Origin of the sequence: Streptomyces sp. 15-116A (assembly GCF_025290915.1) — a bacterium.
In the GTDB taxonomy this organism is placed as follows: Bacteria; Actinomycetota; Actinomycetes; order Streptomycetales; family Streptomycetaceae; genus Streptomyces.
Window position 1 is genome coordinate 1 of sequence record NZ_JAOCQE010000002.1, and the last position, 88,162, is coordinate 88,162.

General features: G+C 69.5%; 83 protein-coding genes and 3 pseudogenes. 22 read left to right on the forward strand and 64 right to left on the reverse strand.

Annotated features, from left to right (window positions below):
* Together N4P33_RS00555 and N4P33_RS00560 are read right to left on the reverse strand one after the other, a co-directional pair.
* The coding region (locus N4P33_RS00555; protein WP_260824165.1) for a hypothetical protein at positions 1-489 on the reverse strand (489 nt) is incomplete at its 3' end.
* A 2-nt stretch (positions 490-491) separates the two neighbouring features.
* On the reverse strand, positions 492-1,379 hold the full coding sequence (locus N4P33_RS00560) for a helix-turn-helix domain-containing protein (RefSeq protein ID WP_260824166.1): 888 nt from the start codon (positions 1,377-1,379) through the stop codon (positions 492-494).
* A gap of 851 nt (positions 1,380-2,230) precedes the next feature.
* Here N4P33_RS00560 and N4P33_RS00565 point away from each other — a divergent pair.
* From N4P33_RS00565 to N4P33_RS00580, 4 genes are all read left to right on the forward strand, one after another.
* Positions 2,231-2,701: an XRE family transcriptional regulator gene (locus N4P33_RS00565; protein ID WP_229840011.1), complete on the forward strand. Its 471-nt coding sequence runs from the start codon at positions 2,231-2,233 to the stop codon at positions 2,699-2,701.
* Positions 2,702-2,772: 71 nt separating this feature from the next.
* On the forward strand, positions 2,773-3,249 hold the full coding sequence (locus N4P33_RS00570) for a hypothetical protein (protein WP_242705806.1): 477 nt from the start codon (positions 2,773-2,775) through the stop codon (positions 3,247-3,249).
* Positions 3,246-4,454, forward strand: a complete 1,209-nt coding sequence (locus N4P33_RS00575; RefSeq protein WP_055493679.1) for an MAB_1171c family putative transporter — start codon at positions 3,246-3,248, stop codon at positions 4,452-4,454. The genes N4P33_RS00570 and N4P33_RS00575 overlap by 4 nt, the downstream gene beginning before the upstream one ends.
* Positions 4,451-5,899 carry an amidase family protein gene (locus tag N4P33_RS00580; protein WP_260824167.1) on the forward strand — a complete coding sequence of 483 codons (1,449 nt, stop codon included), beginning with the start codon at positions 4,451-4,453 and terminating at the stop codon, positions 5,897-5,899. Before N4P33_RS00575 ends, N4P33_RS00580 begins: the two co-directional genes overlap by 4 nt.
* Here the strand turns inward: N4P33_RS00580 and N4P33_RS00585 are convergent.
* The 15 genes and pseudogenes from N4P33_RS00585 to N4P33_RS00655 form a co-directional block, all read right to left on the reverse strand.
* Positions 5,877-6,395, reverse strand: coding sequence for an ATP-binding protein (locus N4P33_RS00585; RefSeq protein ID WP_165684251.1), 519 nt, complete (start codon positions 6,393-6,395; stop codon positions 5,877-5,879). The genes N4P33_RS00580 and N4P33_RS00585 overlap by 23 nt on opposite strands.
* A gap of 39 nt (positions 6,396-6,434) precedes the next feature.
* Positions 6,435-7,070 (reverse strand): annotated as a pseudogene (locus tag N4P33_RS00590) (M15 family metallopeptidase).
* Positions 7,071-7,145: 75 nt separating this feature from the next.
* A pseudogene (locus N4P33_RS00595) lies at positions 7,146-7,334 on the reverse strand (NUDIX hydrolase); the annotation flags it as partial.
* Positions 7,335-7,348: 14 nt separating this feature from the next.
* Positions 7,349-8,176 (reverse strand): NUDIX domain-containing protein, encoded by an 828-nt coding sequence (locus tag N4P33_RS00600; protein WP_260824168.1) that lies wholly within the window; start codon positions 8,174-8,176, stop codon positions 7,349-7,351.
* Between the two features lie 132 nt (positions 8,177-8,308).
* Positions 8,309-9,382, reverse strand: a complete 1,074-nt coding sequence (locus N4P33_RS00605) for an NUDIX hydrolase (RefSeq protein ID WP_260824169.1) — start codon at positions 9,380-9,382, stop codon at positions 8,309-8,311.
* Positions 9,383-9,752: 370 nt separating this feature from the next.
* Positions 9,753-10,367 carry a GFA family protein gene (locus N4P33_RS00610; protein WP_260824170.1) on the reverse strand — a complete coding sequence of 205 codons (615 nt, stop codon included), beginning with the start codon at positions 10,365-10,367 and terminating at the stop codon, positions 9,753-9,755.
* A gap of 187 nt (positions 10,368-10,554) precedes the next feature.
* Positions 10,555-12,879, reverse strand: coding sequence for a methyltransferase, FxLD system (gene fxlM / locus N4P33_RS00615; protein ID WP_260824171.1), 2,325 nt, complete (start codon positions 12,877-12,879; stop codon positions 10,555-10,557).
* A gap of 50 nt (positions 12,880-12,929) precedes the next feature.
* Positions 12,930-14,309 (reverse strand): phosphotransferase, encoded by a 1,380-nt coding sequence (locus N4P33_RS00620; RefSeq protein ID WP_260824172.1) that lies wholly within the window; start codon positions 14,307-14,309, stop codon positions 12,930-12,932.
* Positions 14,306-15,142: a class I SAM-dependent methyltransferase gene (locus N4P33_RS00625; RefSeq protein ID WP_260824173.1), complete on the reverse strand. Its 837-nt coding sequence runs from the start codon at positions 15,140-15,142 to the stop codon at positions 14,306-14,308. The genes N4P33_RS00620 and N4P33_RS00625 overlap by 4 nt, the downstream gene beginning before the upstream one ends.
* Positions 15,139-15,672, reverse strand: coding sequence for an HIT family protein (locus N4P33_RS00630; protein WP_260824174.1), 534 nt, complete (start codon positions 15,670-15,672; stop codon positions 15,139-15,141). The genes N4P33_RS00625 and N4P33_RS00630 overlap by 4 nt, the downstream gene beginning before the upstream one ends.
* Positions 15,669-16,901, reverse strand: coding sequence for a methyltransferase (locus tag N4P33_RS00635; RefSeq protein WP_260824175.1), 1,233 nt, complete (start codon positions 16,899-16,901; stop codon positions 15,669-15,671). Before N4P33_RS00635 ends, N4P33_RS00630 begins: the two co-directional genes overlap by 4 nt.
* Before the next feature lie 191 nt (positions 16,902-17,092).
* Complete coding sequence (locus N4P33_RS00640) at positions 17,093-17,542, reverse strand: NUDIX domain-containing protein (RefSeq protein ID WP_260824176.1); 450 nt, start codon at positions 17,540-17,542, stop codon at positions 17,093-17,095.
* Positions 17,539-18,180 (reverse strand): MFS transporter, encoded by a 642-nt coding sequence (locus N4P33_RS00645; protein WP_260824232.1) that lies wholly within the window; start codon positions 18,178-18,180, stop codon positions 17,539-17,541. The genes N4P33_RS00640 and N4P33_RS00645 overlap by 4 nt, the downstream gene beginning before the upstream one ends.
* A 298-nt stretch (positions 18,181-18,478) precedes the next feature.
* The gene (locus N4P33_RS00650) at positions 18,479-20,605 is read right to left on the reverse strand and encodes an MMPL family transporter (protein ID WP_260824177.1); all 2,127 of its coding nucleotides are present in this window, start codon (positions 20,603-20,605) and stop codon (positions 18,479-18,481) included.
* A gap of 163 nt (positions 20,606-20,768) precedes the next feature.
* Complete coding sequence (locus tag N4P33_RS00655; protein ID WP_260824178.1) at positions 20,769-21,539, reverse strand: AraC family transcriptional regulator; 771 nt, start codon at positions 21,537-21,539, stop codon at positions 20,769-20,771.
* A gap of 429 nt (positions 21,540-21,968) precedes the next feature.
* Here N4P33_RS00655 and N4P33_RS00660 point away from each other — a divergent pair, with 429 nt between their 5' ends.
* From N4P33_RS00660 to N4P33_RS00670, 3 genes are all read left to right on the forward strand, one after another.
* Entirely contained in the window at positions 21,969-22,388 is a 420-nt protein-coding gene (locus tag N4P33_RS00660; protein ID WP_260824179.1) for a hypothetical protein, read from the forward strand.
* A 136-nt stretch (positions 22,389-22,524) separates the two neighbouring features.
* Positions 22,525-23,676, forward strand: coding sequence for a PLP-dependent cysteine synthase family protein (locus N4P33_RS00665; protein ID WP_260824180.1), 1,152 nt, complete (start codon positions 22,525-22,527; stop codon positions 23,674-23,676).
* The gene (locus N4P33_RS00670) at positions 23,673-24,941 is read left to right on the forward strand and encodes an MFS transporter (RefSeq protein ID WP_260824181.1); all 1,269 of its coding nucleotides are present in this window, start codon (positions 23,673-23,675) and stop codon (positions 24,939-24,941) included. Before N4P33_RS00665 ends, N4P33_RS00670 begins: the two co-directional genes overlap by 4 nt.
* Positions 24,942-25,167: 226 nt before the next feature.
* Here the strand turns inward: N4P33_RS00670 and ccsB are convergent, their stop codons facing one another.
* The 9 genes and pseudogenes from ccsB to N4P33_RS00715 form a co-directional block, all read right to left on the reverse strand.
* Positions 25,168-26,262: a c-type cytochrome biogenesis protein CcsB gene (gene ccsB / locus N4P33_RS00675; protein ID WP_260824182.1), complete on the reverse strand. Its 1,095-nt coding sequence runs from the start codon at positions 26,260-26,262 to the stop codon at positions 25,168-25,170.
* On the reverse strand, positions 26,259-27,995 hold the full coding sequence (locus N4P33_RS00680) for a cytochrome c biogenesis protein ResB (RefSeq protein WP_394854397.1): 1,737 nt from the start codon (positions 27,993-27,995) through the stop codon (positions 26,259-26,261). Before N4P33_RS00680 ends, ccsB begins: the two co-directional genes overlap by 4 nt.
* 3 nt (positions 27,996-27,998) lie before the next feature.
* A pseudogene (locus tag N4P33_RS00685) lies at positions 27,999-28,328 on the reverse strand (apolipoprotein N-acyltransferase); the annotation flags it as partial.
* 385 nt (positions 28,329-28,713) lie between these two features.
* Positions 28,714-29,403: an SCO family protein gene (locus N4P33_RS00690; RefSeq protein ID WP_260824183.1), complete on the reverse strand. Its 690-nt coding sequence runs from the start codon at positions 29,401-29,403 to the stop codon at positions 28,714-28,716.
* 42 nt (positions 29,404-29,445) lie between these two features.
* Complete coding sequence (locus tag N4P33_RS00695; RefSeq protein WP_260824184.1) at positions 29,446-29,814, reverse strand: metalloregulator ArsR/SmtB family transcription factor; 369 nt, start codon at positions 29,812-29,814, stop codon at positions 29,446-29,448.
* A 76-nt stretch (positions 29,815-29,890) separates the two neighbouring features.
* Positions 29,891-30,643 carry a cytochrome c biogenesis CcdA family protein gene (locus N4P33_RS00700; RefSeq protein WP_260824185.1) on the reverse strand — a complete coding sequence of 251 codons (753 nt, stop codon included), beginning with the start codon at positions 30,641-30,643 and terminating at the stop codon, positions 29,891-29,893.
* A gap of 3 nt (positions 30,644-30,646) precedes the next feature.
* A complete protein-coding gene (locus N4P33_RS00705) occupies positions 30,647-31,249 on the reverse strand; it encodes a TlpA disulfide reductase family protein (RefSeq protein ID WP_260824186.1) in 603 nt (200 codons plus the stop codon).
* A 43-nt stretch (positions 31,250-31,292) separates the two neighbouring features.
* Entirely contained in the window at positions 31,293-31,937 is a 645-nt protein-coding gene (locus tag N4P33_RS00710; RefSeq protein ID WP_260824187.1) for a vitamin K epoxide reductase family protein, read from the reverse strand.
* Positions 31,934-32,611, reverse strand: a complete 678-nt coding sequence (locus tag N4P33_RS00715; protein WP_260824188.1) for a DsbA family protein — start codon at positions 32,609-32,611, stop codon at positions 31,934-31,936. The genes N4P33_RS00710 and N4P33_RS00715 overlap by 4 nt, the downstream gene beginning before the upstream one ends.
* Positions 32,612-32,971: 360 nt before the next feature.
* Between N4P33_RS00715 and N4P33_RS00720 the strand changes: the two genes are divergently transcribed.
* The gene (locus N4P33_RS00720) at positions 32,972-33,571 is read left to right on the forward strand and encodes a DinB family protein (protein WP_260824189.1); all 600 of its coding nucleotides are present in this window, start codon (positions 32,972-32,974) and stop codon (positions 33,569-33,571) included.
* Between the two features lie 262 nt (positions 33,572-33,833).
* On the opposite strand, the gene N4P33_RS00725 is transcribed toward N4P33_RS00720, so the two are convergent.
* The 3 genes from N4P33_RS00725 to N4P33_RS00735 are packed head-to-tail and all read right to left on the reverse strand — an operon-like array spanning position 33,834 to position 36,699.
* Entirely contained in the window at positions 33,834-34,346 is a 513-nt protein-coding gene (locus N4P33_RS00725) for a signal peptidase II (RefSeq protein WP_260824190.1), read from the reverse strand.
* A gap of 5 nt (positions 34,347-34,351) precedes the next feature.
* Entirely contained in the window at positions 34,352-36,322 is a 1,971-nt protein-coding gene (locus N4P33_RS00730) for a cation-translocating P-type ATPase (protein WP_260824191.1), read from the reverse strand.
* Positions 36,322-36,699: a metalloregulator ArsR/SmtB family transcription factor gene (locus N4P33_RS00735; RefSeq protein WP_359659004.1), complete on the reverse strand. Its 378-nt coding sequence runs from the start codon at positions 36,697-36,699 to the stop codon at positions 36,322-36,324. The genes N4P33_RS00730 and N4P33_RS00735 overlap by 1 nt, the downstream gene beginning before the upstream one ends.
* An 88-nt stretch (positions 36,700-36,787) precedes the next feature.
* Between N4P33_RS00735 and N4P33_RS00740 the strand changes: the two genes are divergently transcribed.
* The 7 genes from N4P33_RS00740 to N4P33_RS00770 all read left to right on the forward strand — a co-directional run bounded on the left by N4P33_RS00740 (position 36,788) and on the right by N4P33_RS00770 (position 43,050).
* Positions 36,788-38,311 carry an MFS transporter gene (locus N4P33_RS00740; RefSeq protein WP_260824193.1) on the forward strand — a complete coding sequence of 508 codons (1,524 nt, stop codon included), beginning with the start codon at positions 36,788-36,790 and terminating at the stop codon, positions 38,309-38,311.
* A gap of 80 nt (positions 38,312-38,391) precedes the next feature.
* A complete protein-coding gene (locus tag N4P33_RS00745) occupies positions 38,392-39,003 on the forward strand; it encodes a class I SAM-dependent methyltransferase (RefSeq protein ID WP_260824194.1) in 612 nt (203 codons plus the stop codon).
* A 134-nt stretch (positions 39,004-39,137) separates the two neighbouring features.
* Entirely contained in the window at positions 39,138-39,857 is a 720-nt protein-coding gene (locus tag N4P33_RS00750; protein WP_260824195.1) for a diguanylate cyclase, read from the forward strand.
* A 139-nt stretch (positions 39,858-39,996) separates the two neighbouring features.
* On the forward strand, positions 39,997-40,182 hold the full coding sequence (locus N4P33_RS00755) for a hypothetical protein (protein ID WP_260824196.1): 186 nt from the start codon (positions 39,997-39,999) through the stop codon (positions 40,180-40,182).
* Positions 40,179-40,799 (forward strand): cation transporter, encoded by a 621-nt coding sequence (locus N4P33_RS00760; protein ID WP_260824197.1) that lies wholly within the window; start codon positions 40,179-40,181, stop codon positions 40,797-40,799. Before N4P33_RS00755 ends, N4P33_RS00760 begins: the two co-directional genes overlap by 4 nt.
* A 68-nt stretch (positions 40,800-40,867) precedes the next feature.
* Positions 40,868-41,659 carry an alpha/beta fold hydrolase gene (locus tag N4P33_RS00765; RefSeq protein WP_260824198.1) on the forward strand — a complete coding sequence of 264 codons (792 nt, stop codon included), beginning with the start codon at positions 40,868-40,870 and terminating at the stop codon, positions 41,657-41,659.
* Positions 41,656-43,050 carry a hypothetical protein gene (locus N4P33_RS00770; RefSeq protein ID WP_260824199.1) on the forward strand — a complete coding sequence of 465 codons (1,395 nt, stop codon included), beginning with the start codon at positions 41,656-41,658 and terminating at the stop codon, positions 43,048-43,050. The genes N4P33_RS00765 and N4P33_RS00770 overlap by 4 nt, the downstream gene beginning before the upstream one ends.
* A 627-nt stretch (positions 43,051-43,677) precedes the next feature.
* Here the strand turns inward: N4P33_RS00770 and N4P33_RS00775 are convergent.
* The 9 genes from N4P33_RS00775 to N4P33_RS00815 all read right to left on the reverse strand — a co-directional run bounded on the left by N4P33_RS00775 (position 43,678) and on the right by N4P33_RS00815 (position 56,426).
* Positions 43,678-44,175: a hypothetical protein gene (locus N4P33_RS00775; RefSeq protein ID WP_260824200.1), complete on the reverse strand. Its 498-nt coding sequence runs from the start codon at positions 44,173-44,175 to the stop codon at positions 43,678-43,680.
* Position 44,176: 1 nt separating this feature from the next.
* The gene (locus N4P33_RS00780; protein WP_260824201.1) at positions 44,177-46,357 is read right to left on the reverse strand and encodes a site-specific integrase; all 2,181 of its coding nucleotides are present in this window, start codon (positions 46,355-46,357) and stop codon (positions 44,177-44,179) included.
* Complete coding sequence (locus N4P33_RS00785) at positions 46,354-48,132, reverse strand: hypothetical protein (RefSeq protein ID WP_260824202.1); 1,779 nt, start codon at positions 48,130-48,132, stop codon at positions 46,354-46,356. The genes N4P33_RS00780 and N4P33_RS00785 overlap by 4 nt, the downstream gene beginning before the upstream one ends.
* Positions 48,132-49,517, reverse strand: a complete 1,386-nt coding sequence (locus N4P33_RS00790) for a site-specific integrase (protein ID WP_260824234.1) — start codon at positions 49,515-49,517, stop codon at positions 48,132-48,134. Before N4P33_RS00790 ends, N4P33_RS00785 begins: the two co-directional genes overlap by 1 nt.
* Before the next feature lie 162 nt (positions 49,518-49,679).
* On the reverse strand, positions 49,680-50,465 hold the full coding sequence (locus tag N4P33_RS00795) for an MFS transporter (RefSeq protein WP_260824203.1): 786 nt from the start codon (positions 50,463-50,465) through the stop codon (positions 49,680-49,682).
* 276 nt (positions 50,466-50,741) lie between these two features.
* Positions 50,742-52,610: an ABC transporter ATP-binding protein gene (locus N4P33_RS00800; RefSeq protein WP_260824235.1), complete on the reverse strand. Its 1,869-nt coding sequence runs from the start codon at positions 52,608-52,610 to the stop codon at positions 50,742-50,744.
* Positions 52,611-53,185: 575 nt separating this feature from the next.
* Positions 53,186-54,283, reverse strand: a complete 1,098-nt coding sequence (locus tag N4P33_RS00805) for a DNA-3-methyladenine glycosylase (protein WP_165683500.1) — start codon at positions 54,281-54,283, stop codon at positions 53,186-53,188.
* The gene (locus N4P33_RS00810) at positions 54,280-54,747 is read right to left on the reverse strand and encodes an NUDIX domain-containing protein (RefSeq protein WP_260824204.1); all 468 of its coding nucleotides are present in this window, start codon (positions 54,745-54,747) and stop codon (positions 54,280-54,282) included. The genes N4P33_RS00805 and N4P33_RS00810 overlap by 4 nt, the downstream gene beginning before the upstream one ends.
* 470 nt (positions 54,748-55,217) lie before the next feature.
* A complete protein-coding gene (locus N4P33_RS00815) occupies positions 55,218-56,426 on the reverse strand; it encodes a hypothetical protein (protein ID WP_260824205.1) in 1,209 nt (402 codons plus the stop codon).
* A 142-nt stretch (positions 56,427-56,568) separates the two neighbouring features.
* On the opposite strand from N4P33_RS00815, the gene N4P33_RS00820 reads away from it, so the two are divergent.
* A complete protein-coding gene (locus tag N4P33_RS00820) occupies positions 56,569-57,099 on the forward strand; it encodes an NUDIX domain-containing protein (RefSeq protein WP_260824206.1) in 531 nt (176 codons plus the stop codon).
* Positions 57,100-57,119: 20 nt separating this feature from the next.
* Here the strand turns inward: N4P33_RS00820 and N4P33_RS00825 are convergent, their stop codons facing one another.
* From N4P33_RS00825 to N4P33_RS00920, 20 genes are all read right to left on the reverse strand, one after another.
* The gene (locus N4P33_RS00825) at positions 57,120-57,665 is read right to left on the reverse strand and encodes an NUDIX domain-containing protein (RefSeq protein ID WP_260824207.1); all 546 of its coding nucleotides are present in this window, start codon (positions 57,663-57,665) and stop codon (positions 57,120-57,122) included.
* Complete coding sequence (locus N4P33_RS00830) at positions 57,662-58,507, reverse strand: class I SAM-dependent methyltransferase (protein ID WP_260824208.1); 846 nt, start codon at positions 58,505-58,507, stop codon at positions 57,662-57,664. The genes N4P33_RS00825 and N4P33_RS00830 overlap by 4 nt, the downstream gene beginning before the upstream one ends.
* Before the next feature lie 59 nt (positions 58,508-58,566).
* The gene (locus N4P33_RS00835) at positions 58,567-59,496 is read right to left on the reverse strand and encodes a DUF2797 domain-containing protein (protein WP_260824209.1); all 930 of its coding nucleotides are present in this window, start codon (positions 59,494-59,496) and stop codon (positions 58,567-58,569) included.
* 36 nt (positions 59,497-59,532) lie between these two features.
* Positions 59,533-60,225 carry an AAA family ATPase gene (locus tag N4P33_RS00840; protein WP_006143029.1) on the reverse strand — a complete coding sequence of 231 codons (693 nt, stop codon included), beginning with the start codon at positions 60,223-60,225 and terminating at the stop codon, positions 59,533-59,535.
* Positions 60,222-61,301 carry a hypothetical protein gene (locus N4P33_RS00845; RefSeq protein WP_260824210.1) on the reverse strand — a complete coding sequence of 360 codons (1,080 nt, stop codon included), beginning with the start codon at positions 61,299-61,301 and terminating at the stop codon, positions 60,222-60,224. Before N4P33_RS00845 ends, N4P33_RS00840 begins: the two co-directional genes overlap by 4 nt.
* A complete protein-coding gene (locus N4P33_RS00850; protein WP_260824211.1) occupies positions 61,298-62,125 on the reverse strand; it encodes a hypothetical protein in 828 nt (275 codons plus the stop codon). The genes N4P33_RS00845 and N4P33_RS00850 overlap by 4 nt, the downstream gene beginning before the upstream one ends.
* Positions 62,122-62,751 carry a GTP cyclohydrolase I gene (gene folE / locus N4P33_RS00855; RefSeq protein WP_165684230.1) on the reverse strand — a complete coding sequence of 210 codons (630 nt, stop codon included), beginning with the start codon at positions 62,749-62,751 and terminating at the stop codon, positions 62,122-62,124. Before folE ends, N4P33_RS00850 begins: the two co-directional genes overlap by 4 nt.
* 46 nt (positions 62,752-62,797) lie before the next feature.
* The gene (locus N4P33_RS00860) at positions 62,798-63,541 is read right to left on the reverse strand and encodes a 7-carboxy-7-deazaguanine synthase QueE (protein WP_006143025.1); all 744 of its coding nucleotides are present in this window, start codon (positions 63,539-63,541) and stop codon (positions 62,798-62,800) included.
* The gene (locus tag N4P33_RS00865) at positions 63,538-63,948 is read right to left on the reverse strand and encodes a 6-carboxytetrahydropterin synthase (protein WP_061915999.1); all 411 of its coding nucleotides are present in this window, start codon (positions 63,946-63,948) and stop codon (positions 63,538-63,540) included. Before N4P33_RS00865 ends, N4P33_RS00860 begins: the two co-directional genes overlap by 4 nt.
* Positions 63,949-64,257: 309 nt before the next feature.
* Positions 64,258-64,833, reverse strand: a complete 576-nt coding sequence (locus N4P33_RS00870; RefSeq protein WP_260824212.1) for a DUF6624 domain-containing protein — start codon at positions 64,831-64,833, stop codon at positions 64,258-64,260.
* Positions 64,830-65,402, reverse strand: a complete 573-nt coding sequence (locus N4P33_RS00875) for a hypothetical protein (protein ID WP_399028064.1) — start codon at positions 65,400-65,402, stop codon at positions 64,830-64,832. The genes N4P33_RS00870 and N4P33_RS00875 overlap by 4 nt, the downstream gene beginning before the upstream one ends.
* Before the next feature lie 74 nt (positions 65,403-65,476).
* Entirely contained in the window at positions 65,477-65,956 is a 480-nt protein-coding gene (locus N4P33_RS00880; protein ID WP_260824213.1) for a LuxR C-terminal-related transcriptional regulator, read from the reverse strand.
* 140 nt (positions 65,957-66,096) lie between these two features.
* The gene (locus tag N4P33_RS00885; RefSeq protein WP_260824214.1) at positions 66,097-67,350 is read right to left on the reverse strand and encodes an acyl-CoA dehydrogenase family protein; all 1,254 of its coding nucleotides are present in this window, start codon (positions 67,348-67,350) and stop codon (positions 66,097-66,099) included.
* Positions 67,351-67,437: 87 nt separating this feature from the next.
* A complete protein-coding gene (locus N4P33_RS00890; protein WP_260824215.1) occupies positions 67,438-68,079 on the reverse strand; it encodes a GAF domain-containing protein in 642 nt (213 codons plus the stop codon).
* A complete protein-coding gene (locus N4P33_RS00895) occupies positions 68,079-68,666 on the reverse strand; it encodes an ATP/GTP-binding protein (protein ID WP_260824216.1) in 588 nt (195 codons plus the stop codon). The genes N4P33_RS00890 and N4P33_RS00895 overlap by 1 nt, the downstream gene beginning before the upstream one ends.
* 52 nt (positions 68,667-68,718) lie before the next feature.
* Positions 68,719-69,123 carry a DUF742 domain-containing protein gene (locus N4P33_RS00900; protein ID WP_006143017.1) on the reverse strand — a complete coding sequence of 135 codons (405 nt, stop codon included), beginning with the start codon at positions 69,121-69,123 and terminating at the stop codon, positions 68,719-68,721.
* Positions 69,120-69,635, reverse strand: a complete 516-nt coding sequence (locus N4P33_RS00905) for a roadblock/LC7 domain-containing protein (protein WP_260824217.1) — start codon at positions 69,633-69,635, stop codon at positions 69,120-69,122. Before N4P33_RS00905 ends, N4P33_RS00900 begins: the two co-directional genes overlap by 4 nt.
* A gap of 69 nt (positions 69,636-69,704) precedes the next feature.
* On the reverse strand, positions 69,705-71,219 hold the full coding sequence (locus tag N4P33_RS00910; protein WP_260824218.1) for a sensor histidine kinase KdpD: 1,515 nt from the start codon (positions 71,217-71,219) through the stop codon (positions 69,705-69,707).
* Positions 71,220-71,245: 26 nt separating this feature from the next.
* Positions 71,246-73,141: a glycoside hydrolase family 15 protein gene (locus N4P33_RS00915; protein ID WP_260824219.1), complete on the reverse strand. Its 1,896-nt coding sequence runs from the start codon at positions 73,139-73,141 to the stop codon at positions 71,246-71,248.
* A gap of 232 nt (positions 73,142-73,373) precedes the next feature.
* Positions 73,374-73,766 carry a DUF6415 family natural product biosynthesis protein gene (locus N4P33_RS00920; protein WP_260824220.1) on the reverse strand — a complete coding sequence of 131 codons (393 nt, stop codon included), beginning with the start codon at positions 73,764-73,766 and terminating at the stop codon, positions 73,374-73,376.
* A gap of 378 nt (positions 73,767-74,144) precedes the next feature.
* On the opposite strand from N4P33_RS00920, the gene N4P33_RS00925 reads away from it, so the two are divergent.
* The 3 genes from N4P33_RS00925 (at position 74,145) to N4P33_RS00940 (ending at position 76,861) form a co-directional block, all read left to right on the forward strand.
* Positions 74,145-74,939 carry an aminotransferase class IV family protein gene (locus N4P33_RS00925; protein ID WP_260824221.1) on the forward strand — a complete coding sequence of 265 codons (795 nt, stop codon included), beginning with the start codon at positions 74,145-74,147 and terminating at the stop codon, positions 74,937-74,939.
* Positions 74,940-74,948: 9 nt separating this feature from the next.
* Complete coding sequence (locus N4P33_RS00930; RefSeq protein ID WP_260824222.1) at positions 74,949-75,866, forward strand: formylglycine-generating enzyme family protein; 918 nt, start codon at positions 74,949-74,951, stop codon at positions 75,864-75,866.
* A 494-nt stretch (positions 75,867-76,360) separates the two neighbouring features.
* The gene (locus N4P33_RS00940; protein WP_260824223.1) at positions 76,361-76,861 is read left to right on the forward strand and encodes an SAM-dependent methyltransferase; all 501 of its coding nucleotides are present in this window, start codon (positions 76,361-76,363) and stop codon (positions 76,859-76,861) included.
* Between the two features lie 62 nt (positions 76,862-76,923).
* Here the strand turns inward: N4P33_RS00940 and N4P33_RS00945 are convergent, their stop codons facing one another.
* Positions 76,924-77,433 (reverse strand): ATP-binding protein, encoded by a 510-nt coding sequence (locus N4P33_RS00945; protein ID WP_260824224.1) that lies wholly within the window; start codon positions 77,431-77,433, stop codon positions 76,924-76,926.
* A gap of 131 nt (positions 77,434-77,564) precedes the next feature.
* On the opposite strand from N4P33_RS00945, the gene N4P33_RS00950 reads away from it, so the two are divergent.
* The gene (locus N4P33_RS00950; RefSeq protein ID WP_260824237.1) at positions 77,565-78,806 is read left to right on the forward strand and encodes a helix-turn-helix transcriptional regulator; all 1,242 of its coding nucleotides are present in this window, start codon (positions 77,565-77,567) and stop codon (positions 78,804-78,806) included.
* Between the two features lie 65 nt (positions 78,807-78,871).
* On the opposite strand, the gene cutA is transcribed toward N4P33_RS00950, so the two are convergent.
* Positions 78,872-79,198: a divalent-cation tolerance protein CutA gene (cutA, locus tag N4P33_RS00955; RefSeq protein ID WP_260824225.1), complete on the reverse strand. Its 327-nt coding sequence runs from the start codon at positions 79,196-79,198 to the stop codon at positions 78,872-78,874.
* Positions 79,199-80,358: 1,160 nt separating this feature from the next.
* On the opposite strand from cutA, the gene N4P33_RS00960 reads away from it, so the two are divergent.
* Entirely contained in the window at positions 80,359-80,541 is a 183-nt protein-coding gene (locus N4P33_RS00960; protein ID WP_260824226.1) for a helix-turn-helix domain-containing protein, read from the forward strand.
* A gap of 126 nt (positions 80,542-80,667) precedes the next feature.
* Positions 80,668-81,795 carry a site-specific integrase gene (locus N4P33_RS00965; RefSeq protein WP_260824227.1) on the forward strand — a complete coding sequence of 376 codons (1,128 nt, stop codon included), beginning with the start codon at positions 80,668-80,670 and terminating at the stop codon, positions 81,793-81,795.
* A gap of 227 nt (positions 81,796-82,022) precedes the next feature.
* Here the strand turns inward: N4P33_RS00965 and N4P33_RS00970 are convergent, their stop codons facing one another.
* The 4 genes from N4P33_RS00970 to pglZ all read right to left on the reverse strand — a co-directional run.
* Positions 82,023-82,604, reverse strand: coding sequence for a Uma2 family endonuclease (locus N4P33_RS00970; RefSeq protein ID WP_260824228.1), 582 nt, complete (start codon positions 82,602-82,604; stop codon positions 82,023-82,025).
* Between the two features lie 151 nt (positions 82,605-82,755).
* Positions 82,756-84,930, reverse strand: a complete 2,175-nt coding sequence (locus N4P33_RS00975; protein ID WP_260824229.1) for a DEAD/DEAH box helicase — start codon at positions 84,928-84,930, stop codon at positions 82,756-82,758.
* On the reverse strand, positions 84,927-86,258 hold the full coding sequence (gene brxD / locus N4P33_RS00980) for a BREX system ATP-binding protein BrxD (RefSeq protein ID WP_260824230.1): 1,332 nt from the start codon (positions 86,256-86,258) through the stop codon (positions 84,927-84,929). Before brxD ends, N4P33_RS00975 begins: the two co-directional genes overlap by 4 nt.
* A partial coding sequence (gene pglZ, locus N4P33_RS00985) for a BREX-2 system phosphatase PglZ (RefSeq protein ID WP_260824231.1) occupies positions 86,255-88,162 on the reverse strand: 1,908 nt, incomplete at its 5' end. The genes brxD and pglZ, both read right to left, overlap by 4 nt.

Here is an 88,162-nt window from a genome sequence, read left to right on the forward strand (position 1 = left end):
GCGGGCGGGCCGGTAGGGGGCGAGGGCGGCGCGGGCGGCGGGCGGTATGCAGGAGCCGATCTGCCGCAGCCTCGCCTCCAGCCTCGGGTCGATCCGGTCGCGACCGCTGGTGATGGCTCTGGCCTGGGCGGGCTGCGCGGTGCCGGCGGCGACGGCGCGGCGGGTGCCGACCAGCTCGGCGGTCCAGGCTGCTTGGTCGTCCGGGTCGGCGGACGGCGTGGGATCGGAGTGCCGGGCCAGGCGGTCGCGCCGGTAGCTCTCCCAAGGGCGGGCCACGTCCGCGGGCAGGATCTGGTACGGCGAGACTCGGATGTGCTGTCGGGCGGTGACGCGGGCGTCCCAGCCGTGCGGAGTGGCCATCGGCACGTCGCCGAGCAGCTCGTGCCACTGGGCGAGCTGGTCGCGTGCCTCGCCCTGGTCGGTGCGGATGGTGCGGGGGTCGAGTCGGCCGATGTAGGCCAGCAGGGCGGCGATTTCGCGGCGGTCCACGGCTACTGCTCCGTTCCGGTCGGCTCGTTCAGGGCGGCGAGGAGGGCGGCGGTGTGGGCCTCTGCCCGCGTCATGCCGCCGGGTTGGCCGGGACCCGTGCCGGGCACGGCGTAGAGGTTCGGGCGGCCAGGGGGGTGCTCCCGGGCGACCCAGGAGCGCCAGTCGGCAGCCCAGGCAGCCGCCGGCCTCGGCTTGAAGCCGGCCCGGTGGGCACGCCACTTCGCGTCGGCCGCCTGCAGGCCCTGCTCGCCGAGGCGGTCGAGGTGTCCCTGCTGGCGGGCCCAGGTGTGGGTGGCTGGGTCGACCTGCCACTCGGCAGCCGAGAGGACGGCAGCACCACCACTGCTGTACCTCCGGTTCAAATCCGGTTCACTACGGTTCTGTGTGCCGGTTTCCGGTACATCGCTGTGCCGGTTTCCGGTACGTCGAGGTGCCGGTTTCCGTCGGGACCTGCCGGATTCCGGTACTGCCGGTTTCCGGGCCCTCGCAGGGGATTCCGGCACCTCACGCGGGCGGATGTTGTAGCGCCGCAGGGCCGAGATCCGGAGCGCCGGGGTGGCCTCGGTCCCCTCCGCCGGCGTCTGGTCGGGGTCCTCGTCGTCCACGGTCTCTGCCAGGGCCTTGGCGGCGAGGGGGAGGCGGTAGACGGTGCTGCGCTGCGGGCCGGTGAGGTCGTCAAGCTGCTCCAGCTCACCGGCGTCGACCAGACGGTCGATGGCTTCGCGGACCGTGGAGACGGAGGCGCGGGCGCGCTTGGCCAGGCTCGACAGCGAGGCCCAGGAAACGCACTGCTCGTCGCCTACCCGGTCGGCGATGGACAGCAGGACCAGACGCGCTGTCCCCCGGCTGCAGCTGTGCTCCCACACCCAGTCGCGGGCTTCGCTGCTCATCGGCAGCTCCTGACGAGCGGGCGGGTCCCGCGGCTAGGCGGGGCCATGATGGTGCGGTCCGGCTCGGGGCGCTGAGGCGCCGAGGCGGAGGTGGCTGCCGCGCAGGCCAGGCGAAAGGGCCTTTTGCGCAGGGCAGGAGGCATGCGATACTCCCCTTTGCAGTGTTGCCACGCTGAAGCGCCGCTTGGAAGGACTCAGCGTGGTGATGGTGGGCAATCTCCCGTCCTTGCCGGGGCGGGTGTGCCACTTAGCGTTCGGCGTCCGTGAGTTACCGCTCTCGGGCGCCGTCGCTGTTTGTGGACCTTCGCGGTCCGGTCCGTCGTCGTGGTCTCCTCACGTCCGTCGCGGCAGGCGGGCTGCCCGGGGACGACGAACATACGCACGGACCCGTGTCAAGATCCAGACTTGGTTCTTAAACTCTGTACTGGTTGCAGAGAGTCACCGGGTGATCGTGTGCCGCAAGTGCCCGTACGGCGCGACCTGGGACGCACCCACGCGTCGAAGCGCACCGTTGCCGCGGTTGCCTCGAACGCCGAGAGCGTGCCATTGTGTCCGAATTGGAACGGGTGTCTGTTATTCCCCGCAGTGGAAATGCGGGGTGGACGGGGTGCTTTCACTGCCGCCTCCACGCTTTCCGGTCGAAGATAAAATCCTGCATGCCAGACGTGACCTATGTCGCTGGCTGAATGTGGCTTGCGCCACGCCACCCGGCATACTCCTGCCGGTAGAAACGGACAGGCCGACCTGAAACAGGCGGTACGCGTCACACGGAAACGTGCTGGTGAGGAAGAACTTTCCATACAGTGGATCAGCTCGTCAACTCATGTTTATCGCGGGGTAGGGTGCTTGAAGTGACGACGAAGTCCACCCAGGAAAGGATCATGAAAGACTCGACCGAAGGCCAGGTGAGCCCCAGGGGGCTCATGGACCGCCTAAACCGCCTGTTCGACACAGTGCACCCGCCGGACCGCGGCCCCTTCAGTAACGCCGAGGTGGCCGAACTCATGGAGAAGCGCGGACTGGGCAAACTGTCGGCCCAGTACCTCTGGCTCCTGCGGACTGGGCAGCGAGATAACCCGACGAAGCGTCACCTCGAAGCGCTAGCAGGGTTTTTCGGTGTGGACCCCGCGTACTGGTTCGACGACGGCGTCGCCGAAAAGACCGTGCAGGAACTTGAGTTGCTCGCACTGCTTCGCGACACGAAGATCAAAAACGTTCTCCTTCGCCTGTCTGACGTTTCCGCAGACGGAAAGGATGCCGTCCTGGGAATCGTCGAGAGCGTACGAAAATCCGAGGGGTTGCCACCCTCAACTGGCTCGTAAAACGGCCGCGTTCAGTAAGTGATCAAGGAAAAGCAATGTGGTCCGCACGTAGGCTGCGCCGGCCTGACCTCTTGGCCGAGCTGCAGCTCCCGCACGTCACCAATATCCGCGACCTCAGCGACGAGGTCTCACGCCGCACGGGACGGAAGGTGGTCCTGGAGGCCCGTGAGCAGGCGCCCTCCGTGTGCGGGGCATGCGCCGTCACGGAGAGTGCCTTCCACGTGTACTACGACCCGCGGACCAGCTCCCTGCACCAGGACCACATCATTGCCCACGAGTTCAGCCACCTGCTGCTCGGCCACCACAAGAACCGCCCGGCGTCCGCGCTCTCCTCAACGATCTTCACCAGCGTGGGCTCGGCCACCGTCGAGATGATGTTGGGCCGTACCAAGTACGACGAGGACGAGGAGCGGGACACCGAGCTCCTCGCCTCGTTGATCCAGCGCCGGATCATCGACCGGTGGCTGCGCAGCGACGAGTCCTCCGGAGACGAAGTGCAGGACCGGGTCACGCACACGCTGCTGCGCCGACGGGAGGCCCGGCCGTGAAGGACCTGCTCCACCCGATCAGCCTCGTCGTCGCCACGCTCGGCTTCCTCTGCTTGCTGCGGGACGTGCCGACCCGCCGCCGAGACCCCGCCTTCACCGCGCTGGCCGCCGTTTTCCTGCTGTCAGGGCTGTCGTTCCTGTTCTCCATCACACTGATGTGGCAGTACCTCGATCATGTCCTGGGCGTGGTGAACCTCTCCGTACCCCTGGCGATGGGGTGCGTGGTCGCGCTGCTCGCCTGCCAGCAGATCGTCCTCACCTACTGGGGATCACCCCCCGAAGTTGCCCGCAGGAGGGCACGGGAGTGGCTAGCCGCAGGCTTCGCTGTGATCGCAGGGCTGCTGGTGCTGTTCGCCCTGCTGACGCCGAACGCGCCGCGACCGATCAACTTCACGCTGTACTACGCGCATGATGGCTGGTACGCCGCGTATCTCACCCTGTACGTCACGGCCTACACCATCGGCGAACTGTCCCTCGCCCGTGCCTGCTGGCGCCTGGCCCACCGCAGCACACGCGGGTCCGTCCGTATCGGCCTGCGCATCGTCGCCCTCGGCGCGACCGTCACTCTCGGATACAGCGCCGTGCGCATCGGGAACGTGATCGCCGGCGCCTTCAACGCGTCGCTCGCGGAGTGGGAGGGCTTCGCGTGGACCTGCGGCGATGTCGGAGCCATGCTCACGCTCATCGGCTGGCTAGTGCCCACCATCAACGATCAGGCTCAGAGTCTCCAGTACCGGATCAAGCAATACCGCAGCTACTACGGCCTACGCCCCCTGTGGCTGGCGTTCTACAGCGAGGCGCCCGAGATCGCACTGCCGATCGACCGAGTCGACCCGGCCCAGAGGCGCCGCTTCCGCAGCATCTCGATCCGGCTCTACCGCCGAGCAGTCGAGATCCGAGACGGACGGTTCGTGATCCGTCAGTACCTAGATGCCGCAGTCCGCGAAGCCAGCGAAGCCCGCCACCGGGCGCGAGGACTTCACGGAGAAGAGCTGTCCGCGGCCGTCACCGCCGACCAGATCCTCGCCGGAATCGCCGCCCGGGCCGCCGGTACCCGCCCGGAGACCGACCAGCTCACCGAGTTCGCCGACTCCGAACGCCAGACCAGCAGGCCCATGGACGACATCGACGCTCTCCTCGACGTAGCGCGCCACCTGCCCCGCCAGCCCGCACGAGCCCCCCACCTTGAGCAGGTCTCCGCATGACGACCGACCTCACCCACCAGCCCGCCCACGTCCAGCTCCAGGCCCTGGATCGCCGCGAGATCTCCAGCCGCGAACTGCTCGACCTCCATCTGGCGCAGATCGACGCCAGCCAGATCAACGCCGTCGTCACCCGCGACGACAGCGCCGCCCGAGCCGTCGCACACGCGGCCGACGAACGCCGCGCCCGCAACGAGAGCACCGGCATCCTCGACGGCCTTCCCCTCACGATCAAGGACAGCTTCGAGACGGCGGGCCTGCGCACCACCAGCGGTGCCGAAGACCTCGCCGATCACGTTCCCGCACACGATGCCGACGCCGTCGCCCGGCTCCGCCACCAAGGCGCCGTCATCATGGGCAAGACCAATACCCCGGCGTACTGCCAAGACCTGCACACCGACAACGTCCTGTTCGGCTCCACGCTTAACCCGCATGACCCCAAGCGCACTACCGGCGGCTCCTCCGGCGGCCCCGCCGCCGCCGTCGCCGCACACCTGACCCCCGCCGACCTCGGCAGCGACCTCGCCGGCTCCCTGCGGCTCCCCGCCCACTACTGCGGTGTCTACGGCCTGCGCCCGACGCAGGGACTCATCCCAGCCCGCGGCCACGTCCCTCGCCCGCCGGGGTGGATCACCAGCAGTGACATGGTCACCCCCGGCCCCCTGGCCCGCCACCCCCGAGACCTCGACCTGCTCCTCGCCGCACTGACGACACCGTCACCCGACGAGAACAACCCCTGGAGCGTCACGCTGCCCACGGCGCAACGCCCGATCAGCCAGCTCCGCGTGGCAGTGTGGGCCGACGACGCGAGCTGCCCAGTCGACCGCAACACCGCTGATGCTCTCGCCACCGTCGAACGGACGCTGACCTCCGTCGGCGCGAGTGTCCGCCATACCACGGGGCCGGTCGGCTTCGCTGACTCTCTGCGCCTCTTCGAGCAGCTCCTCTATGCCACCACGACCGCAGCCACCGACGACGACGCCGGCGCCGCCGAACTCGCCGCTGCCCGTGACCTGCACACGGACGATGCGAGCCCTCGAGCCGCCTTCCTCCGCCACCGAACGCAGACACACCGTGTCTGGCTCCGCGCCAACGAGGAGCGCCTCCGGCTCCGGCAGACGTGGCACCGGTTCTTCGCCGACGCCCAGCACGACGTCCTCATTACGCCCGCCGCTCCTACCGCGGCGATCCCAGCCGGGAGTCGCTCTCTCATGGTCGACGGCGTTGAACGGAGCTTCTTCGACCAGACCGGCTGGGCTAACCTGACCAGCCACGTCGGTCTGCCCAGCCTGGTCATGCCTGCTGCGCGTAGCGCCGATGGCCTCCCGATCGGTGTGCAGCTGGTAGGACCGTCCTATTCGGAGCGGTCCTTGCTCGTGATGGCCGAACACCTGGCGCCTCTGCTCGGTGGGACGGCCGGGGGTGTCATCGGATCATGGAGCGGATGACCTCTGCGTCGCCGTTGTAGGTGATGACGGCACCTTCATCCTCGGTAGGCGGTTCGAACCGAGCGAAGAAGTCGTCCAAGGCTTCCGGAGTCACGTTCAAGGCATTGGCGTCCTTGCGCTGGTTGCGCGCGGCGAGGCGCCGCAGGAGCTCCTCCCTGGAGGCCGGCAGGTAGACGAGCAGCGGGAGTCCGCCCGCGGCCCGGACTGTCTTCTTCCATTCCTCGCGATCGGCACGACGCCACAGGCCGTGGTCGAGGACGACGGCACGGCCCGCGCGCAGGTGCTCCGTGAGCTGCGCACGTACGGTCTCGACCGCAGGAGCCTCGCGCTCGAAATACCCGTGCTCGGGATAGTCGACCCCATACCGGCCGTGGAGGCGGTGGACCTCCTCGTCAACGCTGAGGCGGACAAGGCCCATCGCGGCGAGAGCCTGTGCAAGGTGCGTCTTGCCGGAGCCGGTGATCCCGATGAGCAGGACGGCGGTCGGCTTGCTCACGATGTCGCGCTCCCTCGCGGTACTGCTGATAGCTGCTGCTTACGTGCGGTCGCGTGGTCCGTAGACGGCGGCTGCCTGGCCGGTGTGGAGGGCCCAGTATCGGTCTCCGTAGCTGAAATGTCACCATTCCGTTGGATAGTTCACAAAACCGGCGGCTGACATGACGCGGCAGAGCGTGTCGCGATGGGCCCGGGCAGCGCCGCTGATCGAGTTCGCGTGGGTGTAGCAGGCGCCGTCGCTTTCCTCGGGGGAGGCGTTCATCCTCGTCCCCGTGTCCACCTCTTGGCCGTCCGAGGCGGCGAGGGTCAGGTCGACGGCCGCGCCGGCGCTGTGCGGCGCGATCTCCGGTGGGGAGACGTAGCGGCTTGCGGCCTCGTGGACGCGGCTGTCGCTCCAGTCGGGGTTTCCGCGACGCAGCTTGGTCGCGTACTCCTCGAAGTACGCCCGCTGGAGCGCCGGAGGCCGGTACCCCTCGACGACGAGCAGGCGGAACTCAGTGGGAAGCAGTCGCTGGGCGTGTTCCAGGCGCTCGATGAGCCCGTGCCGCAGGTGCGCGAAGTGGCCGTCGGGGTCCTGCTTGCGTTGATCGACGAGGAACAGGCCGGACGCCCGTATGTCGATGAGTTCCTCGCCGCAGTCCTGAACAGGGATGGCGGCGACCCGAGGGTCGGACATCAGCACGATCTTCAACTACGTCTCCTTCGACAGTAAAAGATGAGCGGTGCCGCAGACGTACGAGGGTGCTGGCGGTCAGGCCAGGCCGGCGCCCGGCATGGCCGCTGGTCCGGATGCGAAACGCGTGGAGTGCGCTGGTGAGTGGTCGATGGCCAAGTCGGGCCGCCATGCGGTGAGGAACTGGGCGCTGCACACGAACAGGCTGTCGGGGAGCTGATCGAGCGGGTGCCAAGCCCAGTCGCCGACGCTTTCGTCCGGCTGGGTGGGTGCGCTGGGGATTAGGTGTGCGTGGTGAGGTAGGCGGGGCCTTCGCCACGACGGGCCCGTTCGATGGCGTCGAGGCGAGCGAAGGCGCGCGGCGCCATCAGGCCCTGCCAGGTGGCGAGGTCGTGCACGGCCCACATGTCGTGCTCGGCGGGATCGAGTCGGATCCGAGCGAGCTGCTCTGCGGTGAGCCGGCCTCCGTCGAAGATGAGCCCTACCTTGTTCAGCGGCAGGCGGGGCCCGGCGTGCAGGAAGTGCGTCAGGAGTAGCTTCGGCGTATCTAGGTCCAGTTCGAGGCCAGTCTCTTCGACCGCTTCGCGGCGAGCGGTTTGCAGCGGGTCCTCTCCTTGGGCGTCCAGGTTGCCGCCCGGGAACTGCCAGAGGCGCGAGCCGTAGACCGAGCGCAGTTGAACCGGCCGGTCGTGTTCGTCGCGGATGTACAGGCAGCCGTACACCGTATGGTGGGGGACGGTCTGCGCGTACTGCGCGGGCGTCATCGGCATCGGTCGGCCTGGCCGTGCAGGGCGGTGGTCGAATGCCAAGGCGAGGACGCCGAGGCCCTCCTTGGCTGGCGGGTAGATGCTGCGCAGGTTGGCGAGCAGTTCTCCGGGCGGCCCGTTCGGGTCAATGCGCGCTGGGTCCTCTGAACTGAGCAGATCCTCGAAGGAGGGGTACGGGGTGATCCTCTGCACGATGACGTCGAGCTCCTGGCCTGTGTCGCGGTCGTGGAAGACGACCGTGTCGCCGACGGCAACGGCGCGCTTCTGCGGGGTGGCCACCCTCACTTCGATCGTCTTGCGCCCTGCCTCTACTTGAGAGTAGTACCGCGGGAGCAGGTGCATGTGGTGCTCCCGCGGTCCACCTCCTGTCGCCGGGTTCGGGACGGATGAGATCGCCTGTTGGGTGTCGTCCGGCACACGTGCCTCCGATCGATGGTCTGGCTGGTCCAGGGTTGAGAAGGGCGGTCGTTCGTGTCAGCTCAGCCGCATCCCCTTCGCAGGGACTTCGTCGATTGCGGTGGGGCGAGCGGTGGGCAGGCCCCAACGCTCTCGGGCTGTCTCAGCGGCGAGTCGGGCTTGCCGCGCTCCTGGCGGGCCCCATCCCAGAAGGGCGGTTGCCTGGGCGGGGGTTGCGAGCAGGCGTGCGAAGGGGCGGCCGGTGGCGGGGTCGACGGTCGCCGGCCCGATATCGGTGACCCGGGCGGCTAGGCGGAGCCGGGCGTTGGAGCCCACTCCGCCGTAGACCTCGCCGATCTCATCCAGCACCCAGCCCAGTCGCACCGGGTCGGTCAGGGTGAGCTGGGCTTCCTCGGCGGCTTCGCGGTGGAGGGTGTCCTCGGGTGTCGTGTCGGTCCTTTCCACAGTGCCGCCTGGCAGCATGGGCAGGGCGCCCCGGGGGCTTGGGTCGGCGACGAGGACGACCCGGCCGTCGGGCACGAAGCACCACGCCCAGGCTTGCTGCACGGGGAGCCGTTCAGGGACAGGGTCACGGTTGAGGGGGCTGTCCCACAGGGGCCGGTAGCGGACGTGGACGTCATGGCGGTCCAGGGGTGGGATATCGAGGATGTGCCGGCCGTCGGCGAGGTGGGCGGTGGCGGTGTTCCCGAGGCGGGCGCGGTAGGCGGCGAGCATGATCTGCCCGTCCACGGGGCGCAGCCGCTGCATCGCGTCCCGCGTTTCGAGGAAGGCGTACTCGGATAGTTCCTTGCGCGGCAGGCGGATCGCCTTCGCCTGGTCAGGGGTGAGGGTTCCGCCGTCGAAGACGTAGCGGATCTCTCCGGGGCATGGGATGCCGCGCCGGATGGCGGCGTGGTGTGACGAGAGGGAGTGGACGGCGAGCACGCTCGCCAGGGGCAGGTTCGGCAGACCCAGTTCTTCGGTGATCTCGCGTCGGCAGGCGTCGTGCGGGTGTTCGCCGGGTTCAACGACTCCTCCGGGCAACAGCCACCGGTCGTCCTCATGGTAGGTGGGGTGTACCAGCAGGACGCGGCCGACCTGGTCGGTGACGATCGCGGCGGCGCCGAGCCACACCGCGTGCCGAGAGGACACGGCGTACTGCGCTGGCGAGAAAGCAGCCCGAGGTGCAACGCGATCCGAAGGGGAAGCGGGGGAGGTCACGTGGCTCTGCCTTTCAGGACGGTGGGCGGGCGTGTCATGGCGCGGACGGGGGAGCGTGGATCAGGCGGCGCCGCCGCTCCGTCGCTGCAGCTCTCACTGGGACTGGAACAGCCTCGGTTCCTGGGTGAGTTGGTCGTAGGTGCCTTCCTAGATGATCTGTCCTTCGTCCAGGACGCCGATCCGGTTGCTGACGGCCACGTTGGTGAGTCGCGCTGGCGGCAGGGGGGGGTGTGCTGCGATCGGCGTCCGCGAGCGGACGACCGGCATGCCTGGGCCGACTTCGGCAGCCCGGCGACGGACATCAGCCGCTCGGCGTGCGGGCTGGTGATGAACCGCACGGTAGCGTGGCCGCGGACCGGGGCGGTTCTGGGGCGAGAGTGAACTTCATCCACGGAACGGCGTTCTCTCGGAAGGAATGCCCGACGGGCTCGATACCGCGTTGGTGGGGGAGGTCGAGACTGAAGCCGGTCACCATGATCATGTCTGTGGAGTCAGCGACGGAGATCAGGTGGGTGCCGCAGCGGGGGCAGAACCCGCGGCGAAGGTCTGGCCATGTCGAGTACCAGGTTGGTTCACCGCCGGGGCCTGTCCAGGCCAGCCCGTTCTTGTGGAAGCCGACCCAGAGTACGGCTGGTCCGCCGGAGATCCGGGTTTCGTGAGGACACGAGCACAGATGGGGATCATCCGGGAGGCCGCTTACCTCGTATGCGATGTCACCGCACTGGCATCGGCCGGTTCGGATCTCTGGGGCCAGGAGGGTGACAGCCTGTTCGGTGGCTTCGGATCCGTCGGCTTGCTGGCTCTCGGACACCAGGCGGGGCGGTGTGTGCACCAGCACCGGGTCACCGGAAGGACTGCGTGTGGTGTTGCAGATTTCGCGCTCGGTTTGTTCGGAGGGGCGGGTCGTCTCGGCCATGGATCTCCTCGGGGAAACGGGATGCGGACGGCAGGGTCGTGGAGGCTTCTAGCAGGTGCAGGGATCGATGGGTGGGACTCGACGCCCGTGAGCCGGGGTTCCGTCGGGCTCACGTATGCCGGACATAGCAGGCCGTCCTGGTCCGGCGCGCTTCAGCGCCAGCCCCACGTCTTTCGTCCGGCCGGGTCTACGGCGACGGCACACGGCCCGGCCACTGGAACACGAGGCGGCTGTGAGGCTTGTCCAGGACGTCGCCGGCGGGTAGCTGGCGGTCGGGGGTGCTAGCCGGGTGAACGGTCAGGACAGGGTCGTTTTGCTTGCCGTCGTTCGTGCGTACGTCGCGGTCCCAGGCTCTCACCGTGGCCGCCAGCTGCTCGGCGAGCTGCGGGCCGTGCTGGCCGAAGGCGTGGACGACCCACTCCCACTCCTTTTCGGCAGGGCTGTCACCGTGCCGGGTCTGGACGTGGATGAGGTAGGCCAGTGAGGCGTCGCCGAGGATCGCCGGCGCATCGCCGTCCTTCGCGATCCGGGTGACGCCCGTGCCTTTGTCCCGGTGGGCGGACAGACGGACGAAGCCTGGCAATGTGGTGGCCGCGTAGAGCTGCAGCGAGCCGAAGTAGAAGGCCGCCCCCATGGTGACCCCCGTGGCGACCTGGTGGCGCGGCCCGCGCAGCGCCTCTTCCAATCCCTTCGTCGAGGCGGGGGTGCCGTCCTCGAATCGGAGCTTCAGCTCGCCGCCGAGGAGGTCCACGGCCGGGATAGGGCGGGCGTGTTCGCCCTGGGCGCGGAGGAATCCGCAGTGCGTGAACTTCCGCGCGTGCAGCACCTCGCCGCGCCGCTCGAACGCGATCGCCCTGGTGTATCCGTGGATTTCGAGGGGCAGGACCAGGCGCCCGCCCTCAGCGACCTGCTCCCGCCAAGCTGGGGAGATGTCCCAGGAGTTGTAGGTGATCACGACTCCGTCGAAGCCTCCACGCGGTACGAGGTGCGAGGGGGCGCCGAGTGCCGCATCGCCCTGGAACGCGGTGACACGACCGCTGCCAGCCTCTGTGGTCAACCGCCGGGTGCGGTGCACGACGTAGGGGTCGATGTCGCCGGTGACCACCCTGCCCGTGGGGCCGGCCACATGGGCGATGAGCTCGGCGTTGTAGCCGCCGGATCCCGCCTCGAACACGATCGCTCCCGGCTTCAGGCACAGGCTTTGGAGCATGTCGGCCTGGAGCCAAGCCGCGGACACGGAACTGGTCGCTTTTCCTGCTTCGTCGCGGCGGGTGATGATGGCCCGGTCGCCTCCGTCGTACGCGGTCTTCAGGGCTTTCTCGGGGACGAAGCGGTGCCGGGGCACCGTGTGCAGCGCCTGCTGTACCGGTTCGGAGGGCGCCCAGCCGCCGTCGATGACCGTGTTGGTCATCTGCTGGCGCAGCCGGACAGCTTCTGCCGGTTCGCCGGGCACGGGCGGTTGGTCGATCGCGAGCGGATAGGAGTGGACCGGTGCAAGGCCAGGAATAACCCCGGGCCAGGTCGCGCCCAGGGCCTGCGCGGCTGGAGCGAACACGGGACCGAGGCAGGCCACGGCGTGCAGGTCATGCCACTCCCACCGGTCGAACAACTGCCGTTCTCGGTTGGCGAGGGTGCCGGACCATGCGGTGATACGGACGACCGCGGTGAGCCGCGGCACGCCGTGGCTGTCGTCGGCCAGCATCGTGACCACGTGCGCGTCCGAGGCCGAGGCGGTCAGGCCCGTCTCCTCGGCCAGTTCCCGAACCGCCGCCGCTTCGAAGGACTCCGCACCACTGGTCTTCCCGCCGGGAAGTTCCCACATGCCCCGGCGCGAGCGGCCGAGCAGGACCCGGCCGGCCTCGTCGGTGACGACCGCAAGGGCGCCTGTCACAGCCAGACCGGTGGGCGGTCGCTGCCGCTCCACCGCCCGGGTGCCGGTGTGGCACGGGCCGCGCAGGACCAGGACAGCGAGCTGGTCCGCCTCCAGCCGCTCGACGGTCTCCCAGCCTTCGGCGAGCAGGCGGACCTCGTCCTCGTCGAGGGCGATGTCCCGTCGTTCGGCCGGGGTGTGCTCGACCACGGGGGTGATGGCCACAAGCGTGCCGCCGGGCCGCAGTCGTTCACCGAGCCCGTGCAGGACGCGGCTGCGATCGCGCAGGAAGGGGTACATCAGCCGCATGGTGACCAGGTCGTAGCCGTCCTCGTGCAGATCTGCCGGGTCGTCGCGCTCGATGTCCAGGCAGATCCAGCGCACCCGCTCGACGTCGGCGTGTTCGTCCCGGGCCCGGGCGAGAGCACTGTCGGCGAAGTCGACGGCGTCCACCGTGTAGCCGAGGGAGGAAAGGTAGGCGGCCAGGCTGCCGGTGCCGCAGCCCACATCGAGCGCCCGTCCGCCGCCATCGGGAACGGGAGCGTGCTCGGCGAGCAGGGCCCGCTCGCGCTCACCGAGTTCCCGGAACCCCTTGCCGTCGGCATAGTGCTGCTGCCACTGGTCGCGGACGACGTACGCCATGGGCGTGCTCCTCAACTGCTCTTCAGCTGGTGGGTGGTGTGGTGTGCTGGTCAAAGACGGTTCGTTGCGCGGAGCCGGGCCAGGGTGCGGCGGCCTCGCTCGACGAGTTCCGGATCGCCGTGGGCGGCGCCGTATTGGATGCCGGAGACGGCATCCAATACGGACAGGACGACCAGGTGCTCTTCTTCGGCGAGGGACAGGGGGCGGCCGTAGCCGGTCATCAGGGCCTCGTGCAGGTCCGGCCGTCCGTGCCAGGCGTCGGACAAGCGGACGAAGTCCCTGACGGCCGGACCGCCTTCGCTTCTTTCGAAGTCGATCACGTACAAGGTGCCCGTCGACTGCTCCCAGCGAAGGTTCCGCCGCTGGAAGTCACCGTGCGTGGGAACCCTCTCCAGGGCCGGCAGACCAGCGGCCCCCTTTGCGGTGGCACGGATGAACGCCTCGTCCCCGGGCTCCAAGTAGGCGCGTGCGCCGTCGAGGTGCCGTTCCAGCTTCTCGAGCGGCAGAGAGTCGGGGAGGGGCGGCAGTGCCGGGGCGCTGCGGTGAATGGTTGCCGCGAGCTGCCCGATGCAGTGGAAGATCCGCCGCTCCTGGTCGGGCGGGTGGACGGCGCCGTGCAGGGAGCGGCCTGGCACCGTGGTGATGACGATGGCCCGCAGTGATTCGTCGGCGGCCACCAGACGGGGTGCCAGCGGGCCCAGATGGGGAACCCAGCTGCGGTATGCGGTCAGCTCGCGCTGGTGGAAGCGGTCGTTCTGGTGGATCTTGACAAACCACACCCAATCCTCGGCATCGCGTGCCCGCCACACCTGACTGCCCTTGCGTGCCCAGGAGACATCCGTCCAGCCGGTGATCCTGCCGATCGCCCGCTCGACGAAGTCCCGCACCGCGTACTCAGGGACCGTGCTGCTTGGACCGGCGTCGGGCACGAGGCGCAGCCGGTCGACGGCCGGGGCGTAGGCGATGGGATCGCCGGGCTCCTGGAAATGCAGGGCCATCCGGGCTCCGGCCCGGTAGGCGTCCAGCCCGGCCCGGCAGTAGGCCACCATGGGCTGCGGCAGCGCGTCGAGCGGGAACCAGCCCATGGCGTCGCACCTGTCCGGCTCCATGACGCGGGGGTTGCCGCGCCAGTGCCGGACCTCGAAGAAGAACCCGACGCGTGCGCCCCCGCCGGGGGAGCGGTGGTGCACGGTGACGGCCGCGCGGATATCAGCGGGGTCGACGATGACGCCGGTCTCCTCGCTGGTCTCCCGCACGAGCGCGGTGACGACATCCTCTCCGGGGTCGAGGTGACCAGATGGGAGATGCCACAGTCCTGTCGCGTAGACGTCGCCGGCCCGCCGGGACAGGAGCACTTCGGGGCCGGCCGCGGTATCGCGGACCGCGACCAGGTGCACGTCCAGGGGCTCGGTGTGCCGCCCCCCGCTCACCGGTCACCGCCGGGGCGGCGCGCGAGCAGTATGGTGAACGCGGTGTCCTCGACGAGCCGTTCGCCTCGGGCGTGTTCCTCCAGCAGCAAGTGGGCCTCCTGCTCGAACCGTGCGTGCTGATCGCCGAAGAGCGCCGGGCGGGCGAAGCTCGTGCTGCGTAGATAGCCGACCACGGCTGCGGGTGTCCACGTGCGGCGGACCGGGATCCGGTGCTCGCTGACGTCGCTGAACGCGGACTCGGCGAGGTCGTCCTCGTAGCGGCGCCCCGGCTCGGTGTACGCCCCAGCGGTGCCGGCCCGCCGCTCGGGGCCGAGGTAGGACTGGATGAGCCGCTGCAGATCTGCCGTCCACTGAGCTTGGTAGGTCCAGAGGCTGCCATCCCCCATGATCGCCACGCCGGCCCCGGGAGCGGTGACGCGGTCGGCCATCGTGAGGACCGCGGGGCGGGGCATCCAGTGAAACGCCCGCGCGCAGGTGACCAGGTCCGCTCGGTAGCCGTCGAACGGCGGCGTGAAGTCCTCGGCCCGCACGCAGTGGAAGCCAGCGGGACTGTCACCCAGGAGCGGGGCGAGGGTTTCAGTGGCCTCGCGGAGCATCCCTGGGTCCGGATCCACTAGGTCCAGGCGGGCCCCATGCACAAGAGCGGGGAGCAGCGCAGCTGCAACCTGTCCGGTCCCGGAGCCGAGATCGAGCACGACAGGCCGAGCGACACCTCTCACTGTGCCGACGAGTAGGCGGACCGCTTCGGACGGGATGCCCGGCCGGTATCGGGCGTAATCGGCCGCCGCAGAGGCGAACAGGTCCCCGGACTCTTCATCCGGGCGGCCCCTCATGCCTGCTCCAGCAGCGCGCGCAGCGCGGCGGCGTCCGCCTGGAGCTGTACTTCGTCCGGGCGGTTTGTATCTAGGGCCGTCCACGGGAGCGGACCGCCTGGCGCCGGGTCGGCGTGGTCGGCGTAGCGGGGAACGATGTGGGTGTGGAGGTGGGGCACCACGTTGCCGAGGGTGGAGTAGTTCATCTTCACCGGCTGGTAGAACGCCGTCAGGGCCTTGCCGAGCGTGAGGGTGTCGGCCCAGTACGCGGCGGCGTGGGCGTCTGAGAGGTCGGTGGGCTCGGCGACGTGCGGTGCGCTGCGGTGAATGAGTACGCAGTAGCCCCGGACCTGGCCCGAGCGCCACAGGTAGGCGTTGGCCACTTCGCCCTGGTGGAGCAGGATCCCCCAGCCGATGTCGTCGGCGGCGAAGTCGTCGTCACACATGGGGCAGCCCTGGCCGTCGCGGTGGCGGAGGAATTCCTCGGACCACCCGGCCGGTCGACTGGGGCCGTCGGCGGGCGGGGGAACGGGGTGCCGTTGCTGGGTCATGGACAACTCCCGAGCGATGGAGACGTCTGGTGGGGGACGGCGGCGAGCGGGGGCAGAGTCCAGGTGAGGGCCATCCGGCCGGGACCGGAGGCGACGCGCTGCGGGCCCCCGCCGTCCGGAACATCGACCCGGTACGTGTCCGGTCGGCCCGCCCGCTCCCAAGCGTCGTGGATGTCTTCGAGTTCGGCCCACACATCACGCGGCCCGTGCACGCGGACCATGCCGTCGTCGGGACCGGCCACCGCCCAGGAATCCTCCTCCGGGGCGACGATGGTCATCGCGTCGGCCTGGAAATCCCTGACCAAGCCCGGTGCCAGGTAGGCGGCGGCGATCCAGAAGCCGTAGGCGTCATCGCTGGGCGGCGCGAGCCGGGTCGGGCGCGGTCGGCCGGGGTCGGCCTTGACCTGGGGACGGTGGTTCACGGCGATGAGCCACTCGTAGCCGAGCAGGGGCCGGTGGCCGCGCGGCCTGCCCGTCAACACCGCCTGAAGCCTGCCCTTCATCGTGCGAGTGGCGCGCATCTGACCTGGCCAGCTGGGCGTTCTGGTCACGAGCGTGGTCAGCAGCGTTCCGCCGGGGGCGAGCTGCTCCACCCAGGCCAGCGGGATGCAGGGCACGCCGATGCCGGAATGGATCCGGTCATACGGCGCCCCGGTGGCGTGTCCGTTGAGCCCGTCACCTTCGACGACCGTCGCTCCCAGCCCGAGCTGGTCCAAGTTCCGCTGGGCGAACACGCTCATGTGCGGATCGCGTTCGACCCCGGTGGCACGGCCAGGGCCCGTGATGGCAGCGGCGAGCGCCAGGGAGATCCCCGGACCCGAACCAAGGTCCAGGAACCGCTGCCCACAATCCAGTTGGAGGCATTGCAACACCTCGACGGTGGCAGGGGCGTAGGTGCTCATGGAGGTCATGTGGCCGCCGGTCACCGGTCCTCGGCGAAGGGCGTCCAGCGGCTCGCCGTCACGCTGGAGCAAGACGGAGTCGCCACTGTGGACGAGGTCGAGCCACTCCGCCTGGTCGTCGGGGTGCGAGCCGTCGAGGAGCCGCCAGTCGATCGGATCCGCGCCTGGGCCGCTGACCCGGACGTATGCGTGGGGGAGAAGGACTTCCCGCCGCACACGCAGGAGGGCATCGCGCAGCCGCGGGTCGGTCAGCACGCCGTCGGCGACGAGGCGGTCGACCATCGCGGTTCTGGCGGCGGCCGTTGCGTCGAGCAGGTCAGCGGACATCCTTGGACGGTGTGATGTGCTCGATGTAGAACCCTCTCCTTGTTTCTGACCGGTTGGGCCTACGGCCGTTCTTGCAGTGCTTGCACCGGAAGGTGCGGGTGTATCCGGGATCTCTGCGCGGTGTTTGCAAGAGGAGTCCGGCTGTTGGGCGGCTTCAGGACCAGGCCGGTGCGTGTCCATGTCCGGGGTGCTCACTTCCGCCGCTCCCAACCGATCTCGGTATACAGCCGGCCGGCACGAATTCCCTCGATGGCCGCTCGGGTGTAGGGAACGGTCGGCTCCGGTAGGCGGTCGACAGGCCACCAGGCCCAACGGAGGCACTTGTCCGGCTCCAGCACACGGGGCTCGCCCTCCCATCGCCTGGGCCGGAAGAACAGCTGAACGCGCGGGACGGCGTCCTCGTGGTCCAGGAGGTGCACCGTATGCACGAGAACGAGGTCCTCCTCGGCGACGACCAGCTTCGCCTCCTCCATCGCCTCCCGTGCCACGCAGGTCCGGGCCGGTTCTCGTTCCACATGGCCGGCGAGCAGATGCCACTGGCCGCCCGCGTATGCCGAATCCGGGTGCCGCTGCCCGAGCAGCACCATGCCGTCCCGCTCCAGGTACAGGTGGCCGCCGATCACGTTGAGTTCCGCGCTCACGCCGTACCACCTTCGCCCGCCGCGGGATTGCGCTGTCCGTCGCCGGCGGGGGCGGCGCCGGGTGAAGGTGAGGGGGAGGGGACGGGTGGTTGCACGAGTGGATCTCCTGGAGGGGAGGGGACGGGCTGGGCTCCGGGCATCTGGCGGAGGCCGCGTAGTGGGGAGCGGTAGAGGACCACGAGGGGGACGAGGAGGAGGCAGGTGCCGACGGCCAGGGTGGGCCGTACCCCGATCCGCGTCCCGAGGCCGCCTGCGACCAGGGCGGCCACCGGCCGGGCGCCTGAGGTGAGCCAGGTACTCACGGCCTGCATGCGGGCCTGCATGTCATCGGCGGTGACGACCTGACGAATGGAGCGCTGGGTGGTTCCCGCCGCCGCGGCGCAGGCCAGCTGGAGAAACAGGGCGGCGCCGATGCCGATCTGCCATGCCCGGGCTGGGGAGGCGAGGAGCAGCGGGATCTGGGTGAGCGGGGTGAGTGCGAGCGCGACGAGCATCATCGGCCCGGCGCCGTACCGTCGCGCGAGGGCCGGGGCGGCAAGTGCTCCTGCCGCTGCGCCGAGGGCTCCCAGCCCCAGGACCACGCCGAAGGCGGTCGGGCTCATCGAAAGGGACTTGAGCAGGTTTGTCTCTGCAGAGATCGTGTCCCCCGCAGGTCGTGTCGCTTTACGAGTGGGTTGGCGACATGGTTGGTGTCGAGGAGTAGCGGGGCATCGTGTCGCTATTTCCACTCAAGGTCGTGATGAAGCCCACACTCTACTTGCCCGCCTTCGGACCACGCGGGTTTCAGGGATCTCGGTGGAAGCGACCGGGGACATCCTTCGGCAGGGGTCCGTGACCGCCCTCCGGCTGCGCTGAGCAGCGATAGTGATCGCGTTGATGTCCGGACCCGCCCGGTCCGGACATCAACGAGCGGCCATCGGCGCGACGGGCTGTGGTTCAGTGGCGCAGGCCCAGGCGGTCGTGGATGCGGCGCAGCCAGCCCGGTGCCCACCAGTTGAAGTCTCCGAACAGCCGCATGAGGGCGGGCATGAGCAGGGCGCGGACGATGAACGCGTCCACCAGGACGGCCAGCGTCAGCCCGACGCCGAGCATTTTCAGGTAGGTGATTCCGGAGGTGGCGAGGGCGCCGAGCACCACGGCGATGAGTACGGCGGCTGCGGTGACGAGACGTCCGGTGCGCTCGAGTCCGAGGGCCACGGCTTGGGTGTTGTCGCCGCTGCGGTAGTACTCCTCCTTGATACGGGAGAGGAGGAACACCTGATAGTCCATGGCGAGGCCGTAGGCGACACAGAACATCAGCACCGGCGCTGTCACGTCGACCCATCCGGTCGCTGTGAAGTCGCCGACGAGGCCGCGCAGGTGCCCGTCCTGGAAGACGTACACCATGGCGCCGAACGTCGCCGTCAGGCTGAGCACGGACAGCGCGATCGCCTGCAGGGGAATCAGTACCGAACCGGTGAGGGCGAACAGCAGCAGCGCGGTCGCCGCAATGACGATCAGCGCCGCCCACGGCAGCCGTTGCCCGATGGCGTCGCGGGTGTCGACCAGCGTGGCGGAGTCGCCCCCGATCAGTACTGGGGCGGGTGAGTCGAGGTCGCGGACGCGTTCGACCAGGGCGGTGCCGTCGGCCGAGATCGGCTCCACTTCGGTGACGGTCGACAGCCACGCCGAACCGTCCTTGGCGCGGAACCGCGCTGAGGCGTCCGACTGCGGGGCGACGAGCTTCCCTCTGGCGTAGCTGCCGAGAGCGGTGTCGACACGGGTGACGTGCGGCAGTCGGGACACGGTGGCGGCGTAATCGCTGAGCGCGGCGTCGTTCACCCGGCCGTCGAGGACGATCGGCGTGGCGGTGGTCTCCCGCGAGTCGAACCGGGTCCGCAGTTGCTCCGACGCCTGGTAGCCGGTGGACGCCTGGGGAAGCGTGCGGTGGTCGTTGATGCCGAACTCGACGCCGGCGAACGGCGTCGCCAGGCCCGTGAGCAGCGCCACGGTGGCGAGTGTGAAGAGGATCGGACGGCGCATGACCGCCATCGCGAGCCGATGCCACAGGCCCTCCTGGGCGGCGTCCCGGGCTGCGGTCGTGCGGCGCCTGCGCAGCAGACCGCGCAGGTCCAGCGCGTTGATGCGATGTCCGGCGACGGCCAGCAGCGCCGGCAGAACGACCAGCGCCACGACGGCCGTCAGCAGCGCCACGGCGATACCGGCGTAGGCGAACGACCGCAGGAAGTATCCCGGGAACACCAGCAGTGCGGACAGCGCCAGCGCGACGGTGACGGCGGAGAACAGCACAGTGCGGCCCGCGGTGTGCATCGCGACCGCGATCGCGTCACTCACTATCCGCCCGGCGCGCAGCTCTTCGCGGTAACGGGTGATCAGAAAAAGGCTGTAGTCGATCGCCAGGCCGAGTCCGAGGGCGGTGGTGAGGTTGAGGGAGAACACCGACACGTCGGTCACCGCGGTAATGGCGCGCAGGACGGCGAGGGTCCCGACGATCGAAACGATACCGGCCAGTAGCGGCAGCCCAGCGGCGAGCGCCGAGCCGAAGACCAGCACAAGGATCAGCAGGGTCAGCGGTGCGGTGAGCAGTTCGGCACGGGTGAGGTCCTTCTCGGCCTGCGCGTCGACCTCCCGGTCCAGCTGCGCCGCCCCGCTGACCCGCACGGTCAGACCGTCCCGCTTCCCGCCGACCCGGTCGACCACGCGGGCGGCCACGGCCTCGGCGGCGTCCTCGTCACCGTCCATGCGCAGCAGGAGCAGACCGATCCTGCCGTCCTCAGATCGCAACGACTCGGGACGGCCTGGAGACCAGTACGAATCCACGCCCCGTACGCCCGTGATGCCACGGACCCGCTCGGTCAGCGCGGTGCCCGCAGCGGCTGCTCCCGGCTCATCGACCGACCCGGGAGCCTCCGCCAGCAGGATCAGCTGCGGATCGCCCGCGTCGAACCGGCTCGCCAGGATCCGCTGAGCCTGTGCCGACGGCGCGTCAGGGTCGGTCAGCCCGCCGGAGCCCATCCGGTCACCGGCACCGACACCGAGCACACCCGCCAGGACGGTTGCCACCAATGCCAACAACAGGACGGCTGCCCGGTGGCGGGCTGCGAAGCGGCCCCACCGGGCCAGCACACCGTCGGGTACGGGCGTAGTCGCTCGGGGAGCTGCCGGAGGTAGCTGCGTACGGGCGGTGGAAGGTTGGGGCGGCGGGGCCTTGTGGTTGGACATGCCCTCAGAGTCGGCGTGTGATCCCGGCGTTGGCTTGAACAGATCCGCTGCCCTGGTCGCGCCAGCCGGCTGCCCGCATCGCCTCGGTGGGGGTGAGGCCGAACATCGCGCGACAGGTCCGTGACAAGTGGGCGCTGTCCGCGAACCCGGCCTCATGGGCGGCGTCGGTCAGCGTGTCCCCGGTGCGTACGGCTTCGACTGCTCTGCGGAGGCACATCCATCGCCGCCAGGCCGGGTAGGCCAGTCCGAGCTGGTCGGCGAACAGATGCCCAAGCCTGCTCGGGGAGATTCCGACCGCTGCGGCCAACTCGGTCAATTCCGGCGGCCCACCCGATCGTTGCGCACCCATGCGCAGAGCCCGGGCAAGGCGGGGATGCAAAGGGGCCTGCGGGCTCCTTTGCTCGACGAGGGCGGCGAAGGCCAGCCAGCCGGCCGCGCGATCGAGAGGAAGGTCGGCTGCGGCCAGGCGAACGGCAAGCGTGCGGCCGGCAGATGCGGACGGCTCCACATAGGTGGACACGCCCCTGGCGCCGGGCGATGCCCGGACCTCATGCCGGACCCCTGCGGGGATGACCGCTTCGCCGCGGGTCGTTGCCTCGCCGCCGTACACGTCGGCCAGCACTACTTCGCCTGCCGTGACCATCAGCACCTGCACGCACGCATGGGCGTGCAGGGGCGACGAGCCGATGGCGCCGGTGAAAGTCAGCCGCCCCGGCTCGACAGTCAGCGCGCCAGACCATCGGCCTTCCACACTGTGCATGTCATGGCGGGCCATCAGGTCCTCCGATGTCTGCCCTGGGGACCACAGCGCCGGCGAACCCGCACGCTCACGGTGACGGCATGGCGACACGCCCCCCCATCATCGTTACGAGGCGATGATATCGGCCACAGCCTGTGTGCGCATCGCTCAAGGCATCACGTCGTCGTGCTCGGACATCTGCAAGCGACCGCCGCCACCGCAGCCGTGGCCCGTCCTGGAGCGCTCAAGCACTGGGCGGGACTGCTGGTTAGGGCCACCGCCCTCGCTTGAGTTGACCTGGGCATCAAGGTGTGACCCGAGCGCGCCCTGCCGGTCGCTCGGCACGAAGCGGCGGCACCCGATCGGGCTCCCGCTGCTGGGGCGGCGACCCGGTCCTGCCAGCTGCGGGCGGGGTGCCCGAACCTAACAAGCACTTTATGTAACTGATCCAGTACGTTATGTGACGTGTTCGTGATGCGGGGCTTCCGGTTGTCAGCGGTCACAGCGGTTGTCGCTGTGGTGCTGGCCGCTCTGGTGCACATGCTGGCCTGCGCGCACGGGCCGGAGCTCGGGCGTGCCGCCGGATCGGACTCGCTTCCGGTCGCGGCCGTGGCCGCCACCGCCGTGCCCGCACCAGGTCCGGTGTCCGGGTCGGCCGACGGGGAGCAGGGGCTGCGGTTCTCCGACTGCATGGGCGTGGATGAGCCCAGTGTGCTGACACGGGAGGTAGGTGCACCGGCGCCGGACGCAGTAGCGGCCATGGGCGCGATGACCGAGAGTGAGCCGCTTGCGGTTGCCGGGCGGAGGGCTCCGGCGTTGGGCCCGCCGGGGGATCACGGCGGGCAGCGGCGGGTGCGGGCGGTGCTGGGGGTGTGGCGGACCTGATCGGGACGCACCGCACGGCGTGACGGGGCCAGGTGGCCGGTCCCTTGTGTTGTGCCGGGGCGGTGTTCACGCGTCCTGAACAGTCGTCACGATTACGCGGCCCGCCGGTTGGCGGGGCCGTGGGAGACCCCACGCGATGAACTCCCTGCACACCATCGTTCCCTGTTCGCCTGCCCAACTGCTGGCTCCCGGAGCGCCGACGGCGCACACTCCGGCCGGGCTGGTCGGCGACACCCCGCTTCTGTGGGTGGGCGAACCGTTCTGCCCTGCCGGCCGCGGGTTCTGGGCGAAGCTCGAGGGCCACAATCCGGGCGGTATCAAGGACCGGACCGCGCTGTACATGGTGGCCCGTGCCCGCGAGCGCGGCGAGCTGCTGCCCGGAGCGCCGGTCGTGGAATCCACTTCCGGCACCCTGGGCCTGGGCCTGGCGCTGGCCGGCATCACGTTCGGGCATCCGGTGTCAGTGGTCACCGACCCCGGCATGGAGCCGCTGATGCGCGGCCTGCTGACCGCGTACGGCGCCGAGCTGCACCTGGTCACCGAGCCGCATCCGGTGGGCGGCTGGCAGCAGGCCCGCCGCGAGAAGGTCGACCAGCTGCTGGCGATGCAGCCCGATGCCTGGTGCCCGGATCAGTACCACAACCCCGACAACGTGGCCGCGTATGCGCCCCTGGCACGTGAACTGGTCGCCCAGCTGGGCCGGATCGACACGCTGGTGGTGAGCGTGGGCACCGGCGGACACTCGGCCGGGATCGGCCGGGTGCTGCGCGGCTTCTTCCCCAGGATGCGGATCGTGGGAGTGGACACCTGCGGCTCCACGATCTTCGGCCAGCCCGCCGGTCCGCGGCTGATGCGGGGACTGGGCTCCAGCATCTACCCGCGCAACGTCGACTACGCCCTGTTCGACGAGGTGCACTGGGTCGCCCCGGGCGAAGCGGTCTGGGCCGCCCGCGCCCTGGCACGGGCCCACTACGCCACGGGCGGATGGAGCGTGGGCGCGGTCGCCCTGGTCGCCCGCCACCTCGCCGCCACCTCCCCGGCGGAGACGAAGATCACCGCGGTCTTTCCCGACGGCCCACAACGCTACGTCGGGACGATCTTCGACGACGCCTGGTGCCACGAGCACCAGCTGCTCGGCCAGGAGCCGGCCGACGCCCCAAAGGAGCTGGCGCATCCCGGCGAGCGGGTCGTCTCCCGCTGGAGCCGCTGCACCACGGTCCTCGATCCCCTGGCCGGTACCAGCCGCACGGCCCCGGCCGGGCGCGGGCTGGCGGAGGCGGTCCGGTGAAGACGCTGGCAGCGACGACGCGGAGCTTTACTCCGGCAGTGCGGCTGTTGATGGTGAACCAGTTCGCCATCAACCTCGCCTTCTACATGCTCATGCCCTATCTCGCCGCTCACCTGGCCGGGGAGCTGGGGCTGGCGGCCTGGGCGGTCGGCCTCGTGCTGGGCGTGCGGAACTTCTCCCAGCAGGGCATGTTCCTGATCGGCGGCACCATCGCCGACCGCCTCGGCTACAAGGCCCCCATCATGGCCGGGTGTCTGCTGCGGACCGGCGGATTCGCCTTGCTGGGCTGGGTCGACAACCTACCCGCCCTGGTGGCCGCCTCAGCGGCCACCGGTTTCGCCGGCGCCCTGTTCAACCCCGCCGTACGCGCCTACCTCGCCGCCGAGGCCGGCGAGCGGCGAGTGGATGCCTTCGCCGCGTTCAACGTCTACTACCAGGCAGGGATGCTGCTGGGCCCGCTGGTCGGGCTCGCCCTGCTGGCCGCCGACTTCCGGCTGGTGTGCACAGTGGCCGCCGCCATCTTCGCCGCGCTCACCCTGCTCCAGGGCCGCGCACTGCCGGCGCGTCGCGCCACGGCTGCCGATGCGGACGGCGGGGACGGGGTCTTGGCGCAGTGGCGGCAGGTGGTCGCCAACCGGCCCTTCTTGCTGTTCTCGGGCGCGATGATCGGCTCCTACGTGCTGACCTTCCAGGTCTATCTGGCCCTGCCGATGGCCGCCGACGCCGCGCTGGGGGCCGACGGCACGAAAGTCACCAGCGGCCTGTTCGTGCTCTCCGCCGCAGTGGCGGTGGCCGGGCAGCTCAAGCTGACCGCCTGGGCGAAGGAGCGGTGGAGCCGTCCGCAGGCGATGGTGCGCGGGCTCGTCGCGATGGGCCTGGCCTTCACCCCCCTCGCCCTCACCCCGGCCGCCGGTACGGGGCCGTGGTACCTATCGGTCGAACTCGCGGCCTTGGCCGCGGCCGTGGTCCTGCTGGCCGCAGGAAGCGCGGTGGTCTACCCGCTGGAGATGGACACCGTCGTCGCGCTGGCCGGCAACCGGCTGGTGGCCACCCACTACGGCCTTTACAACACCGTCTCCGGCCTCGGCATCACGCTGGGGAACCTGGCCACCGGCGCGCTGTGGGACTTCGCCGCCGCCCATCACGCCATGTGGCTGACCTGGGCGGCCCTGACGGTGACCGGCCTGGGCGGTGCCGGTGCGGTGTATGCGCTGGCCCGCACCGGCCGTATCGGCGCCCCGGCACCCGTACCGGTCGCCGTGTGAGGAGCGGCCCCGCTCAGCCGGTCCGTCCGCGGCGTCCGTTGCGGGGCCGGGCTCGCGGACGGCCAGCGTGGCTGGCGGCAAGTCACCCCCGAGGACCATGAAGGTATCGGCGAGATTGAAGGTGGGCCACCAGCAGGTGTGCAGGTAGTCGGCGACCACACCGCCGACGGCCTCGCCGCGCCGCCGAGGGTCGCAAAGAGCGCCCCACTGCGGCGCTGGAGCGACGTCAGACGCCGGCGTAGGAGTGCAGGCCGGTGATGAACATATTGACGCCGTAGTAGTTGAAGATGAAGCAGGCGAAGGCGATCAGGACGAGGTAGGCGGCCTTGCGGCCCTTCCAGCCGGCGGTGGCGCGGGCGTGGAGGTAGCAGGCGTAGGCGACCCAGGTGATGAAGGACCAGGTCTCCTTGGGGTCCCAGCCCCAGTAGCGGCCCCAGGCGGCCTCGGCCCAGATCGCGCCCGCGATGATCGTGAACGTCCACAGCGGGAAGATGACCGCGTTGATGCGGTAGGCGAACTTGTCCAGGCTGGCCGCCGCGGGCAGGCGTCCCAGGATGGAGGAGGCAGCCGGACCCGGCTGCTTGCCCTGCGGGGAGGCGAGCTTGGTCTCGTACCGGTCCCGGAAGAGGTAGAGGACCGTGGCGAGAGCGCCGAGGTAGAACATCGCGCCGGAGATGATCGCGCAGGAGACGTGGATCCACAGCCAGTAGGAGTGCAGCGCGGGAACGAGCTGGTCACTGTCGGTGTACAGGACCGTCACGGCGAGACCGAGGTCGAGGAGGACGGAGGTGACCAGCGGCAGCCCGATCCAGCGGATGTTCTTGCCGAGGGCGAGAAAGAGGAGGTAACCGCCGACGGCGACCAGAGAGAAGGTGGTGGAGAACTCGTACATGTTGCCCCACGGGGCGCGCTGCACCGACAGGGTGCGGGCCACCACGCCGCCCAGGTGGACCAGGAACGCCAGCACGGTCAGGGAGATCGCGATCCGTCCGTACAGCTCCCCCTTCTCGTCGCCGGCCGCGGCTCCGGGACCGTCGGGCACGTCGCGGCTGCCGGTGGCGGAGCGGGTGGTGACCTCGGCTCGTTCCAGCACAGTGGTGCCGCCGGCCTTCCGGGTGGCCGTGACGGTGACCGCCGCAGGTGGGGCCGTGACCGTGTGCGGGGTGAGGGCGGCGGCGGTCCGGCCGACCTTGCTGCGGCTGCCGAAGACCCATTCCGTGATGTGTGCGAGGAAGGCGAGGGTGTAGACCGCCATCGCCGAATAGATCAGTACGTTGCTGATGGAGGCCATGTCCTCGTTGGCTGCGGCAGCGATGTTCACGGGCGCGCTCCTTGTGCGGGGTCGGCAGAGGCGGGAGTGGAGTCCTGGGCTGCGGGCAGGGCGGGGGCGTCGGGTCGCAGGGCGAGGGCCACAGCGGCGACTTCCTCAGGGAGCCTGGACCACTCGCTGCGGCCCAGGCCCGCGATCTCGACGACGGTGGTGCCGTCCTCGCCCAAGGTGGCCTTCACCCAGATCCGGCGGCGCTGGATGAACAGCGACGCCGACAGGCCCATCAGCGCCGCGAGGGCGCCGGCCAGGGCCAGGCCGTTGCCGGGACGGTGGGAGACCTGGAAGGTGGCCCATTCCTTGACGCCGTCGAAGCTCAAGGTGCCCGCACCGCCCGGCAGGGTCATCCTCTCGCCCGGCCGCAACATCTTCCTGAACTTCTGCCCCTTGGCGTCCGTGAACTGCTTCATGTTCTTCAGGTCGAGCTGGTAGACGTTCTGCGGCAGCCCTGAATCCAGACCCAAGTCGCCCCGGTAGGCCGTCAACGCCATGACCGGATAGTCCAGGGCGGGGAACTGCGAGAACATCGAGCCCGAGCCCGCGCCACCGAACGTCGGCACGAACACGCCCTGGAAGCCCAGTTGGTCCTTCTTTCCCTTGGCGTCCCGGTAGTTCGGGACCTTGATCACGCCGAGGGAGGTGACGTTGCTGTCCTGCGGAAGGAAGGCGACGGGTCCCTGGTAGGCGATCGTGCCCTGACCGTCCTTGACCGTGACGACGGGGGCGTAGCCGTGTCCGAGCAGGTAGACCTTCGACCCGCCGACTTCGAGCGGGTGGTTGACGGTGATGGTGCGGGAGCGCGGCTTTCCGTCGGCGCCTTCCCAGTAGGACACACGGGCGCGAAAGGTGCGCGGGGTGCCCTTCTGCGGGCCGGTGCGCTCGTAGGTCGCATCGAACCCCTTCAGCGTGAATCCGAACGGAGGCAGCTTCTCGCGGTCGAAGAGCGCCCCGGATTTCAGGTCGTCGTACTGGCTGAGGGTGTTGGAGAAGCCGTCGCCTTCCACGACCAGCTTGCCGCCCTCGGAGTTCCACAACTGGCCGGTGGCGAAAGCGACGAGCATGACGATCAGCGATATGTGGAAGACGAGGTTGCCCGCCTCCCTCAGATAGCCCTTCTCACAGGCCACCGCCTCCCCTTCGGCGCGCGTCCGGTAGCGCCTGGCCCTGAGCAGCCGGCGCGCCGCCTCCAGGACCTGCTCGGGTTCGGCCTCGGTGCGCCATGTGGTGTGCGCGGGCAGGCGGGTCAGGTTTCGCGGCGCAGCCGGCGGCCGTCCTCGCAGCTGCCCGACGAACTGCCAGGAGCGGGGCACGATGCAGCCGATGAGGGAGATGAACAGCAGGATGTAGATCGCCGAGAACCACACCGAGCCGTAGACGTTGAAGAGCTGCAGCTTCTCGGCGATCGGCCCGAGGATGTCGTGGTCAGCCTTGTACTGGTCCACCTTCGCCGGGTCGGTGCCGCGTTGCGGCATCAGCGATCCGGGGATCGAGGCGAGCGAGAGCAGGAACAGCAGGATCAGCGCGACGCGCATCGAGGTGAGCTGTCGCCAGCACCAGCGCGCCCAGCCGACCAGGCCCAGCGCCGGGATGCCGCCGTCCTCCAACGGGGCCGTGGACAGCTGAGCACCGGCGGCCCCGAGGGCCGGCTCCTCGGCCGCTGCAGAATTCGGGGAGTTCTCTGGCGATTCACCGGCCGTGCCGGGCGGGGGCATCGTGGTCTTGGACATTGATCAGTTCCCAGCGTTTGCACCGGCAGTGCGCCGGCGAGTGGTGATGCGGTCGCGTGCCGCACGGATGGTCACGGCGGCCAGGGCGGCGGTGGCAAGGGCAGCCTCGGGGAGCGGACCGAGCCGTGTGGCCGGTGTGAGCGAAGAGCGTCGAGGGACCTGGGCGACCAGCGCGGCCGGGACGAACTGGCCGGTGCGCTGGGGCACGGTGCCGTCGGGGAGGATGACGGCACTGACCCCGCTGGTGACGGGGACGAGAACGGTACGGCTGTGCTCGACGGCCCGCAGCCGGGACATGGCCAGCTGCTGGTAGGTCATCTCAGTGCGGCCGAAGGCCGTTCGGCGGATCCTCCTGAGGCAAGGTGGCGTTCTGACAGACCGAAGGGTGGATCCTGCCGCCGGCCGCCGTGGGCGGCACTCCGCTGGTCGGTTTCGCGGTCGCCCTGTGCGGTCTCGCCCCGCCAACTCCGGACGCTGGAGGCAAGGAGCGCCAACGCCACGGGCGCCAGCCACCACAGGGGCCACCGGGAGGACGCTGGCATAGAGCAGCAACCCGGACCCTGCGGCCTGGGCCGGGCGGAGCAGCCCTCCCAGTCGGCGCGGGCCTCCGGTGGGTGAGGGCCCGGCGGTACCTGAGCGGATCTGCCTGCTGGCAGAGGTGCAAGGGACGGTCATACGGTGCCGCCCGGCCGCTCGCAGGGGGCGGTTGAGGTGGTCGTCATCGTGCCGCGTCCGTCTGCTTGCCCTGGGCGAGCAGCGGCAGGTCGTGCGCGAAGGACTTAAGCGGGGTGTTGGTCAGGTACACCACGTGCGCTTTGTCGTCCGTGGGCAGGAAGGCCACGACCTGGCCGCCGTGGGAGGAGGTGACGCTGCCGTCGTGGTGCTTGGTGGGGTCCTCGACGCTGATGCCGAGCGGACGAGCGGCCGCCTTGATCTTTTCCAGGTCGCCGCTCAGCCCGATGAAGTTGTGGTCGAAGGCGGCCAGCCATTTGCCCAGCGCCTTCGGAGTGTCGCGCTCCGGGTCGGTGGTGACGAACACGACGTCGGTCTTGTCGCGAACATCCTTGGGCTGTTCCTTCAGCGCCAGGGCGATGTCGCCGAGGGTGGTGGGGCACACGTCGGGGCAGTTGGTGTAGCCGAAGAACAACAGCACAGCCCGCCCCGCGGTCTTCTTGCGCAGGTCGAACGGTTTGCCGGTGGTGTCGGTGAGCACCAGGTCCGGCTTGCTGAAGTAGGGCGCCTCAAGCTCGCTGCCCTGGTAGAGGGAATCATCAGCGGACCGGGAAACGGCAGCATCCTGGCTGGAGGCGGCCGGGCCGGTGGAGCCGCACGCGGCCAGCGTCACTGCGGCGGCCATGGCCACGGCGGCCACTGCGGCCCGCTGGCGCCATGCAGTTGGCGGGTTCATCAGAGGTGCTTCCGATCGTTCTTCGACTGCGGTGGCCGGGTTTCAGGCGGGCTCGGCCGCAGTGGTGCCGAGCAGGGTCTGCAGCAGGTGGCGGCCGCGGTCGGTGAGCCCGTACATGACCAGGCGGCCGTCCCGACGCGAGGTGGCAAGCCCGGCCGTGCGCAGCTGCCGCAGGTGGTGAGAGACCAGGTTCTGCGCCTGGCCGACCACCCAGGAAACGTCGCACACACACAGCTCTCCTCCCTCGGCCAGGGCGGCGGCCACGCCCAGGCGGGTCGGATCGGCCAGCGCCTTGGCCGCGGCGGCGGCCTGCTCCAGGCCGGGCAGCTGAGGCATACGGGCGCGGATCTCCTCGGCCACCGGCAGGTCCAGGCACAGCAGGTCACAGGAATCCGGCCGTTCCACACTCACCACAAACTTCCTTCACTCGTTGTCATGTGCTGCCCGCGCTTCACCTGGTGTCGGATCGCGGGGTTGGGCGGGGGTGTCAGATGCCGACGGTGAAGCCGGCGGACCAGGACTGCATCTGGCTGATCAGGTAGCTCCACACGCCGGTGACCATGAGCAGGCCGGTGGCGATCATCATGGAGCCGCCGATGCGCATCACCCACTGGTAGTGGGACTTGACCCAGGCGAAGACGCCCAGCGCCTTGCGGAAGGCCAGACCGGCGGCCAGGAAGGGCAGGCCCAGGCCCGCGCAGTAGGCGACGGTCAGCACCGCCCCGCGGCCGGCGCTGGCTTCGGTGAAGGCCAGGGCCTGGACGGCGGCCAGGGTGGGGCCGATGCACGGGGTCCAGCCCAGTCCGAACAGCACGCCCAGCATCGGGGCGCCGGCCAGGCCGGCCGCCGGTCGGCGGTGCAGCCGCCACTCCCGGCTCATGCCGGGCAGGACACCCATGAAGGACAGGCCCATCACGATGGTCGCGCCGCCCAGGACACGGATGAGCAGGTCCTGGTATTCGAGCAGGGTGTTGCCCGCGTAGCCGAACGCGGCGCCGAAGGAGACGAACACGGCCGTGAATCCGGCGAGGAACAGCAGTGTGCCGGCCAGGATGCGCCCGCGTCGTGCCTCGGCCAGGTCCGCCCCGCTCATCCCGGTGACGTAGGACAGGTAGCCGGGCACCAGCGGCAGCACGCAGGGGGAGAAGAAGGAGACGGCTCCGGCCAGCGCCGCGATCGGCAGCGCCAGCAGCAGCGAGCCGGTCAGCACCGTGGTCTCCAAGCCCGCGGCCATCACCATGGCTCAGCCCTCCTTCAGCAGCGGGTCGATCAGCTTGCGCAGCTCGGTCTCACTCAGCGCCTTCAGCGCGCGGGCGGCGATCCGGCCCTTGGCGTCGATGACGACCGTGCTGGGGATCGCGGAGGGCGAGATGGTCCCCTTGAACTTCAGCAGCTGCCGCCCGGCCGGATCCCACAGGCTGGGATAGGTGATGCCGAAGCCCTTCTCGAAGTTCAGCGCGTTGGTCTTCGTGGCGTCCCGGGTGTTGATGCCCAAGAACGCGACGCCCTGGTCGCGGGTGTCCTCGAAGACCTTCTGCAGGTGCGGTGCCTCGGCCCGGCAGGGCGCGCACCATGAGCCCCACACGTTGATGACCACGATCTTGCCGCGGTAGTCGGCCAGCGCGGTCTGCTCACCGGTGAGGGTCTCGCCCCGCAGATCGGGCGCGGCCTGCCGGTCGGCGGCCGGGATCTGCAGCAGCTGCCGGTCGGCTGCCTTGTCCGCCGAGGACGGGGCGCCATTGCTCTGCGTGGCGCAGCCCGCGGCGGTCAGCACGGCAAGGCCGAGGGCGAGGACGGCGGCGCGGCGCGGTATCCGTGCACCAGCTTCGGCAGGAGTGGATCTCATCGTTACGTCGAGCCTTCGGTGTGACGGGAGCCGGAAGAGGGGGTTAGACGAGCGTGGTCCAGTACAGCCAGAACCGCTCAAGGATCAGCACGGCGATGAGCACGTACCAGGCGGTGAGCACCACTCCGTGGTAGCCGGCCGCAGCCGTCGCCCACTGGCGCACCCGGTCCGGCACGGGCAGATAGCCGCGGGTGAGGATGTGCACGGTGGTGTACCAGAAGACGGGGATCATCACGGTCCACACGACCATGCAGTACGGGCACAGCGCGCCGATCCGGTACAGGCTCTGGAAGATCAACCAGTGGACGAAGACCACTCCGAAGACGACTGCGGCCTCCAGCCCCCACCAGAACCAGCGCGGCAGGACCGCCCCGGTCAGCAGCACCATCCCCAGCGCGGTCACCACCGCGAACCCGGCGATGCCCAGCAGCGGGTTGGGGAAGCCGAACACCTCCGCCTGCGGCGTGGTCATCACCGAACCGCAGCTGAGCACCGGGTTGATGCTGCACGACGGGCTGTAGGACGGGTCCTTCAGCAGGGCGATCTTCTCCACCGCCAACGTGAAGGCGGCCAGGAAACCGACCGCCCCGCCGACGGTGAGCACCACAGCCAGCATGCGCTGCCCCACCGCCCCAGTGCCCTCGACACCCCCAGCCTGCGACCGGGCGGACGCGACGGTGACACTCACCTGGCCAGCTCCGCGTCGATGGCCGCCCTGAAGTCGTCCACCGACTGGATCTGCGGCCTTTGGCCGTTGACGAAGAACGTCGGCGTGCCCTGCACCCCGAGCGCGAGACCGTCCTGGCGGTCCTTCTCGACCCGCTTCGCGGTGGCCGGGTCCTTCCAGTCCGCCTCGAACTTCTTCATGTCCAGCCCGAGCTCCTTGGCGAAGCCGCGGAAGGTCTTCTCGTGCGAGACCTGCTGATCCCCCCAGCTCTCCTGGGTCTCGTACATCTTCTGGTACATCGCTTCCAGCTTGCCCTGCTTGGCGGCGGCCTCCACCGCACGCGCGGCCAGCTCGGCGTTCTTGTGGCTGGGGATCGGGAAGTAGCGCATCACGAACGTGACCCGGCCCGCGTACTCCTTGCGCAGCTGCTCCACGTGCGGGAAGGCGGCCCGGCACGACTCGCACTCCAGGTCCAGGAACTCCACGACCGTCACCTTGCCGTCCTTCGCCGTCGACAGCCGGTGACTGTCGGAGCGGACCAGCACCGAAGCGGGCGCGGCCCTGCCCTGTCCGGCGTCTGCCTGGGCCGAGGCGCCAGTTGAGACATCAGGCGTGCGGTTGGCCGCCAGCAGCGCGGCGACGACAGCCATGGCGATGACAACCAGGGCCAGGGAGATCTTCAGGTTCTTCGTCATGGGGCCTCAACCGGACAGCGGCAGGAGTACGGGCGGACGCGCCGCACCTCGGGTCACCCCGGCGGTCCCCCCGCGACGCATCGACACACTAACGGACGTTGGAATGGGCTCCGCCACCGGGTGGTGGGCAGGAGAACTTCCCGCCGCCGTGTCACCCGGTCGGCGTACCGTCCTGTGCCGTGCGCGGCGTCCTCGACCACCAACACGCGCATGCTCGTAACCCCCGATACTGCGTTGCGCCGGGTAGCCGACAGCTGTGCCGTGCGCGGGCACCCGGCTCGAACGGGGCGCCCTGACACCCACCGCCGCAGCGCGCCTCTAAACGGCGTGGAGCCTGGATGTTCTACTGGGGGAGGGTCTGTGGCCGTCGTCAGAGGGCAGGGATGGGTGCGCTCGGCAACAGGCGGAGAACAGGCGGATCCAATGAGCGAGTCACCAGCCGATCGCCAGGCCATCCACGAAGAGATGGAGCGGGCCCGTAGGACGTTCCACGGGCTGCTCAACACCGCTGACGGGGCCGATTTGGGTCGGCGCACGAACGGTACACGGTGGACCAATCAGCAGCTGCTGTTCCACATGCTCTTCGGTTACATACTGATCCGGCCGCTGTTGCGCCTGCTGCGGATCTTCGGCCACCTACCCCGCGGTGTCAGCCGAACCTTCGCCCGGCTCCTGAATGCCGGGACCAAACCCTTCGACGTCATCAACTATCTCGGCCCGCTCGGTGGTGCGAAGGTCCTTGGCCGCCGACGCATGGGCAAGGCGTTCGACCGGGTGATCGCTGACCTGCACCGGCGCCTCGACGCCGAGCGGGAGACCGACCTCGCGCTCGCCATGCACTACCCCACTCGCTGGGATCCGTTCTTCCGCGACGTCATGACCGTCGCGGACCTCTACCGCTACCCCACCCAGCACTTCGACTTCCATCGCCAACAGCTGACGCTGACCCCTGAGCCCTGACGCTCGCCGGTTCCCCTGTGCTGCCGCCGCGTTTTCGGTGCGATGAGCGTGCTGGAGAACCCCTGGGACGACCTCTGGTTCTACTCGAGCCCCGTGTTCGTCAACTGGTTCTACTCGAACCCCGGGTTCGTCAACGTCCGCTAGATCAGGCCGGCCGGTCCCCCGCCGCCCCCAGCGGCGGGCAACCGACGCGTCTCGGGTGAGCGATCGACTGGGAGGCGGGACTGAGTGGTCCAGGGGTGAGACCGGCCTCCTGAACCACTCAGTCGGCGGCCGCCGGGGCGGCGTCGCGGTCTTGGCCGGGGTGGCGCCAGGACAGGACGACGACGGCGATGCCGCCGCAGACGATGAAGACGTCGGCGAGGTTGAAGGTGGGCCACCAGCCGGTGTGCAGGTAGTCGGTGACCACCTTGTCGCCTGCGCGGTCGATCAGGTTGGCGGTGGCCCCGCCGAGGATCGCGCCGATGGCCAGGGTCAGAGCGCGGCCACTGGTGGCGGCGGTGCGCCAGCCGTAGACGGCCACCGCGAGGGTGATGGCGGCGGTGACCGCGATGACGACCCAGGCCGGGGCCTCGGCGGCGAAGCTGAAGGCGACCCCGGGGTTGTAGGCCAGGCGCAGGTCCAACAGGCCGCCCTCGAGGGGGTTGCCGGCCAGGTTGGACTGGGCCCAGGCTTTCGCGGACAGGTCGAAGCCGGCCAGCGCGGCGGCGGTGACCAGGAAGGTCACGCGCCGCCGCGTGGCGGGGCGTCGCACCGTGGTGGTGGACTGGGCCATGCCCTTTACACTCCCGCGGTCTCGGGAACCGCCTGCTTGGCGGCCGACTTGGCGGCGGCGGGCGCAGGCGGCAGCGGCTTGGCGCGGCCGGCGCGTACGCCGTTGCCGATGACGACGATCTCGGCGAGTTCGTGGACGGCCACGACCGCGGCCAGTCCCAGGACGCCGAAGGCGGCCAGCGGTATCAGTGCGCCGATCAGGGCCAGGGACAGGCCGACGTTCTGCAGCATGATCGCGCGGGAGCGGCGGGCGTGGTCCAGGGCCTGGGGAAGGTGGCGCAGGTCCTCACCCATGAGGGCCACGTCGGCGGTTTCGATGGCCACGTCGGTGCCCATCGCGCCCATCGCGATACCGATGTCGGCGGTGGCCAGCGCGGGGGCGTCGTTGACGCCGTCGCCGACCATGGCGGTGGGGCGCTGCTCGCGCATGCCGCGCACCAGGGTGGACTTGTCCTCCGGGCGCAGGTCGGCGTGGACCTCGGTGATGCCGGCCTGGGCGGCCAGGGCGGCAGCGGTGCGCTCGTTGTCGCCGGTGAGCATCGCCACCTGGTAGCCGGCGGCCTTGAGCCGGGCGACGACCTCGGCGGCCTCGGCGCGCAGTTCGTCGCGGACCGCGACGGCTCCGATCAACGCCCCGTCGTACTCGACCAGGACCGCGGTGGCTCCGGCGGCCTGCATGGCGGCGACGTCATCGGCGAGGGGACCTGCGTCGATCCAGCCGGGCCGGCCCAGGCGTGCGGAGCGGCCGTCGAGGGTGCCGGTCAGGCCGGCGCCGGTGACGGCTTCCACGTCGGCGGCCTGCTCGTGTTCGGGTACGGCGGCCAGGATCGCGCGGGCAAGCGGGTGCTCGCTGCGCGCCTCCAGGGCGGCGGCGATGCGCAGCACCTGCTCGCGGCTCTGGCCGTCGGTGGCGGCGACCTGGACGACCTTGGGCTCGTTGCGGGTCAGGGTGCCGGTCTTGTCCAGCGCCACCGCGCGGATCCGGCCCAGGCTCTCCAGGGCGGCGCCGCCCTTGACCAGGACGCCGAGCTTGCTGGCCGCGCCGATCGCGGCGACCACGCTGACGGGCACGGAGATGGCCAGCGCGCACGGCGAGGCCGCGACCAGCACCACCAGGGCGCGTTCGATCCAGGTGCGGGGCTCACCGAACACGCTGCCGGTGACGGCGATGACCGCGGCGAGGATCATGATGCCGGGCACCAGCGGCTTTGCGATCTTGTCGGCGAGACGCTGGGCGGCGCCCTTACGGGACTGCTCCGCCTCGACTATCTTCACGATCCGGGCGAGGGAGTTGTCCGCGGCGGTGGCGGTGACCTCGACCTCGAGGACGCCGTTGCCGTTGATCGAACCGGCGTACACCTGGTCGCCCTCACCGGCCTCCACCGGCACGGACTCGCCGGTCAGCGCGGAGACGTCCAGCGCCGAGCGGCCGGTGCGGATCGTGCCGTCGGTGGCCAGGCGCTCGCCCGGCTTGACGAGGAGTATGTCGCCGATGGTGAGGGTGGCCGGGTCGATGGTGACCTGGGCGCCGTCGCGCAGCACGGTGGCTTCGTTCGGGACCAGGTTCAGCAGCGCGCGCAGCCCGCGGCGGGTGCGGGCCAGGGAGTACTCCTCCAGGCCCTCGCTGATGGAGTAGAGGAAGGCCAGCATGGCCGCCTCTTCGACCTCGCCGAGGATGACCGCGCCGACGGCGGCGATCGTCATCAGCGTGCCGACGCCGATCTTGCCCTTGGCCAGGCGGCGCAGCGTGCCGGGGACGAACGTCCAGGCACCTGCGGCCAGTGCGAGGGCGTTCAGGCCGAGTTCTACCGACTCCGGCCCGCCGGCCAGCGAGGTGATGAAGCCGGCCAGCAGGAAGACTCCGGCCACGGCGGCCCACTGGAGCTCACTGACCTGCCACAGCCGTTCCGGAGCCGACTCCTCGGCCTCTTCCCCGGTGCGCGGCTCGTCGCCGCTGCATCCGCACGCGTCACCCATTACGCGATCCCTTCGTTCTCAGTACCGGCCGCAGGACGGCCGTAGTTCGGGCACAGCTCAACGGCTTCGCCGGTCGCGGCCAGCAGCCCCTCGGCGGCGGACAGCAGCTCCAGCAGTTCGGGGCGCGCCAGGAAGTACCACGAGGCGCGGCCCTCGGGCCGGGAGTCGATCAGAGCGCAGTCCCGCAGGCACGCCAGGTGCGAGGAGACCGTCGACTGCGCCAGGTGCAGCTCGCTGCACAGGTCCACCACCCGTGCCTCACCGGCGGCCAGCCGCCGCATGATCGCCAGCCGCGTGGGATCCGCCAGACCGCGGAACAGCGCAGCCGCGGCCCCCAACTCGACGCGCGGTTCGGTGGCCGCGCCCCCACTATTCATCGCCATGTGCCGATGATAGCGTAATCGCTAACTGATCGGTCAAGTCCGATGACAGCGGGGAATCCCGCTCCTGTTCGGGGAGGTTGCAATGACGCAGTCACAGGACACACGGCGCTGGTGGGCGCTGGCGGCGCTCGGGGTGGGGGTGCTGACCCTGGGCTTCGACATCACGATCATGAACGTGGCGCTGCCCACGATCGCCACCGAGCTGTCGGTGGGCACCGACGCGCTGCAGTGGATGGTCAACGCCTATGTGCTGGTGCTGGCCGGTCTGATGCTGGCCTGCGGCGCGCTCGGCGACCGCTACGGCCGCAAAAGGCTCATCCAGATCGGCCTGCTGGTGTTCGCCCTCGCGTCGGCCCTCGCGGCCTGGGCCGATTCTGCCGGGGTGGTCATCGCCGCCCGCGCGCTCATGGGCGTCGGCGGGGCCATCCTGCTGCCGATCGCGTTCGCCGTGCTCGCGGTGCTCTTCGCACCCCACGAGCGCGGCCGGGCGGTCTCGGTACTGGTGATGGGCCTGGGCGTGGGCATCCCCCTCGGCCCGATCATCGGCGGATACCTGCTGCAGCACTACTGGTGGGGCTCGATCTTCCTGATCAACGTGCCGGTGGTCGCGATCGCCATGGTCGCGATCGCCCTGCTGCTGCCCGAGTCCCGCGACCCGGCTCCGCCCCGCCCGGACGTACCCGGCGGACTGCTCTCCACGGCCGGACTGGTGGCCCTGGTCTACGGGCTGATCGAGGCCCCCGGCCGCGGCTGGGGCGAGCCCTTGGTACTGGGCACCCTCGCGGTGGGTCTCGTGCTGCTCGCCCTCTTCGTACGGTGGGAACTGCGCACCCCCCAGCCGATGATCGACCTGCGGCTGTTTCGCCGGGCCCAGTTCCTGTGGGGCAGCCTGGCCGGCGTCCTGGTCACCTTCGGCATGCTCGGCCTGCTCTTCGTGGTGCCCCAGTACCTGCAGCTGGTCCAGGGCTACGACGCGCTCGGGACCGGCCTGCGGCTGCTGCCCCTGATCGGCGGCCTGGTGGTGGGCGCCCCGGCGGGAGAAAAACTGGCCGCCCGGACCGGATACCGCCTCCCGGTCACCGTCGGGCTGCTGGTGCTGGCCGGGGGCCTGGCCGTCGGCGCGGCCACCGACGTGGACACCGGATACGGCTTCGTGGCGGGCTGGCTGGCCGTGGTGGGCCTGGGCATCGGCATGGCGCTGTCGCCTGCGATGGAGGCAGTCCTGGGGGCGCTGCCGCCCGAGCGGTCAGGATCCGGTACCGCCATCACCATGACCCTGCGCCAGGCCGGGGGTGCCCTCGGGGTGGCGGTGCTCGGCAGCCTGCTCGCCCAGGGCTACACCGACAAGCTGGCCACGCCATCCCAACTGCCTGTCCCGGCCGCCGACGCCGCCCGTGACTCCGTCGCCGGGGCCCTGGCCGTCGCCGAACGCCTGAACCTGCCCGCGCTGGCCGACTCGGCGAAGGACGCCTACGTCCACGGAATGACCCTCGTCCTGCTCGCCACCGCCGCCATCGCACTGCTCAGCGCCGCACTGACCGCGGCGTTCCTGCGCGGCCGCCCCGCCCCGAGTGCCGACACCCCCGCGGAACACAGCCTGGCGTGACCCGACCGTGAGACCCGGAACGCCGCGGGGCGGGCAGCGGCCCGCAGTGCCCCGGACCGACAAGAGCTGGAGAAATGCACATGCTCATGAACCGAGCCGAGACCCTGCTGGTGAACAGCCCGCCACGCCGGTGGCTACAGCGCCTGTACGAGGCGCCACTGCTGGCCCGGCTCGGCGGGCGGACGCTCGGCGCACACGTCGCGGAGATCGGCTGCGGCTCCGGGTACGGCACACGGCTGATCCTGGATGTCTTCGGCGCAGCCACCGTCGACGCCGTCGACCTGGACCCCGCCATGATCGAACGGGCCCGCCGCCGTCTGGCCCGTTACGACGGCCGGGTCCGGTTGGCGGTCGGCGACGCCACCGACCTGCGCGCCGCCTTCGATGCCGACGACGGCACCTACGACGCCGTGTTCGACTTCGGCATCATCCACCACATCCCCGCCTGGCGGGATGCCGTCGCCGAGGCCGCCCGGGTCCTCAAGCCCGGCGGCCGGTTCTACTTCGAGGAGGTCACCGCGACCGCACTGGCCCGCCCCACCTACCGCGCCCTGTTCGACCACCCCACCAAGGACCGCTTCACCGCGGGCGAGTTCCTGGCCGAACTATCCCGCCACCAGCTGGAATTCGGCGAGCAGTGGCGCACCCGCACCGGTGGCGACTACCTGCTCGGCGTGGCCGAGCGCGGCTGAGACCAGCCCGCTGCCGCAGCGAGGTGACACCAGCCCCGCACAGCGCAGGGCGGTGTATAGGGCCCTTTGCGCCATCCCGGCGATCCCCGCTGTCATCGCGTTTCGCCGATGACAGCGGGGGCACTGGGGGACGCATGACGACGATGAAACTACGCGCCCCCGACCGCGCCACGTTGCTCCGTCTCGCTCGCCGGGGACCCCTCCGGCCCCGCGACCTGCGGCGCTCGCTGGGTGCGGAGACCGCCGCGCGCCGCTGGCTGCTCGGTGCGGTGATGCCGCTGTGGCTGGGTGCCGGGGTCGCTGACTGGTACCAGCACAAGCGCACCCGCATCGAGACCACCGCAGGCCCCCGCGAATCGCTGATGCACTCGCTGATGCTGGCCGAGGCCGGCGTACCGGTCGCCCTCGGACTACTGTGCGAGGTCAACGCCGGCGTCCTGGCCACCAGCGCCGGTGCGCTCGGCGCGCACAGCGCCACGGCGGCCTGGGACGTCCGCTACGCCGACAAGCGGCGCCGTATCGCCCCGGTCGAGCAGCACATCCACAGCCTGCTGGAGGTCGTACCGCTGATGGCCACCAGCCTGCTGGCGGTACTGCACTGGGACCAGGCCCGCGCACTGACCGGCCGTCAGCAGCGCCCCGACTTCCGGCTCCGCCTCAAGAGCCGCGACCCACTGCCGCCGCGCGCACGCGCCGGGCTGCTGGGCGCCTTCGTCATCTTCGGCGCCCTGCCCTACGCCGAGGAGATGTACCGCTGTTGGCGTGCCCGCCCCACCCTGAAGGCACAGCCCACGACCGACGGGAGGGCGGCCGGTCCGCCGCGGACCGGCGACGCCGAGCACCGCGACGGGTGAGCGCAATGGCCGATCTGCCCCCGCCCCCTCGGGGCGGCTGATGAACCGAACGGGTCACGCGCGGCAGGCCACAATCCCATCCCGGCGTTCCTCGCTGTCATCGGGTTTCATCGATGACAGCTGGGGCACCAGGGGACGCATGACGAAGCTGCGCGCACCGGACACCGCCGCCGTGGTCCGCCTCGCCCGGCGGCAGCCCGTCGAACACGAGGACCTGCGGCGCTCGCTGGGCGCGGAGGCCGCGGCGCACCACGGCGCTGACGTGCTGAGCAGCCGAGGCGCGATCGCACGGGACCTGGACACCCCTGCGGAGGACCGGACATGACCGAAGGCCGTGACCATACCCTCGTTCGGCGCGGGCTGGCCCTCGCGTGGTTCATCGTGGTCTGGGACGTGATCGAAGGCGTCGTCGCGGTCACGGCCGGGCTGGTGGCCGACTCGATCGCCCTGGTCGGATTCGGCATCGACTCGGCCATCGAGGTCTTCGCCGCCTCCGTGGTGATCTGGCAGCTCCGCGCCGGACCACGCGCTCGGCAAGGACGGGCGCTGCGGCTGATCGCGCTCACCTTCTACGCCCTGGCCGCCTATGTGGCCTTCGAATCGATCCGCGACCTGGTCACACAGGACAAGGCGGGCGAGTCCCTGATCGGCATTGTGCTCAACGTGGTCGCGCTGATCGTGATGACGCCCATCGCGGTGAGCCAGCGCCGCATCGGACGCGCCCTGGACAACCCTGTCCTCGTGGCGCAGTCGACCGAGACGTGGATGTCCAACGCTCTGTCGATCACCGTACTCGCCGGGCTGGGCCTCAACGCCGCACTGGGCTGGTGGTGGGCCGATCCGGCGGTGGCCCTGGTGGTTGCCGTCCTCGCCGCCTGGTCCGGCCGCGAAGCCTGGGAAGAAGCAAGTGAAAGGGACTCCGAGCCCGTCGCGAGTCCGTGACGAGGGCCTTCCCCTGGTTGACACGGGTGGCTGATCGGCGGGCGTGGGAATCCGGGTAGGGAGGGACCGTGCAACGGATCACGGCGGTGGTGAGCGGCCGGCCGATGGTGGCCTGGCGGGCTTCGGGGGCGAGACCGTCGGTGGTGTGCGTTCACGGTGCCGGAGTCTCCAGCCGGGAGTTCCAGCCGTTCATCAGGGTGCTCGGCCGTCGTCACGACGTGTGGAGTGTCGATCTGCCCGGGTTCGGTGCCAGCAGCGGACCTCCGCGTCCGCTGGGGTTGCGGGCGCTGGCCGACGCGGTCGCTCAGTGGCAGGCCGCCGTCGACCTGGACCGGGTGGTGCTCCTCGGTGGGTCCTTCGGCTGTCAGGTGGCCGTCGACGCCGCCGTCCGGCATCCGGACCGGGTCGCCGGGCTGGTGCTGGTGGGGCGGACCGTCGACTCCGCGGCCCGCGGCTTTGTGCGCCAGCTGATGCGCTGGCTTCGCAACTCGCCCCACGAGCGGGCCTCGATGGCACTGCTGAACCTGGCCGACTACCGCGACGCCGGCGTGCGCCGCGTTGCCGGTGCGTTCGCCGAGTCTCTGCGCGACCGCATCGAGGACAAGCTGCCGCACGTCTGTGTGCCCACGCTGGTGGTCCGCGGAGCCGACGACCGGCTGGTCTCCCAGGAGTGGGCGGAGGAGGTGACCCGGCTGCTGCCCGCGGGCCGGCTGGCCGTGGTACCGGACGCCGGCCACATGGTGCCCTACCGGCAGCCGCATGAGCTGGCCGGTCTCGTCAGCGATTTCCTCGCCGCTGAAGGCGCGGCCCTCGGCGGTGGTGACAAGACGCGGTCGCGGGAGCGGAGGGCAGCGCGGTGAAGGCGTCCCGGGCGGTTGCGGCATTCGACTCCTCCAGCGGGACGCTGCGCGCCCTGTCCCGTTTCCTCGCCGGCCGGGACACCCCGGGCATCGGCCAGGTCCCCGCCGCCTTCGAGCTGCCGCTGTCCGGCCTGCTCGGCGCCCTGAACCGGCTGCCGAGCGCAGCCCAGGAGCGGGCGTACGCGGCCAGCGGCTGGGCCGAGGCCATCCCGCGGCGCAAGGCCGGCGACGTACGCTCCGAGGCGCTGGCCGCCTGGGTCACCGGCCACTACCCCCAGCGCCGCTACCCGGTGATCTTCATCGGATCCGCCAACGGCGCCTTGGTCCACCTGGCCGCGGCCCTCGACGCGCCGTGGCTGCCACAGACGCTGCTGCTGCCCGTGCGCCGCCGTGGTGTCGCACCGGACGACCCGCGCAGCGACCTGGCCGCCGTCAGCGGTGCCGGCCGAGCCCTGCTGGCCGCCAACCCGGACCTCGTCCTGCACCACATGCACGACCCCAACCAGGACCGTCTCATGATCGCCGGAATGACGTACTTCCGCGTCAAATGGCGCCGACTGCCCGAGGCGTACCGTCGATTCATCCACGACCACCTGGCCCCCGGCGGCACCCTCGTCGCCGTCGACTGCACACTGCGCTGGCCCACCACCAGGATCGACGACCGGTACGTGTTCCAGTTCGGCGCCCTCGGCGACGCCACACCCGAGGAATACCACCGGGGCGGCCCCCGCGTCACCGACCTCCTCACCCGCTACGGCGCCCCGGTACGTCACTGGGACCCGCCCGCCCCCGACGGCGAGAGCCCCGAGGCCGAATGGGGCCTGGAACCCGCGCTGCTGAACGACCTCTCCGCCTTCGCCGAGCGGCAGCGGCTCGACCTGGACGTACTGCGCTTCGACACACCGGGACGGCTCAGCCCCGCCATCGCCGACCTCTACCGCTCCTGGTACGCCGACCGCGGCCTGCCCACCGACCGGCTCCTGGTCGAGTCGTTCCTCCTGCTCGACCCCTGGCAGGCGCTGCGCACCGGCTCCGTACCGTACTGGTCCGTCTTCGGCACCGAGGCTTTCCGCACCGGCCTTGAGACATACCTGGACACCACCTACCCGTACGACGAAATCCGGATCCTGCTGTTCAACCACGGCACCGACTCCATCGGCCTGGCCAGCGCGCAGGACTGGCGGCGCACCGCCGCCCGCGCCCGCAAAATCGGTGTCCTGACCGGCGTGAACGCCACCGCATACCCCCGCGACTTCGCCAGCCTTGTCCGCTCGCACCGAGAGCTGACCAAGATCCGCACCCGCTACCCCATGCCACTGCCGCTCGACACCGCCAGCACCGCCGCGACACTCGGCGCCTGGGACGACATCGACTGGCACCCGGCGAAGTGAACGGTGGGTGGTGCCGGGATCGCTCCGATCGAGTTCTCCGGAACTCTCGCCGCAACCGTCAGGCGATCGGGTATGCCACCCACGAGGGGTCTGTGAGCACCGATCCACAGATCTACGGCGCCTGACCCGGGTTCGACGTGATTCCGCAGCTGGAGCGGCGAATTCGGGGTCGAAGTAGCGGATCGTGACATGGCGCTTCGGAGTGCGCCGACGGGCCTCGTTGACTCGTCGGGTCCGCACATGGTCCCCGTACATCGACACGGCTTCCTTGTAACTGAAGGGCACCGCAGGCGCGTGGCTCTCCTTGTCCGCCCACGCCTCATCGCGCACGGCCCGGACAGCAGCAAGCCCCTCGGCCAGGCAGGCGACCTCCTGCGCCACTGGAACCAGGAGAGGCCCGAGCAGCCCGTCGTCACCCCCTACCCCCCTGCCACACCCACGACTATCTCGCACCCGGTCTCCGCGTCACCCGTCCCGAGACCCGCCTGACCATCGGCTGGTGACAACCCGGGACGCGGTAGGCGACAGCGCGCGTCCTCGTCGAGACGAGTAGATCCCCAGATCAACACCAGGGGGCGGCTGCCCGGCTTCTATCGGCCGGGCAGCCGCCCCGGCACACGATTGCGCTCAGCTACACGATCCGTACGGCGCGCTCGCTCCCGAACTGTTCGGCAGCGCACGGACATTCGACGGCGCAGCCAAGACGTCGCGAAGCCGCTCGATCTCCATCCTCTGGGCGGCGATCTGCGACAGAGCCCGCTGCCTGAAGTCAGTGAGACCGCCGATCTGCTCGTCACGCGCGGCGAGGCGTTCCTTCAGCCCGGAGACCTGTTCTTTGAGGCGCTCGATCTGTGCCGCCCGCGGGTCCGGAATCACGCCCGTTTCCCGAAGCTCGGTCAACCGGCGCTCGAACTCCTCCGCCAAGTGTTGGTAGGTGCCAGGCCGCGGCGAGCCGTCGCGGTTCTTCTTGGGATAGAAGCCGGTGCGGGCAACCCCGGCCTGGGTCGCGAGGGTCTTGATGTCGCACTTGCCGCCCGAGGGAACGTCACCGGCAAGGAGCCGGTCCATGACGTGCCGAATGGCCGCCTCGTTGTTCCGCCGGGTCTCGTCGCTGATGCGGGCCACGTCATGCCCCCGTTCCGCAGAGGGCGTCGATCTCGGCCAGCACCCGTTCATCGCGGGCGAGTTCCGTACCCAGCCGGGCCTTCTCCGTCCGCTGAGCGCGCCCGATGGAGGCGATGAAGACCTTCTTGCTCTCGGCGCTGGCCGCCCACACCGGGCGGTGCCCGGCATGATGGGTGGCCTGGGGGCACCGCGCCGAATCGCACATGCCGATCAAGGGCTCTGTCGCCCCGCGGGCGTGGGCCCCTGCGAGCTTGAGGCACAACGCCTTGGACGGATCGAGGAACCAGCAGTAGTTTGCCGGCCCCAGGTGTAGGGACTTGGCCCGCTTGGCGAGCAGGTTCGTCACCTCCTGGTCACTGCGCTTGATGTTCGGCGCCCCGGAGGAATCCAGCTGTTCGTCGACGAACGCGAAGAAGTCCAGGAGGTCGCTGGCGCCAGGCCCCGCAGGCCGGATACCGTTCTGGTAGTCGTGAAATGCGTCCAGGGCGACGCGCATCTTGTGCTCTCGCTCCTCTTGGCCGAACTCGGCCATCAGCACCGACTGGGCCCCACCGGGGCGGTCCGCATAGCCCTCCGTGGTGACCACCGAAATATGCTTGAGATGGATCTTGGCGGCCAGCAAACCACCGGGCCGGTGCGCCATTTCCACCGCGAGGGTTCTCCGTAGCATCCGCAGACTGACCGGCACCTCGGGGATCGGCGCCAGCCCAAGGCGACGGCCCTCTGGGCCATTGACCCAGCTCAGGAACCATTCGTACGGAGTGAAGAAGGAGAGCGACTTGAACAGGTGACCGTCGTTCTTCACCGGGTCAGCGAGCGAGGCGGCTACGCCGGCAGTGTCGTACGCCTGCTTGATGGTCACCCACTGATCGTGTTCACCACCCACCTTCCGCCCCTTGATGACCTTGCCCTTCAGGCGGTAGCGGACGCGGCCCTCGCCGAGCTGTTCGGGAGGCAGGCGGCAGTCGTGGGTCAGCTCAGCCAGTTCGCTCTTCCGCATTCCGGTCAGTGCGGCGAGCGCGATGAGGCAGGCTGTGCGGGCCCGGGAGAGCTGCAGCCGGGCCTCGGTGGTGTTCATCGGCAAGGTCCAGGGGACACTGCCCCGTCCGTCCGCGCGTTCGACCAGGGCGGACGCACGGCCCCAGCGTTTGGACAGGCCGACTTCTCTGACGGCCTTCTCCAGGTGGCCGCGCAGCGTGGGCAGCCACGTGTAGTGGAAGGCGTGCCGTCCAGTCTCGTGGGCGAGGGAGATCAGGTTCACCCGTAGCAGCGGATCGTCCGGAGCCCAGCCGTCCGCCAGCCGCTCGGCTACGACGTGATCAAGGGCGACATCGAACGGATCGCCCTCCTGTATGTGGCGGTCGATGGCCTGCACGACCTCGACCCTCCAGACCGGACGCTCCCGGTTGTTGCGGCCCGGCCGGTTCGGAACCATCTCCTGCAACTGCTGCTGCAGCTCCACGACGTGCGGCGCCAGCACCTCCACCACGTACAGGGCCGCCGCGACGAGCGGTTGGAAGACGTCGTTACTCAAGGGCGGTGTCGTGTTGCCCGTCCTACGGACCATCCCGGCGACGGAGTACGCCGTGCGTCGCCCCCACGGACGGAAGGCCGGCACATAGCCGTCGGCTGCGAACAGTTCCATGTAGTAGCCCAGCTCCTGGATGACCGCCACTACGTCCATGCGGTAGCCGGGGCTGCTGTCGCGGATCACGACGCCGTGCTTGTCCCGTACCTTCTTGCGAAGTTCCAGGTAGGCAGCACAGTGCTGCTGGGTTACCTCCGCGAGATTGTCCACGCCCTGTTCGGTGAGCCAGTTGAGCCAGCCGGCGAGCACGGTCAGCCGCCCGTGCACCGTGGCTATCTGCACGGGTGTTCGGTAGGCGTGGGCAAGTTCCCGCACAGCGCGGTGGTCCGGTGCGAGCCGGGCGAAGATGAACTCCTTCGCGAGTTCCCTCCATTGAGGGTTGAGGATCTCGGTGAAGGACAGGATCCGCGCGTGCCGTGCAAGGTACCGCGGCATCCCGATGACACCGGTGAAGTCCCAGATAGCGTCGTCGAAGTGCGGATGCGGGCCCGCGCCGTGGACCGGCAGACCGGCCGCAGCGCATACGTCTTCGCCTCGAAAGACGGAACGCGAAAAGGCAGCCGGGAGGCCCGTGGGCCGGTGCGGGGTGGTCATATGGTGTGCTCCTCAGGGCGCAGGGGAAGCTCGCCATCGGAATCGGTGACCTCGGCAGTGGCTGCCCGTAGCGCGTGCTCAGGGAAGTACCGGTCAGGGGTCAGGATCTCGTCCAGACGGTGGGCGTACGGGCCGAAGACGGGAATGAACTCGGCGGTGGTCATCTGCTGCCACTGGCGGGAGAAGAACGCCCGTAGCCGCAGCAGGTTCGGCAGATGGCGAGGGGCGAACAAGGCCAGCGGACACAGCAGGCACACCCACGGGCGTGCCGGACAGGGCTTGCCCTTCGGCCCGTGGAGCCCCGACAGCTGATCTCCACATGCCGCGGTGAATACGTCGCGTTCCCCGGACAGGAGCTGCGCCAAGGCGTTGTCATCCAGGCCGAGCCGCTTCATGTGCTCGGGGTAGTTCTCCACCAGGTCGGCCATTTCAGCGGTGGCCAGCACCAAGGGCGGCAGCGCCCGGCGAACGAGGTCCTCCTGCGCCTGGGCGATGATGTCCTCAGCCGCCTCGCGCTGAGCCGGCGTCGTGTTCGTCAGGTAGTGGTCCCCCTCGACGCCGGGGGACCGGTTCGGATCCAGCGTGGACCGGCGGCTGCCGCGCCAGTGTGACCGGTCCTTCAGCGCATCGTGGGTAGTGCGGATGCGGTGCCGGTGAAGGAACAGGGGGCGACCGTCGTCGCCAGTCATCTGCGTGGGGCGCCCGTCCTCGTCGACGGCTTGGCGCCGCTCGACCCAAGCGCATATGGACAGGCGCGTGGCCGGCTTGGCCAGCCATCGCTCTCCTGACCGCGTGCCGCCCGGCGTGAAACGCACCCAGAGCTTGTCGCGCAGTTCCTCGGGCGCGAAGCGGCGGGCCACCGCAGAGTGCTCGATCCACTGTTCCAGCAGGCGAGTGGCCTGACGTGACAGAGCAAGGCTCTCTGCCGCAGTGCGGCCCTTGACGTAGCTGAGGAGGATCTTCTCGTCACCCGCCCACTCGATGTCGTCGAGTCCCAGGTCCGCGATCCCGTCCGGCACGATCCCGGTGTAGGCGCCGAACAGCAGCTGATAGGCGATGATCACGTCCAGGGTCGGGATCAGCGGATCCAGGACCGCGCGAAGACCGCCCCCGTATCTCTGCCGGAAGGGGAACGAGCCGCGGTCTGCCATCTCGGTGACGAGCGGGTCGGGCCCGTCGTGAAGCACCAGCCAGTGATGGGCAGTGCGCTCACGGAGCGAAGCCCCTGGACCGTCAGCTGACGAAGCGTGATCACGGGCCGCGCAGAACGCGCGGAAGGCGCCATCGACCTCGTCCCGGCAGGTACGGATGAGCCGAGCCCATTCGGCCTCGCTGTACGGCTGGTGCGAGCCGTACCGCTCGCCTGTGTTGAACAGCCGGCCATCGACGAACGCGCGCACATCCGGCGCCAGAATCTGATCCTGGTCATCCGCGCAGCGCAACATCGCCCGCAGCGCGCTCTCCTGCGAGGATCGCACCCCTTGCCGCCAGTACCGGGCGAGGAGCGCGCGCGTCAGGTCGGAGGCCCCGCCGGAGAACCCGAACTCGACCAGCCAGTCGGTGAAGCCGCGGACGGCCGTGAGGTAGAGATCGAAGCCTCCCGCACTGTCGACCTGCCCGTGCGGATGGACAAGGTCCGTAGCGCCTTCCAGCAGAGTGCGTGCCAGCCCCGGGAGCTCCACTGGCCGCCGCACGCGTAGGCGACGGCGGTACTCCGACCCATCGCTGAAGATGCAGTGCACACCCAGCGGGTCAAAAGTGACGGTGGCCGGCATCAGACCACCGCCGGTTCGTCGTTGAACTCAGTCTCGAGCTCCAGCTCGACGTCCTCGTTCAGCAGCCCGTACTCCTTGCCGACCCGTCGATACAGGGACGTGAACAGGCGGAGCACGTCCAGACGGTGGAGGTACGATTCCGTGGTCAGTGAGCTGGTATGTCCGAGCAGATCGCGCAGAATCAGCAGCGGTTCCTGGGTCCGCAGGTAGTGCGCCAGGGCGGCATCGTCATCGGTGTCGCGAATCTGTCGAGCAGCCTGCTCGTACCAGCCGCGCATCAGCCGTGCCATGGTCGCCATGGCCATGGTGTGTCGTAGCCGGTGGGGGTTGACGTGCGGGAAGCGTGGCTCGTATCGCTCGCGGATGCGGTCGGAGGTTCTGGCGAAGACCGTGGACCATCCGGTGAACGGGCGTCCCTGGCCCCACACTGACAGCAACATCGAACCCCCCTCCGGAGCGACCAGACGCCGCCGCTCGTCAGGGCCGAGTGAGCTCCATTGCACACGGACCCCGTTGACGCGTCCGCCCCGCTGGTCGGCGTCCGTCACGAACAGCGGCTCGCCCCAGCGGGCCGGCGGACGCCACGACGATCCGAACGTCGCCGCTGCTCGGTCGAGGGCGATGTAGGAGTGCAGCTCAGCCAGCGAGTCGTAATCGATCCACGATTCGCGGTACTTGCTTCCCTTGGTAATCCCGGACGGGACCGGGAAAGAGACCGGCACCGCAGTCCGTCGCGAGGGAAGCAGGGGCACCTCGCAGACCAGCAGATACGTGTACTCCTGACTGCGTAGTCCGCTGGAGACGATCATTCGACCGACCGCCGAGTTCCGGGCCAACTCCCGTCCTCGATAACGAAGATCTCGCTCGCCGTCGGGACTCAAGCCCGCCAACCCCTTCAGGAACATGTCCGTGAAGTCGTCGTCGAGATACTTGATCGTCACATGAGGCTTCGCCTGGCGCCGCCGTGACTGGTTTACCTGTCCGCGACGGACTTGTCCCTTGAAGGCCCAGACCGCCTGCCGGTACGTGAACGGCTCGGAGTCGGCGTACTCCTCATCCTTCGCCCACTTGTAGAACCCCGCCAGAATCGCCATGTTCTGGTTCCACGTGGACGCCTCGAAACGATGCTCGATGGGGCCCTGGGCCCGATAGACGGAGTACGCGCCCAACGCCGCCTTCAGACGACGCCGCGTGTCGAACAGGGCGACCCCGTGCCCGGATATGAACTCCAGCCACTCACGCACCGTACGCACGTAGTAGGGCCACGAATTTGGAGATGGGCATCCATTCGCTGGCAGCTCGCAGGCCCAGCAGTTGATCACGGTGGTGGGACGGACACCGCTGCTGTCTTCGAAGAGAAGGTCGTCGTCGAACAGTAACGGCATCCCCTCCGGGATCGCCGGCCTGAACACAAGTCCCCAGGACTTCCAGCCTGCTGATGAGTACGTCGATTGGTGCATGGCCGATGAGTATCAATGCAACCCGGCTGACTGCAACAAACAAACGAGCAGGTCAAGCGGTACATCAGAAGGTAAGCAACACCGTCGTTAAGCGGGAACAAGCAGGTACAGGGCCCACAGGGTGTTGAGGAGTGCCAGGGCGGCCGAGGTGGTCGCGTTGACCAGGGTCAGCGTGCGCAGCCGGTGGTCACGGCGTACGTACCGCAGGCCCTCACCGATCTCGGCGTGCAGACGGTGGCTTCCTGCCCGCGCCCGGGTGGTCTCACGCGTCTGGATACGGGCGGTGCACCAGGCGCTGACGAGGTAGGAGCCGACGTCACCGAGCAGTGCCCGGGCCGGTCCGAGGAGCGCGGTCAGGGTGGCGCCGAGGTTGCTGCCGGCGGTGGCGGCGACGGCGAACAGGGCGCCGATACGGCTGTTGCTCCGTTGGATCAGGGACCGGTCGACCAAGCTGGGCAGGAGACTGATGGCGGCGGCATCATGCAGCACGCCTGCCGCACCCTGCACCGCAGCGACCACCATGAGCTGAGCCAGGGACAGTCTGTCCAGCGCCGCCGCTGCGGGCACGCTGGCCAGCACGACGGCGCTGACCAGATCGCCGGTGATCATCTGCTTCCGCTTGGAGCGCCGGTCGGCCAGCGCTCCGGCGTGCAACGCCAGAAGAGCGGGCGGGAGTTGGCCCATGAACGTGATCCAGGCAACCTGGGCAGGGCTGGCATCCAGTTCGAGGACAGCCAGCACGGGCAGGGCCATTGCGCTGATCGAGCTGCCGGCCACGCTGGCGGCCTGGCCGGTCAGGTATCGACGGAAGTCCTGGTGCCGCCACAGCGACGTCCCTCCGGCCGACGAGATGGGGTCACACAGGGAGGACATGACGTACCCCCTCGGCTCCCGTCGGGCGCACGCCCGGCACGACCGTGGCTGCGTGATCGTGTTGCTCGGGCATCCCAGGCACCGCGGTGTCCACGCCCGGGTCGCTGCCTCGGATACAGCCGCTGAGCAGAAACCCCTTCCGCCGCAGTAGGGGGGCGTCAGATGGAGGTTGGCCGGTCAGCACATCGGCATCCGGACGGGCAAGCATGGCGGTGTGCTGTGTGCTCACGGCGGCGGACAGGTCTGTGAGCACGCTGCTCTTGCGCGGGCGTGTGTTCATGCGGGTGCCTGCCGCTGTTCGTCATCGTCCCGGGCATCCGAGGAGACCTGGCACGACAGCAGCTGTCGGAACAGACCCGGTTGCTCGGCCAGCTCTTCGTAGGTGCCCTCCTGCACGATCCTGCCCTCGTCGAGCACGACGATCCGGTCGGCTACGGCGACGCTGGTGATGCGGTGGGTCACCAGCAGTACCACCCGGTCCCGGGCAAGACCCCGTAGCCGCTGGAAAATCCGGTACTCGGCAAGCGGATCGAGGTTCGCGGTCGGCTCGTCAAGGACCAATAGCCCCGCCTGGCGGAAGAACGCTCGTCCGAGAGCGATGCGCTGCCACTGGCCCCCGCTCAGTTCCTCCCCGTTGAGCCACTCGCGGGCGAGAAGGGTGTCCAACCCGGCGCCGAGCTTGTCGACGACCTCGTCGGCGCCGGCGGCCTCACACGCCTCGCGTACCGCCGCGTCCCCACGCGCCGTGGGCTGCCCGAGGGTGATGTTCTCCCGCACCGTCAAAGGCCAACGCGCGTAGGTCTGGGGTACCAGGGCCACCTGCTGCCACAGCGCCTGCGGCTCGGCGTCGCCGGTAGGAACGCCGTCCCACAGCACCTGCCCGTCGGTGGGCAGGTAGAGGCCGCTGATCAATTTCGACAGCGTCGACTTACCCGAGCCGTTGAATCCGACCAGGGCGGTGACCTCGCCCTGGCGCAGGGTGAGCGTCACGTCGGACAGAGCGTCTTGGTTCTTGCCCGCGTACCGGTGCGTGACCGACTTGATCTCGATCTTCTTCGGCGGCCCCGGGCGATGCGTGCCCCGGCGCATGCGGAACCCTCCGGCCTTGTCCAGGAAGCCGCTCCAGTCGTCCATGTACAGGCCCGTGCGCACGGCGCGCGCCCCTACCGAGACCAGACCGCGGACCGACTGGCCCACCGTCTGCAAGGCGAAAACAGCCGTCCCGGCGTGTCCGACGCTGATGCGGCCTGTGGCCAGCAGCCACACGACCGCCGCCCATACGACTGCCGAACCCACGCCGCCGCACAGCGCGCCGATCAAGGACATGCGGGCCCCCTTGTCGGCGGCGGCGCGGTCCTCGCGGTTGATCCGTGCGACCGTCTGCCGGTACCGGCCGGAGAGGAAACCGGCCATGGTGCCGGCACGGATCTGGTCGGCAGCCTCCTTGGTGTAGATGTGCCAGCGCAGGATCGACAGCATCCGCAGGTCGCCGTTGCTGCGCAGATTTGCCAGGTATCGCACCCGTGCGGCGCTGACCTGTGCCAGGGCCTGCGGCAGGCTGGCGGCGACTAGAAGGGGGAGAAGGACCCAGTGCACGCCGGCCAGCACGATCGCGCCAGCGACGAAGGAGGCCGACGAGGCGATCAGGTCCTGCCCCTCGTCGATCAGGTCCCCGGTGACTTGCGCCCCGCGGTCGGCGGCTTCGCGGTCGTGGTTGAAGTCGGGCTCGTCATAGGCGCACAGCTCCACCTCGGCGCAGCCGGTGAGCAGCATCTGCTCGGCCTCGCGCGACATCAGCGGGCCCAACCGGGAAGACAACCAGGAGACGGTGATCCCCAGAAGGGCGCGTGCGCCGGCGGTGCCGGCCAGCAGGGCCACAGAAGGCCACGCCTGAAGGAGCCGCTGGTAGACGTCTCCACTGGTCAGCAGGGCGGTCAGGGTGCCGCTGATGGCGACCAGGCCGAGGGCTTGCATCACGCCGGTGACGGCCTGGCAGAGCAGGAGACCGATGGTCGCTCGGCGGTCGACCCGCCACGCGAGAGCCAGTGACCGGCGTACCAACTGCGGCAGCCGCCGGGCCATATCGCGCATCCTGATCGAACGGCCGGCCGCTTCACGGCTGCCCGTCAGATCGACGTACCGCATCTGCGGCTCCCTGGCAGCCGTTTCCGATGGCTCATCCGGCTCGGCTGTAGAGGACGCGTCGGGCCCGGTCGTCGGTCCGGGAGGCAACGAAGAGGGTGTGGACTCCAGCGGGGCGGTGCGCGGCCCCGGGATGTTGTCGGGTGATGCATCGGTGGGCTCACTCATGCTGCCCACCTCGTATCCGGTCGTGCTGCGCGCTGGGCGGCGGCGTCAACTTGCCGCCCGGATCGAGCGGAGCGCGGGACAGCCGGCATAGGACGTTCGAATGCGGCGAAGGGATTCGCAGGGACGGGCACAGGGTTCACGGAGTCCTCCGGATGGACGCACGAGGGGTACTGGTGCTCTAACAACGGCCCCCGGACGGGTCTGTCACGGGCAGATCTGGGGCAGATAGTGGACGGATGTTCCATTGGATTGCAGGGGTCAAGCGGGCCTTGTCGTGGGTCGCGCCTGTGTCGCTCGAACAGCTGGGATCACCCTTTCGAGGTGTTGCGGGGGATCCCGTCGCGCGGTGCGGGCATGGCAACCAGGAGCAGCGGCGGCGGTGGCGTCCGCTGCTCTCGACCTGGGGTGGGTCAGGTTCCGGTCTGCTCCAGCGCCGCGTTCCATGCGGTGAGGGCGTCGGGGCCGGAACGCAGGAGCGGGGCGACAGGATTGGTCAGGTACTCGTGCTCGACGAGGTAGAGGCCGGCGGTGCCGGCGTAGCCGGGAAACAGTTCGTTGAGGCGGGTCATCACGGTCTCCGGCGCGGCGTCGTCAGCGTTGAGGAGGCTGCGCGCAAGGATCTTGCGGTTCCACACGTCGATGCCGAAGACGGCAGGGTCGCGGGAAGCGTGGGAGGCAATTACCGCGGCGGTGTAGGGGCCCACTCCTTTGATTTCCTGGACGGCCTCCATTAGGTTTCCGGCGGCCTTGAGGTCCTCGGTGCTGTGGTCGCGGAAGTAGGCCGCGTAATGCGGAAGGCTTTTGGCGCGAAAGCCCAGCCGGTCCCGTTCCTTCAGCGTCTCCGGCGAGACGTGGGCGATCTCGTCTGGGGTGAACCAGGCCCGCAGCGTGATCCCGTCGAAGTGGACGAGACGGCCGTAGTGGACCAGCAGGTTGCGGGTCATCTGGGCGGTGCGGCCGATGGTGACGTTCTGCAGCAGCAGGGCGATCACGGCGATCTCGAAGTGGTCCTCCGGGCACGACTGCCGCATCCCGCCCAGGGCTGCGAGTGCCTCGCGCATTGCGGGCACACGGGACGCGAGTTCCGCGAACGCCGCCTGGTCTTCTTCCAACCCGTATGAAGAGATGAGCCGGCGCGTCAGCTCCTCGCGGTAGGCGGGCTTGAAGTCACCGTCGGTGTAGATGTCGGCGATCACGGTGCGGTCCTCGGCATGCAGCCGGACTCCGACCACGAGGTCGCTGACTCGGAAGGTACGCCAGCTGCAGGACTCGGTGTGTGCTTCGAGGCCGGTGGCGTAGTGGGACGGCTTCCAGAAGGTGTGCAGGGCGTTGAATGGGCCGTCGCCGGTGACGGGCAGTTCGAGGGTGTCGGTGTGGTCGAGGGTGCGGGGGTTCCCGTCATGCTCCTGGGTGGCGGCCGTGGGTCGCAGGGGGCCGCCGAACAGCTCGTGTTCGGCGTCGGAAACCTGCGGATCGGCCATCGTGACCGGGCCGAAGAAACTCTTCACCGGGCGCCTCCCGCAGGCCAGTTGATGGCCCGGTAGGACGGGCCGTGGGTGAGCATGTGGAAGATGGTGGGGGTGTAGGGGTGACAGTCCGGCGACGGTCGTTCCATCGGCACCCAGAAGAGCCCTTCGTGCTTGTGTGGCTTGGCGTTGTACGGCTCACCCGTCCACGACTGCGCCACGAACACGGCGGTGATCCGGTCCAGGCCACCGTCGGTGTCGTGGTGGTGGATTAGCCCGCAGAACTCCTGCTGATCAGCAGTGATAAGGACCCCCACCTCCTCCATGGCCTCGCGTCGCGCAGCATGGTCGAGTGGTTCGCCGACTTCCAGGTGGCCGCCCACGACAGTGAGCTGTCCCGGTGCGAGGGCGGCGTCCAGTGCGCGGCGTACGCACAGGGCGGCGCCGTTCGTACGGAGCAGGACCTGTGCCACGTCGGCGATCAGAGGGTGAGGCGAGTCGCTCACGGGCGGCCCTCCTGTACCAGGCGTTCTACGGTGTGCCGACCGTTGGTCACGAGGGCACCGTCGTGCCGAAAGCTATAGGTGAGGACGGAGGACGGGAGAGGTGTGGGCTGCGTCATGCCAGGTACCTCGTATCCGGTCGTGACCCGTCGGCGAGCAGAGCTGCGCGACCGGAGGTGAGGCGAAGGCTGGCGCCCGAGGAGGTAGCGGCATTTTCGAATGCAGGATGAACGAGCCCAGGGCGGCGTACGGGATACATGGGGACTCCTCGGGGCGAGATGCGGACAGGTGATCGGGTAACGGCGGTCCTGCAGTAGCCGTAACGGGTGGAGGGGGGCGAAATCTAGAACGTGATTTCGAATACCGGGCTCTCTCCTTGTGTGGTCGGGTGGGGCGGATTGTGATGCAGTGTTCGATCACTCATGTGGGTTGCGGTACCTCCTGCGGGGGATTGTCGGGGGGCGCTTGGTCGGTCATTCCGTGGCCAGGTCCGGGCGGAGGGCGACGGCGTCGCGGAGGAAGCTGCGCTTGGAGTAGAAGGTGTGCTCGGCGGCCCAACCGTGACTGGCGAGGTACTCGCAGAGCCAGCTGTCGATCCGCTTCATCTCGATGAGGATCTCGTCCTGGTCGTGGTCGAGGATGCTGCGTGAGCGGAGGTACTCCAGCTCGCACTGGGAGAGCACCACGTCGGGGGCCGCCAGGAGGGCGCAGCGGTCGAGGAAGATGCCGTAGACGTGGCCGGTGCGCAGCGACTCGCACTGGATGTCGTAGCGGACGCGCTGGAAGGGCGGCATGGCCCGGACCTGGAGGTTCAAGTCTTCGCGCAGGAACGTCTCGAAGCGGTCGGGGGTGATGTCGAGGCCAGGGGTGAGTTCCTCGCGGCGGGCGAAGGCGTCCTCGGTGAACCACTTTCGCTTGAGCACGTGCCCGGCGGTGACGGTGGGGATGAAGGAGGCGTAGCCGATCTCGGGCTCGGGGCCGGTGACGTCGAACAGATGGTTCTCGGTGTGGTGGATCTGGAACTCTTCCCGGTACTCCGGACGGCAGCCTTCCAGCTTGCCGTCGCGCAGTGCCTTGAGCAGTTCCATGGACGCGGACCAGATGTCCGGTGCCGGGGCGAGGGTGTACTTGAACTCCAGCTCAGTGCCGGAGAAGTGCTTGCGGAAGTACCGCAGATGATTGTTGAGCGCCGTGCTCGACTCTGCGTGCGCCGTCAGCACGGGGTCGAACCAGCGCAGTTCCTCGACCGGGCCGTGGCCTACTGGGTCCCGGGTGGTGCGGACGAAGCAGGCGTCCTCGGGGTGGAAGCGGATCTGCGCGTACGCGTGGTAGCCGCCGCCGGGGTGTTCGGCTAGGTAGCACAGCGGCACCAGGCCGGGGGCGGCTTCGGTGCCGACCAGGCCGCGCAGGGCGGGGCCGGCGATGGCGTCGGGGAACAGTTCGCCGCCGTCGATTCTGGCCGCCGCGAGCCGGGTGCCGCCGGGGTACAGCGCTTCGGCCGGGCAGGGCCCCAGCGCGTTCCAGCGGACGATCACGGTGGTGGCCGGCCGGCATACCTCCTGTGGTGGCACCCGTACGAGCACGATCGGCTCGTCTGGTCGCCGTGGCGCGGTGCGGTTGAGGAGGTGGACGCCTCCGAGGACGACCCATGCTCCGCGGTACGAGGGCTGCTCATCGGGCACGCTGGTCTCCTTCGTGTGAAGCGGGTGCCACGGGTGATCGCCCTGCAGCCCGAAGGGGCCACCGGGTCGGCCGGGCATCCCCGGATGGCTGCCTGCTCGCCGCTGCGACGTCCGGCCGGTTTGTCGGCCTAGGGTGGGGCGGGTGAGTCATGGTGAAGTCGGTCAGGTGATCTTGGACGAGGCTGTTGCGGATGCCCGCCTCGCCGCATGGGAGTTCGACGGTGCACGGGACTGGCTGGAGGAAGCCCGCCGGCATCCCATGGAGCCGCTGGCGGCCGAGGTGTGGGTCACCGACCCTGCTTTCGAGCACGTCCTGCTGGTCAAGCACCGCGTGCGCGGATGGGTGCCGCCAGGTGGCAAGGTGGAGCCGGGCGAGGCGCCGCGTGCGGCGGCGGCACGAGAGCTGCTGGAGGAGACCGGCCTGCGCTGCGAGCTGCTGCCCGAGCCCGCAGCCGTGGCGGTGCGTTCCTACCGGGCCGACTGGACTCCGACGCTGGGCCTGTCCTACGCCGCGATCGTCGGACGCGACGTTCCGCTCGCCGGGGAGCAGAACCAGCCGGCGGCATGGTTCTGTCTGGACACAGGCTGGGACAGCGTCTTCCCCGAGGACCGCGAGCGGATCCGTGCGCACGCTCGCCGTCTGGCAGCGGGCCGGGCGGTCGGCTCCCGCTGAGGCAGGCCCCTGGCCGCCGTTCACAGGACGGCCTCGATCTGGTCGAGGTCGGCCGAGGGAAGGGTGACGAGCTCAAGGTCGTGCAGGAAGCGGCACCACACCGGCTCCAGGCCGGGTTCGCGCTCGAACTCCTCACGGTCCAGGCATCCGTTGGCGTGCGCGGCGGTCCGCAACGCGTGCTGCTGCAGCTGGGCCGGGTGGATCCACCGAGGGGCGCGGACCTCCCGGGGCGAGGGGCACAGCGACCCGGAAACCTCGGCCTGGAAGATCCACCAGTGGTGGCCGACCGGACCGCTGGGCGTGCGGTGGCAGTGGTTCGGCCGCCACTGGTCCAGCAGGAGGTGCAGGTGGGTGACGGTAAGACCGACCTCTTCGGTGACTTCGTCGCGGGCGGCCTGCTCGGGGCCGCCATGCTCGTCGACGTGGCCGGCGACCGGGGCGATTCCGGCCGGAGGAATCGCCCGCTCGAACACCAGCAGGCCGCTCGGGGAGGAGATCAGTACCCCGACGCTTGCGTGGTCACAGAGGCGGGCCCCGCCGTCGGGAGCCGGGGCGGCCGGGGTCATGCGGTGGCCTCCGGCCGTTGGGCGACGACGACGAGCCAGCTCGTCACGGCCGGGGCGTCGGGGGTTGTCATGGCGTAGGCGGTGTCGAGGAGATGCATTCGCTGGGCGTGGGTGAAGTCGCCCTCGGGCCGCGCGAAGACGGGGATGGACAGCCACGCCTTCTTCTCGGCCATGGTGCTGTGCTGGGCGGTGACCTCTGTGCCGACGACCGTCAGTCCGGCTGAAGTCAGCTGCTCGGTGACTGTTTTCATCGGCAGCTTCGGCGGCCTGTCCGCGTCGCGCGGCGGTGGGGTGTATCCGTGAGCCTCAGCGGCTACTTGGCGGATGAGGGCGTTCAGGGTAGGTCCGGTGCGGGTGGACAGTTCGTCGGGGTGCCGGACGCCGGCGAAGCCACCGCCGATGTTGAAGACGAAGCGCCCGCCTGGGCGCAGGATGTGGGCGACGGCCGCGAACACTGCGGCGGTGTCGGTCTTCCAGATCGCGGAGTTGCACACCACGGCGTCGGCGCTGCTGGCGTGCAGGTGGTCGGCGAGCCGTTCGGCCGGGGCAGTGATCCAGGTCAGGCGGGCGTCGGTCAGGGTGCGGCGGCCGACGCGCTGCATCGCGGCGGCGTTGTCGACGGAGACGACCCGGGCGCGGGCCGGGATCAGGTCGAGGATCGCGCGGGCGGTCGCGCCGGCGCCGCCGCACAGGTCGACCACCAGGCTGGCGTTGGCCAGATGACCTCGGCGGGCAAGGTCGCGGCTGGTCGCGTCGTACATGGGGTGGGCGCGGGTGAAGGCGTCGTACGCCTCGGCGTTGCTGTCCTCGTCCCAGCCGAGGATGGCGTCCTGGGGTGCCATGTTGTGTGGCCTCGCTTCTCAGGGCGGCCCGGCAGTGCAGGCCGGGCGTTCGGGCAGGGTCAAAAGAGCGCGGACTGTACGGCGGCGGGCGGTGAGGAGAACTGTGCGCCGAGGACGATGCGCCGACCCTTGAGGGTGCCGAGGTCGAGCAGGTAGGGCAGTTGTTCACCGTCGCCGTCGAGGGTGGCGAGGACCTGGGAGCCGAGGCAGGAGAGCACCGTCAGCCCGTGCTCACCGGAGCGTGGGTCGTGCGGGTACAAGGCGCGCCCGGTCTCCGGCGTCCGCAGCAGGTCGCCTTCGCTGGGCGGCGTCCACGGCTCCGGTGTGGCCGGGACGTTCAGGCCGCTCAGGGCCTCGGTGGCGCGGTCGAGGTGCCGCTGGTGCGCGGCACCGGCCGGGGCGAGGTCGCGCAGCTCGGCCAGGGCCGTCAGCTTGGCCGCGGCTCGCACGGTCTGCGTCAGGCCGAGGTGGCGGGTAAGGGCATCCTCCAGGAACCGCACGGCGCGGCCGTCAGCACTCCGGGCGAGGTAGGTAGCGATCAGGGCACCCTGTTCGTCGAGGCGGGAGCGCTTACGGGGTTCGGCCGCGGTGCCGATCTTGGTGGTGCCGTCGGCGAACGTCGCCAGGTACAGCCAGTGCGGCTGGGCCATGTACGCCGCCAGGGCGTCGGGAACATGCCCGCCGGAGTGGAACCGGTGGGCGAAGCGGAAGTCGTCCCGCCCGGCGCAGGCCGGGCACTGTCCGCCGGCCTCGGCCGGGGCCCGGTCAGGGCAGGCGACCGCCTCGACGCGGACGCGGTCGGCGAACCGGTACCGGCCGGTGCACCACCGGCCGGTACCGCTCACCTGGTAACTCAGGCGCCTGCCCATGACCGGGGCGTAGACGAGTGGTCCGCCGGTCACGGGGGCGAGCAGAAGACGGGGGTCTGCGCTCGCCCAGGTGATGCCGTGACAGACGTATGTCCCGCTGGCGGGCAGGGCCTGGTCCATGGTGCGTTCCTTGTCGATCGGGGAGGGAGGGCCGGTTTAGACGGTCAGGCGCAGACGGTCGGCCAGGGCAGCGGCGGCGGCCTTGAAGACCTGGTCTCGGTCCAACTGGGCGACGTCCAGCGTCAGCCAGGCGCCGCGCTCCGCCTGTTCGCGCATCTGGTCCAGGACGGTGTCCTGGTAGCGGATGAAGTCCTCGTCACCGCCGCCGGCGTGGCCGGCCTCCAAGGAAGTGAACGAGCCTTTGCGGACGAGAGCCTCGCGGGCACCGATGTTCAGGAAGAACACCAGGTCCGGCTTTGTGAGATGCGCGAAGACCTGCTCGCACAGGCGGGGGGAGACCTCGGGGTTGACCGCGTACCGAGCGAGGATCTTGTGGTGCGCGTTGTCGAGGATCACGTGGGTTCCCGCGGCGAGGGCCGGCTGGATGACGAGCCGGTCCTGCAGGGTGTACCAGGAGGCCAGGGCAAGCAGCCAGTAGTGGTCGCCGCATGCCTGGGCGACGCCGGCGTCGCGCCGGTAGACCAGCTCGTTGAGGCGGTCGAGGTAGGCGGACAGCTCCGGGTCCCGGCGGACGTCGGTGCTGTGCTTGCCGATGAGGACTGCCGTGTGGCCGGCGTCGTTGAGGGCCTGGTGCAGGCGGGCGGCGAGGGTGGACTTGCCGGCCCCGTCACCACCGACGAAGGTGATCAGCTTCCCGGCTGCGGTGGTGGTCGGCGCGTTCGCCGTCATCGGGATTCTCCCAGGGGGTGGGTCGGGCTGGCGGTCAGGCGGCCGGTGATGATGGTGCGGATGCGGTCCACCAGGACGGCGCGCTGGCGCAGGACGTCGCTGTGCCGCTCATTGGACAGGTCGGCGGGATAGTGGGTGGCGAGGTTGTTGGAAATGACGTGGAGGTAACCGAATCTGATCCCCGCCTGGCGCGCCGCCGCCCCCATGGGGCCGATCTCCGGGTCGACGAAGGCGTACGAGGCGGTGTGCTGGGCCAGCCAGTCGCGGTTCTCCAGCAGGATCGACGGGGAGGACACGTGCAGGCCGCTGCGCACCCCATCGTGGGCGGCGGCGTAGTCGCCGAAGAAGTCGTCCCAGCTCACCAGCGCCCCGCGTACCAGGCTGGTGTTGCCGGTCGCCAGCCAGGCGTTCGGTTCGACGCCGGGGGTCAGCGAGCCGACCTTGCCGACGTAGACGACATCGCCTGCGCCGAGTTCGGCAAGGCGCGCGACGACCCGTCCGGCCACGTCTCCCCAGATGCTGTGGAGGAACCCGAGGTAGACCACGCGACGGTCGGCGACGTCGAGGCGCTGCCACGCGTAGCCGGGTCCGCGGGTCCACACTCCATTCTCGGGAGCAAGGTACTGAAGGCCCCAGCCGACGATCACCAGATCGCCTTCCAGTTCCAGGTCGAGCGTGTCGAGCGCCGCTCGGCACTCCTCCTGCTCGGGCGGCTGATAGGTGACGGTATCGGCGGGGCGGCCGGTCATGGCCAGGTACGTGGCGATTATCAGGGCGTAGTGCTGGACGTAGTCGGCTCCGGGGAACGCCTTGACGACGAGGTCACGGCCGTGGATCTCTGCGGTGGGCCGTTCGATGTTGAACAGTTTCCCTGTCTTCTCGTACCGGGAGACCACCGCCTTGCGGTCGTAGCCGCCGATGACGCGGATGCTGTCCCAGTCCTGGTCCTGGATGAGGTGGTGGACCTTGATCTCCAGGTAGCGCAGCAGCCTCGCGTGGGTCATGGTGTGCCCGGCTGGCTCGATCGGGGCGGCGCGTAGGAGTCCGGGGGTCCGGTCGGCGAGTAAGGGCGTCATCGGTGCTCCTCGGCGATCGTCACGGTGCTGCCGGCCGCCGCGCGAACGACGGAGATGTTCTTCCGGATGAGGTCGAACCGGTCTTCGGGGATCGGGCCGAGCTTCTCGATGCGGGGCGTGGAGGGCTTCTCGTACGGCCCTTCGGGCAGCAGGGCGACGCCCATCGCGCCGAGGATGACCGGGGCTGCGCCGTCCACGGAGGAGATCCACTCGTGCTCGCGCTGCTCGATCAGCTCCAGGTGCCCGGTCCGGCCCAGACCGAGCAGCCGGTAGATGAGCAGATCGTCGACCAAGCCGCGATCCTGCAGGTAGGCGGTCGCCAACCAGCGGGTGCGGCACAGTTGCTCGTCGGGATCCGGTCGACGCGAGGCCGGCAGGGCGATGGCCCCGGCCCAGCCGCTGGTCACGAAGGCGTCGTAGGTGCGCAGCCACTCGTCGTCGTCCGCGGCGTGCAGGACCGCGCACAGCCGGAATGCGTCGCCGGACAGCTTCCGGATCTCTCGCGCGGCCTTCTCGCTCGCCTTCAAGGTCGCGGCCCCGTCCCGCATGACGTCCGGCAGGATGATCTCCCTGGCGGACACCGCCAGCGCGGCTTCGACGAGGCTTTCCGCCGGCAGGGCGTAGCCGAGGTCGAAGAGCCCGTTGTCGACGATGATCTCGGCGCCGCGCTCGGCCTCGCGAGCGAAGAAGGCCCGGTAGCACTCGTCGGACAGCACGTGCTGGGCGGCCACGTGGTGGACGCGGGCCGGCTCCTGGGCGACGAAGTTCTTCAGGTAGGCAGGCGGAGCGATGACGGAGAAGTCGATGCCCGCCGTGGTGATCACGACGCCCCCCACAGGCCGGTGGTGAGGGTGAGGAACTGCTGGGAAAGGACGGGGTCGGTGCCGAAGCGCCCGCCCGAGTGCACCGTGGTGGTGCGAGCCTCCTCCATCCGTACGCCCCGCATGCTCATGCACAGGTGCACGCCGCGCACGGCGACGGCGATGTCCTCGTGTCCGATCACGCCGTTGAGGTATTCGGCGACCTGGCGGGTGAAGCGTTCCTGGACCTGCAGTCGGCCGGCGAAGTGCTGGGCGATCCGCCCGAACTTCGACAGGCCCACCACCTCGCCATCCGGCACGTATCCAGCAGTGACCTGCAAGTTCATGGGCAGCATGTGGTGCTCGCAGAGCGACCACACGCTCATGCCGCCCACGATGACCAGCTGACCACCCAGCTGGGACTCGGTGAAGCAGGTGGCCGTTTCGGCGCCGTCCGGGGACAGGAAGGCTCTCCACCAGGCCGCGACGCGGTCCGGGGTGCCGGTCAGCCCCTCGCGGGCGGGGTTCTCGCCCAGCTCGACCAAGAGCTGGTGGATCAGGCCGGCGACCCGGCCGGTGTCGATGACCGTAGCGGGCCCGGCGACGGCAGCCGTCGGCGCCGCCGCAGGGCTGGCGATAGAGGTCGTCATGGGCGTCTCTCGTTTCCGGGGACTGGGGAACGGATGGGGCGTGCGGTCAGCGGCCTCGGGCGTCCGCGAAGGCCAACACGTGAAGGCGGGTGGTGAAGTGCCAGTGCCGGGCCGCGACCCCGTCCGCGAGGACCCGGGTAGTCGCGGTGATCACCTCGGGGGTGGTGCCCTCCGGCATCACCCACACCGGCGTGAGCCGGTGGGCGTCGGCCAGCTCGGCGATCCGGTCGAGGTCGTCCACCGTGGAAGCGACGAACTTGAACGCCGCCCGCCCGGAGGCCACAAACGCCTCCAGCGCAGCTGGCACGATGCTCTTGGTCTCCTTCACGCCGAAGCTGGCAAGCTTGGGCGAGACGTTGAACCGGACCCCGTCGGCCGCCAGCTCGGGAGTGGGCGCGATAGTGCCGTTCGTCTCGAACTCGATCCGCTTGCCGACTGCTATCAGTCCCCGGATGAGAGGCACCAGTCGCGCCTGCTGAATCAACGGCTCGCCGCCGGTGATCACGACCAGCTCGACCGGTGAAGACGTGGCCCAGGCCACCAGGCCCGCGACGGATTGCCTCGTCGACTCCTCGTGCGGGTCGAACCGAGACCAGTCCCAGGTGTACTTCGTGTCGCATCTCGTGCAAGTGAGGTTGCACCGGGACAGGCGGATGAACAGGGCCGGGTGTCCGCAGCTTGGGCCCTCGCCCTGAAACGTCGGCACCTCGGTACCGAAGCACTCCGCGACGATCAGGGATTCGCCTTCGTCAGCTTCCGGTTCGAGATTGAGCGGCTTGGTTGTGGTCATTGGCCCACCACATCGAAGCGGGCCCAGCTGCTTGCGGTCTCGCGGACTAGGACGGCGACAAGGCGGCCGGGGATCTCCGACTGGAGGTTCTGAACGAACCAGCCGGCCAGGAACTGGGCCAGGCGCTCCGAGGTGGGCTCGAAGGGCAGGATCTCGTGCAGGTTGTGGTGGTCGAGCTCGGTGTCCAGGAACGACTTGAACGGGGCGAGCGCACCGAAGTCCGTTACAAAGCCGGGATCCTCCAGCGCGGATGCAGTGAGGATGACCTCAACCTCGTAGCTGTGCCCGTGCTGGCGGGAGCACTTGTGCTCATGCGGCAGCCGGGGAAGCCGATGGCCAGCCTCGAAGCCGAACTTCTTACCGATGGTGAAATTGCCGGGCGGTAGTGGAACAGCAGTGAAGCCCATTCGTTTTCTCCGAGAGGTGAGGGTGTGGCTGATTCGGGCGGGGTGGGGTAGCCGCCTCTTCAGGCGGCTACGGGTTGTGCCCCCAGGTGGTTCTTCGCGGCCTTGTCCAGCACCTTGGTGAAGTGCTCGGCGCGCTCGTCGCCCTCGGCCTCCTGAGCGCGGCGTGGGCGGCTCCGACCACGGCGGTGGCGAGGGAACCGGCGCCGGCAGCGAGGACGGCGGTGGTGAGCTTCATGCTTTAGCGGTCCTTCCACGCAAAGTGGTCTGGGGCGAGGGGCGGGTCTCTGGAAGCCTGCGGGGCTCGCTGCGTCATGCGACCCCCGCGAGCACGAAGCTCGGTGAGCCGCCGTCAATGTGATCCAGGCCGTACCGGCGGCGCACAGTGTCCAAAGCGACGGCGATCGGCGGCAGTCCGACGGCAGCCCTTCGCTGGTCCAGCAACTGCGGCGCACGCAGTGGGCATAGCTCCACTCCTGCTGCGCTGAGGACGAGTTGCGTCCCGAACTCTTGGGGTCGCCCGCTGTTGACCAGGGCGCGGTCGTGAAGGTGGGCCCAGTGCTGGATGCGCGCATCGCCGTCCTGGACCGCACGTTTCAAAAGGGTGGTGGCCGCCCGCTGGAAGTCGGGTTCGTCGTCGGCGTGAAGAGCGATGCTCCAGGCGGCACGTGCTGCGTCGGGGCCCACGAGACGGTGGCCGGGCCAGTCATGTTCGGCCAGGATGCGGCGCAGCACTTTGGTGTCGGCGTGCTCAGCGTGACGGTCCTGGCCGAGGTGGACGGCGTCGAGCTGGTTGCGTACGCGTCTGGCCCGGCGTGCTGCCGACTGTGCGGCGCGGGCGATGAGTTCGCGGGCGAGGTCCGGCCGCAGCGGTTCCGCGGTCCTCACGCGATACTCCGCTGGTCGGCGGCGGACTGCGGCTCGTGGACCTGGCAGCCGATGAGCGCGCTCAGCCCAGGCCGAAGTTCGGCGGTGAGTTCGAGGCGCGCGACTCGCTCATGGTGCTGTCCGGTGCCCGATCCACGGACGTCCCAGCCCATGTCGGTGAGCCGACGAAGGAATGTGGCGATCGGATCGACGTCGAGAGGATGGCGGGCCATGGCCTCGGCCCGCACAAGCGGTACCTCGAGCCGGGCGGCGAAGTCGGAGGCCCACAGAGTGATCAGCCGGACAGTGTCATCGGAGTGACCGGGCAGGGTGTGGACGCAGTCCAGGAAGAGGCACGGACCTTCGCCCCATCCGAGGTCGGGCCCGCGTTGCGGGATCATGCAGGCCAGCAGCAGCCCGTCCTCGAACAGTCCAGCCGGCTTCACCTGCGGGGCGCGGAAGAGGGCCGGGATATCGGACCGGGCGGATGTAGGCACGCCGCGCATGGCGAGCCAGCGCTGACGGTCCTGGACGAGGGCCGCGGCCTCGTCCCGTTCGGCGTCGGTGCGCAACGACCGCATCTCGTACACGGCCGGTAACCCTGTCGCGCACTGGCGTCGAGGCGCGGGGGAGGACTCGATGGCCGCGGAAGCGGGTGGGGCATTCACTGGCTCGCTCCGCTCTCCATCGTGGTGGCCCGCCTGCCGCCCAGCAGGCCCCACGCGTGGGCCCAGACGACAAGTTGGGTGGTGTTGGCCGCCCCGGTCTTGTCGAGCAGTTCGTCATGTGCGGCTCGCACGTCGGCGGGCGCGATCTTGGCTACGGCAGCAATGTCGCTGGGATTGCTGTGCTCAGCGACCGCCCGCAGCAACAGTTGCTGCTCTGGACTGAGTTCCGGCATTGGCCTGTCCGTTGTGGGCGGAGCGACCTGCCGGGCGTTGCACAGGAAGTGCACGATCACCGGGGGCTTGCAGCGGGGCGGGCAGTGGAGGCTCTCCCGGATGTCGCGTACGTACTGGCGGACGGTCGTGACCGACAGCCCGGTCCTCGTGGCGATCTCTTGAGGGCCGAGGCCGTCCACGAGGTGCTGGGCGACGCGCTGCTGGGTCGGGGTCAGGGGGGTGATCGGTGCGCTGGTCGTCATGCGGGGGGTCACGGGTGTCTCTTTCGCGGCTGGGTTGAGGGATGTCGGGTGGGGTGTCGCCGGACCCCGCGGGGGACGGGGGCCGGCGACACGGGCCCGTGCGCGGCGGTCTGGATTCACGGGGCGCCGCACACGGGGGCTCATGCGGCTGTTGGGTCGGGGCGGGCCCACGCCGCTTCGGCGGCGAGACGTTCTGACCACTGGATGTGGGCCTCGTCGAAGGCGGCGTCGGCGAGGCGTATGCGCTGGACTTCGCCGGTTCCGGCCGGTGGGTAGGTGAACTGGATGTCGCGCCACAGGCGCTGGAGGATGTAGTCGCCGTTGAGGGCGTGGGCGCCGTGCAGCTCCATGGCGTCCTGGGTTGACTGCATCGCCCACTGGTGGCCGAGGTACTTGGCGTTGATCAGGTCGGTGTCGCAGGGCAGGCCCTGGTCGAGGAGGTGCACGGACTGATAGGCCAGGATTCGCCCGGCGCGCAGGCGGGCCTCCATGTCACCGATGCGGTCCCGCAGAACCGGCAGATCGGAGAGGGCGCCCCGGTAGCGGGAGCGCGCCTTGAGGTAAGCGGTCGAGGCGGCCACGACTGCCTCGTGTATTCCCAGGCTGACTGCGGCCAGGTTGGGACGGCCGTAGAGGATGCTGCTGCTCTGCGCTACGCCCAGCCCCTGGCCGATCTCTCCGACCACGTTTTCCTCGGGGACGCGGACGTGATCGAGGTCGAGGCGGCCGGCGGAGAAGCCGTGCAGGCCGAGGCCGGGACGGTGGTCGGCGACTGAGAGTCCTCGGCGCTTGGATTCGACCATGAACGCGGTCAGCGCCTGGGAGGTGCTCACGCCTGCCTTGGCGGTCCGGGCGACCACGAGGTGGGCTCCCGCGAGGTGGCTATTCCCGATGTGGATCTTGCTGCCGGTGATCACCCATTGGTTGCCGACGTGCTCGGCGATGGTCTCGATGCCGCCGATGTGTCCGCCGGCTCGCGGTTCGGTCACGGCGATCGACAAGAGCAGTGAACCGTCCGCTACGCGGGGCAGCCAGCGGCCCTTCTGCTCGTAGGTGGCGAAGTGCAGCAGGGCGCCGACGGGGATCAGCGTGGCCTGGAGGATGGCCGCCGCAGCCGCCGAGACGCGGGCAATGCGGTGGACGAGGATGGTCTTGGCCACGTGTCCGGCGTCCAGCCCGCCGAAGGAGGACGGGACGGTGACGGCGAACCAGCGTCGTGCGGCCATCAGGTCGGCGACCTTGCGCTCCACCCTGCCGGGGGCGGCCTCCATGCGTGCGGCGCGCGGCGCGATGTGCTCGGCCGCGAAGGCGTCCGCCTCGTCCCACAGCAGTTCGTGGCGGGCGTTGAGATAGGGGCGCAGCGCCGGCGGCGGCGTGGTGGGTGTGGCGGGCATGGTCGTCTCCCTCTCCCTGGATGAAGGTCGCACGGTGGAGCGGCCGGGGATCGCCTGCGGCTCCCGGGTGGGGGGTCGTGGAACGGACTAGCGGACGGGCGCGCGGGCGATGTGGTCCATCACCCGGACGCCGGCGTTGATGACGACGTCTCTCAGCCGTCGGGCCTCGCTCAGGGGCCGCTTCTCGGGGTCGATGACGCACACCGTGCCCAGCACGGTGCCGCTGTCGTGGATGAGCGGGGCACCGAAGTAGGAGCGGATCCCGACTGCGTCGACCACGGGGTTGCCGCTGAAGCGCGGGCTGGCGTGCACGTCGTGCAGCGGAAGGGCCTTCTTGCGGGCTATGACCTCCGGGCACCAGCCGTGGTCGCGGCTCATGGTGCGGCCGACGATGACGTACCCGCTGTCCGCGGGCGGCTGGTGCAGCCCGACGAAGGTCTGCTCCTCCAGGAAGAGGTTGACGAAGCCGTACAGGAACCCGGCTCGTGTGGCCATGTCGCGGGCCAGTTCGTCGAAGTCCTCGCTGGCAGCGGTGGGCACGCCTAGGCGATCCAGCAGCTCGTACCGCTGCGCCAGCTCGGTCGCCTGCTGGGCCTGCGGGACGGGGACGGCGGCGCTGGCGGGGAGGGATGGCCCATGGGTGACGTCCCGCATGGTACGTCGCGGCAGCGACTGCGTGAGGGGGGCGGTCTGCCGCGTGCGGTAGGGATCGTTGGGCTGATACGACATCAGGCGTCCTGAAAGGTGGTAGTGGATGCGGGGCGAGCGGGGTTTGCCGATGCGCTCTTCAAGGCGTGGCCAACGAGGGTCAGCAGGACGCCAGCGACGTGGTTCGGATCGCGGGCGTCGCAGGTGATCACCGGCACAGAGGCGGGCAGTTCGAGGGCGGTGCGGACCTCTTCGGGGTGGTAGCGATGTGCTCCGTCGAACTGGTTCACCGCGACGACGAAGGGCAGGCCGATGTCCTCGAAGAAACCGACGGGGGTGAAGCTGCTTTCCAGGCGGCGGGTGTCGACCAGGACGACCGCGCCGACGGCTCCGCGACAAAGGTCGTACCAGAGGTCGACGAACCGGTCCTGGCCGGGCGTGCCGAACAGGAACAATTCCAGGGGCACGGGCGCGTCGGGCAGGTTGAGGCGACCGAAGTCGAAGGCGACCGTGGTGGTCTGCTTGGCCTCGACGCCCGCCAGGCTGTCCACGTCCGCGCTCGCTTCGGTCAGGTACTCCTCCGTGCTCAGCGGCGTGATCTCACTGACGGCACCCACGGCGGTGGTCTTGCCCGCGCCGAAACCGCCGGCGATCACGACCTTCAGCACGGTCGGTGCACCGGTACGCGGGCGCGACGACGGCCGCAGCACCACGGCCGGGTCACCCGGCCTGGGGGTAGGCGATGGCATCGGGCCACTTCCTCTTCAGGCCGGCAGACAGGGCCGCCAGCAGTTGTGCAGAGGGACGTGCATGCGCGTCGGACGCGGCATAGGCGGTGACGGGGACGACCAGGGCGTCGGCGTCCAGGAGGTCGGAGATGAGGATCTTGACGGCGGTTACGGGACGGCCGAGTCGGCCCGCTAGCTCGGTCACCGAACGCCGGTGCTCCCGGCACAGGGCGAGGATCTCTGCGCATTCCTCGGCCTGGCCCGGGCCGGGCCGCCCGGGTCCGGCATCCAGCACCGTGTCCAGGCCGAGCAGATGCCGTGGCCGGGTGCGACCGCGCGTCAGGGTGTAGGTCCGCACGAACGTCGAATCCTCGGCCGCGCTGCCGTGTGCGGTCACCGGACCTCATCACCCGTGCCGATGCGGACGGGGATCTGCATGTAGGGGGCGAACTTCTGCACCAGGCGCCCCATCTCGAACCCGACGGTGCCGGCATCGGCGTCCATGGTCGCGATCACCGCGAGGACCGTGTCCACCACGCCCCGTTCGTTGCCGGGATGGCCCTCGAAGGCTGCGCTGCGACCGGAGCTCTGGACGAAGATCAGACAGTCGTCTCGCTCGATGACGACCTGCCTCGCCGGCCTCTTCTTGTAGGTGGGACCGGTGATGTTCGCCGCGAGTGAGGCCACTCCGCTGATGGCGGCCGACAGTTCGTCCGCCCAGTCCTTGTCGACGTCGCTGTCCAGCAGCCGTAGTCCGTCCCGCGAGAGCAGGACGGCGTGCGTGACGCCCGTCGTGTCGGAGGCGAACTGCCGCAGCAGCCACGCCATGTTGTCCCGCTGTCCGCTTGCCGTTGTCTCGGTTGCGGGTGCGTCGCCGGTCACGTTGTTCATCGCGGGGTGGGTGCTCATAGGGATCGCTCCAGAAGGGGGGGAGGGCCAGCGGATGTAACGGCCACCGGGAACGTGGAGGGACGAGGTTCAGGGACTGGGGTGCTCTGTCGAAGCGGTGGGAGAACCGGCTTGCCCGCCGGCCTGGATGCCGGTGCGGAAGGCGGCTGCGAGCCCTGGCGTCGCCGCGGTCACGGGGGCTTGCTCCCGCTCGTGTGGCGGATGGAACGTGCCGGCCTGGCGTCTACGCGTGGGAAGGGCGGGCGCATCAGCAGAGTGACCTGCCTGTGCGGCTTCCGGCGCCCCTGCGGTACCGGGGCGTGGGACCTGCCCCGGCCTCGGGGTGGCTGGAGTCGCGGCAACCTGCTGCGGTTGCGGCGCCAAGGGGCGGGCGTCCTGGGGCAGCGCGCTCGCATCGTCGATGGAGGGAATCGCTACTAGGAGCCGTGCCGGGATGACCACCAGGGCGGTGGTGCCTCCCGTCACGTTCTCCTGCAGGAGAACGGACAGCCCGTGCGACTGGGCGATCTTCGCGGCGACCAGCAAGCCGAGCTGCCCCGCTCGCACCTGGCCGCTGACGTCGACCTCGTCGGGGGCCTGGAGCAGGTGGTTCAGTTGCGCCCGCGTCTGCGGATGCATGGGGATGGCCCGGTCCTCGACCTCGACCGCCAGCCCGTTCGCCACCCGCTGCGCACGCACCATCACCTTCGTAGCCGGATCGGAACACTCACAGGCGTTCTCGATCAGCTCAGCCAGCAGGTGCGTCAGGTCCGGACCCACATGGCCGGGAAGGCCCAGCTCCGCGCCCACGGACCCGGCCGCAACCGCCACCCGCGGATACTGCACGACCTCGGAGACTGCGCCGCGCAGCACGCTCTTGACGGGAACGGGCCGACGCACGCTGCGCAGGGACTGCCCGCCCAGCACCGCTGTGCTCTCGACCTGGCGACGCATCCGCGTCACGAGGTGATCGATCTCGAAGATCTTGGCGAGCAGCTCCGGGTCGTCGGTCAGCATCTCCAGCTGGCTCAGTGCTTCAAGTGCCTTGCCGACCAAGGCGTGCTCGCGCATAGCCAGGCGGCGCAGCACTTCCAGGAGTACGACGGACTGGGACTCGTCGTGCACCCGTATCAGCGACGCGACGGCCCGCACTTGGAGAGCACTCAGCGCCTTGTCAATCTCGGCGTCAGGGCTGGCAGGTGGCGCCTGCAGGTCCGGTAGCGGCGGGCGTCCCCCGCGGCACAGCTCGTCCGCCGACCACTGCACCGACTTCTCGATGGCCGCGGCTGCCCCTGCGATTGCTGCCAGTGCCGTTGCCTGGGCCTCCTCCGCCGCTGTCTGTATGGCTCCTGCGGCCGTTCGCGCTCCGCGAGCCGCCATCGTGGCGACGCCTGCGAGTCCGCAGATCAGGCCGGCCAGGAGCCAGCCGGGTCCCACCGCGGACACCGACCAGAGGGTGAAGGCGGTACCCAGCAGGGCGGCAAGGAGCACTAGGGGCAGTGCGACGGCGCGGTGGACACGGTGCAGGGTGAACGCGTTGATCGGAGGCCGCCGTCGGCGGTGGCCGGTGGCGGCCGGCCGTGCCGAAAAGGCGCTGTCAGGCATGGGAATCCTCGTCAGGGTGGGGGTGGCTAGGCGTGCTGCGGCGTCAGGTCTGCGCAGGTCTTGTGTGTGCTGCGTGGGGTCGAGCGGGGTGACGGAAGCGCGACCGCGCCGCGGTGGGAGGACTGCGTCGCCAGGAGTTGAAGCAGCCGGGCGCTCTGGATCAGGCCCATGTGGCTGAATGCCTGCGGGAAGTTGCCGAGCTGGCGCTGCTGGACGGGGTCGTACTCCTCGGCCAGGAGGCCGAGGTCGTTGCGCAGTGCGAGGAGGCGTTCGAACAGGGCGTGGGCCTCGTCGAGGCGGCCGGTCAGGGCCAGGGCGTCTACGAGCCAGAAGGAGCAGAGGACGAATGTGCCCTCGTCTCCGCTCAGGCCGTCCACCCCGGTGTGGTCGCCGATGGTCGGGTAACGGCGCACGAGCCCGTCAGACGTGGAGAGTTCACGGCGTACTGCGTCCACGGTGCCGATGACGCGCGGGTCGTTCGGCGGTAGGAAGCCGACGCGGGGGATCAGCAGCGTGGCGGCGTCGAGTTCCTTGGAACCGTAGGACTGGGTGAAGGTGTTGCGCACCGGATCGAAGCCCTTGGTGCAGACCTCGTGGTGGATGGTTGCCCGCAGCTCGGTCAGGGGGGCCAGGTCGATGTCGAGCGCGCCGGCTTCGGCCAGGCGGATGGTGCGGTCGATCGCCACCCAGGCCATCACCTTGGAGTGGACGAAGTGCTGGCGTGCCCCGCGGATCTCCCAGATCCCCTCGTCGGGCTCCCGCCAGCGCTGTGCCAGGTGCTCGACGAGCCGCTGGTGCAGGACCGCGGTGTCGGCACAGTGGGCCACACCGCTCTCGTGCGCGAGGTACAGGGTCTCGATCACCTCGCCGTACACGTCGAGCTGGAGCTGGTCCGCCGCCCCGTTCCCGACCCGCACCGGCGTCGAGCCCTCATACCCGGGCAGCCAGGGCAACTCCCGTTCTCGCAGATCACGCTCTCCGGTGATCGCGTACATGATCTGCAGGTTCTCTGGGTCGCCGGCCACGGAACGCAGAAGCCAGCGCCGCCATGCCTGCGCCTCCTGCCGGTAGCCGGTCTCCAGTAACGCGGCCAGGGTCGTAGCGGCGTCGCGCAGCCAGGTGAAGCGGTAGTCCCAATTGCGTCGGCCGCCGATCTCCTCGGGCAGCGAGGTGGTCGGCGCGGCGACGATCCCGCCGCTCGGGTGGTAGGTCAGCGCCTTCAGTGCGATCAAGGAACGGACCACCGCCTCACGGTAGGGCCCGTCGTAGGTGCACTCCTGGGCCCAGTCCTGCCAAAAGGCGAGCGTCTCGATGAGTGCCGCCCCCGGGTCGGGGATCTCCGGAGCGGGTGCATGGGACGGACACCAGCTGAGCACGAACGCCACGCTCTGCCCGGCGCGGATGGCAAAGGCACTGACGACGACCCCGTCCTTCTCCGCCTGCGGGACGCAGGTGTCGAGCCACAGTGCGTCCGCGCCGGCCTCCGCGACCATGCGCCCACCGGCCTCGTGGATCCACGGGCTGACGCTGCCGTATCCCGGCCGCGGACGCATGGCCGAAACCATTGCCACCTCACCGGCCAGACCCTCGACGATCCGGATCACCTGCGGTGCCCCGTCGCGAGGCGGCATGAAGTCCAGGACGCGGACCGACCCGGCCGGTGTGCGCCAGATCGATTCGAGGACGAGCGTGTCACCGCGGTACCGGCGCTCGGCGACCGCTCCGGGCCCGGAGGGGCCAGGCACGGCCGGGGCGATCTGCCAGGTGCCGTGCTTATGCGTGCCGAGCAGGCCCGCGAAGACGGCCGACGAGTCGAACCGGGGCAGGCACAGCCAGTCGATCGAACCGTCGTCGCAGACGTGGGCACTGGTCTGCATGTCGCCGATCAGGCCGTACTGCTCGATGCGCGGGAGGCGTTTCATCGTGTGGGTCTCCGTAGTCCCCGTGGACACGGGGGTGGCTTCGGGGCCGCCGTGGCGGCCGGGAAGTGTTGGTGAGAGAGGCATGGTGGTTACCGGACCGGGGGAGGTCTGTTCTGCCTCGGCGGGGGATCCTCGTCCCGTGGAGCGATGCGGCCGGTTACTCGCTCACCACGAAGAGCCAGCCACGCCATGAGACCGAGAATCAGCGCGATCAGAACTGCCCCGGCGGCGGTCATGTCCGGGGCACCGACGCGGCCAGAACCACGCAGGCGAGGGCGAGAGCGAAGACCGCGCCGCGCAGCACGTTGATCGGCGGCTTCCACCAGCGCTGTCTCTGGACCGGCTTCGCAGGGGCCACGTCGTGGGCCTGCACGGCAGCGATAAGGTCTTGGGTTGCCTCGGCCAGCCTGACCAGATGGACCCTGCTGGGCATGAAGCCCTCGGGGATGCCCGCCGAGGCGAGTTGCTGCGCGCGGCGCAGTACGGGTGCTTCCGGGGGCACAACCAGCCCGAGCTGGCTGACGTGACCGCGAAGGCGGCACGCGAGTTCCTCCACGTCGGCGGCGCTCTCCGGCAGCGGCGACTCCTCGTCCAGCACGAGCGCCACCGTCTCCGCTGCGGCCATCGACCGATCGCGGTCAGGGCCTGGTTCCGCACCGACAGCGCCCTGTCCGCTCGGGCCAACGCGCTGGCTGGCGTCCCGGCGGAAAGTCAGCCGACGACGCATGAGACAACTCCTGTTCGCATGAGGCCAACTCGGCTTGGCCGTGGTCGGTGAGACGCCTGGTGTCGGGCGCAACCGTGTCCTCCCAGGCGGGTGGCACACGGGAGCGCGGCATGCGACGCCGTGACATCGCGCTGCGCTGATCACCTCGCCGATCACTCGACGTGATTGCGCGGTGACTAGAGAACACCTCGCGGTGAAGCCTGGGGAATGACTTTCAGGTGACGTTGACTCGTCAGTAACCCTGTTTGGGGTGCCGCCGGAGCAAAGGGGCCTGACATGCTGGGCGCCATGGTGACTCTCGATGGAACGCCCGTATCCGTAGACGACCTGCTTGCCTTGGCGCTCACAAACGTCGGCCACTTCACGTCCATGCGCGTCGACTCCGACGGCACTATTCGCGGCCTGACGCTGCACATGGAACGCCTCGCACGGGACTGCAAGATCGTGTGGCATGCGGCTTTGGACACAGACCGTGTGCGCGAGTACGTCCGTCAGGCCCTGGAGGCAGTGCCCCATCCGTGCGTCGTGCGTGTCACGATCTACGACCCGAAGGTCGAGCTGGGCCACCCGGCCGACGCCAACGAACCGCACGTTCTCGTGTCCGTGCGCGGAGCCGGCGCCCTGCCGCCGGCTCCGCTGCGCGCCCAGAGCCTGGTCTACGAGCGTGACCTCCCCGAGGTGAAGCACGTCGGCCTCTTCGGCGCGTTGCACATCAGGGGCGCGGCCCAGCGAGCGGGCTTCGACGACGCCTTGTTCGTCGGCCGCGACGGCTTCGTCTCCGAGGGCGGTACTTGGAACGTGGCCTTCATCGACCAGGAAGGCACTGTGGTGTGGCCCGACGCCCCCGTACTGCCCGGCGTCACCATGACCCTGCTCCAGCAGCAAGTCGAACACCACACCGCTACCGTTACGTTGGAACAGGCGAAAGGCATGGCTGCGGCCTTCGCCACGAACACCTCGATCGGCGTCCGCCCCTTGGCCGCGATCGACGACACACAGCTCCCCGTCGAGCACCCCGTGTTGACGCGGCTCCAGGAGGCGTACCTGTCGATCCCCGGCGAGACGCTGTAAAGCAGCACCATGGCGGGGGTGACTAGGTGGACCGGCCGTGAAGCCGAGCTGCTGCGCAGGGCCATGCGGAAAACACAGAAGGAGTTCGCTGAACTGGTGGGAGTCAACCCCCGTCAGATTCCTCGCTGGAAGAGCCGGGCGGAGACCATCGAACTCGAACTCGACAACCAGGCAGCCCTGGATACTCTCCTGGCCCAAGCCGAGCCCGACGTCCAGCAGCGGTTCGCCACGCTCCTGACCGAACGTGCCGCTGCTGAGCATGATGAGCGCGCCGAGGAACTGCTGCGAAGGGACCCGAGCACCCGTCGGCACCCGATCGACGGGAAGGTCATGGCCCTCGTCGAGGAGGGCATCTACCTCTCCGGCCCCGACAACCGCGCGGTGTGGCTGGAGCCGTTCTTCATCGACGTCTACCCGACGACCAACGAGGACTACGCGAAGTTCGTGCAGGCGACCAATCACCGGCCACCCCAGCACTGGCCTGACGGCCGCTGCCCCGCCGCCCTGGCCACCCACCCCGTGGTGTGGGTGACGTGGCACGACGCGACCGCCTACGCCCGCTGGGCAAGCAAAGCTCTGCCGAGCGCTCGGCAGTGGGAGAAGGCGGCTCGCGGACCGCGCGGGCGCATCTACCCCTGGGGCAACGAGGCGACGGCCGCCAAGGCGAACACGGCCGAGGCCGGCATCGACGCGACGACCCCCGTCTCCCGTTATCAATCCGGCGTCAGCCCATTCGGCATCTTCGACATGTGCGGCAACGTCTGGGAGTGGTGCTCCACCGAAGAGGAGCCCGGCAACGGGCGGTACCACCTGAAAGGCTCGGCGTTCACGTCCCCGATCGAACGGGCTGCGCCGTCCTTGATGAACACTGCCGCTGCCTCGATGAAGGACAACGACACTGGATTCCGCTGTGCTATGCCAGCGTGATTCGGGCACCGTGAGCGACCAGTCGATCCTGCATCGGCAGCGGTGAGAGAAGGCTCCGGCCATCAGGGCGCTGCCCGCATCAGGCGAGGACGGGGCGCACCTCGTACTGCGGTTGCTTGTCATCAGCTTGCCGCCAATCTCAGCTCACACCATGTGATGGGGCCGGCGTCCTCGACCCCGCCAGGCCCCTCGTCCCTCTTGGGTGAGCGACTGCACGAGCACCAGGCAGCGGCCGTTCTCGTCGGCGTCACGAGGGGCTTCCTGCCGGGCGCGGCCATGACAGATGTCCAGCCCAGTCCGGTCGTGCCCGCGACGGCATCGTTCGCATTCAGAGCGAGCTGCCGCCTGACCGGCAACGCGTCGGTCGCCACGTCACCGCACTGGACCACCGGGCACGGAACGTGCTGCGGGACATAGGCTGACCGCGACACGGGCTCAGGGCCCCGTACGGCAGCTCGTGGATCCGCGTCTCCAAGGGGGAGGAACCGGTACCGGTGACGACGTACGAGGTCGAATCGATCGCAACGGTCGTTGGCGGCCACACCTGCGTTCAGGATGACTACCAGGGTGGGGTCGAGTCGGTCATCCGATTCAACGACGCATACCCCCTGGAAACCCTCCAGGGCATCAATGAGTTCTCCCACTTGACGGTGACGTGGCGCTTCCACCTGGCGCGACCCGAAGACGTCCAGCTCCACGCGCGCAGCCCCCGCGGAAATCCGGGCTGGCCGCCGACCGGTACCTTTGTCCACCGCAACCACCGGCGTCCCAATCAACTGGCCGTCAGTTACCCGCGGTTGCTCCAGGTCGAAGGGCGGGACCTGTTGGTCACCGATCTCGACGCTGTAGACGGAACGCCCGTGATCGACTTGGCACCGTACTTCGAACAGATGGGGCCCCGTGGCCCGATCCGTCAGCCCGCCTGGCCCGGCGAGATGCTCGAACCGAATTACTGGGCGAAGGCAAGCGAACGGCCCTCGGAGCGTCCTGTATGACAGAAGCGACTGAGCTGCCCGGCTTGCCATTTGCATCGTCGGGAACCAACTGGAGGTCTGGCTCAAGCTGCAGCCCTCGCGTCTCGGAACTCACACCACGTCTCCTCGCCGTTGCTCTCCCATGCGTCTGAGATCGCATCGACCAGCCGGATTCCGCGCCCCGATTCGCCGTCGGGTCCGGCTTCCTTGAGCACAGCGGGCGCCGGGTTGTGGTCGGTTACCGAGACACGCACCACGTCGACGGCCACCGTGATGCGGAGCACGACTTCGCCCTCACCGTGGACCACGGCGTTGGTGACCAGCTCCGAAACGGCCAGTACGACGCACCCCACCACCGGCTCCGAAACACGGCACCGCCGCAGGAACGCCCTGGCTATGCGCCGCATCTCCCCGACCTTCGCAAGGTCGGGGAGAAGCGCCGCCTGACAGGCATGGGATGCCGCCGGTACCTCTGCCCTCGCCCATGCGCCGGCCTCATCTTCCTGAACCGGCCTGACGCATGACGCGCCTGCTGTAGCCGCACAGCTGCGGATGCCCCCGTCGGGCGGGGCCGCCTCTTGGAGCCTGGTCATGTGGGCTATGGCACCGTGCGGCGACGCCGTCGACCAGGGGAATCCAGAGGGGGAAAATCATGTCAAGGGGGAAACTGAAGGGGGGAATTGAGGCCATGATTGGATTCCGCCCACCGACAGAGGTCAAACTCATGCCAGACCCGTTCGCCGACCTGCTCCTCCGGCTTCGGCAGGAAGCGGGCCGGACACAGGAGGAGCAGGCGGAGGCGATCAACGCTGTCTCCGGCCGGGACACCATGACCCGCCGAGAGATCAGCCGTTATGAGAACTTCGAGAACATTCCTACCAACCACACAATCGGCCACATCGCGGCGGCCTGCGGTGTCCCCTTCGAGGAACTACAGCGAGAGGCCAAGGCCGCCCGCGCTCGGAAGAGAAAGGGGCATGCCGATGCAGGGGAGGACCAAGACGCCGTGAAGCGTCGCACGCTCCTGGGTAGCGCCACTATCGGCGTGAGCGTGGCCGCCGAGCCGTGGGGGCGCCTCGCCTTCGCCCTCAGCAAGGGGACCAAGATCGATTCGCCCGCTGCCGCCGCGCTCATCGACCGAGCCGCTGAACTGCACGTCCAGGAACTCAACCTCAGCGCGCGGCGGCTACAAAAAACGGTCGAGTCGCATCTTGACGCGATCACTACGGCCCTGCCTCGTGCAGGCGAACACGAAGGCGCTCTCACCATCGCCGCCGGGGAAACCGCCGCTCTGGCCGGTTGGGTGGCCTGGGACCTGGGGGAGCACGACAAAGCCAACGCCTACTACAAAGTCACGTCGCAGTGCGCGGCGGCTGCCGGGCATCCTCCACTCCGAGCCCTGGCCCTGACCTACAGCAGCTACGGCGCTTTGACGCCAAAGGCGAAGGTGGAGTTCCTCTCCCAAGCCGCCAACGACGTGCGAGGCCACGGTAACGCTACTGCTGCCGCCTGGGTTCTCGGTAGGCACGCGGAAGAAGCTGCGGCGGCCGGCGACGAGGTGGGGGCGCTCCAGGCGTTAGACCGAGCGCGCTTCGCCTACGATTTCGCGGACCACACCAGCGAGCAGGCATGGGTCAGGTTCGTGACCCCATACCGCATGGACTCGTTGGCCCTGTCCGTGTACGGCCAGCTGAGGCGTCCCGAGCTCACGTCCACTGCTGATACCGCGGTCGACCGCCTCGGAGACGGGCTACCGGACGGGGGCGTCGTGGTCCTCGGTGATCTGGCGTCAGCCCTACTGCGTGGGGGTGACGTCGACCAAGGCGTCTACGTGGCTCGCCAGTTCGCTGCGGCGGCACAGGCCAAGCCCAACACCATGGGCAAGGAGCGGGCGGCGGCTATTGCAGCGTTGCTCCCTGACAGCGAGCGCGAACTTGCCGTGCATTTCCGGCGGTTCGCGTCCTGATCCACCTCGGGTGGCACGCGGCGAGCCCAGGGCACCAACGTCGCCGACGCCCGGCCCCTGGATCCTCAGTCGGATTCCGTCTCCTCGAAGACCCAGGACAGGTACGCCTCCGACCCGCCGGTTACGGGCAGCGTGATCCATTGGGGGACGTCGTACGAGTGCTTCTCATGCACCCACGCTTCTAGCGCGGGCAGACGGTCCGTCGTAGTCATATACGAGATGCGCCACTCCCGCGCCGCCTCGATCTTCCCCTTCCACCAGTAGAAGGCGGTGATTGGCGCATCGATGTGCACTCCCGCTGCCAGCTTGCTCTCGACCGCACCTCGGGCCAGGATCTTCGCCTGCCCCTCATCGTCGCTGGTCGTCTGCGCAATCACAATACCGTTGGCCATGCAACTACCTCTCCAGCTCGGGTACCGCGACCCTACCCAGCCGTCCAGGGCACACCGAAAGCCGGCCGCTGCCCCTCCGGGCGAGTGAGGCACGACCACGACGTGATCAACGACCGAATGTGGGGCACTGGTCGCATGGTCGAGTACTGAACGCTGCCCTCGCGGGCCGCTGCGAGGGCTCGCCCACGGCGGCCCCACCCGTGAGCCAGGGTCCGGGCTCGTTGTCTTGGCCGACGAGGTTGTGCAACGGCTTCGCGGCCCGGTGCCAACACGTTCTCTTCTTGCCGGGACGAAAGCGGCATTCGCCCAAGGCAGACAAGAAGGAGCTTCAAAAGACTGGAAAGCTCCGCCGGGATCATGTCAACGTACAACAGCCCGCAAAACACCAGGTCGGGCATGCAGCTACCTCGCTGCGGCAAGGGTTACAAACCATCGAAACCCGCACCGCGTGAGGCCACCTTGCTGGCGTGGTCCCTACTTGGGAGGCCCCTCTGTCTGATCCCGCTATTCGATCCGCTCGCTTCTCTTCACCCGTGCTCTTTGTCCTCGGCGCACTTAACACTTGGTCCGGCAGGCGGCAGGCGACTACGTCGCGGTCTCTACCGGGCTGTGAGTCTGCGTCTGTGCAGCCGGCCTGTTTAGTGTGGACCGGCTGCAACGGAGCTACCGCGACGACCGTGCCGTCCTCGCGTACCTTGCGGCACACCCTGGAGCCACAAGGCGGCACGTGGCCAGGGCCACAGGGGTCCCCGAGCGGCTCCATCTTGAGCGCCTCACGGATGACGGTCTGCTGGTGCTCGTCGTAGGTGGCGCGACCCCGGCCCTGCGCTCCTACCTCTTGGCTTCCTGACTGCGGCCAGTCCGAGACACTGCCGGGCTCATCCGATGCGGCGGGCAACATAGCCGACGATCGCCGGTTAGCCAAACCGGCGATCGTCGCGACCATTGAGGAGTTCGCACTCGGCTGCGCTTGGCGGTGGAGCTGGGCGAATGCAGTGGATCGCGCTCCTGAAGTCGGTATTGGAGAACGGCGCTGTCCTCTGCTGTCAGAAGACCGCGGTGCCAGTCGCTGAACCGTAACGGCACCTCTGCTGTCGGAGAGTGACGTAGATGCCTTTTGGGGTGAAGGGTTTCGCCGGGGTAAGCGGGCAGGTGGCGCATTGACCGCCGGGGGCAGCAATCGCCTGCTGACTCCCGAGGAGGTGGCCGCATGGCTCAAGGTCAGCGAGATCACCGTAAAAAACAAATATCGAACGTGGGGGTTGAAGGCTCAGAAAGTCGGCCGTCTCCTGCGATTCCGTGAGCGCGACATCGTCGCCTATCTCGAAGATAACTATGGGTAACGGTTGCCTTGCCGTGCCCTAGAAAGGGAAGGGTGCCAGTTGGCTACCGTTTTCCAGCGATGCAAATCCGACCCCAAGGTCGCAACGTATCCATGCACGAAGCCGCGGTGCGGGCACTCGTGGACGGTGCGTTACCGCGAGCCTGGCGGCAGGACCGCGCGTCAGCGGGAGAAGACCTTCGAAAAGAAGACTGGTCCTAATGGGGCCGATGCCTTTGCGGCGAGGGTCGAGACCGACAAGGACGAGGGCCTCTACATTGACCCCAACGCGGGCAAGATCACTGTCCGCGCCTACGCCGAAGACTGGCTCGCTCGCCGAATCATCGGGGAGTCCACGTACTCAAACTACAAGGGCTTCATCGACAACCACCTCATACCGAGGCTCGGCCGCAAGACAATCGCCGGGGTGACGAAAAGGGACATCGAGCACTTCAAGGCGGCCATCGCCAAGGAGCTAGCGGCGAGCACGGTCTATGACCGGATGAAGATGGTGAAGCACATCTTCTGGTCCGCCAAGGAAGAAAAACGGATTCGGGAGGACCCGACCAAGGATGTGAAGAATGCCCCCGGAAGTCGCGCGGTCGATGAGGAGGAGATTCCCGCCCTCGCCGAGGTCCGCCTTCTGCATAAGCACATGTCTCCGCAATACAAGCTGACCGTCTGGCTCCAGGCCGGGGCCGGCCTTCGAGTCAGCGAGGCACTGGCCTTCCACGTTGGGTGCCTCCGGAACGACGTGATCCGCGTCCGTTGGCAGATCAGCTCCAAGGCGCACCGCCAGGACTGTAAGACGCGTCTCGTCCCCCTCAAGCACCGCGAGGAGGGCGAGTACCGCGATGTGCCCGCCGCAGGCTTCCTCTGCATCGAGATCGAAGCCCACGAGGAGATGTGGAAGCCGATTCCACTCACCTTTGTGAATGCAGCAGGGAAGACCCGGCAGGTCGAGGTGTTCTTCGCGCCCCGCGAACGGGGCAAGGGGATCATGCCCACCGCCAACACCTACACGTACCACTTCAAGAAGGCGTGCGTGGCGGCTGGGCTGGTGGACGCCGGGGGCAAGCCGAAATACCACCCGCACTCGCTGAGGCACTTCTTTGCCTCCACCGCGCTGGCGTCCGGCATCCCGATCCACGAGGTCTCGCGCTGGCTCGGCCACAAGTCGATCAAGACCACGGTCGACATCTACGGGCACCTGGTTCCGGAGTCGTGGGACCGATGCCGTGACATCATGCAATCGGCCTTTGCGTCTGCGGCCTGAGCGACGCCCGTGCTGGGATGAAGCTCCCGTGCTGGGATGGTGCTGGGATGGCCCCATCGAAAGCGACGTTTTCGCAGGTGAGAGCTCTGCACTCGACGTTCCGCTTCAATGTGTGACGGATCAATTACAATAAGTTAGACAGTGTGTCAAGCGTGCAGGTCAGAAGGTGCCGAGCTCTGGTGAGCCCGGGCACCTTCTGCGTTCCCGTGCTGACTTCGTGCTGAGTTCTACTTGCTCCGCGGCGGGGTGAGCTTGTCGAGATCCAGGCTGATCTCGAAAGGCACAGGGCGCTTGAGGGCGCCCCGGAAGATGCCGGCGGGCGCGTAGACGCCAGTCGGTTCGTCGAGTTCGTAGACGTGGACGACGGGGGCGCCGCTCTCGTCCTCGATGCACCAGTAGTGCGGGATGCCGGCCTCCGCGTACTTGCGCAGCTTGACCGTCCGGTCCCGGTGTGCGGACTCGGGCGACACGACCTCGATGACGAGTCGTACCTCGTCCGGTGCGAACCAGGTGCGGTCTCCGTCGTAGTCGGCCGTCGTCACCAGCAGATCCGGTTCGGGCCGGTTGCGCTGGTCGAGCATTATCGTCATCTCGCGGCCGACCCTGACATCGCCGGGCGCCTGCTCCATGAGAGCGACGGTGAGCATGGTAACGAGATGGCCGTGCCACCACCTCTGCGGCGACATCATGAAGACAAGCGCTCCGTCGATCAGCTCGGTGTGCCGGGGCGCCTCGGGGAGGCGGTCCAGGTCCTCCGCGAACCAGCCTTCCTCGCGCGGCGGGCGCATCCAGTTGGGCAGTGCGGTCATGGCTCAACCGTAGCGACTCGGAGAGGCACGGGTCACGAGATCGTCAACGGGGTGACTGAGCGCGAGCTGTTTGATCCCGATGCGGCGGATCCTACAGAGGGTACTGCGTGAGGCTTGTCCTCCAGGATCAGGGCCGGGAGCGCTGCCCGGCTCAGCCTTCAGGCTGAAGTACCGCAAAGCGAACCGATTCCTCGAGGGTCAGGCGGGCACCGGCCTCGTCCACCGTGCGCGCGGCCAGCGTTGCCTCGGCCAGCCTGGGGGGCAGTGCCTCGGCGAATTTCAGGCCACGCACGGCGTGCCCGTCGATCTCGGGCAGACTCAGGCCCTCGTGTGCCTGGGCCATGGCGTTCGCCCAGTCCTCGTGGGTGAGGTCGTCCCGTAGGCGGATCCAGTGGGCGTGGGCGCGCCGGTGGGGTGACACGGCCGGCAGCAGGGTGGCGGCGAGTGTGGCGTTGGCGCGGTGTCCCGCCCAGGTCCACCACCGGACGTCCCCGTCGGGGCGGCGTGCGATGACGGTGCCCCCGGGGTGCACCGTGTCCAGGTGCGTCTCCCTGGCCTGGGCGAGGCGTGCCGAGGCCCGCCCGGTGAGGCGCACGGGCGGGTCCTGGCCGAGGAGGACGTCGCGGGCAGCGCGGGTCAGCTCGAAGGACAGGACCCGTTCGGCACCAAAACCGTTCCACCTGGCCCGCCCGCCTTCGTCGACCGGGGTGACGAAGCAGCGGCGTCGGCTGAAGTCGATGTGGGTGACCTGCCAGCTGCGTCCGGCCAGCAGGAGCCTGCGGGGACCCTGGACCTCCTCGGTGAGCAGGTCAGGGTCGGTGCGGCCGATCTCCTTGCGGCCGTTGAAGACGGTGAACTCGGGTGGGGCGGTGAACACGGCCGTCAGGTTCATGAAATGGCGGTGTCCGTAGCGGTGTTCGGCCTGCGGGCCGATGAACAGAAGGCCCGAGTCCTGGTCGAGGTAGCCCTGCTCGACCAGATGTCGGACGACAGGTGCCGCTCCGGGGCCGAAGGGCCCGATGCCGCCCCACCACTGCTGCCACAGGTTCTCGCCGACCCGGTGTTCCTGAAGGCACAGCGCCAGCAGTTGCTGAGCGACGAGATGACGGGGCTCGGGGGGCGGGGTGACGGGTTCCACCCAGTGGCGCGACCACTGCAGCAGCAGGGCGGCCGAGGCGAGGAGCCCTTCGTCGTCCAGGGCGAGGAAGAGGCAGTTGCGGCTGGTGCCGGGACGGCGTCCGGTGCGGCCCAGCCGCTGGAGGAAGGCGGCGACGGTGCGGGGTGCGTCCAGCTGGATGACTCGGTCCAGGTCACCCACGTCGATGCCGAGCTCGAGCGTGCTGGTCGAGACGATCACACAGTCCCGCGCCTCGGCGAATGCCGATTCGGCCTGTCTGCGTTCGTCCACGGAGAGCGAGGCGTGGGAGAGGAAGGTCGTGACGCCGCGCCGGCGCAGCTGCTCGCCCAGTTCCTCGACGGTGCGCCGGCTCTCGCAGAAGACGAGGCGCTTCTCGCCGCGGTGGAGAGCGGCGATGACGATGGCGGCGTTGGCGACGGAACCGACGTAGTCGAGTTCGATCTCTCCGGACGGTTGCGTGGTCCCCGCCGGGGGAGGCAGCGGTTGTGAGTCGGGCGCGATGACGCGACCCGGACGTCGGCCGTGCCCGGAGCCCTGGAGCCAGCTGAGCAGCTCGGCGGGGTTTCCGATGGTCGCGGACAGGCCGACGCGCTGGAGGGGCCGACCCGCGATACGCACCAGGCGCTCGAGTACGGCCAGCAGGTGCCAGCCGCGGTCGTCCCCGGCGAAGGCGTGGACCTCGTCGATGACGACCGAGTGCAGGCCGCTGAAGAAGGAGCGGTGGTCGACGTGGGCGCTGACCAGCATGGACTCCAGGGACTCCGGTGTGGTCAGCAGGATGTCAGGGCGCTCGACGAGCAGCCGGCGGCGGCGCGAGGTGGTGACGTCGCCGTGCCACAGGCCCGTGCTGCGGCCCAGCCAGCCCGCGTACGTCTCCAGGCGCGGGTGCAGGTTGTTCAGGAGGGCCTTGAGCGGGCACACGTACAGCACGCTGGTGCCCTTCCAGCCGCGTCGGTTCATCGCGCTCAGCAGAGGAAAGACGGCCGCTTCGGTCTTGCCGCCAGCGGTGGGGGCGAGCAGTACGGCGTCCTCGCCGGCGAGGAGCGGGGCGACGGCCTCGGTCTGGAGGGGGCGCAGGGTGTGCCAGCCGAGGGTATTGACGATGTGGTGTCCGAGGACGGGGTCGAGCAGGTCGAAGGCGTCGGGCGCGCGCCACTCGCCTTTCTCGTCGAACGCCCGATCGCTCACGGCAGGTCCAGGGGGATGTCCGCCGCGCTGCTCGCCGCGTTGCGCTCGGTGTCGCTGAGCTCAGCCGTGTGCAGGGTCAGGGCGTAGTGCCGACGGGGGTCGAAATCCTCGAACTCGTCGATGCGGTCCAGGACATCGGCGACCAGCTTGCGCAGGTACAGGCGGGGCGCGATGCCGACCTTGCCGCCGAGCGCGCCGGTGATAGCACGTGCCAGCTCGTCGAGGTAGGCGTCGTCCGCGCGCGCGGCCAGCCGCTCGGGGTGGCGGGCATCGGCCGCGTAGATGTCACGCACCTTGCGCCCCAGTTCGCCGAGAGAGGCGAGGTCGAAGCCGGGGAGCCGCAGCTGCACCGCCCGCGGGGAGTCGAAGCGCGGATCGGTGGTGAAGTCGGTGGCAAGGCGCTGGGCGAGGGGCGCCAGGCGCTGTACGCCCTGCTGCCCGTCGTAGAAGGCGGGGGTGCCGGTGATGACGAGGAACAGGCCGGGGAAACGCCCGGTGTCGATTTCGTCGAGAAGCTGGCGCAGCGCGTTGAGTGATTTCTCGCGGACGTCGCCGCGCACCCGTTGCAGGGTCTCCACCTCGTCCAGGACGAGCAGGAGTCCGGGGTGCCCGCAGTCCCGCAACACCGTGAGCAGGCCCTGGAGGAAGCCGAGGGCGGCGAAGTGGTCGAGGTCGCCGCGGATGCCGGCGGCGCGTTTCGCGGCGGCGGCCACCGACTTCTGCCCGCCGAGCCAGGCGATCAGGGCCTCGGCGAGGGCGCCGTCGCCGGCCGCCACGGCCCGCCGGTAGCCGCGCAGCGCCGCCGAGAAGGCGGGGGTGGTGCGGGCGACGGCGGCCAGCCGCTGTTCCAGGAGCACGTCGACGGCGCTCGCCAGTGCCTCCTCGTCGTCGTCCGCCACGTCGCCTCCGGCGAGCGCCTCCTCCTCCAGGGCGTAGAACCAGGAGTCGACCACGGCGCGGAGTGCGGACGGCTGGTGAGTGGCGGTGGTGAGCCGCTCGGTGAGCCTGCGGTAGACGGTCTCCAGCCGGTGCAGCGGGGTCTCGGTCTCCGAGATCTGGACCTCGCTGACGGCGAGCCCGCGCCGTTTGGCCCGCTCGGCGAGCCACCGGGCGAAGAACGTCTTGCCGGAGCCGTACTCGCCGCGCAGGGCATGGAAGCCGGCTCCGCCACGGGCGACGGTGGCCAGGTCGTCGTCGAGCGCACTCTCGAAACGTTCCAGACCGACGGCGAACAGGCCGAGCCCCGCCTGCGGGACGGTGCCGCGCCGCAGCGCGTCGACGACGTCGCGGCGGCGCGCGGCGCTGATGTCGAGGGCGGGGCGGGTCATGCGGTGCCTTCCGGGGACAGGAACTGCTGGCTGAGCAGGGCACGGTCGAGCTGCACGGTGCGGCCCGACTCGACCAGCTGGAGCACGGGGTAGCCGTCGATGTTGAGCAGCCGCTCCAGCATCGTGGCGAAGCGCGCGGGGTTGCGCTGCGACTTGCCGGTGGCGGCCTGGGCGGCAGCGGCGACCGCCCCGGGCGACAGCTTCCCGCCCGCTTCGTCCAGGGCGTCGAGTGCCGCTTCGACGGCCTTCTCGCTGGGCGCGGCGCGGACGAACTCGCGCTGAGCCCGGTACGCGGCGCTGCGCACGGTCCGTTGGCCGAGGGTGAGCCGGCCGGACGTCGTGGCGTGTCGGGCGGGCCGTGCCGCCTTCGGTCCGTCGTCGACGTCCGTCGGCGGTTTCCCTCCGTCCCGCGGTGCGGCTCCGCTTGCGGCGGACGCGGATTCGGCCCGCGACACGACCCCTTTCACGGCTCCCGTTCCGGGCACTGCCATGTCCTTGGATTCGGTCCCCGCCATGTCCTCGGAATCGGCCGCCGACCCCGCGCCCGGTACGGCGGTGTCGCCCTTCTCCCACCACGCCGGCTCGGCAGACTCGGGCGGCAGCAGTACCCAGCCCGACGGCACGGCCCCTCCGGACGGCACCAGCGTGATCACGGGAACGGTGACCTCGGCGAGTGAGGCACCGCCGTGGTATCCGGCCTGCCGCGCGGTGTAGCGCAGGTCGTCACGGCAAGCGGCGGTGATACGGCGGCCGTCGGTCAGCACGCGCGGACCGGTCAGGGCGACTTCCCCGTCACCGGGGTCTCCGGTGCGCCAGCGGGCGCCGCGCACCCCGGTGACCTCGGCGGGCTGGTGTCCGCGCTCGGTGCGGTCGACGATGTGGCCGTGGTCGGAGACGAGCACGACCGGGCGGCCGTAGTCGCGGGCGGCGTTGAGCAGGTCGGGCAGTTTCCCGATGTCGGCCAGGCCCCAGCGGCCGCTGGTTCCCTCCCGGCCGTCGGCCAAGGCGTCGTCGATGGTGTTGACGACGACGGCGACGATGTCGTCGGAGGCGAGGGCCTGGACGAGTTCGGGGGCGAGCCGGTGACCGGGCGGGCCTTCGTATCCACCCTTGTGGAAGAGGTGCGCGTCACGGTGCCGCTTGCGCCAGAAGGCGGTGAAGCCGGTGCGCTCAGCGGCTTGGCCGCCCTCGGAGGGCCTCCCGCTCAGCAGGGATGCCCGGCTGACGCGGGTGATCGAGGGCAGCATGGACACCGCTGCCTGTCGCAGCGGCCGGGTGCCCTGGGCGGCGGCGGGCACGATCTCGGTCCACGCCCTTCCGTCCAGTTCCCCCGCGATCCGCACGGCGATGTCCGCGCTCATCCCGTCGAGGACGAGGATCAGCGGACGGCCGCCGCCCTGGGCGAGCGGGGCCGCTGTCCTGGCGAGGACGTCCTCGATGAGGAGCGCACCGCCGTTCGCCTGCTGGCAGGCGGTCTCGGACCAGGAGGCGAGGAGGCCGGCGAAGTGGGCGTCGAGTGCGGCGCGGCGCTCGCGTGCCGCTCCTATCAGTCGCCGGTACGCCTCGCCGACGGCCGTGTCGCGGGACGCGTCCCCCTCCGCGAGGACGCCGATGGCCAGGTCGGCCCAGCCCGAGGAGGTGAGGTGGTCCTGCACGGCCTGCCCGACGGTCGCGCAGGGCGTGGGGTCGGTGGCGAGCCAGCGCATCAGGCGGACAGCGGTACGGGCGGTCTCGGTGGACTCCGCGTACAGCGCGGCGAGCTGGTGTGCCTCCAGGTCGCGAAGGGCGGACTCGGCGAGTGCGGTCGCGCCCTCGCCGCGGCTGCCGAGGCAGGCGGCCAGGGCCCGCAGCCGCCCCAGGTAGCCCGACGGGAGCAGCCGGTCGCCGCGGACCAGATCGGTCAG

What these genes read in the sequence shown, in the direction of transcription:
- N4P33_RS00725 (WP_260824190.1), bottom strand. Translation starts at nt 34,346, where the DNA reads ATGGCCCAGTCCACCACCACGGTGCGACGCCCCGCCACGCGGCGGCGC.
- N4P33_RS00930 (WP_260824222.1), top strand. Translation starts at nt 74,949, where the DNA reads ATGGCGGGGGTGACTAGGTGGACCGGCCGTGAAGCCGAGCTGCTGCGC.
- N4P33_RS00790 (WP_260824234.1), bottom strand. Translation starts at nt 49,517, where the DNA reads ATGCCGTTACTGTTCGACGACGACCTTCTCTTCGAAGACAGCAGCGGT.
- N4P33_RS00580 (WP_260824167.1), top strand. Translation starts at nt 4,451, where the DNA reads ATGACGACCGACCTCACCCACCAGCCCGCCCACGTCCAGCTCCAGGCC.
- N4P33_RS00740 (WP_260824193.1), top strand. Translation starts at nt 36,788, where the DNA reads ATGACGCAGTCACAGGACACACGGCGCTGGTGGGCGCTGGCGGCGCTC.
- N4P33_RS00825 (WP_260824207.1), bottom strand. Translation starts at nt 57,665, where the DNA reads ATGACCCCGGCCGCCCCGGCTCCCGACGGCGGGGCCCGCCTCTGTGAC.
- N4P33_RS00715 (WP_260824188.1), bottom strand. Translation starts at nt 32,611, where the DNA reads ATGACGAAGAACCTGAAGATCTCCCTGGCCCTGGTTGTCATCGCCATG.
- N4P33_RS00905 (WP_260824217.1), bottom strand. Translation starts at nt 69,635, where the DNA reads ATGAGCACCCACCCCGCGATGAACAACGTGACCGGCGACGCACCCGCA.
- N4P33_RS00785 (WP_260824202.1), bottom strand. Translation starts at nt 48,132, where the DNA reads ATGCCGGCCACCGTCACTTTTGACCCGCTGGGTGTGCACTGCATCTTC.
- N4P33_RS00950 (WP_260824237.1), top strand. Translation starts at nt 77,565, where the DNA reads ATGCCAGACCCGTTCGCCGACCTGCTCCTCCGGCTTCGGCAGGAAGCG.
- N4P33_RS00860 (WP_006143025.1), bottom strand. Translation starts at nt 63,541, where the DNA reads ATGACCACAACCAAGCCGCTCAATCTCGAACCGGAAGCTGACGAAGGC.
- N4P33_RS00730 (WP_260824191.1), bottom strand. Translation starts at nt 36,322, where the DNA reads ATGGGTGACGCGTGCGGATGCAGCGGCGACGAGCCGCGCACCGGGGAA.
- N4P33_RS00925 (WP_260824221.1), top strand. Translation starts at nt 74,145, where the DNA reads ATGCTGGGCGCCATGGTGACTCTCGATGGAACGCCCGTATCCGTAGAC.
- N4P33_RS00755 (WP_260824196.1), top strand. Translation starts at nt 39,997, where the DNA reads ATGACGAAGCTGCGCGCACCGGACACCGCCGCCGTGGTCCGCCTCGCC.
- N4P33_RS00705 (WP_260824186.1), bottom strand. Translation starts at nt 31,249, where the DNA reads ATGAGATCCACTCCTGCCGAAGCTGGTGCACGGATACCGCGCCGCGCC.
- N4P33_RS00610 (WP_260824170.1), bottom strand. Translation starts at nt 10,367, where the DNA reads ATGGCCGAGACGACCCGCCCCTCCGAACAAACCGAGCGCGAAATCTGC.
- N4P33_RS00700 (WP_260824185.1), bottom strand. Translation starts at nt 30,643, where the DNA reads ATGGTGATGGCCGCGGGCTTGGAGACCACGGTGCTGACCGGCTCGCTG.
- N4P33_RS00760 (WP_260824197.1), top strand. Translation starts at nt 40,179, where the DNA reads ATGACCGAAGGCCGTGACCATACCCTCGTTCGGCGCGGGCTGGCCCTC.
- N4P33_RS00690 (WP_260824183.1), bottom strand. Translation starts at nt 29,403, where the DNA reads ATGAACCCGCCAACTGCATGGCGCCAGCGGGCCGCAGTGGCCGCCGTG.
- N4P33_RS00680 (WP_394854397.1), bottom strand. Translation starts at nt 27,995, where the DNA reads ATGTCCAAGACCACGATGCCCCCGCCCGGCACGGCCGGTGAATCGCCA.
- N4P33_RS00600 (WP_260824168.1), bottom strand. Translation starts at nt 8,176, where the DNA reads ATGCACCTGCTCCCGCGGTACTACTCTCAAGTAGAGGCAGGGCGCAAG.
- N4P33_RS00920 (WP_260824220.1), bottom strand. Translation starts at nt 73,766, where the DNA reads ATGGCCGCAGCGGAGACGGTGGCGCTCGTGCTGGACGAGGAGTCGCCG.
- N4P33_RS00880 (WP_260824213.1), bottom strand. Translation starts at nt 65,956, where the DNA reads ATGACGACCAGCGCACCGATCACCCCCCTGACCCCGACCCAGCAGCGC.
- N4P33_RS00750 (WP_260824195.1), top strand. Translation starts at nt 39,138, where the DNA reads ATGACGACGATGAAACTACGCGCCCCCGACCGCGCCACGTTGCTCCGT.
- N4P33_RS00840 (WP_006143029.1), bottom strand. Translation starts at nt 60,225, where the DNA reads ATGACGGCGAACGCGCCGACCACCACCGCAGCCGGGAAGCTGATCACC.
- N4P33_RS00865 (WP_061915999.1), bottom strand. Translation starts at nt 63,948, where the DNA reads ATGGGCTTCACTGCTGTTCCACTACCGCCCGGCAATTTCACCATCGGT.
- N4P33_RS00735 (WP_359659004.1), bottom strand. Translation starts at nt 36,699, where the DNA reads ATGAATAGTGGGGGCGCGGCCACCGAACCGCGCGTCGAGTTGGGGGCC.
- N4P33_RS00745 (WP_260824194.1), top strand. Translation starts at nt 38,392, where the DNA reads ATGCTCATGAACCGAGCCGAGACCCTGCTGGTGAACAGCCCGCCACGC.
- N4P33_RS00655 (WP_260824178.1), bottom strand. Translation starts at nt 21,539, where the DNA reads ATGGCCCGCCATGACATGCACAGTGTGGAAGGCCGATGGTCTGGCGCG.
- N4P33_RS00780 (WP_260824201.1), bottom strand. Translation starts at nt 46,357, where the DNA reads ATGACCACCCCGCACCGGCCCACGGGCCTCCCGGCTGCCTTTTCGCGT.
- N4P33_RS00970 (WP_260824228.1), bottom strand. Translation starts at nt 82,604, where the DNA reads ATGACCGCACTGCCCAACTGGATGCGCCCGCCGCGCGAGGAAGGCTGG.
- N4P33_RS00795 (WP_260824203.1), bottom strand. Translation starts at nt 50,465, where the DNA reads ATGTCCTCCCTGTGTGACCCCATCTCGTCGGCCGGAGGGACGTCGCTG.
- folE (WP_165684230.1), bottom strand. Translation starts at nt 62,751, where the DNA reads ATGACGACCTCTATCGCCAGCCCTGCGGCGGCGCCGACGGCTGCCGTC.
- fxlM (WP_260824171.1), bottom strand. Translation starts at nt 12,879, where the DNA reads ATGGCGTACGTCGTCCGCGACCAGTGGCAGCAGCACTATGCCGACGGC.
- brxD (WP_260824230.1), bottom strand. Translation starts at nt 86,258, where the DNA reads ATGACCCGCCCCGCCCTCGACATCAGCGCCGCGCGCCGCCGCGACGTC.
- N4P33_RS00665 (WP_260824180.1), top strand. Translation starts at nt 22,525, where the DNA reads ATGAACTCCCTGCACACCATCGTTCCCTGTTCGCCTGCCCAACTGCTG.
- N4P33_RS00890 (WP_260824215.1), bottom strand. Translation starts at nt 68,079, where the DNA reads ATGTCGTATCAGCCCAACGATCCCTACCGCACGCGGCAGACCGCCCCC.
- N4P33_RS00915 (WP_260824219.1), bottom strand. Translation starts at nt 73,141, where the DNA reads ATGAAACGCCTCCCGCGCATCGAGCAGTACGGCCTGATCGGCGACATG.
- N4P33_RS00635 (WP_260824175.1), bottom strand. Translation starts at nt 16,901, where the DNA reads ATGTCCGCTGACCTGCTCGACGCAACGGCCGCCGCCAGAACCGCGATG.
- N4P33_RS00625 (WP_260824173.1), bottom strand. Translation starts at nt 15,142, where the DNA reads ATGAGGGGCCGCCCGGATGAAGAGTCCGGGGACCTGTTCGCCTCTGCG.
- N4P33_RS00630 (WP_260824174.1), bottom strand. Translation starts at nt 15,672, where the DNA reads ATGACCCAGCAACGGCACCCCGTTCCCCCGCCCGCCGACGGCCCCAGT.
- N4P33_RS00560 (WP_260824166.1), bottom strand. Translation starts at nt 1,379, where the DNA reads ATGAGCAGCGAAGCCCGCGACTGGGTGTGGGAGCACAGCTGCAGCCGG.
- N4P33_RS00885 (WP_260824214.1), bottom strand. Translation starts at nt 67,350, where the DNA reads ATGCCCGCCACACCCACCACGCCGCCGCCGGCGCTGCGCCCCTATCTC.
- N4P33_RS00830 (WP_260824208.1), bottom strand. Translation starts at nt 58,507, where the DNA reads ATGGCACCCCAGGACGCCATCCTCGGCTGGGACGAGGACAGCAACGCC.
- N4P33_RS00835 (WP_260824209.1), bottom strand. Translation starts at nt 59,496, where the DNA reads ATGGACCAGGCCCTGCCCGCCAGCGGGACATACGTCTGTCACGGCATC.
- N4P33_RS00800 (WP_260824235.1), bottom strand. Translation starts at nt 52,610, where the DNA reads ATGCGGTACGTCGATCTGACGGGCAGCCGTGAAGCGGCCGGCCGTTCG.
- cutA (WP_260824225.1), bottom strand. Translation starts at nt 79,198, where the DNA reads ATGGCCAACGGTATTGTGATTGCGCAGACGACCAGCGACGATGAGGGG.
- N4P33_RS00845 (WP_260824210.1), bottom strand. Translation starts at nt 61,301, where the DNA reads ATGACGCCCTTACTCGCCGACCGGACCCCCGGACTCCTACGCGCCGCC.
- N4P33_RS00910 (WP_260824218.1), bottom strand. Translation starts at nt 71,219, where the DNA reads ATGCCTGACAGCGCCTTTTCGGCACGGCCGGCCGCCACCGGCCACCGC.
- N4P33_RS00945 (WP_260824224.1), bottom strand. Translation starts at nt 77,433, where the DNA reads ATGACCAGGCTCCAAGAGGCGGCCCCGCCCGACGGGGGCATCCGCAGC.